This is a genomic window from Pseudomonas frederiksbergensis (assembly GCF_003732705.1).
In the GTDB taxonomy this organism is placed as follows: Bacteria; Pseudomonadota; Gammaproteobacteria; order Pseudomonadales; family Pseudomonadaceae; genus Aquipseudomonas; species Aquipseudomonas frederiksbergensis_F.
Genome location: NZ_MOBR01000040.1, coordinates 282,773 through 398,115 on the forward strand (window position 1 = coordinate 282,773; position 115,343 = coordinate 398,115).

At 59.6% G+C, this 115,343-nt stretch carries 102 protein-coding genes and 1 tRNA gene (2 of these 103 running past the window's edge); 46 read left to right on the forward strand and 57 right to left on the reverse strand.

What is annotated here, in order from left to right; all coding sequences use genetic code 11:
* From BK667_RS26590 to BK667_RS26610, 5 genes are all read right to left on the reverse strand, one after another.
* Window positions 1-715: the 5' portion of a zinc-binding metallopeptidase family protein gene (locus BK667_RS26590; RefSeq protein WP_123599378.1), read on the reverse strand. 449 nt of this gene lie to the left of the window's left edge; 715 of the gene's 1,164 nt are visible here — the first part of the coding sequence; its start codon is at window positions 713-715; its stop codon lies beyond the left edge, outside the window.
* Between the two features lie 160 nt (window positions 716-875).
* Window positions 876-3,233 carry an NAD-dependent DNA ligase LigA gene (ligA, locus tag BK667_RS26595; protein ID WP_123599379.1) on the reverse strand — a complete coding sequence of 786 codons (2,358 nt, stop codon included), beginning with the start codon at window positions 3,231-3,233 and terminating at the stop codon, window positions 876-878.
* A gap of 167 nt (window positions 3,234-3,400) precedes the next feature.
* Window positions 3,401-4,255 carry a cell division protein ZipA gene (zipA, locus tag BK667_RS26600; RefSeq protein WP_123512168.1) on the reverse strand — a complete coding sequence of 285 codons (855 nt, stop codon included), beginning with the start codon at window positions 4,253-4,255 and terminating at the stop codon, window positions 3,401-3,403.
* Between the two features lie 226 nt (window positions 4,256-4,481).
* Window positions 4,482-7,970, reverse strand: coding sequence for a chromosome segregation protein SMC (smc, locus tag BK667_RS26605; protein ID WP_123599380.1), 3,489 nt, complete (start codon window positions 7,968-7,970; stop codon window positions 4,482-4,484).
* Between the two features lie 2 nt (window positions 7,971-7,972).
* Window positions 7,973-8,632 (reverse strand): GntR family transcriptional regulator, encoded by a 660-nt coding sequence (locus BK667_RS26610; protein WP_123599381.1) that lies wholly within the window; start codon window positions 8,630-8,632, stop codon window positions 7,973-7,975.
* 265 nt (window positions 8,633-8,897) lie between these two features.
* Between BK667_RS26610 and xdhA the strand changes: the two genes are divergently transcribed.
* The 4 genes from xdhA (at window position 8,898) to guaD (ending at window position 15,024) form a co-directional block, all read left to right on the forward strand.
* Complete coding sequence (xdhA, locus tag BK667_RS26615; protein ID WP_123599382.1) at window positions 8,898-10,352, forward strand: xanthine dehydrogenase small subunit; 1,455 nt, start codon at window positions 8,898-8,900, stop codon at window positions 10,350-10,352.
* On the forward strand, window positions 10,345-12,741 hold the full coding sequence (gene xdhB, locus BK667_RS26620) for a xanthine dehydrogenase molybdopterin binding subunit (protein WP_123599383.1): 2,397 nt from the start codon (window positions 10,345-10,347) through the stop codon (window positions 12,739-12,741). Before xdhA ends, xdhB begins: the two co-directional genes overlap by 8 nt.
* Window positions 12,742-12,865: 124 nt before the next feature.
* On the forward strand, window positions 12,866-13,711 hold the full coding sequence (gene xdhC, locus BK667_RS26625; RefSeq protein WP_123599384.1) for a xanthine dehydrogenase accessory protein XdhC: 846 nt from the start codon (window positions 12,866-12,868) through the stop codon (window positions 13,709-13,711).
* 8 nt (window positions 13,712-13,719) lie between these two features.
* Window positions 13,720-15,024: a guanine deaminase gene (guaD, locus tag BK667_RS26630; protein ID WP_123599385.1), complete on the forward strand. Its 1,305-nt coding sequence runs from the start codon at window positions 13,720-13,722 to the stop codon at window positions 15,022-15,024.
* Between the two features lie 259 nt (window positions 15,025-15,283).
* Here guaD and BK667_RS26635 read toward each other — a convergent pair whose 3' ends face one another.
* Window positions 15,284-16,048, reverse strand: coding sequence for a GntR family transcriptional regulator (locus BK667_RS26635; RefSeq protein WP_054054029.1), 765 nt, complete (start codon window positions 16,046-16,048; stop codon window positions 15,284-15,286).
* A gap of 336 nt (window positions 16,049-16,384) precedes the next feature.
* On the opposite strand from BK667_RS26635, the gene BK667_RS26640 reads away from it, so the two are divergent.
* Entirely contained in the window at window positions 16,385-17,578 is a 1,194-nt protein-coding gene (locus BK667_RS26640; RefSeq protein ID WP_123599386.1) for a benzoate/H(+) symporter BenE family transporter, read from the forward strand.
* 115 nt (window positions 17,579-17,693) lie between these two features.
* Here BK667_RS26640 and BK667_RS26645 read toward each other — a convergent pair whose 3' ends face one another.
* Window positions 17,694-18,038 carry a YggL family protein gene (locus tag BK667_RS26645; protein WP_046047888.1) on the reverse strand — a complete coding sequence of 115 codons (345 nt, stop codon included), beginning with the start codon at window positions 18,036-18,038 and terminating at the stop codon, window positions 17,694-17,696.
* Between the two features lie 234 nt (window positions 18,039-18,272).
* Here BK667_RS26645 and dacB point away from each other — a divergent pair, with 234 nt between their 5' ends.
* Entirely contained in the window at window positions 18,273-19,733 is a 1,461-nt protein-coding gene (gene dacB, locus BK667_RS26650) for a D-alanyl-D-alanine carboxypeptidase/D-alanyl-D-alanine endopeptidase (RefSeq protein ID WP_123512150.1), read from the forward strand.
* A 130-nt stretch (window positions 19,734-19,863) separates the two neighbouring features.
* On the opposite strand, the gene BK667_RS26655 is transcribed toward dacB, so the two are convergent.
* Together BK667_RS26655 and rlmKL are read right to left on the reverse strand one after the other, a co-directional pair.
* Window positions 19,864-22,260 (reverse strand): sensor domain-containing diguanylate cyclase, encoded by a 2,397-nt coding sequence (locus BK667_RS26655; protein ID WP_123512943.1) that lies wholly within the window; start codon window positions 22,258-22,260, stop codon window positions 19,864-19,866.
* A gap of 145 nt (window positions 22,261-22,405) precedes the next feature.
* A complete protein-coding gene (rlmKL, locus tag BK667_RS26660; RefSeq protein WP_123599387.1) occupies window positions 22,406-24,676 on the reverse strand; it encodes a bifunctional 23S rRNA (guanine(2069)-N(7))-methyltransferase RlmK/23S rRNA (guanine(2445)-N(2))-methyltransferase RlmL in 2,271 nt (756 codons plus the stop codon).
* 531 nt (window positions 24,677-25,207) lie between these two features.
* Here rlmKL and BK667_RS26665 point away from each other — a divergent pair.
* Entirely contained in the window at window positions 25,208-25,423 is a 216-nt protein-coding gene (locus BK667_RS26665) for a BatR family protein (RefSeq protein ID WP_003223300.1), read from the forward strand.
* A 248-nt stretch (window positions 25,424-25,671) separates the two neighbouring features.
* On the opposite strand, the gene BK667_RS26670 is transcribed toward BK667_RS26665, so the two are convergent.
* Entirely contained in the window at window positions 25,672-26,691 is a 1,020-nt protein-coding gene (locus BK667_RS26670) for a quinone-dependent dihydroorotate dehydrogenase (protein WP_123599388.1), read from the reverse strand.
* 231 nt (window positions 26,692-26,922) lie between these two features.
* On the opposite strand from BK667_RS26670, the gene BK667_RS26675 reads away from it, so the two are divergent.
* The 5 genes from BK667_RS26675 (at window position 26,923) to cobA (ending at window position 32,739) form a co-directional block, all read left to right on the forward strand.
* The gene (locus BK667_RS26675; RefSeq protein ID WP_123599389.1) at window positions 26,923-28,134 is read left to right on the forward strand and encodes a CmpA/NrtA family ABC transporter substrate-binding protein; all 1,212 of its coding nucleotides are present in this window, start codon (window positions 26,923-26,925) and stop codon (window positions 28,132-28,134) included.
* 15 nt (window positions 28,135-28,149) lie between these two features.
* A complete protein-coding gene (locus BK667_RS26680; protein WP_018925269.1) occupies window positions 28,150-28,725 on the forward strand; it encodes an ANTAR domain-containing response regulator in 576 nt (191 codons plus the stop codon).
* A gap of 338 nt (window positions 28,726-29,063) precedes the next feature.
* A complete protein-coding gene (locus BK667_RS26685) occupies window positions 29,064-30,275 on the forward strand; it encodes a nitrate/nitrite transporter (RefSeq protein ID WP_123599390.1) in 1,212 nt (403 codons plus the stop codon).
* 7 nt (window positions 30,276-30,282) lie between these two features.
* Window positions 30,283-31,953, forward strand: coding sequence for a bifunctional protein-serine/threonine kinase/phosphatase (locus BK667_RS26690; RefSeq protein ID WP_123599391.1), 1,671 nt, complete (start codon window positions 30,283-30,285; stop codon window positions 31,951-31,953).
* Between the two features lie 42 nt (window positions 31,954-31,995).
* Window positions 31,996-32,739 (forward strand): uroporphyrinogen-III C-methyltransferase, encoded by a 744-nt coding sequence (cobA, locus tag BK667_RS26695; protein ID WP_123599392.1) that lies wholly within the window; start codon window positions 31,996-31,998, stop codon window positions 32,737-32,739.
* 61 nt (window positions 32,740-32,800) lie between these two features.
* Here cobA and BK667_RS26700 read toward each other — a convergent pair whose 3' ends face one another.
* The 8 genes from BK667_RS26700 to ppsA all read right to left on the reverse strand — a co-directional run bounded on the left by BK667_RS26700 (window position 32,801) and on the right by ppsA (window position 40,934).
* The gene (locus BK667_RS26700; RefSeq protein WP_123512134.1) at window positions 32,801-33,832 is read right to left on the reverse strand and encodes an OmpA family protein; all 1,032 of its coding nucleotides are present in this window, start codon (window positions 33,830-33,832) and stop codon (window positions 32,801-32,803) included.
* Window positions 33,833-33,939: 107 nt separating this feature from the next.
* Window positions 33,940-34,530 (reverse strand): RNA polymerase sigma factor SigX, encoded by a 591-nt coding sequence (gene sigX / locus BK667_RS26705; RefSeq protein ID WP_054054007.1) that lies wholly within the window; start codon window positions 34,528-34,530, stop codon window positions 33,940-33,942.
* A gap of 87 nt (window positions 34,531-34,617) precedes the next feature.
* Window positions 34,618-35,442, reverse strand: a complete 825-nt coding sequence (locus tag BK667_RS26710) for a mechanosensitive ion channel family protein (protein WP_054054005.1) — start codon at window positions 35,440-35,442, stop codon at window positions 34,618-34,620.
* A 2-nt stretch (window positions 35,443-35,444) separates the two neighbouring features.
* Window positions 35,445-35,693 carry a hypothetical protein gene (locus BK667_RS26715; RefSeq protein ID WP_008146303.1) on the reverse strand — a complete coding sequence of 83 codons (249 nt, stop codon included), beginning with the start codon at window positions 35,691-35,693 and terminating at the stop codon, window positions 35,445-35,447.
* 64 nt (window positions 35,694-35,757) lie between these two features.
* Complete coding sequence (gene cmaX / locus BK667_RS26720) at window positions 35,758-36,753, reverse strand: divalent cation transporter CmaX (protein WP_123512130.1); 996 nt, start codon at window positions 36,751-36,753, stop codon at window positions 35,758-35,760.
* A gap of 39 nt (window positions 36,754-36,792) precedes the next feature.
* Window positions 36,793-37,284 carry a ribonuclease E activity regulator RraA gene (gene rraA, locus BK667_RS26725; RefSeq protein WP_123512128.1) on the reverse strand — a complete coding sequence of 164 codons (492 nt, stop codon included), beginning with the start codon at window positions 37,282-37,284 and terminating at the stop codon, window positions 36,793-36,795.
* A 121-nt stretch (window positions 37,285-37,405) separates the two neighbouring features.
* The gene (locus BK667_RS26730; RefSeq protein WP_123512126.1) at window positions 37,406-38,395 is read right to left on the reverse strand and encodes an alpha/beta fold hydrolase; all 990 of its coding nucleotides are present in this window, start codon (window positions 38,393-38,395) and stop codon (window positions 37,406-37,408) included.
* A 163-nt stretch (window positions 38,396-38,558) separates the two neighbouring features.
* On the reverse strand, window positions 38,559-40,934 hold the full coding sequence (gene ppsA, locus BK667_RS26735; protein WP_123512124.1) for a phosphoenolpyruvate synthase: 2,376 nt from the start codon (window positions 40,932-40,934) through the stop codon (window positions 38,559-38,561).
* A gap of 174 nt (window positions 40,935-41,108) precedes the next feature.
* Between ppsA and ppsR the strand changes: the two genes are divergently transcribed.
* Complete coding sequence (gene ppsR, locus BK667_RS26740) at window positions 41,109-41,927, forward strand: posphoenolpyruvate synthetase regulatory kinase/phosphorylase PpsR (RefSeq protein ID WP_123403248.1); 819 nt, start codon at window positions 41,109-41,111, stop codon at window positions 41,925-41,927.
* A gap of 138 nt (window positions 41,928-42,065) precedes the next feature.
* Here the strand turns inward: ppsR and BK667_RS26745 are convergent, their stop codons facing one another.
* Complete coding sequence (locus BK667_RS26745; protein ID WP_123599484.1) at window positions 42,066-43,475, reverse strand: aminotransferase-like domain-containing protein; 1,410 nt, start codon at window positions 43,473-43,475, stop codon at window positions 42,066-42,068.
* 92 nt (window positions 43,476-43,567) lie between these two features.
* On the opposite strand from BK667_RS26745, the gene BK667_RS26750 reads away from it, so the two are divergent.
* Window positions 43,568-44,500, forward strand: coding sequence for a DMT family transporter (locus BK667_RS26750; RefSeq protein WP_123512122.1), 933 nt, complete (start codon window positions 43,568-43,570; stop codon window positions 44,498-44,500).
* Window positions 44,501-44,599: 99 nt separating this feature from the next.
* On the opposite strand, the gene prpD is transcribed toward BK667_RS26750, so the two are convergent.
* The 6 genes from prpD to BK667_RS26780 all read right to left on the reverse strand — a co-directional run bounded on the left by prpD (window position 44,600) and on the right by BK667_RS26780 (window position 53,181).
* Window positions 44,600-46,084 (reverse strand): 2-methylcitrate dehydratase, encoded by a 1,485-nt coding sequence (gene prpD, locus BK667_RS26755; protein ID WP_123599393.1) that lies wholly within the window; start codon window positions 46,082-46,084, stop codon window positions 44,600-44,602.
* 176 nt (window positions 46,085-46,260) lie between these two features.
* Window positions 46,261-47,451, reverse strand: a complete 1,191-nt coding sequence (gene prpF, locus BK667_RS26760; protein ID WP_123599394.1) for a 2-methylaconitate cis-trans isomerase PrpF — start codon at window positions 47,449-47,451, stop codon at window positions 46,261-46,263.
* A gap of 55 nt (window positions 47,452-47,506) precedes the next feature.
* Window positions 47,507-50,098, reverse strand: a complete 2,592-nt coding sequence (gene acnD / locus BK667_RS26765; RefSeq protein WP_123599395.1) for a Fe/S-dependent 2-methylisocitrate dehydratase AcnD — start codon at window positions 50,096-50,098, stop codon at window positions 47,507-47,509.
* A gap of 205 nt (window positions 50,099-50,303) precedes the next feature.
* Window positions 50,304-51,431, reverse strand: coding sequence for a bifunctional 2-methylcitrate synthase/citrate synthase (gene prpC, locus BK667_RS26770; protein WP_123599396.1), 1,128 nt, complete (start codon window positions 51,429-51,431; stop codon window positions 50,304-50,306).
* A 140-nt stretch (window positions 51,432-51,571) separates the two neighbouring features.
* Window positions 51,572-52,462, reverse strand: a complete 891-nt coding sequence (gene prpB / locus BK667_RS26775; RefSeq protein WP_008146328.1) for a methylisocitrate lyase — start codon at window positions 52,460-52,462, stop codon at window positions 51,572-51,574.
* Window positions 52,459-53,181 (reverse strand): GntR family transcriptional regulator, encoded by a 723-nt coding sequence (locus BK667_RS26780; RefSeq protein WP_123512111.1) that lies wholly within the window; start codon window positions 53,179-53,181, stop codon window positions 52,459-52,461. Before BK667_RS26780 ends, prpB begins: the two co-directional genes overlap by 4 nt.
* A 304-nt stretch (window positions 53,182-53,485) precedes the next feature.
* Between BK667_RS26780 and rloA the strand changes: the two genes are divergently transcribed.
* The 4 genes from rloA (at window position 53,486) to pabB (ending at window position 58,092) form a co-directional block, all read left to right on the forward strand.
* On the forward strand, window positions 53,486-54,022 hold the full coding sequence (gene rloA, locus BK667_RS26785; RefSeq protein WP_123403235.1) for a retropepsin-like aspartic peptidase RloA: 537 nt from the start codon (window positions 53,486-53,488) through the stop codon (window positions 54,020-54,022).
* Window positions 54,023-54,028: 6 nt separating this feature from the next.
* Complete coding sequence (gene rloB / locus BK667_RS26790) at window positions 54,029-55,561, forward strand: osmotic stress tolerance membrane protein RloB (protein WP_123403233.1); 1,533 nt, start codon at window positions 54,029-54,031, stop codon at window positions 55,559-55,561.
* Window positions 55,561-56,547 carry an alpha-L-glutamate ligase-like protein gene (locus BK667_RS26795; protein ID WP_123512109.1) on the forward strand — a complete coding sequence of 329 codons (987 nt, stop codon included), beginning with the start codon at window positions 55,561-55,563 and terminating at the stop codon, window positions 56,545-56,547. The genes rloB and BK667_RS26795 overlap by 1 nt, the downstream gene beginning before the upstream one ends.
* A 207-nt stretch (window positions 56,548-56,754) precedes the next feature.
* Window positions 56,755-58,092, forward strand: a complete 1,338-nt coding sequence (gene pabB, locus BK667_RS26800) for an aminodeoxychorismate synthase component I (protein WP_123599397.1) — start codon at window positions 56,755-56,757, stop codon at window positions 58,090-58,092.
* Between the two features lie 139 nt (window positions 58,093-58,231).
* Here the strand turns inward: pabB and thrH are convergent, their stop codons facing one another.
* Window positions 58,232-58,849, reverse strand: coding sequence for a bifunctional phosphoserine phosphatase/homoserine phosphotransferase ThrH (gene thrH / locus BK667_RS26805; protein ID WP_123512105.1), 618 nt, complete (start codon window positions 58,847-58,849; stop codon window positions 58,232-58,234).
* A 173-nt stretch (window positions 58,850-59,022) separates the two neighbouring features.
* On the opposite strand from thrH, the gene BK667_RS26810 reads away from it, so the two are divergent.
* The 3 genes from BK667_RS26810 to BK667_RS26820 all read left to right on the forward strand — a co-directional run bounded on the left by BK667_RS26810 (window position 59,023) and on the right by BK667_RS26820 (window position 62,655).
* A complete protein-coding gene (locus BK667_RS26810; protein ID WP_123599398.1) occupies window positions 59,023-59,763 on the forward strand; it encodes a phosphoadenylyl-sulfate reductase in 741 nt (246 codons plus the stop codon).
* A 564-nt stretch (window positions 59,764-60,327) separates the two neighbouring features.
* On the forward strand, window positions 60,328-61,869 hold the full coding sequence (locus tag BK667_RS26815; RefSeq protein WP_123512103.1) for an NCS1 family nucleobase:cation symporter-1: 1,542 nt from the start codon (window positions 60,328-60,330) through the stop codon (window positions 61,867-61,869).
* A 57-nt stretch (window positions 61,870-61,926) separates the two neighbouring features.
* A complete protein-coding gene (locus BK667_RS26820; RefSeq protein ID WP_123599399.1) occupies window positions 61,927-62,655 on the forward strand; it encodes an aspartate/glutamate racemase family protein in 729 nt (242 codons plus the stop codon).
* 101 nt (window positions 62,656-62,756) lie between these two features.
* Here the strand turns inward: BK667_RS26820 and BK667_RS26825 are convergent, their stop codons facing one another.
* Window positions 62,757-63,680 (reverse strand): LysR family transcriptional regulator, encoded by a 924-nt coding sequence (locus BK667_RS26825; RefSeq protein WP_123599400.1) that lies wholly within the window; start codon window positions 63,678-63,680, stop codon window positions 62,757-62,759.
* Window positions 63,681-63,805: 125 nt separating this feature from the next.
* Here BK667_RS26825 and BK667_RS26830 point away from each other — a divergent pair, with 125 nt between their 5' ends.
* On the forward strand, window positions 63,806-64,552 hold the full coding sequence (locus tag BK667_RS26830; protein WP_123512100.1) for a 3-oxoacyl-ACP reductase family protein: 747 nt from the start codon (window positions 63,806-63,808) through the stop codon (window positions 64,550-64,552).
* A 123-nt stretch (window positions 64,553-64,675) separates the two neighbouring features.
* Here the strand turns inward: BK667_RS26830 and BK667_RS26835 are convergent, their stop codons facing one another.
* Entirely contained in the window at window positions 64,676-65,371 is a 696-nt protein-coding gene (locus BK667_RS26835) for an HAD-IA family hydrolase (RefSeq protein ID WP_123512098.1), read from the reverse strand.
* A 261-nt stretch (window positions 65,372-65,632) separates the two neighbouring features.
* Between BK667_RS26835 and BK667_RS26840 the strand changes: the two genes are divergently transcribed.
* Window positions 65,633-70,498, forward strand: a complete 4,866-nt coding sequence (locus BK667_RS26840; protein ID WP_123599401.1) for an RHS repeat-associated core domain-containing protein — start codon at window positions 65,633-65,635, stop codon at window positions 70,496-70,498.
* 3 nt (window positions 70,499-70,501) lie between these two features.
* Window positions 70,502-70,900: a hypothetical protein gene (locus BK667_RS26845; protein ID WP_123599402.1), complete on the forward strand. Its 399-nt coding sequence runs from the start codon at window positions 70,502-70,504 to the stop codon at window positions 70,898-70,900.
* Window positions 70,901-70,979: 79 nt separating this feature from the next.
* On the opposite strand, the gene BK667_RS33725 is transcribed toward BK667_RS26845, so the two are convergent.
* From BK667_RS33725 to BK667_RS33730, 5 genes are all read right to left on the reverse strand, one after another.
* Complete coding sequence (locus BK667_RS33725; RefSeq protein WP_123512091.1) at window positions 70,980-71,198, reverse strand: hypothetical protein; 219 nt, start codon at window positions 71,196-71,198, stop codon at window positions 70,980-70,982.
* An 85-nt stretch (window positions 71,199-71,283) separates the two neighbouring features.
* Window positions 71,284-71,475 (reverse strand): hypothetical protein, encoded by a 192-nt coding sequence (locus BK667_RS26855; RefSeq protein WP_123599403.1) that lies wholly within the window; start codon window positions 71,473-71,475, stop codon window positions 71,284-71,286.
* A 129-nt stretch (window positions 71,476-71,604) separates the two neighbouring features.
* On the reverse strand, window positions 71,605-72,027 hold the full coding sequence (locus BK667_RS26860) for a hypothetical protein (protein ID WP_123512090.1): 423 nt from the start codon (window positions 72,025-72,027) through the stop codon (window positions 71,605-71,607).
* A 168-nt stretch (window positions 72,028-72,195) separates the two neighbouring features.
* The gene (locus tag BK667_RS26865) at window positions 72,196-72,567 is read right to left on the reverse strand and encodes a bacteriocin (RefSeq protein ID WP_123403204.1); all 372 of its coding nucleotides are present in this window, start codon (window positions 72,565-72,567) and stop codon (window positions 72,196-72,198) included.
* 321 nt (window positions 72,568-72,888) lie between these two features.
* On the reverse strand, window positions 72,889-73,077 hold the full coding sequence (locus BK667_RS33730; protein ID WP_123512088.1) for a hypothetical protein: 189 nt from the start codon (window positions 73,075-73,077) through the stop codon (window positions 72,889-72,891).
* A 261-nt stretch (window positions 73,078-73,338) separates the two neighbouring features.
* Between BK667_RS33730 and BK667_RS33735 the strand changes: the two genes are divergently transcribed.
* Window positions 73,339-74,052, forward strand: coding sequence for a hypothetical protein (locus BK667_RS33735; RefSeq protein WP_259698193.1), 714 nt, complete (start codon window positions 73,339-73,341; stop codon window positions 74,050-74,052).
* A 41-nt stretch (window positions 74,053-74,093) separates the two neighbouring features.
* Here BK667_RS33735 and BK667_RS26880 read toward each other — a convergent pair whose 3' ends face one another.
* The 3 genes from BK667_RS26880 to BK667_RS26890 all read right to left on the reverse strand — a co-directional run bounded on the left by BK667_RS26880 (window position 74,094) and on the right by BK667_RS26890 (window position 75,109).
* Complete coding sequence (locus BK667_RS26880) at window positions 74,094-74,414, reverse strand: YbjQ family protein (RefSeq protein ID WP_123599404.1); 321 nt, start codon at window positions 74,412-74,414, stop codon at window positions 74,094-74,096.
* A 112-nt stretch (window positions 74,415-74,526) separates the two neighbouring features.
* Entirely contained in the window at window positions 74,527-74,709 is a 183-nt protein-coding gene (locus tag BK667_RS26885; RefSeq protein WP_123512939.1) for a hypothetical protein, read from the reverse strand.
* 310 nt (window positions 74,710-75,019) lie between these two features.
* Window positions 75,020-75,109 (reverse strand) — tRNA-Ser (locus BK667_RS26890).
* A 308-nt stretch (window positions 75,110-75,417) separates the two neighbouring features.
* On the opposite strand from BK667_RS26890, the gene BK667_RS26895 reads away from it, so the two are divergent.
* The 3 genes from BK667_RS26895 to BK667_RS26905 all read left to right on the forward strand — a co-directional run bounded on the left by BK667_RS26895 (window position 75,418) and on the right by BK667_RS26905 (window position 78,140).
* Window positions 75,418-76,107 (forward strand): crotonase/enoyl-CoA hydratase family protein, encoded by a 690-nt coding sequence (locus BK667_RS26895; RefSeq protein ID WP_123599405.1) that lies wholly within the window; start codon window positions 75,418-75,420, stop codon window positions 76,105-76,107.
* Window positions 76,108-76,321: 214 nt separating this feature from the next.
* Window positions 76,322-77,044, forward strand: a complete 723-nt coding sequence (locus BK667_RS26900) for a 1-acylglycerol-3-phosphate O-acyltransferase (protein WP_123599406.1) — start codon at window positions 76,322-76,324, stop codon at window positions 77,042-77,044.
* Between the two features lie 124 nt (window positions 77,045-77,168).
* On the forward strand, window positions 77,169-78,140 hold the full coding sequence (locus BK667_RS26905; RefSeq protein WP_054048547.1) for a magnesium and cobalt transport protein CorA: 972 nt from the start codon (window positions 77,169-77,171) through the stop codon (window positions 78,138-78,140).
* 97 nt (window positions 78,141-78,237) lie between these two features.
* Here BK667_RS26905 and BK667_RS26910 read toward each other — a convergent pair whose 3' ends face one another.
* The 3 genes from BK667_RS26910 to BK667_RS26920 all read right to left on the reverse strand — a co-directional run bounded on the left by BK667_RS26910 (window position 78,238) and on the right by BK667_RS26920 (window position 82,433).
* On the reverse strand, window positions 78,238-78,960 hold the full coding sequence (locus tag BK667_RS26910; RefSeq protein WP_123512080.1) for an amidotransferase: 723 nt from the start codon (window positions 78,958-78,960) through the stop codon (window positions 78,238-78,240).
* A 95-nt stretch (window positions 78,961-79,055) separates the two neighbouring features.
* A complete protein-coding gene (locus tag BK667_RS26915; protein WP_123599407.1) occupies window positions 79,056-81,200 on the reverse strand; it encodes a 3-hydroxyacyl-CoA dehydrogenase NAD-binding domain-containing protein in 2,145 nt (714 codons plus the stop codon).
* A 27-nt stretch (window positions 81,201-81,227) separates the two neighbouring features.
* A complete protein-coding gene (locus BK667_RS26920) occupies window positions 81,228-82,433 on the reverse strand; it encodes an acetyl-CoA C-acetyltransferase (RefSeq protein ID WP_123599408.1) in 1,206 nt (401 codons plus the stop codon).
* A 594-nt stretch (window positions 82,434-83,027) separates the two neighbouring features.
* On the opposite strand from BK667_RS26920, the gene BK667_RS26925 reads away from it, so the two are divergent.
* Window positions 83,028-83,849, forward strand: a complete 822-nt coding sequence (locus tag BK667_RS26925) for a c-type cytochrome (RefSeq protein ID WP_123599409.1) — start codon at window positions 83,028-83,030, stop codon at window positions 83,847-83,849.
* Between the two features lie 131 nt (window positions 83,850-83,980).
* Here the strand turns inward: BK667_RS26925 and BK667_RS26930 are convergent, their stop codons facing one another.
* The 10 genes from BK667_RS26930 to BK667_RS26975 all read right to left on the reverse strand — a co-directional run bounded on the left by BK667_RS26930 (window position 83,981) and on the right by BK667_RS26975 (window position 93,120).
* Window positions 83,981-84,802, reverse strand: coding sequence for a transglutaminase family protein (locus BK667_RS26930; RefSeq protein ID WP_123599410.1), 822 nt, complete (start codon window positions 84,800-84,802; stop codon window positions 83,981-83,983).
* Window positions 84,799-85,749, reverse strand: coding sequence for an alpha-E domain-containing protein (locus BK667_RS26935; protein ID WP_123403181.1), 951 nt, complete (start codon window positions 85,747-85,749; stop codon window positions 84,799-84,801). Before BK667_RS26935 ends, BK667_RS26930 begins: the two co-directional genes overlap by 4 nt.
* A gap of 12 nt (window positions 85,750-85,761) precedes the next feature.
* On the reverse strand, window positions 85,762-87,171 hold the full coding sequence (locus BK667_RS26940) for a circularly permuted type 2 ATP-grasp protein (RefSeq protein ID WP_054048561.1): 1,410 nt from the start codon (window positions 87,169-87,171) through the stop codon (window positions 85,762-85,764).
* 397 nt (window positions 87,172-87,568) lie between these two features.
* Window positions 87,569-87,910, reverse strand: a complete 342-nt coding sequence (locus tag BK667_RS26945) for a ribonuclease E inhibitor RraB (RefSeq protein WP_054048564.1) — start codon at window positions 87,908-87,910, stop codon at window positions 87,569-87,571.
* Between the two features lie 214 nt (window positions 87,911-88,124).
* On the reverse strand, window positions 88,125-88,358 hold the full coding sequence (locus BK667_RS26950; RefSeq protein WP_123512937.1) for a hypothetical protein: 234 nt from the start codon (window positions 88,356-88,358) through the stop codon (window positions 88,125-88,127).
* 265 nt (window positions 88,359-88,623) lie between these two features.
* Window positions 88,624-89,499 (reverse strand): polyamine aminopropyltransferase, encoded by an 876-nt coding sequence (speE, locus tag BK667_RS26955; protein WP_123512070.1) that lies wholly within the window; start codon window positions 89,497-89,499, stop codon window positions 88,624-88,626.
* A gap of 240 nt (window positions 89,500-89,739) precedes the next feature.
* Complete coding sequence (locus BK667_RS26960) at window positions 89,740-89,931, reverse strand: PLDc N-terminal domain-containing protein (RefSeq protein ID WP_123510747.1); 192 nt, start codon at window positions 89,929-89,931, stop codon at window positions 89,740-89,742.
* A gap of 71 nt (window positions 89,932-90,002) precedes the next feature.
* Entirely contained in the window at window positions 90,003-90,533 is a 531-nt protein-coding gene (locus BK667_RS26965) for a hypothetical protein (protein WP_123510745.1), read from the reverse strand.
* 145 nt (window positions 90,534-90,678) lie between these two features.
* The gene (locus BK667_RS26970) at window positions 90,679-91,197 is read right to left on the reverse strand and encodes an ankyrin repeat domain-containing protein (protein WP_123403169.1); all 519 of its coding nucleotides are present in this window, start codon (window positions 91,195-91,197) and stop codon (window positions 90,679-90,681) included.
* Between the two features lie 96 nt (window positions 91,198-91,293).
* Entirely contained in the window at window positions 91,294-93,120 is a 1,827-nt protein-coding gene (locus BK667_RS26975) for a long-chain-acyl-CoA synthetase (protein WP_123599411.1), read from the reverse strand.
* 343 nt (window positions 93,121-93,463) lie between these two features.
* Here BK667_RS26975 and BK667_RS26980 point away from each other — a divergent pair, with 343 nt between their 5' ends.
* Window positions 93,464-93,742: a DUF3509 domain-containing protein gene (locus tag BK667_RS26980; RefSeq protein WP_054048577.1), complete on the forward strand. Its 279-nt coding sequence runs from the start codon at window positions 93,464-93,466 to the stop codon at window positions 93,740-93,742.
* A gap of 203 nt (window positions 93,743-93,945) precedes the next feature.
* Here BK667_RS26980 and mtnC read toward each other — a convergent pair whose 3' ends face one another.
* The 5 genes from mtnC to aroC all read right to left on the reverse strand — a co-directional run bounded on the left by mtnC (window position 93,946) and on the right by aroC (window position 98,167).
* Window positions 93,946-94,629 (reverse strand): acireductone synthase, encoded by a 684-nt coding sequence (gene mtnC / locus BK667_RS26985; protein ID WP_123599412.1) that lies wholly within the window; start codon window positions 94,627-94,629, stop codon window positions 93,946-93,948.
* 4 nt (window positions 94,630-94,633) lie between these two features.
* Window positions 94,634-95,179 (reverse strand): 1,2-dihydroxy-3-keto-5-methylthiopentene dioxygenase, encoded by a 546-nt coding sequence (locus tag BK667_RS26990; RefSeq protein ID WP_123510739.1) that lies wholly within the window; start codon window positions 95,177-95,179, stop codon window positions 94,634-94,636.
* A 93-nt stretch (window positions 95,180-95,272) separates the two neighbouring features.
* Window positions 95,273-95,899 (reverse strand): methylthioribulose 1-phosphate dehydratase, encoded by a 627-nt coding sequence (locus tag BK667_RS26995; RefSeq protein WP_054048583.1) that lies wholly within the window; start codon window positions 95,897-95,899, stop codon window positions 95,273-95,275.
* Complete coding sequence (locus tag BK667_RS27000) at window positions 95,896-97,041, reverse strand: MFS transporter (RefSeq protein ID WP_123510735.1); 1,146 nt, start codon at window positions 97,039-97,041, stop codon at window positions 95,896-95,898. Before BK667_RS27000 ends, BK667_RS26995 begins: the two co-directional genes overlap by 4 nt.
* 34 nt (window positions 97,042-97,075) lie before the next feature.
* Entirely contained in the window at window positions 97,076-98,167 is a 1,092-nt protein-coding gene (gene aroC, locus BK667_RS27005; protein ID WP_123599413.1) for a chorismate synthase, read from the reverse strand.
* Between the two features lie 129 nt (window positions 98,168-98,296).
* Here aroC and BK667_RS27010 point away from each other — a divergent pair, with 129 nt between their 5' ends.
* Both BK667_RS27010 and BK667_RS27015 read left to right on the forward strand, forming a co-directional pair.
* The gene (locus BK667_RS27010) at window positions 98,297-99,250 is read left to right on the forward strand and encodes an alpha/beta hydrolase (protein WP_123510731.1); all 954 of its coding nucleotides are present in this window, start codon (window positions 98,297-98,299) and stop codon (window positions 99,248-99,250) included.
* A 110-nt stretch (window positions 99,251-99,360) separates the two neighbouring features.
* Window positions 99,361-100,152, forward strand: a complete 792-nt coding sequence (locus BK667_RS27015; protein ID WP_123599414.1) for a hypothetical protein — start codon at window positions 99,361-99,363, stop codon at window positions 100,150-100,152.
* Window positions 100,153-100,276: 124 nt separating this feature from the next.
* On the opposite strand, the gene prmB is transcribed toward BK667_RS27015, so the two are convergent.
* Window positions 100,277-101,185 carry a 50S ribosomal protein L3 N(5)-glutamine methyltransferase gene (gene prmB / locus BK667_RS27020; RefSeq protein ID WP_123510727.1) on the reverse strand — a complete coding sequence of 303 codons (909 nt, stop codon included), beginning with the start codon at window positions 101,183-101,185 and terminating at the stop codon, window positions 100,277-100,279.
* A gap of 253 nt (window positions 101,186-101,438) precedes the next feature.
* On the opposite strand from prmB, the gene BK667_RS27025 reads away from it, so the two are divergent.
* From BK667_RS27025 to BK667_RS27055, 7 genes are all read left to right on the forward strand, one after another.
* Window positions 101,439-102,029: a cysteine hydrolase family protein gene (locus BK667_RS27025; protein WP_123599415.1), complete on the forward strand. Its 591-nt coding sequence runs from the start codon at window positions 101,439-101,441 to the stop codon at window positions 102,027-102,029.
* A 131-nt stretch (window positions 102,030-102,160) separates the two neighbouring features.
* Window positions 102,161-102,481, forward strand: a complete 321-nt coding sequence (locus tag BK667_RS27030; protein ID WP_123510723.1) for a hypothetical protein — start codon at window positions 102,161-102,163, stop codon at window positions 102,479-102,481.
* Window positions 102,482-102,567: 86 nt separating this feature from the next.
* The gene (locus BK667_RS27035; RefSeq protein WP_123510762.1) at window positions 102,568-103,125 is read left to right on the forward strand and encodes a Smr/MutS family protein; all 558 of its coding nucleotides are present in this window, start codon (window positions 102,568-102,570) and stop codon (window positions 103,123-103,125) included.
* Window positions 103,126-103,202: 77 nt separating this feature from the next.
* Complete coding sequence (gene folE, locus BK667_RS27040; RefSeq protein ID WP_003204506.1) at window positions 103,203-103,748, forward strand: GTP cyclohydrolase I FolE; 546 nt, start codon at window positions 103,203-103,205, stop codon at window positions 103,746-103,748.
* 104 nt (window positions 103,749-103,852) lie between these two features.
* The gene (locus BK667_RS27045) at window positions 103,853-104,224 is read left to right on the forward strand and encodes a glutathione S-transferase N-terminal domain-containing protein (protein WP_054048702.1); all 372 of its coding nucleotides are present in this window, start codon (window positions 103,853-103,855) and stop codon (window positions 104,222-104,224) included.
* A 420-nt stretch (window positions 104,225-104,644) separates the two neighbouring features.
* Window positions 104,645-105,994 (forward strand): NCS2 family permease, encoded by a 1,350-nt coding sequence (locus BK667_RS27050; RefSeq protein ID WP_123510719.1) that lies wholly within the window; start codon window positions 104,645-104,647, stop codon window positions 105,992-105,994.
* A gap of 64 nt (window positions 105,995-106,058) precedes the next feature.
* Window positions 106,059-106,685 (forward strand): LysE family translocator, encoded by a 627-nt coding sequence (locus BK667_RS27055; protein WP_054048710.1) that lies wholly within the window; start codon window positions 106,059-106,061, stop codon window positions 106,683-106,685.
* Window positions 106,686-106,873: 188 nt separating this feature from the next.
* Here BK667_RS27055 and uraH read toward each other — a convergent pair whose 3' ends face one another.
* A complete protein-coding gene (gene uraH, locus BK667_RS27060; RefSeq protein ID WP_010456673.1) occupies window positions 106,874-107,227 on the reverse strand; it encodes a hydroxyisourate hydrolase in 354 nt (117 codons plus the stop codon).
* A gap of 419 nt (window positions 107,228-107,646) precedes the next feature.
* On the opposite strand from uraH, the gene puuE reads away from it, so the two are divergent.
* From puuE to BK667_RS27095, 7 genes are all read left to right on the forward strand, one after another.
* Complete coding sequence (gene puuE / locus BK667_RS27065) at window positions 107,647-108,573, forward strand: allantoinase PuuE (RefSeq protein WP_123510717.1); 927 nt, start codon at window positions 107,647-107,649, stop codon at window positions 108,571-108,573.
* On the forward strand, window positions 108,570-109,085 hold the full coding sequence (uraD, locus tag BK667_RS27070) for a 2-oxo-4-hydroxy-4-carboxy-5-ureidoimidazoline decarboxylase (RefSeq protein WP_123510715.1): 516 nt from the start codon (window positions 108,570-108,572) through the stop codon (window positions 109,083-109,085). The genes puuE and uraD overlap by 4 nt, the downstream gene beginning before the upstream one ends.
* Before the next feature lie 87 nt (window positions 109,086-109,172).
* On the forward strand, window positions 109,173-110,168 hold the full coding sequence (gene alc, locus BK667_RS27075; protein WP_123599416.1) for an allantoicase: 996 nt from the start codon (window positions 109,173-109,175) through the stop codon (window positions 110,166-110,168).
* Between the two features lie 152 nt (window positions 110,169-110,320).
* A complete protein-coding gene (locus BK667_RS27080) occupies window positions 110,321-110,824 on the forward strand; it encodes an ureidoglycolate lyase (RefSeq protein ID WP_010456681.1) in 504 nt (167 codons plus the stop codon).
* Window positions 110,825-110,874: 50 nt separating this feature from the next.
* Window positions 110,875-112,176: a urate hydroxylase PuuD gene (locus tag BK667_RS27085; RefSeq protein ID WP_123599417.1), complete on the forward strand. Its 1,302-nt coding sequence runs from the start codon at window positions 110,875-110,877 to the stop codon at window positions 112,174-112,176.
* Between the two features lie 127 nt (window positions 112,177-112,303).
* Window positions 112,304-113,662, forward strand: a complete 1,359-nt coding sequence (locus tag BK667_RS27090) for a nucleobase:cation symporter-2 family protein (RefSeq protein ID WP_123599418.1) — start codon at window positions 112,304-112,306, stop codon at window positions 113,660-113,662.
* A gap of 581 nt (window positions 113,663-114,243) precedes the next feature.
* Window positions 114,244-115,029, forward strand: coding sequence for an outer membrane protein OmpK (locus BK667_RS27095; protein ID WP_123510707.1), 786 nt, complete (start codon window positions 114,244-114,246; stop codon window positions 115,027-115,029).
* Between the two features lie 117 nt (window positions 115,030-115,146).
* Here the strand turns inward: BK667_RS27095 and BK667_RS27100 are convergent, their stop codons facing one another.
* Window positions 115,147-115,343, reverse strand: partial view of a patatin-like phospholipase family protein gene (locus BK667_RS27100; RefSeq protein ID WP_123599419.1) — the final stretch only. The gene runs 976 nt beyond the window's last position; 197 of the gene's 1,173 nt are visible here — the last part of the coding sequence; its start codon lies off the right edge, out of view — the gene reads right to left on this strand; the stop codon is at window positions 115,147-115,149.

A 115,343-nucleotide genomic window follows, 5' to 3' on the forward strand; every position in this document is an offset into this window, starting at 1 on the left:
CGAACAGGCCACGGAACGGTTCCAGCCAGTGGCTATTGGCGATCAGGCGATCCCAGTAGTAATGCCCGACTTCGTGACGGAAATGCCCGAGCAACGTGCGATACGGTTCATGCATCTGCACCCGGAGCTGTTCGCGGTGAGCGTCGTCGGCTTCCTTGATGTCGAGGGTGATCAGGCCGTTGGCATGGCCGGTGGTCGGTGGTTTGCCTTCGAGGTCGACGCCGATGAAATCGAAGGCCAGCCCGGTTTCTTCGTCCACGGTTTTGGGGATCACCTGCAAACCGAGGCTGACCAGTTGCGCGACCAAGCGGCGCTTGGCCGTCTCGACCTTGCGCCAGCGTTCAGGATTTTCGGGAATCGAAAGATCAGGGATGGTGTGGTTCAGGCTGCACGCCATGCACAGCGCATCGTGGTCGTTCGCGGGGAGCAGCCAATTACACGCAGCCGGAGAATCGAGATTGGCGCAGCGACGGAACACACCGGCTTCGGGATCGACGTCGAGCAGCCAGGTGTCCGCTTGCGGACCGGGCTGCAGTGACGACAGGCGACTCTGTTCCGGCTGATAGCCCAGCGCCGCCGAGCAGGCCAGGCATTGGCTGTTGCTGAAGAACAGCGATTGCCCGCAGCGGCAATGCCAGACCTTGCTGTTGCGCGAACTCTCGCCGACGAAGGGCGCGGCGATGCGGGAACTGAGCTGTTCGAAGAAACGGTACATGGCGAACTCTCCCTGAGGGGTGCCAAGACTAGATCATTCCCGAGCAAAGATCGTTCCCACGCTCTGCGTGGGAATGCATCCCGTGACGCTCCGCGTCACATTCAGAAGCGGACGCAGAGCGTCCATGGCGGCATTCCCACGCGGAGCGTGGGAATGATCATCAGACAGAGATATTGTGTTCTTTCAAGAACAGCACAAACGCCTCTTCATCCAACACTTTCAACCCCAATTCATTAGCCTTGGCCAACTTGGAACCCGCTCCCGGCCCGGCAACCACACAATGGGTCTTGGCCGACACCGAACCCGCGACCTTGGCGCCAAGGCTTTCAAGTTTGTCCTTGGCCACATCACGGCTCATCAATTCCAGCGAACCGGTCAATACCCAAGTCTGCCCGGCCAGCGGCAAGCCTTCGACGACTTTCTTTTCGCTTTGCCAATGCATGCCGAAATCACGCAACTGCTTTTCGGCTGCTTCAGCGATCTGGCGATTTTCTGCAACTGCGAAAAACTCCCGAACCGAATTCGCCTGCTTCTCCGCCAATGCCTGACGCATGTCCAGCCAGTCAGCGTCGAACACGCCTTTCAGCGAACCAAACTTGTCCGCCAGCTTCTGCGCCCCGCCCGGCCCCACCGATGGAATGTGCAACTTGTCGAGGAACCCACCGAGCGTCGTACTGGCAGAAAACTCAGCGCCCAACTCGCCCTGATCCTGAATCTGCAAACCATGCTTGAGCAGCTCGGCAATCACCTGCTGGTTGTGCGCATCTTCAAAGAAGCTATGAATCTCATACGCCACTTCCAAACCGACGTCCGGCAGGTACGTCAGCACTTGCGGCAACGCCTGTTGAACCCGCTCCAGCGAGCCCAGGGAGCGCGCCAACACCTTGGCCGTCTCTTCGCCGACATCGGGGATCCCGAGGGCATAGATGAAGCGCGCCAGGCTCGGCTGCTTACTGTCTTCGATGGCGCCGAGCAGTTTCTTGCTCGACAGCTCGGCGAAGCCTTCCAGGTCGACGATGTCTTCGAACTTCAGGGCATACAGATCCGCCGGCGAACTGACCAGGCCTTCATCCACCAATTGCTCGACGCTCTTGTCGCCCAGGCCTTCGATGTCCATGGCGCGACGGGAGACGAAATGGATGATCGCCTGCTTCAACTGCGCGCCACAGGCCAGCCGCCCAACGCAGCGGTACACCGCGCCTTCGCTGACGGTTTCGCGACCCTTGCTGCGCTTGACCAGTTGCGTGCGCTCCACATGAGAACCGCACACCGGGCACTGTTCGGGAATCTGTACCGCGCGGGCATTTTCCGGACGACGCTCAAGGACCACTTGCACCACTTGCGGAATCACATCCCCCGCGCGGCGGATGATCACGGTGTCGCCAATCATCAAGCCCAGACGCGCCACTTCGTCCATGTTGTGCAACGTCGCGTTGGCCACGGTCACGCCGGCCACCTTGACCGGTTTCAAGCGTGCGACCGGCGTTACGGCGCCAGTGCGGCCAACCTGGAACTCCACGTCGAGCAACTCGGTGAGTTCTTCCATCGCCGGGAATTTGTGGGCAATCGCCCAACGCGGCTCGCGGGCGCGGAAACCCAACTCACGCTGCGAAGCAATGCTGTTGACCTTGAACACCACGCCGTCGATTTCATAACCCAACGCGTTACGGCGTTCGCCGATGTCGCGGTAGTAGTCCAGGCATTCGCCGATGCCGTGCGCCAGTTTCAGCTCATGACTGATCGGCATGCCCCAGACCTGCAATTGCTTGAGATTGCCGATGTGGGTGTCAGCAATATCAGCGGAAATCTGGCCGATGCCGTAGCAGCAGAATTCCAGCGGACGATTGGCGGTGATCTTCGAATCCAGTTGACGCAAGCTCCCAGCCGCCGCGTTGCGCGGGTTGGCGAAGGTCTTGCCGCCGACTTCCAGTTGCGTGGCATTGAGCCGTTCGAAACCGGCCTTGGACATGAACACTTCGCCGCGCACTTCCAGAGTCGCCGGCCAACCGGTGCCGTGCAGCTTGAGCGGGATGTTGCGCACGGTGCGCACATTGACGCTGATGTCTTCGCCGGTGGTGCCGTCACCGCGCGTGGCGCCGCGCACCAGTACGCCGTCCTGATAAAGCAGGCTGACCGCCAGGCCATCGAGTTTCGGTTCGCAGCTGTATTCCACCGCCGCGCCGCCGCCGAACAGATCGCCGGCCGGCAGGTCCAGGCCTTCGGTCACCCGGCGATCGAACTCGCGCATGTCGGTTTCTTCAAAGGCGTTGCCGAGGCTGAGCATCGGCACTTCGTGGCGCACCTGGGTGAACGCCGACAGGGCTGCGCTGCCGACGCGCTGGGTCGGCGAGTCGCTGGTGATCAGTTCGGGATTGGCCGCTTCGAGGGCCTTGAGTTCATGAAACAACCGATCGTACTCGGCGTCCGGAATGCTCGGCTCGTCCATCACGTGATAGCGATAGTTGTGCTGATCCAGCTCAGCGCGCAGCTCTAGAATGCGGTTTTTGGCGGCGGTCATGGGTGTTCTCTCATAAAGCAAAAGAGCAGCCGAGGCTGCTCAATCTGTACAAATCATTGTAGGAGCATGGCTTGCCCGCGATGGCGTCCTTGAGATCGCCATCGCGAGCAAGCTTTGCTCCTACAGGGCGTAGGAGGCGCGGCGCGATCCCCCACACGTTGCCAATTTCAGCGTTTCTGGGTCAATGCGCGACGCTCAAACTCAACGATGCGCTGACGGTAGTGCTCAATGGTCTGGGCAGTCAGCACGCTGCGCTGGTCGTCTTTCAGTTCGCCGTTCAGCTCCTGGGACAGCTTGCGCGCCGCGGCCACCATCACGTCGAAGGCTTGCTTCGGATGACGCGGGCCTGGCAGGCCGAGGAAGAAGCTCACCGCCGGGGTGCTGAAATGGTCGATGTCGTCCAGATCAAAAATGCCCGGCTTGACCGCATTGGCCATGGAGAACAGCACTTCACCGTTACCCGCCATGCTTTCGTGGCGGTGGAAAATATCCATCTCGCCGAAACGCAGGCCACTTTCCAGAATGTTCTGCAACAGCGCCGGGCCCTTGAAGCCGGCGGCGTCGCGGCAGATCACGCTGATCACCAGCACTTCTTCGGCTTGCGGTTGTTCTTTGTCGCTGACCGACGGCGAAGACTTGGTGTCATCCGGGAAATCGTCGTCACGGCTGCTGAAGCTCGGGCCGCCGTCCAGGTCCAGGCTGAGGTTCATGTCGCCTTGCGACGGCTCGCTGTGGCCACGCTTGCCGCGCTTGGAACCCGACTCACGGGGTTCCCGGGCCGGCATGCTCACCGACGGCAGGTCGTGCTCGTCCAGTTGCGGCTCTTTGTGGGTATCCAGCACCCGAGGCGGGCCCAACAGCTCGGCGCTGGTGTCCTCGTCCGGCAGATTGGACAGACTTCGGTCAAGACGGAATTTCAGTTTTCCCTTGCCGCCGCGCATGCGACGCCAGCCATCGAAAAGAATACCGGCAATGACAATAATGCCGATGACGATCAGCCACTCGCGCAGACCGATTTCCATGTAATCCCGTGCCTCTATAAAAAATGCTGAAAAATAAGGGGTTTACAACGTGCAAACCGCTTTAAAACGTGGCGCCAACTCTATGTTCTGACAGGCGTTTTGCCCACGTATACGAAAAATTGACATTAAACTAGCACGACCAAAGGCTTCGCAGCTACAAGCTTTAAGCTCCAAGCGGCAAGCCGTGTCAACTTGCAGCTTAAAGCTTGCAACTTGCGGCTGGCCGCTAGGCCTCCACCATCGCCATCGCCTCCTCGACATCCACTGCCACCAAACGTGAGCAGCCCGGCTCGTGCATCGTCACCCCCATCAGTTGATCGGCCATTTCCATGGCGATCTTGTTGTGGGTGATGTAGATGAACTGCACCGTCTGCGACATCTCTTTGACCAGCCGTGCGTAGCGTCCAACGTTAGCGTCATCCAGTGGTGCGTCAACTTCATCGAGCATGCAGAACGGCGCCGGATTCAACTTGAAGATCGCAAAAACCAGGGCCAATGCGGTCAGGGCTTTTTCGCCACCGGAGAGCAAATGGATGGTGCTGTTCTTCTTTCCTGGCGGCCGCGCCATGATCGTTACCCCTGTATCGAGTAGATCTTCGCCCGTCAGTTCCAAATACGCGCTGCCGCCACCGAAAACTTTTGGGAAAAGTGCCTGAATTCCGGCATTGATCTGATCAAAGGTATCTTTGAAGCGGTTTCGCGTCTCCTTGTCGATCTTGCGAATCACGTTTTCTAACGTATCCAGCGCTTCCACCAGATCGTCGTTCTGCGCATCCAGATAACGTTTACGCTCGGATTGTTGCGTGTATTCGTCGATGGCCGCGAGGTTGATCGCACCGAGACGCGCAATGCGTGCGGCAATCCGTTCCAGCTCTTCCTCAGCCTCTTTCTCGTTGGCCTCGGCCACCAGGGTCGCGATCACGCCGTGGAGGTCGTAGCCGTCTTCCAGCAACTGATCTTCCAGGGTCTTGCGGCGCACGGTCAGGGCCTGCCATTCCATGCGTTGGTGTTCGAGTTGGCCGCGGATCAATTGTGATTGCTGCTCGGCCTGATTGCGGCGCTTCTCGGCGTCACGCAATTCGCGGTCGGCATCTTCCATGGCCATTTGTGCGGTCTTGAGTTCTTCGTCGACAGTCATGCGCTTGTCGAGCAACTCTTCGAGTTTCAGGCGCAGTTCTTCCAGCGGCGCCTCGCCCTCCTCCAGATTCAGGCTGAGCTGCTCGCGCTTCTCGGTCAGGCGTTCGGATTGCATCTCCAACCGCTCCAACGCCTGGCGCGTCGAATCGTGTTGCGCCTTGAGCGAGCCCAGACGCACCGCCAATTGATGGGCGTGATCCTTATGCTGCCGGGCTTCCTGACGCACGCGATCGAGGCGTTCGCGCAAGCTGTCGCGCTGGGCCAGCAGCAACTCGCGTTGCTCGGTGTCCAGCGCCATGCTGTCGAGGGCTTCCTGCAATTGCAGGCGCGCCTCGCCGATATTTTCGTGTTCCAGCGCCCGTTGTTCGCCCAACTCGGTGAGTTCTTCATCGAGACGGGTACGGCGCAGGGTCAGTTGTTCGGCCTTGGCTTTACCGGCGGACAACTGCGCTTTCAATTCACCTTGCTGACGGGCTTCGTCTTGCAGCAGACGGCGCAGATGTTCGCGACCGTTTTCCTGCTGACGCTGTTGCGCCCGCAGGTTTTGCAGTTCGGTTTCCAGGGTTTCCACCGTGGCTTCGCGCTCTTCGCGCTCAAGGCCCAGTTGCTGGATTTCCTGGCCGCGAGCGAGCACGCCGCTTTCCGCTTCACTGGCGCGACGCACGCGTAAAAAGTGTCGACCGACCCAGTAACCGTCGCGGCTGATCAGGCTTTCGCCGGGCGCCAATTGAGCGCGCGACGCCAAGGCCTGTTCAAGGTTTTCCACCGGTTTGACCTGCCCCAGCCATGGCGACAAATCAATCTGCGCCTCGACCTTGTCCAGCAAACTACCGGCCACCCGCACGCCATCGCTGGCGGGGCTGAGCAAACGCAAATCGCCCTGGGCAAACCCGGCCAGATCGAAATCGCCAAAGTCATCCACCAGCACCGCTTGCAGGTCGGCGCCGAGCACGGTTTCCACCGCCAGCTCCCAACCGGCCTCAACCTTCAGGCCTTCGGCCAGGCGCGGACGCTCTGCCAGATTCTGTTCGCGCAGCCATTCGGCGGTGCCGGTGCCCGGATCGAGCGCGGCTTGCTGCAAGGCCTCCAGAGACGCGAGACGTCCGTTGAGGCGCTGCAAATCGCCTTGGGCCTGTTGCTGCGCGGTCAATGCGTGCTGCAATTCCTGACGCAGTTGTTCAAGCTTTTCGACTTGAGCTTGTTCACTGGTCTGCAAATCTTCAAGCGTCGCTTCGGACTCAGCGAGCTGCTCGCTGAGCTCCATGATCGCCGCGTCTTCCGGGTCGGCCGAGAGCAAAGCACGCTCCTCGCCCAAACGCTTCTGCCGATCGGCCAAGCGCTCCATGCTGGTTTCCAGCTGCTGGATCCGCGACTGCTGTACTTCCGACTGACGCCGGGGCTCGGCGGCGGTGAGGTTGAAAGTGTCCCACTGCTCCTGCCACGCGTGCATGGTGGTTTCGGATTCTTCCAGCGCGGCGGCGGCTTCTTCGGCGGCGGCGCTGGTGACTTCCTGTTCCGGCGTGAGCATGTCCAGCTCTTCGCCGAGGGTCAGCAGCAAGGTGCGGTCATGGCCCAGGTGCGACTCGGTTTCCAGACGCGCGCGCTCGGCTTCTTTCAGATCATCTTGCAACTGGCGCAAACGCTGCTGACCGTGCTGGATGCTCTGCTCGACCCGGGCGATGTCGCCGCCGACCGAATAGAAGCGCCCCTGCACCAGATTGAAGCGTTCGGACAGGTCATGGTGACCGTCACGCAGGCGTTCAATCGCCGCATCGGCGTTGCGCTGTTCGGCGACCAAGGCTTCGAAGGTGATTTCCTGGTTGCCAATGATCGCTTCGCGCTGCCCGACCTGCTCATTCAACGCCTGCCAGCGCAGGGCCGACAGTTGCGCCTTGAGCTGACGTTCTTCGCCTTTATATTCCTGATACTTCTTCGCCGACTCGGCCTGGCGATGCAAGCGTTCGAGTTGACGCTCAAGCTCGTCGCGCAAGTCGGTCAGGCGCGCCAGGTTTTCGTGGGTGCGGCGGATACGGTTTTCAGTCTCGCGCCGACGCTCCTTGTACTTGGAGATGCCGGCCGCTTCTTCAATAAAGTTACGCAGGTCTTCGGGCTTGGCTTCGATCAGCTTGGAGATCATGCCCTGCTCGATGATCGAGTAGCTGCGCGGGCCCAGGCCGGTGCCGAGGAAAATGTCGGTGATGTCGCGGCGACGGCATTTGGTGCCGTTGAGGTAGTAACTGTTCTGGCTGTCGCGGGTGACTTTGCGGCGAATCGAGATTTCCGCGTAGGCCGCGTATTCGCCGACCAGGGTGCCGTCGGAGTTGTCGAACACCAGTTCAATGCTCGCCTGACTCACCGGTTTACGGCTGGTGGAGCCGTTGAAGATGACGTCGGTCATCGACTCGCCGCGCAGGTTCTTGGCCGAGCTCTCGCCCATCACCCAACGCACGGCGTCGATGATGTTCGACTTGCCGCAACCATTGGGCCCGACCACCGCCGCCATGTTACTGGGGAAGTTCACCGTGGTCGGGTCGACGAAGGATTTGAACCCCGCCAGTTTGATGCACTTGAGCCGCACGTTTAAGCGACCGTCAGGGCGGAAACCACCAGATCGCAGCTGCGCTGGGCATACGCCGTCAGCACCACGCGGATCTGCGGAAAGTCACGGGCGATCACGGCGGCGAGCAGGCGCTCGAACAGTTCCAGAAACTCGCTCATCGATGCCTTGCGCTGTTCCAGGGCGAGGAAATAAGCGCGGCTCATGGCCGGCTGCAGATTCTCGACGGTTTCCTGCAAGTACGGATTGTTGGCGAACGGGTAAGCGGCGCGCATCACGCTGAAGCTGTCGTCGACGAAGGTGCGGATGTCCTGGCGCTCGTAACTGGCGGTCAGGCGCTGCTGGATCTGCACGAACGGCGCCAGGTCGGCCTGGACTTGCCAACCGGTAGCCACGGCGTTGCCGAGCAAGATGTACAACTCGCTCATCAGCGTGCACAGGCTCTGGACCTTGTGCGCGGTAAGTTCGGTCACGTGGGCACCACGTCGCGGCAGGATCGCGATCAGGTGGCGACGCTCGAGGATCAGCAAGGCCTCACGGACTGAACCGCGACTGACATTGAGGGCCAGCGTGACCTTCTGTTCCTGGATGCGCTCTCCCGGCTTCATTTCGCCGCGAATGATGCGTTCGGCGAGGTGGTGAGCAATTTGCTCGGCGAGGCTGTCCGGCGCCTTGAACGTCATGGTTGTCCTTCAAACTCTTCGATCTGCACAAGCGGCGCAGTGTAGCGCAATTGGTACGTCATGGCGGAGTGCCCACCCGGCGGTTTTTGGCACGAATTAAGCAAAAAGCAGGCTAGCGCGTGAGGGTCAATACTGTTGAAACGCGCTGTTGATCGCCAAAACGGGTTTTCCTGACCTTTAAGTCAGAAAATCATTGACCGAAAAGTCAGACCTGATAAATTCGGCTCAATCGGTTAACAACAATAATGAGTCTGCGAGGCCTTCCGTGATCCAGTTTTTACTAAACCAGGAACTCCGTAGCGAGCACGCCCTGGACCCGAACCTGACCGTGCTCAATTACTTGCGCGACCATGTGGGCAAACCCGGCACCAAAGAAGGCTGCGCCAGCGGTGACTGTGGCGCGTGCACCGTGGTGGTCGGCGAGTTGCAAACGGATGACGACGGCCGCGAACACATTCGCTATCGCAGCCTCAACTCGTGCCTGACGTTCGTGTCGTCGCTGCACGGCAAACAACTGATCAGCGTCGAAGACCTCAAGCACCAGGGCGAACTGCACAGCGTGCAAAAAGCCATGGTCGAGTGCCACGGTTCGCAATGCGGCTTCTGCACGCCGGGCTTCGTGATGTCGTTGTTCGCCCTGCAAAAGAACAGCGACGCACCCGATTCCCATAAAGCCCACGAAGCGCTGGCCGGCAATCTTTGCCGTTGCACCGGCTATCGGCCGATCCTGCAAGCCGCTGAACAATCGTGCTGCGGCAAGCAACCGGACCAGTTCGACGCCCGTGAAGCCGACACCATCGCCCGCCTGAAAGCCATCGCCCCCACCGACATCGGCGAACTCAACAGTGGTGACAAGCGCTGCCTGGTGCCGCTGACCGTCGCCGATCTGGCCGATCTCTATGACGCTTATCCACAGGCCCGGTTGCTGGCCGGCGGCACCGACCTGGCGCTGGAAGTCACGCAGTTCCACCGCACCTTGCCGGTGATGATCTACGTCGGCAACGTCGCCGAGATGAAGCGCATCGAACGCTTCGACGATCGCCTGGAAATCGGCGCGGCCACCGCCCTCTCCGATTGCTACGACGCGCTGAAAAGCGAATACCCGGACTTCGGCGAATTGCTGCAACGCTTCGCCTCTCTGCAGATCCGCAACCAGGGCACCCTGGGCGGCAACATCGGCAACGCCTCGCCGATTGGTGACTCGCCGCCGCTGTTGATCGCACTCGGCGCGCAGGTGGTGTTGTGCAAGGGTGAAACCCGCCGCACGCTGAACCTCGACGATTACTTCATCGATTACAAAGTGACGGCGCGCCAGGAAAGTGAATTCATCGAAAAAATCATCGTGCCGCGTGCCAGCGCCGAACAACTGTTCCGTGCGTACAAGGTGTCCAAACGTCTGGACGATGACATTTCCGCTGTCTGCGCCGCGTTCAATTTGCGCGTGGAAAACGGCGTTATCACCGACGCCCGCATCGCTTTCGGCGGCATGGCCGCGATTCCGAAACGCGCCGCCCATTGCGAAACCGTGCTGATCGGCGCGCCGTTCAACAGCGCGTTGGTCGAACGCGCCTGCGCCGCCCTGGCCGAAGATTTCACGCCACTCTCGGACTTCCGCGCCAGCAAGGAATATCGCCTGCTCAGCGCTCAAAACCTGCTGCGCAAATACTTCATCGAACTGCAAACGCCGCACATCGAGACTCGGGTGACCGCTTATGTCTAATCATCACGCTGTAGAGAAGACCCAAGCCGAACTGGCTGAACTGTTCGCCAAGGACCTGACCACCGGTGTCGGCCGCAGCGTCAAGCACGACAGCGCCGCCAAACATGTGTCCGGTGAGGCGCAATACATCGACGACCGGCTGGAATTCCCCAATCAGTTGCACGTTTATGCACGCCTGTCGGACCGCGCCCACGCGAAGATCATTAGCATCGACACCCAGCCGTGCTACGCCTTTGAAGGCGTGCGCATCGCCATCACCCACGAAGACGTGCCGGGCCTGAAAGACATCGGGCCGTTGCTACCGGGCGATCCATTGCTGGCCATCGACACGGTGGAATTCGTTGGCCAACCGGTGGTTGCCGTCGCGGCCAAGGATCTGGAAACCGCACGCAAAGCCGCGATGGCCGCGATCATCGAATACGAAGATCTCGAACCGGTGCTGGACGTGGTCGAAGCCTTGCGCAAACGCCACTTCGTGCTCGACAGCCACACCCACCAGCGCGGCGATTCGGCGGGTGCATTGGCAACAGCCGAACATCGCATCCAAGGCACGCTGCACATCGGCGGCCAGGAACACTTCTACCTCGAAACCCAGATCTCTTCGGTGATGCCGACTGAAGACGGCGGGATGATTGTCTACTGCTCCACGCAAAACCCGACCGAAGTGCAGAAGCTCGTAGCCGAAGTGCTCGACGTGTCGATGAACAAAATAGTCGTCGACATGCGCCGCATGGGCGGTGGTTTCGGTGGCAAGGAAACCCAGGCCGCGAGCCCGGCGTGCCTGTGCGCGGTAATCGCGCACCTCACCGGCCAGCCGACCAAAATGCGCCTGCCGCGGGTCGAAGACATGCTGATGACCGGCAAGCGTCACCCGTTCTACGTCGAGTACGACGTGGGCTTCGACAGCACCGGTCGCCTGCATGGCATCGCCCTGGAACTGGCCGGTAACTGCGGTTGCTCGCCAGACCTGTCGGCGTCGATTGTCGACCGCGCGATGTTTCACGCCGACAATTCTTATTACCTCGGCGATGCGACCATCAACGGCCATCGCTGCAAGACCAACACCGCGTCGAACACTGCTTACCGTGGTTTCGGCGGCCCGCAAGGGATGGTCGCCATCGAAGAAGTGATGGACGCGATTGCCCGGCATCTGGCCGTAGATCCGCTGTCGGTGCGCAAAGCCAACTACTACGGCAAGACCGAGCGCAACGTCACCCATTACTACCAGACCGTCGAGCACAACATGCTCGAAGAGATGACCGCCGAACTGGAAGAAAGCAGCCAGTACGCCGAGCGCCGCGAAGCGATCCGGCGCTACAACGCCAACAGCCCGATCCTGAAAAAAGGCCTGGCGCTGACTCCGGTGAAATTCGGCATTTCGTTCACCGCGAGTTTCCTCAACCAGGCCGGCGCGCTGGTGCACGTCTACACCGACGGCAGCATCCATTTGAACCACGGCGGCACGGAAATGGGCCAGGGTTTGAACACCAAAGTCGCGCAGGTCGTGGCCGAAGTGTTCCAGGTGGAAATGGACCGCGTGCAGATCACCGCGACCAACACCGATAAAGTGCCGAACACTTCGCCGACGGCGGCTTCCAGCGGTGCCGACCTGAACGGCAAAGCCGCGCAGAACGCTGCAGAAATCATCAAGCAACGCCTGGTGGAATTTGCCGCGCGGCACTACAAGGTCAGCGAAGAAGACGTGGAATTCCACAACGGCCATGTGCGGGTTCGCGACCACATCCTGACCTTCGAAGCGCTGATCCAGCAGGCGTATTTCGCCCAGGTTTCGCTGTCGAGCACCGGCTTCTACAAGACCCCGAAAATCTTCTACGACCGCAGCCAGGCCCGGGGGCGTCCGTTCTACTACTTCGCCTTCGGCGCGGCGTGCTGCGAGGTGATCGTCGACACCCTGACCGGCGAATACAAAATGCTGCGCACCGACATTCTTCACGACGTTGGCGCTTCGCTGAACCCGGCCATCGACATCGGCCAGGTCGAGGGCGGTTTCATCCAGGGCATGGGGTGGCTGACCATGGAAGAACTGGTGTGGAACAACAAAGGCAAACTGATGACCAACGGCCCGGCGAGCTACAAGATTCCGGCCGTGGCCGACATGCCGCTGGACCTGCGGGTGAAGCTGGTGGAAAACCGCAAAAACCCGGAAGACACGGTGTTCCATTCCAAGGCTGTGGGCGAGCCACCGTTCATGCTCGGCATCGCGTCGTGGTGTGCGATCAAGGACGCCGTGGCCAGCCTCGGTGACTACAAGCATCAACCGAACATCGATGCGCCGGCGACCCCGGAGCGGGTGTTGTGGGGTTGTGAGCAGATGCGGCAGTTGAAGGCAGTGAAGACCGTGGAAGCTGAATCCGAAGTGGTGGTTTGATCGTTCCCACGCTCTGCGTGGGAATGCAGCCCGCGACGCTCTGCGTCGCATTTTGAACAGCGGACGCGGAGCGTCCAGAGATGCATTCCCACGCGGAGCGTGGGAACGATCTTGAGAGGTGAATATGTACAACTGGATCGACGCCCTCGCCGACCTGCAATCCCAAGGCGAACCCTGCGTATTGGTGACCATCATCGAAGAGCTCGGCTCGACGCCGCGCAATGCCGGTTCGAAAATGGTCATCAGCGCCAACCAGACGTTCGACACCATCGGTGGCGGGCATCTGGAATACAAGGCCATGCAGATCGGCCGCGAGATGCTCGCCAGCGGCAAACAGGACACGCACCTGGAGCGCTTCAGCCTCGGCGCCAGCCTAGGTCAGTGCTGCGGCGGCGTGACCGTGTTGCTGTTCGAACCGATGGGCCAGGTCCAGGCACAAATCGCCGTGTTCGGTGCCGGCCATGTCGGCCGGGCGCTGGTGCCGCTGCTCGCCAGCCTGCCCTGCCGGGTGCGCTGGATTGACTCGCGGGAAGCCGAGTTCCCGGAACAGATCCCCCACGGCGTGCGTAAAATCGTCGCCGAAGAGCCTGTGGATGAAATCGACAATTTGCCGGTCGGCAGTTATTGCATTGTCATGACCCACAACCACCAGCTCGACCTCGAACTCACCGCCGCGATCCTCAAGCGCAACGACTTCACCTACTTCGGCCTGATCGGTTCGAAGACCAAACGGGTGAAGTTCGAGCACCGCTTGCGTGATCGCGGTTTCGACAGCGACGTGCTGCAACGCATGCGCTGCCCGATGGGCATCGGCGAAGTCAAAGGCAAGTTGCCTGTGGAAATCGCCATCTCCATCGCCGGCGAAATCATCGCCACCTATAACGCGAATTTCGGCCAGCAGACCGCCAGCGCCGGATCATCGATTGCCAAACTGCTGCCTGCTTCACGCCGCAGCCAAGCCTCCAACTGAGAACTGACATGCCTCTGACTCGCAAAGCCTACCGTGCCGCCATCCTGCACAGCATCGCCGACCCCGCCGAGGTGGGAATCGAAGCCTCCTATGAGTATTTCGAAGACGGTTTGCTGGTGGTCGAGAACGGCCAGATCAGTGCCATTGGCCACGCCACCGAATTGTTGTCGACCCTGCCGGCGGACATCGAGATCACCCATTATCAGAATGCGCTGATCACCCCGGGCCTGATCGATACGCACATTCACTTGCCGCAAACCGGGATGGTCGGTGCTTATGGCGAGCAGTTGCTGGACTGGCTCAACACCTACACCTTCCCGTGCGAAAGCCAGTTCGCCGACAAAGCCCACGCCGATGAAGTGGCGGACATTTTCATCAAGGAACTGCTGCGCAACGGCACCACCACCGCGCTGGTGTTCGGCAGTGTGCATCCGCAATCGGTGAACTCGTTCTTCGAAGCCGCCCAACAACTGGATCTGCGGATGATCGCCGGCAAGGTGATGATGGACCGCAACGCGCCGGACTACCTGACCGACACCGCCGAATCCAGCTACGTCGAAAGCAAGGCGCTGATCGAACGCTGGCATGGCAAGGGTCGCTTGCACTACGCGGTCACCCCGCGCTTCGCCCCGACCAGCACCCCGGAACAACTGACCCTCGCCGGCCAGCTGCTCGGCGAATACCCTGATTTGTACATGCAGACCCACATCAGCGAAAACCTGAAGGAAGTCGAGTGGGTCAAGGAACTGTTCCCGGAGCGCAAGGGCTACCTGGACGTTTACGATCACTACCAATTGCTGGGCGAGCGCTCGGTGTTCGCCCACGGCGTGCACCTGTGCGACGACGAGTGCGCGCGTCTGGCGGAAACCGGCTCGGCGATTGCCTTCTGCCCGACGTCGAACTTCTTCCTCGGCAGTGGCTTGTTCAACCTGCCAATGGCCGAGAAGCATAAGTTGAATGTCGGTTTGGGTACGGACGTTGGCGGCGGCACCAGTTTCTCGCTGCTGCAAACCCTGAACGAAGCGTACAAGGTCATGCAGCTACAAGGTGCGCGGCTGAGCCCGTTCAAATCGCTGTACCTGGCGACCCTCGGCGGCGCGCGGGCACTGCGGCTGGAAGACAAGATCGGTACGTTGCACGCGGGCACCGATGCGGACTTCCTGGTGCTGGATTACAACGCCACGCCGCTGCTCAGCTATCGCTTGAAGCAGGCCAATAACATTGCCGAGACGTTGTTTGTGTTGATGACGCTGGGGGATGACCGGACTGTTCTGCAGACCTATGCGGCGGGGAAATTGGTGCATCAGCGCTAAGGTATTACCGGGCCTGATCGACTGATCATTCCCACGCTCTGCGTGGGAATGCAGCCCGTGACGCTCCGCGTCACTGGACGCGGAGCGTCCCTAGAAGCATTCCCACGCGGAGCATGGGAACGATCAATCCCCCGCAATCGATGGTTGCGGGGGATTTTTTGTGTCCTTGAGGCCGCCTTCGCGGGCAAGCCCGCTCCCACAAGTACCGCGTGATCCCTGTAGGAGCGAGGCTTGCCCGCGAAGGCCGCGCCTCGGTCTATCAGAGCTTGGCGGTCGACCTGCCAGGCTTCTTGGTCTGCAACAAATGCGAGAACACCGCATGCAAATCATCCGACGCACTTTCTTCGTCGAGGTTGAGTTTGCTGTCGATGTGATCCATGTGATGCATCATCAGGTCCACCGCCAACTCGCCGTTGCGCGCTTCGATCGCATCGATCAACTGAGTGTGTTCGTCGTAGGAACAGTGCGAGCGGTTGCCGCTTTCGTACTGGGCGATGATCAACGAAGTCTGGGACACCAGGCTGCGCTGGAAGCTGATCAGCGGGGCATTCTTCGCCGCTTCGGCCAGTTTCAGGTGGAATTCCCCCGACAGACGGATGCCGGCACCGCGATCGCCACGGGAGAAGCTGTCGCGTTCGTCGTTGACCATTTGCCGCAACTCGGCGATCTGTTCGGCGGTGGCGTGCTGCACCGCCAGCTCAGTGATCGCCCGCTCCACCAGACGCCGGGCGAGGAATACCTGGCGCGCCTCTTCGACGCTCGGGCTGGCGACGACTGCGCCGCGGTTCGGCCGCAGTAAAACCACGCCTTCATGGGCCAGGCGCGACAGCGCGCGGCGAATGATGGTGCGGCTGACCCCGAAAATTTCCCCCAGCGCTTCTTCGCTCAACTTGGTGCCGGGCGCCAGGCGCTGTTCGAGGATGGCCTCGAAGATATGCGCGTAGACAATATCGTCCTGGGTCCCGCTGCGGCCGGCTTTGCCTGCGCGCGGTTGTTTCTTTAGGGGCTGCAACTGTTCGTTCATGGGCACTCGAGTCGGGAGAACTGCGGCGAATAGACCGTGACTGTAATACGGCACAGTGGGTCGCTGGCAAGTATCGCGTAAAAAACACCGCGATTGTACACAATGGATGGTGGCAACACGACTGTATGGCTGATTGCGGCCTCGGCTGTATTGCAACGGTCCGTTACATTTGAGTTTAGGCTTGAACCCGGAATCCGCTGCTTTCACAGGATCACCGTGTAGGAGCAAGGCTTGCCCGCGATAGCGATCTCACGGACGCCATCGCGGGCAAGCCTTGCTCCTACACGGTCCGGTGGCGTTTCGGACATCTTCATACGTATAAGGAACACCGCTGTCATGAACGACGCCACGCAAACGCAACTGCGCCCCTTGGCCGACACGTCGCCTTCGGCCATCGTCGCCGGGTTTATCGCGATGATGACCGGCTACACCAGTTCCCTGGTCCTGATGTTCCAGGCCGGGCAAGCGGCGGGCCTGAGCAGCGGGCAGATTTCCTCGTGGATCTGGGCGATTTCGATAGGCATGGCGATCTGCTCGATCGGCTTGTCCCTGCGCTATCGCACGCCCATCACCATCGCCTGGTCCACGCCCGGCGCAGCGTTGCTGATCACCAGCCTGGGCGGTGTGACCTACGGCGAAGCCATCGGCGCCTACATCACTTGCGCGGTGCTGGTGACGATTTGCGGCTTGACCGGCAGCTTCGAACGGCTGGTGAAAAAGATCCCGGCATCGCTGGCGGCAGCGCTGCTGGCGGGGATTCTGTTCAAGATCGGCAGCGAGATTTTCGTCGCGGCCCAGCATCGCACGGCGCTGGTGTTGGCGATGTTCTTCACGTACCTGGTGGTCAAACGCCTGTCGCCGCGCTATGCGGTACTCGCCGCGCTGTTGATCGGCACCGCGCTGTCGGGGGTCATGGGGCTGCTGGATTTCAGTGGTTTCCATCTGGAACTGGCGACACCGGTCTGGACCACGCCGCACTTCTCCCTGGCCGCGACCATCAGCATCGGCATTCCGCTGTTCGTGGTGGCGATGACCTCGCAGAACATGCCGGGCATCGCCGTATTGCGCGCTGACGGCTACACCGTGCCGGCCTCGCCGCTGATCACCACCACTGGCATCGCTTCGTTGCTGCTGGCGCCGTTCGGCTCCCACGGCATCAACCTGGCGGCGATCAGCGCCGCCATCTGCACCGGGCCCCACGCCCATGAAGATCGCAACAAACGCTACACCGCCGCGGTCTGGTGCGGGATTTTCTACGGGATTGCCGGGGTGTTCGGCGCAACGCTGGCGGCGTTGTTTGCCGCGTTGCCGAAAGAGCTGGTGCTGTCGATTGCGGCGCTGGCGCTGTTCGGCTCGATCATCAATGGCTTGAGCATTGCCATGAGCGAAGTGAAGGAGCGGGAAGCGGCGCTGGTGACGTTTATGGTCACGGCGTCGGGGCTGACGCTGTTTTCCATCGGGTCGGCGTTTTGGGGGATTGTGGCGGGGGTGTTGACGTTGGTGATTTTGAATTGGCGTAAAGCCCCGTAGGAGCAAGGCTTGCCCGCGAAGGCGTTTTCGATATCGCAATCGCAGACCCGGCCATGCGCCCACAAAAAACAGGCATAAAAAAACGGCGACCCGTGGGTCGCCGTTTTTCAGAACATCAAGCTACCGGATTGATCGGCTTTTCCGGGTACCAGACGTCGATCAGCGGGCTGACGGTTGCTTCGGTCAGTTCGCTGCGGCCCTTGAGCCAGGCTTCTACAGCAACACGCTGCTCTTCGGATACCGAGCCACGTTTCTGCAGGCAAACCAGACCGAAGTCGTCGCCGCCAACATAACCCAGACCGTTGGCTTCCATAGCTTCTTTCAGGAACGCATCGAGGAAAGCATCAATGGCTTCATCAGCCAAATCTTCTTTGAAATCCAGGTTCAGTTCGAAACCCAGCTCTTGAAATTCATCGACGCACAGTTTTTTGCGCAGACGCTGGGAACGGTTAGTCGCCATTGGAACAATCCTCATAAGTAATAACGGGCGGCACTTTAGCAGTTTAAGGCGCCAATTGCCCGTTCCGCAGTGGCGGCCAGACTACCGCCGGTAAAAAAATAGCGAATTAGAAGGCCGGGGCACGGCACATGCTGCTTCGCCTTGGGGCATAATGCCGACACTTTCATGACCACTGAGGGATTTTATCTTCATGCCCTCGTCTTTTTTCCCCTCGCCCGTAGGGTTTTACTTCACATGATCAAATCTTTACGCCCACTCCTACTCGCCAGTCTTCTTTTGCCCCTGGCCCTCCCGGTTTCTGCCGCTGCGATCAACACCGCCCTGTCGCCCAACGTTGAAAAGGCCCTCAAGGCCAGCAAGTTGCAGGACAACGCCCTGTCCCTGGTGATGATCCCGCTCAACGGCCCTGGCACCCCGACCATTTTCAACGCTGACGTTTCGGTCAACCCGGCTTCGACGATGAAACTGGTCACCACGTATGCCGCCCTGGAAATGCTCGGCCCGAACCACCAGTGGAAAACCGAGTTCTACACCGACGGCACCCTGAGCGGCGGCATCCTCAACGGCAACCTTTACCTCAAGGGTGGCGGCGATCCGAAGCTGAACATGGAAAAACTCTGGCTGCTGATGCGCGATCTGCGGGCCAATGGCGTGACGCAAGTCACCGGCGACCTGGTGCTGGACCGCAGCTTCTTCGTGCAACCGCAACTGCCCGAATTCAATGACGACGGTAATGACGAGAACAAACCGTTCCTGGTCAAACCCGATTCGCTGATGGTCAACCTCAAGGCCCTGCGCTTTGTCGCGCGCAACGACAATGGCAAGGTGCTGGTGTCGGTCGAGCCGCCGATTGCCACGATCCGCATCGACAACCAAGTCAAAGCGGTCAATTCCAAGCAATGCGCCGGTGGCGTGCGCTACAACCCGGTGACTCAGCCCGATGGCAGCGTGACAGTGACGGTCGGCGGTCAGTTGGGTGATGGTTGCAGCTCGCAGACCTATTTGTCGCTGCTCGATCACGCGACCTACACCGCCGGCGCCGTGCGGGCGATCTGGAAAGAACTGGGTGGCAGCATCCAGGGCAAGGATGTGCTGGCGGCGACGCCAAAAGATGCCAAGGTACTGGCTCGGGCCTTCTCGCCGGATCTGGCGGAGATCATTCGCGACATCAACAAATACAGTAACAACACCATGGCCCAGCAACTTTTCCTGAGCCTGGGCCAGAAGTTCCGCAATGACGCCGATGGCGATGACGCCAAGGCTGCCCAGCGTGTCGTGCGCCAGTGGCTGGCCCAGAAAGGCATCACCGCGCCGCACCTTGTAATGGAGAACGGCTCCGGCCTGTCCCGTGCAGAACGCGTGAGTGCCCGTGAAATGGCCGCGATGCTGCAAGCGGCGTGGCGCAGTCCGTATGCCGCCGAGTTCATCAGCTCAATGCCCATCGCCGGCACCGACGGCACCATGCGCAAACGCCTGAAGACCACCGCAATGCGCGGTGAAGCCCACGTCAAGACCGGCACACTGAACACCGTACGCGCGATCTCCGGCTTCAGCCGCGACATCAATGGCAACACCTGGGCGGTGGTGGCGATCCTCAACGACAAGGCACCGTTTGGCGCGTCTTCGGTGCTGGATCAGGTGCTGCTGGACCTGTATCGCCAACCGAAAGCGCCGGCTACCGCTTCGGTGTTGTAACCCTCCACCTGATCGTTCCCACGCTCTGCGTGGGAATGCCTCAATGGACGCTCTGCGTCCGCTTTGGGACGCGGAGCGTCCCGGGCTGCATTCCCACGCGGAGCGTGGGAACGATCATCAACCCTCAGCGTTAGTGTGGCTGCACCTCAACCCGATCCCGACCCGCCTGCTTCGCCGCATACACACCCGAGTCTGCCCGCAACAACAGCGCATCCGCGCCTTCGCCGACTTGCCAACTGGCGATCCCGAAACTGGCGGTTACCGTGCCGACGCCTTCAATTGGCGAGCTGCGCAACGCTTGCCACAACTGCAAGGCCAGGACATGGGCGTGTTCGCCGCTGATGTCCGGGCACAGCACCATGAACTCCTCACCGCCCAAGCGGCAGAACACGTCGGTGCGGCGCAGGCGATGGCCGATGCGTTCGCACACCGCTTGCAACACCCGGTCGCCCACGGCGTGGCCGTGCTGGTCGTTGATCCGTTTGAAGTGGTCGATGTCGAGCATGATCACCGACAATTCGCCGCCACCGCGTTCGACCCGGGCCATTTCCATGGTCAAGCGCTCCTGGAAATAACGGCGGTTGTGAATGCCGGTCAGGGAGTCGGTCACCGACAGCGCGCGCAATTCCTCTTCAACGCGCTTGAGGTCGGAAATGTCCGAGATGTAGCCATGCCAGAGCACGCCGCCACCGGGCAATTCCTCCGGGGTCGCCTCGCCACGCACCCAGCGCAGACCGCCCACAGGCAATTGCACGCGGTATTCCTCGCGCCAAGGACTGAGGGTGTCCGCCGAGGCACGGATCGAGGCGCGGACCCGGGTCGAGTCCTGAGGATGAATCCGGGTGAAGATCGCTTCGGCGTTGAGCAGCAACACTTCCGGTTCAAGTTCATAGATGTCACGGATGCCGTCACTGGCGTAAATCACACTGAAACGCCCGTCGAATTCCATCTTGAACTGATAGATGCCGCCCGGCACGTGGGCGCTGAGTTTCTTCAACAGCAAGTCCCGCGCCGCCAGCGCCTCGTGGACGCGCTTGCGCTCGGTGATGTCGATGCAGATCGCCAGGTGCCCGACCCACAGCCCTTGTTCATCCAGCACCGGAGTGGCCAGCATGTTCACCGTCAGATGGCTGCCATCCTGGCGCACCAGGGTCCACTCCCGGGCTTCGTGACCACCCTCCTCGCCACCCTCGACCAGCATCGCTTGGCAGGTCGGGATCAGCTTGCCGTAACGGGCGCTCAACTCCGCCGATCGGGCCACCAATTCCCGGGGGAAATGCAGGTTTTCCAGGGTCATGCGCCCGACCACGTCAGCGGCGCTATAACCGAGCATATGCTCGGCACCGGCATTGAAGGTGCTAATGACCCCACGCAGGTCGGTGGCGATGATCGCCACTTGGGTCGCTGCGTTGAGCACCCCGCGCAACTGGCCATGGGTGCCGCGCAACTCTTGCTCCCGGGCGCGCAATTCCTCGGTGCGCTGCTCGACCATTTTCAGCGCCCGTTGACGCTGGCTGACCAACACGTAGAGCAAGGCACTGAGCAACAGGCTGAGCAAGCCACCGAGCACCACCAGGCTGCTGACTGAAGAATGGTTGGCCTGCAGAAAGGCCTCGCTGGGCTGAATGTCTACTTGGTAGTCGTGGTCGGCCAGGCGCAGCAAGCGGCTCGCGGACAGTTCACTGGCAGCCGGCGGATTCGTCGACTCAAACAGCACTTCGTGTTGATCGCTGGTGGACAGGTCAAGAATGCGTACCGTCAGATAATCGCGCCCGGCCTCCGGCAGCCCGTCGGCCAGCAACTGACGCATGCTGATCACCGCCATGACGTAACCGAATGGCTTGTCCGTCGCCAGCTCAGAACTTTGCCGACGAATGACCGGCGCCACCAGCAGCACGCCTCGGGCATAGGTCGGCTCGACATTTACCAGATGCATCGGTTGTGAAACCGCCATGCGGCCCTGATCAGCTCTTTCCAGCGTCGCACGTCGCAACGGTTGGGCCAGCAGGTCGTAGCCCAGCGGCGAGCCGAGACGACTTTGTGTCTGGCTGTAAAGCACCACCACATACTCATCGCGCTCAGCCGCCAGTTGCAGCGCGCCAGCCGGGTTGAGTTCACGAATCGAAAAGTCGCTCAGCCCTTGCGCGCGCACCTCGCGTTCAAACGCCGGGCGCTCTTCGCGAGTCACGCGCTGGGCGAACGAGTACGCCTGGGTGCGGTGCAATAAAGGTTGGGTGTAACCGTCAAATTCGGCGCGGGACACCGATTCGGAATTGGCAAAGAACCGGCGCAGGCCGTCGAGGCGCTGCTCCTGATCTTCGAAACGTTCTTCGATACGGCTGTAGCGCTCACTGGCCAGCAGTTGGAAGCGTTGCCGCAATTGATGATGAAACAGATTCAGCGTGGCCCAGGCCAGCAACCCCGTGAGAATCCCGCCAGCGAGCAATACCAACAGCGCGACCAACCAGGCCGAGACGTCTTCGCTGATAAAACCCAGGATCTTGGGGCGCACGGCGTGCAACGACATAAAACGCAACTCAAAACGCCAGGTGCCGGAAAAGCCCATTGGCCATGGGTTGAGTTATAGCTATTAGCCACTAATTTGACCAGCCCTGAAAAGAATCCAAGAGCCTTTAAAAATCAAGGCTCTGTGGATCCAATCAGGTCAGGTGTCAGCGGGCCGTGATTTTCCAGGCACGGTGGATCTTGCCGTTGCGGGCAAAGTCCGGATCGACGGTCTGGGCGGTGATTTCCTCGACCGCGTAACGGGTGGTGAGGTTCTCCTCCAGCACAAATTTGCGGAAGTTGTTGGAGAAGTACAACACCCCGCCCGGTGCCAGGCGTGCCATGGCCAAATCGATCAATTGCACCTGGTCGCGCTGAACGTCGAAGATCCCTTCCATGCGCTTGGAGTTGGAGAAGGTCGGCGGATCGATGAAGATCAGGTCGTATTCGTCACGGCAAGCATCGAGCCACGCCATCACGTCGCCCTGCTCCAGACGGTTCTTGTCGGAGAACCCGTTCAGCGACAGGTTGCGACGCGCCCAGTCCAGATAGGTTTTCGACAAGTCAACGCTGGTGGTGCTGCGGGCGCCACCTTTGGCGGCGTGGACGCTGGCGGTCGCGGTGTAGCAATACAGATTGAGGAAGCGCTTGCCGGCCGCCTCTTTCTGGATACGCAGGCGCATTGGCCGGTGATCGAGGAACAGCCCGGTGTCGAGGTAGTCGGTGAGGTTGACCAGCAGCTTCACGCCGCCTTCGTTGACCTCGACAAACTTGCCCTGGGCCGCCTGACGTTCGTACTGCTTGGTGCCGCTCTGACGTTCGCGACGCTTGACCACTACGCGGCTCTTGTCGATGTTCAGCGCCTGCGGAATCGCCGCCAGTGCATCAAACATCCGCGCCGAGGCTTTTTCCGGGTCGATGGACTTCGGCGCGGCGTATTCCTGGACGTGGACCCAATCCTGGTACAGGTCGATGGCCATCGAGTATTCCGGCATGTCGGCGTCATACACGCGATAGCAGTCGATGCCTTCACGCTTGACCCACTTGCCCAGGGCCTTGAGGTTCTTTTGCAGGCGGTTGGCAAACATCTGCCCGCCTTCGCTCAAGCGCGGTTGCTCGATCACCACCGGAGCCGGTTTGATCGGGTTGCCGTTCTTGTTGTACTTCTCGTATTTGCCTGGCGCGACATCGTTGTCAGCCACTTCCACTTCGGCCTGCTCGCGCTCGACCTGACGCTGTTCCGGGGTGCGGCGCTCGCCGGTGACGAACTGATCCGGGGTGACCTTGATCAGCAGCAGCTTGCACGGCAACGCTCCGTTCCAGAACGAATACTGCTTGTGGCTGCGGATGCCCATGCGCTTGCCCAGGTCCGGGGCGCCAGTGAACACGGCGGCCTCCCAGTTCAGGCAGGCCTGGCGCAGACGCTCGCCGAGGTTCTGGTAGAGATAGAGCAGGCTCGCCTCGTCACCCAGGCGCTCGCCGTACGGCGGGTTACAGATGACCAGACCTTTCTGGTTCTGGTCCGGACGCGGCTCGAAGGTGCCGACTTCACCCTGGTAGATCTTGATCCACTCGCTCAGGCCGGCACGCTCGACGTTGTTGCGGCCCGGTTGAATCAGGCGTGGGTCGGCTTCATAGCCGCGAATCCACAGCGGCGGCTTGGCCAGGCCGGCGGCGCAGCGCTCGGTGGCTTCTTCGTGAAGTTTTTTCCACAGCGCCGGGACGTGGCCCAGCCATGCGGTGAAGCCCCACTGCTCGCGACGCAGGTTGGGTGCCATATCGGCGGCGATCATGGCGGCTTCGACCAGGAACGTGCCGACACCGCACATCGGGTCAGCCAGCGCGCCGCCTTCGGCCGCAATGCGTGGCCAGCCGGAACGGATCAGGATCGCGGCCGCGAGGTTTTCTTTCAACGGTGCCGCGCCCTGCTGCAAGCGATAGCCGCGCTGGTGCAAGCTGTGGCCGGACAGGTCGAGGGAGAGGATGGCTTCGCCACGGTCCAGGCGCAGGTGAATGCGCAGGTCCGGGTTGAGCTTGTCGATGGACGGACGGTCGCCCTGCGGGGTGCGCAGTTTATCGACGATGGCGTCCTTGACCTTCAAGGCGCCGAAGTGGGTGTTGTCGATGCCCGAGCCGTGACCGCTGAACTCAACGGCCAGGGTCCCGTCATTGAGCATGTGGTCTTGCCACTCGATATCGAGCACGCCGTGGTACAGGTCTTCGGCGTCCTTCATCGGGAAACGCTTGAGCACCAGCAGCACCCGGTTCGCCAGACGCGACCACAGGCACAGGCGATAAGCGGTTTCCATGGTGGCCATGCCGCGCACGGCCGAGGTGTGTTCACGCGCTTCTTCAAGGCCAAGCCCGACGGCTTCCTCGATGAGCAGGCCTTCAAGGCCTTTAGGGCAAGTGAGGAAGATTTCGAATTGATCGGACATTGGAATTTCAGAGCCTTTGGCGAAGTGAACCGACAACGCATTGCCGGTCCGGTTTTCAATCAGGCGCTTTTCTAAAAGAGCGCCCGCGTGGCACGAAGGTGTGCCTTCCCACCCTGACTGCTCGGGTTAAAAGAGCTTAGATGCCAGGGCAGATAAAATAGTTGATGCAACAAAATGTCATAAAGCGACCCTTCGTCGAATAGTACCCCAGCGTAAACGTGGGTCATTCTCACTAAAGGATTAAGCCCGTCATACAGCGCGGAGCTGATCATACCGGGGTTTGGCCAATAAACACGGGACAAACATCGTGTTACTTATGGCCATAGCATCTTTCTGGTTACGTCCTTATGACAAAACGATCATTCCCTCGATGTGACGCATTGGTTAGAACTCAACACAGGTTGACGTCGCAACGGCGTCAACACCTTGGCTCGCGACGCCGGCAGCGAGCCGCCAACGGCAGAGATTTTCTGCCAGACCTCGATTGAGGTCGACGCGATAAATACAGTCAACAAGTGAGGGCAACACCCTATGAGAAGACTTAAGCGTGATCCGTTGGAAAGAGCATTTTTGCGCGGATATCAATATGGCGTTGGTGGCAAATCCCGTGAGCTTTGCCCATTTACTCTACCGTCGGTACGCCAAGCCTGGATTAACGGCTGGCGCGAAGGACGCGGCGACAACTGGGACGGTATGACCGGCACTGCGGGAATCCATAGACTCAACGAACTTCACGCCGTTGGCTAACAAAGGGCCTGACACTGCAACACAATCATCTGAATACGTAACACCTTAACCACGCACGTCCCATCCGGACGGCGGGCTCCGGCCCAGGGGCACCTTCGAGGTGCCCTTTTTTATGCCTTCAAAAACTGATTCGTAAGCTGCACACAAACTACCTGTGGGAGCGAGCTTGCTCGCGATGGCGGTTTAACATTCAACAAAGATGTTGCCTGTCAGTCCGTCATCGCGAGCAAGCTCGCTCCCACAGGGGATCAGCGCAGGGCGGCTATGGCGTCGACAGATTCACGAATGAGCGACGGGCCTTTATAGATGAAGCCCGAATACAGCTGCACCAGGCTCGCACCCGCAGCGATTTTCTCAGCCGCGTGCTTGCCTTCGGTGATACCGCCCACGGCGATGATCGGCAACCGGCCGGCCAACTCTGCCGCCAGGACCTTAACGGTGTTCGTGCTCTTGTCACGAACCGGTGCGCCGGACAGACCGCCCGCCTCGTCGCCATGTTCCATGCCTTCGACGCCGACACGGCTCAGGGTGGTGTTGGTGGCGATCACCGCGTCCATCCCGGTTTCGATCAGCGCTTGTGCCACCTGTGCGGTTTCTTCGTCGGTCATGTCCGGGGCGATCTTGATCGCCAGCGGTACATGCTTGCCGTGGCGCAACGCCAGTTCAGCCCGGCGCTGGGCCAGGTCGGCGAGCAATTGCTTGAGCGAATCACCGAACTGCAGGCTGCGCAGGCCCGGGGTGTTCGGCGAGCTGACGTTGACCGTCACGTAACTGGCGTGGGCGTAGACCTTGTCCAGGCAAATCAGGTAGTCGTCCACCGCCCGTTCAACCGGCGTATCGAAGTTCTTGCCGATGTTGATGCCGAGCACACCCTTGTACTTGGCGGCCGCGACACGGGCCAGCAGGTGATCGACGCCGAGGTTGTTGAAACCCATGCGGTTGATGATCGCCTCGGCTTCCGGCAAGCGGAAAATCCGTGGTTTCGGGTTGCCTGGCTGCGGACGCGGAGTAATCGTGCCGATTTCGACGAAACCAAAACCCAACTGGGCAAAACCGTCGATGGCCGCGCCGTTCTTGTCCAGACCGGCCGCCAGCCCCACCGGGTTCGGGAATTCCAGGCCCATGACCTTCACCGGCATTTTCGCCGGCGCCTTGCACAGCAAGCCGTTGAGGCCCAAACGCCCGCCCGCGCCGATCAGGTCCAGGGACAGATCGTGGGAGGTTTCCGGGGAAAGTTTGAACAACAGCTGACGGGCCAGGGTGTACATGGGCGGGTTTGACTCGGATGGCGGCGAAATGAGGCGGCGATTATAGCCGGGCATCGGGGTCGCAAGCGAGGCACACAAACAAATCAACATTCGATGGCATATGCCTTGCACCGGCAAACCTATCAGCACTCATGCCAACGACGGGATGAGTCGACGGACAATGGCGTCGTCACCCGGTTCTGCTCGCGCAGGGACCTGGGACGACGCTTTTTTTTGCAAGGGTGTTTATCGATGAATGAAACCACAGTCGACCCGCTGGCCTGGGTCAACGGCAGCGATGCCCCGGAAAAGTCCGTGATCAATGTAGGCTTCATGGCCTTGAGCGACTGCGCCCCGGTGGTGGTCGCCGCCACCCAGGGTTTCGCCCAACCCTATGGCCTGACCCTGAACCTCAAGCGCCAGTCATCCTGGGCCAACCTGCGGGACAAACTGGTCAGCGGCGAACTCGACGCCGCCCACAGCCTCTACGGCCTGATTTACGCCGTGCACCTGGGCATCGGCGGCGTCGCGCCCACGGACATGGCGGTGCTGATGGGCCTGAACCAGAATGGCCAGAGCATCAACCTGTCCCACGGCTTGCAAGCCTTGGGGGTGACCAGTCCTGAAGCATTGCACCTGCGCGTGCACCAAACTCGCCCAAAACTGACCTTCGCCCAGACCTTTCCGACCGGCACCCACGCCATGTGGTTGTATTACTGGCTGGCGAGCCAGGGTATTCATCCGTTGCACGATGTCGACAGCGTGGTCGTGCCACCGCCGCAAATGGTGGCTCACCTTCAGGCCGGGCGGATCGACGGTTTCTGCGTCGGTGAGCCGTGGTGCGCCAGTGCGGTCAATCAAAACCTCGGCTTTACCCTGGCGACGACCCAGAGCATCTGGCCCGATCACCCGGAAAAAGTCCTCGGTTGCACCCGCGCTTTTGTCGAGCAATACCCCAACACCGCCCGGGCGCTGGTGATGGCGATCCTCGAAGCCAGCCGCTTTATCGAAGACAGCCCGGAAAACCGCAGCAGCACCGCGCGACTGCTGAGCGCCCCCGAGTATCTCGACGCGCCCCTGGACTGCATCGAACCGCGACTGCTGGGGGATTACGCCGACGGCCTGGGCAATCGTTGGCAAGACCCGCACGCCTTGCGCTTCCATGGCGGCGGCGAGGTCAATCTGCCGTATCTGTCCGATGGCATGTGGTTCATGACCCAGTTCCGCCGCTGGGGCTTGTTGCGCGAGGACCCGGATTACCTCGGCGTGGCCCGCAAAGTCCAGCAACTGGACTTGTATCGTGAGGCCGCGACCGCTGTGGGCGTGGCTGCCTGGGGCCAGGAAATGCGCAGCAGTCAATTGATCGACGGCAAAGTCTGGGACGGCTCGGACCCGGCCGGCTACGCCCGTGGTTTCAAGCTCCACGCCATGAGCGACAGCCCCCATCGATTGGCCAGCCGCTGACAGGAGCCCACCCACATGTTGCGTATCCTGCTGATCAACGACACCGCGAAGAAAGTCGGCCGCCTCAAAGCCGCCCTGACCGAGGCCGGGTTTGAGGTCATCGACGAATCCGGCCTGACCATCGACCTGCCCGCGCGCGTCGAAACGGTGCGTCCGGACGTGATTCTGATCGATACCGAGTCACCCAGCCGCGATGTGATGGAGCAAGTGGTCTTGGTCACTCGCGACCAGCCCCGGCCGATCGTGATGTTCACCGACGAACACGACCCCGGCGTAATGCGTCAGGCGATCAAGTCCGGGGTCAGTGCCTACATTGTCGAGGGCATTCACGCACAACGTTTGCAGCCGATTCTCGACGTGGCCATGGCGCGGTTTGAAAGCGACCAGGCCTTGCGGGCTCAGCTCCACGCCCGGGATCAGCAACTGGCCGAGCGCAAGCGCATCGAGCTGGCCAAGGGGCTGTTGATGAAAATGAAAGACTGCAATGAAGAAGAGGCCTACACCTTGATGCGCCGCCAGGCCATGAGCCGCCAGCAGAAGCTGATACAGGTGGCGGAGCAGATTATTGCCATGAGTGAGTTGCTCGGCTAACCGATCGTTCCCACGCTCCGCGTGGGAATGCCGCCATGGACGCTCCGCGTCCGCCTTGTGATGTGACGCAGAGCGTCACGGGATGCATTCCCACGCAGAGCGTGGGAACGATCATGCTGGATGTGGCACAAATCTCGCTAAGTAATCGGTACAGGTAACCAACGGCGGTTGCCCCACCTACGACAAAGACGTCGCTCACCTCGTTCGCCCATGGCGGATCAGGTAGCGGCGTTTTTTTGTTTTGGCCCCAGGGATCGGGGCCGGTGGTGCGGCCGTAGCGGCGCCCCACCTGCAAGCTCATGACTCCTTCTCGAGACTCCCAACAGCTGAGGTGCGCGATGAATTCAAGCTTCTGGAAATCCGGCCATGCCCCGACCTTGTTCGCGGCTTTCCTCTATTTCGACCTGAGCTTTATGGTCTGGTACCTGCTCGGCCCGTTGGCGGTGCAAATCGCCGCTGACCTGCACCTGACCACGCAACAGCGCGGGATGGTGGTGGCCACGCCGATTCTGGCCGGCGCGGTGCTGCGCTTTGCGATGGGGTTGCTGGCTGATCGCCTGTCGCCAAAAACCGCCGGGATCATCGGCCAGGTGATCGTCATTGGCGCGTTGTTCGGCGCCTGGAAACTGGGCATCCACAGCTACGAACAGGCGTTGGTGCTGGGGCTGTTCCTCGGCATGGCCGGCGCGTCCTTCGCCGTTGCGTTGCCACTGGCGTCGCAATGGTATCCGCCACAACACCAGGGCAAAGCCATGGGCATCGCCGGTGCCGGTAATTCGGGCACCGTCCTCGCGGCACTGATCGCCCCGGTATTGGCGGCGGCGTTCGGCTGGAGCAATGTCTTCGGCTTCGCCCTGATCCCGCTGATCCTGACCCTCATCGTCTTCGCCTGGCTGGCCAAAAACGCCCCGGAACGGCCAAAAGCCAAGTCCATGGCCGACTACCTCAAGGCCCTGGGTGACCGCGACAGCTGGTGGTTCATGTTTTTCTACAGCGTGACCTTCGGTGGTTTCATCGGCCTGGCCAGCGCCCTGCCCGGCTACTTCAACGACCAATATGGCCTTAGCCCGGTGACCGCCGGTTACTACACCGCCGCCTGCGTGTTCGGCGGCAGCCTGATGCGTCCGTTGGGTGGCGCCCTGGCGGATCGTTTTGGCGGGATCCGCACCTTGCTGGGCATGTACACGGTGGCGGCGATCTGCATCGCTGCGGTGGGTTTCAACTTGCCAAGTTCCTACGCAGCATTGGCACTTTTCGTCTGCACCATGCTCGGTTTGGGGGCGGGTAACGGCGCGGTTTTCCAACTGGTGCCGCAGCGTTTTCGTCGGGAGATCGGCGTGATGACCGGATTGATCGGCATGGCCGGTGGCATCGGTGGCTTCGCGCTCGCGGCGGGCATGGGCGCGATCAAGCAAAGCACCGGCAGCTATCAAATGGCCTTGTGGTTGTTCGCCAGCCTGGGCGTGCTCGCCTGGTTCGGCCTGCACGGCGTGAAACGTCGCTGGAGAACCACTTGGGGCTCGGCAGCGATGACGGCGGCCCGGGTCTGAGGCGTCCATGAGCCTGCAACTGAGTTTCGCCGAAGCCAGCGCCATCGGCCCTCGTGAGGAAAACCAGGACGCCCTGCGCCTGGTTAGCCCCGCCCCGGCGCTGGCGGCGAGCAAGGGTTACCTGTTCGCCATCGCCGACGGCGTCAGCCAGTGCGCCGACGGCGGTCTCGCCGCCCGTTCGACCTTGCAGGCACTGGCGCTGGACTACTACGTAACCCCGGAAACCTGGGGCGTCGCTCAGGCGCTGGATCGCCTGCTATCGGCGCAGAATCGCTGGTTGCAGGCCAATGGCGGTGGGCAACCGCTCCTGACCACTGTCAGTGCTTTGGTCATGCGCGGCAGGCGTTTTACCCTGGCCCATGTCGGCGATTGCCGAGTGTATCGCTGGCATGCCGACCAGTTGCAGCGGGTCAGCGAGGATCACGTCTGGGATCAGCCGGGCATGCAACATGTACTCAAGCGCGCCCTCGGACTCGATCAACATCTGGTGTTGGACTTCCTGGATGGCGAATTGCGCCTCGATGAGCGTTTTGTATTGCTCAGCGACGGAGTCTGGGCGGTGCTGGGCGACACCGCGATTGCCGGTATTTTGCGTGATCAGCCTGACTTGCAGAGCGCCGCGCAAACCCTGGTCAACGCCGCCCACTTGGCCGGCAGCCAGGACAACGCCAGTGCCCTGTTGGTGCAGGTCGATGCCTTGGGTGAAACCGCCATCGGGGATGCGTTGATCCATTTGCAGCAATGGCCATTGCCGCCCGTGCTGAAATCGGGGCAGTTCTTCGAAGACTGGCAGGTCGAGGGTGTCCTCGCTCAGAGCCAGCAATCGCTGCTCTACCGGGTGCGGGATGCGCAACAACAACCCTGGCTGCTGAAAACCTTGCCCGGGCCTCTGCACGACGATCATCTGGCCGGGCAGGCATTGTTGTCCGAGGAATGGTTTCTCAAGCGCGTGGCCGGGCGGCATTTTCCTGAAGTCCACGTCGCCAGTCAGCGTCAGCATTTGTACTACGTGATGCGCGAATATTCGGGATCGACCCTGGCGCAGTTGCAGGATCGATCCGGGCCGTTGCCGCTGGCGCAGTGGCGGGAATTGGCCGAACGCCTGCTTCGGGCGGTGGGCATGCTGCATCGACGGCAGATCCTGCATCGCGACATCAAACCGGAGAACTTGCTGCTGGGGGACGACGGCGAGTTGCGGTTGCTGGACTTCGGCCTCGCCTATTGCCCTGGCTTGTCCGAAGACCCACCGAGCGCCCTGCCCGGCACGCCCAGCTATATCGCGCCAGAAGCCTTTCGCGGGGAAGTGCCGACGCCGCAACAGGATTTGTATGCGGTCGGTGTGACCTTGTACTTCCTGCTGACCGGGCAGTATCCCTACGGCGAAATCGAAGCCTTTCAGCGCCCCAGGTTTGGCGTGCCGGTCAGTGCCAGTCGCTACCGCCCCGATCTGCCGGAATGGTTGGCGCTGAGCCTGGAGCGCGCGGTCGCGGTTGATCCGCTGCAGCGCTTTGAAACGGCAGAAGAATGGTTATTGCTGTTGGAACACGGCGAGCGCCGGAGTTTGAGCGTCAGACCCAAGCCGTTGCTGGAACGCGAGCCGCTGAAGGTGTGGCGAACATTGGCGTTGGGGTCGTTGGTGGTGAATCTGCTGCTGTTGTTTCTACTGTTTCATGGCTGAGTGTTGGCGCAGCCGACCGCCGTTATCCTGTGAGGAAAATACATGAGCGCAAAAGTCTGGCTGGTGGGTGCAGGCCCCGGCGATCCTGAATTACTGACCCTGAAGGCTGTTCGGGCCCTGCGGGAAGCGGACGTGGTGCTGATCGATGACCTGGTCAACAAAGCGGTGCTGGAACATTGCCCGGGTGCGCGGATCATTGCCGTCGGCAAGCGCGGTGGCTGTCGCTCCACGCCTCAAGCGTTCATTCATCGGCTGATGCTGCGTTATGCCCGCCATGGCAAATGTGTGGTGCGGCTCAAGGGCGGCGATCCGTGCATTTTCGGGCGTGGCGGCGAAGAGGCGCAGTGGTTGCGCGAGCGTGGCGTTGTCGTGGAGCTGGTCAATGGCATCACCGCCGGACTGGCTGGCGCAACGCAGTGTGATATTCCGTTGACCCTGCGCGGCGTGGCACGCGGTGTGACGCTGGTCACGGCTCACACACAGGACGACAGCAGCCTGAATTGGCAAGCCTTGGCCCAGGGTGGCACGACGCTGGTGATTTACATGGGCGTAGCGAAACTGAGTGAGATCCGCGAGCAACTGCTAGCGGGCGGCATGCCTGCGGACACACCGGTGGCGATGATCGAAAACGCTTCACTGCCGCACCAGCGGGAATGTCGCAGTGTTCTGACAGCCATGGAAGAAGATGCCTACAGCTTCGAGCTCAAGAGCCCGGCCATCCTGGTGATTGGTGCCGTTGCGGCTTGTGCTGCGATCTTTACGGGACGCCGCCAAACCCGCGCCTAGCCCCAAATCGCAGACAAAGAAAAGCCCGGCCTAAGCCGGGCTTTTCAGAGCAGCAAGATAATTACTTACCTTTGGCTTCAACCTGCGCTTCTACGCGACGGTTTACAGCGCGACCAGCTTCAGTTTTGTTGTCAGCAACTGGGCGGGATTCGCCGTAGCCAACAGACTGAACGCGGGACGATTCAACACCGTACTGGTTGGTCAGAACTTGCTTAACGGCGTTTGCACGACGCTCGGACAGTTTCTGGTTGTAAGCGTCAGGACCGACGGAGTCAGTGTGACCTTCAACAGTAGTAGTGGTGGATGGGTACTGCTTCATGAAGTCAGCGAGGTTTTTGATGTCGCCGTAGCTGTTAGGCTTGACTACCGACTTGTCGAAGTCGAACTTCACGTCCAGCTCAACACGAACAACTTCAGCAACTGCTGGGCAGCCATCAGCGTCAACAGTTACGTTGGCTGGGGTGTCCGGGCACTTGTCAACGTTGTCGCAAACGCCATCGTTGTCGCTGTCGGAGCAAACTTCAGCTGGTGCTGGAACTGGAGCAGCGGCAGGCTTGGAGCCGCCACCGAAGTTCACACCGATACCGACGCTTGGAGCCCACTCGGTGTCGCCCTGGTCGATGTTGTACTGAGCTTCAACGCCGGCACGAGCGTAGAAGTTGTCGGTGAAGTACAGCTTGGCACCGCCGCCAACGTTGGCGAAGGTGGAGCGGTTACGGCCCGAACCGTTCTGGCCAATGCTCTGGTCCGAGAAACCGGCAGAAACGTATGGACGGATCATGTCGCCTGGGTTGTTGAAGTGGTACAGAGCGTCCAGAGCGGTATCAGCGCCCTTTACGTTGCGACCATCATCTGCACGTACGTTGTGCACTTCGTCGTAGGCCAGACGCAGTTCAACGTCGTCGGTCAGGAAGTAGCCGACGGAAGCGCCGAACAGGTTGCCGTTGTTTTTGAAGTCACGATCGCTGTCGTACTGTTCTTTCTTGGCGAAGCCTTCGATTTCAACTGCGCCTTGGCCTTGTGCCAGCGCGCCGAACGAAGTAGCGGCAATAAGAGAACCAATGGCAAAGCCCAAGGTGTTTTTCAGTTTCATCCGTTAAATCCCCATCTGGTGATTGTGAAGCAGTCCCGCAAACCGGGGGACAACTCGGCGGCAAGTCTATCAGAACTTGCCTACACGTAAGAGATATTTGCTCTGAACTAAGTTTCAGCAACGCCTGCAAATTTCTCACGCAATTTGTCTAGAGCACGTTTGTAACGCATTTTTGTCGCACTCAAACCCATGTGCATGATGTCTGCGATCTCCTGAAACTCCAGCTCTGCGACAAATCGTAGCACCAGAATTTCGCGGTCAATCGGGTTCACATACACCAGCCAGCGATCAAGTCCACCCTTATCCTCGGGTTTCGGCGCCTTTTCTTCAGACGCTTCCTCGAGGGGGTCCAGACTCAAAGCATCCATCAAGCGACGCTTTCGCCGTTCTTTCCGATACTGCGTGATGCATTCGTTGTACGTGATGCTGTAGAGCCATGTCTTGAACTTCGATTTCCCCTCGAAGTTCTTCAGGCCGTACAACACCTTCAACATCACTTCCTGACAGACATCGTCTGCGTCGCGATCGTTCCCAAGATATCGTGCACAAACGTTAAATAATGTTCGTTGGTAACGCCGCATCAGTTCTTCATAGGCGCGGGTTACGTGAAACAGCTCGGTATGCGAGCGCGCGACCAACTCCTCATCAGAGAGCTCGCGGGGGTCGTAGCGCGTGGAGAGCGATTGAGCTTTATTCAAAACAAGTCGGGCCGACAGTCAGGTCAATGTCCGCCGCAGCCCTTTCAGGGCATTTTGCGGCGGCATACATTAGCAGGGTTTGCCGGGTTAGCGGCTACTCACATGCTGCTCCAGGAGGATCCGATTGGAGAGAGAGACTAGCTCACCCTCGTCGGTCAGCAATGTGGTTTTAACCGTGCCGATCTCTTCGATCTGACCTTCGACCTCGCCAACACGCACTTGTTGCCCAACCTGATACAACTCACGCACATAGATTCCCGCAAGAATCTGACCGGCAATTTCCCGGCTTCCCAACCCCATGGCCAGCGCAACGGCCAGACCAACGGTAATCAATACGATCACAATCACATGGTTGAGCAGGTCAGTCTTGACCTCCAACTGGCTGATCGCAACCGACAAGCTGATGATTATCACCAGGCCTTGGGCGATTCGCCCCAAGCCAGAGGCGTAATCCAGCCCTACCCCCTCTGCCGCACCGCGCACCAGCCCATTGGCCAATTGCGCCAGCAACACACCTACCAGCAACACCAGCGCGGCGCCAAATACTTTCGGCAAATACAGCGCAAGCATATCCAGCGTAGCTGAAACTCGCTCAAGTCCAAGGGATTCTGCTGCCGACACAAGAAAAATCAGCAAAACAAACCAATAGACGATTTTGCCGATCAGGGTAGAAATAGGCACCTGAAGGCCGGCACGGGACAACAATTTGGTCAGGCCGGTACCGCCCATCAGGCGATCGAGACCCAATTTGGCGAGCAGTTTGGACAACAAGGTGTCCAGCAGCTTGGCCACAACAAAACCCAGCAGTAGGACAACCAGTGCCCCGAAGAGGTTCGGAATAAAATTCGCAACCTTTGTCCACAACGCAGTCATTGCAGTGACGAGGCTCTGAGTCCAGAGATCAAGTTCCATATTCAATCAGCCTTATCAGCAGTGCGAACGGTAGGTTTACGGTGACGGGAAACCGGCGCTACGTGGGCCGATCCATTATTCAAGGCGATCATCAGCGCGGGCAGCCAGCGGCCCAGCAGGCTGAACAGATCGCCTGCGCCGACCTGGCGGTTGGCGGTTTTCAGGACACGGCCAAGGCACGCATCGTCGTCCCGAGTGGACGGAGATGCCTTGAGCATGTCACGCAAAGACTGTTCAAACGGATCGTGCATACGCACCTCTCGTGATGTCTGTGAAAGACGCGATCAAATTTGCCCGGGTCACATGGCTCATCAATCACACCCAGCGCAAACGTCGGAATAACCACCACTGACCGAGTGCCACCGACACCATCATCAGGCACGCAATCAGGAAGCCATAAGGGCTGGCGGAGAACGGAATACCCCCGACGTTGATCCCCAAAAGACCGGTCAGAAAACTCATCGGCAAAAAGATCCCGGTGATGATCCCGAAGCGGTACATCGTGCGGTTCATGCGCACGCTCAAACGTCGGTCTTCAGCCTCCAGGACCAGCCCCACCCGCTCCCGGGTCAATTCCAGCTCCTCCAGATATCGGGTCAGGCTGTTGTTCAATTCGTTCCAGTAATCGCCGTCATCTTCGACAAACCACGGCAGTTTTATCCGCGTCAGCTGACCGAAAATATCCCGCTGCGGGGCCAGGAAACGTTTCAGCCCGGCCGCCCTGCGACGGATCTGCAAAATGGCGCCGTGTTCGGGTGTATACCGTTCGTCGGCATCCAGTTTTTCTTCTTCCTCATCGACCACTTCCGAGAGGCAAGTGACCAGATCCTGCACCTTGTTGGTGAGGTACTGAGCCATATAAAGGATGAGTTCGGAGGCGGTTTTCGGTCCCTTGCCTTCCTCGAGCTGCACCAGCAATTCGTCGGTGGCACGCAACGGACGCAAACGCAGGGAAATAACCCGCTGTGCCGCAGCGAAGATGCGTACCGAAACCATATCCTCTGGCTCGGCGCCAGGGTTCAGGTTCACCCCACGCAAAAATAGCAGCAGTTCGCTGTCGGAAAGCTGTAAAAGCCGCGGGCGGGTGTTTTCTTCGAGCAGCAGGTCGCAGCTGAATTCACTCAGGCCGCTGGATTGACGCAACCAGGTCTGGGTTTGCGGGTGACTGCGATCCCAATGCAGCCACAGGCTTTCATGGGCCTGTAGCTGCAATTCGTCGAGTTCAGTCCGGGCTATCGAACGCGCACCGCCTTTTCCATCCAGCACCAGGGCATGCACCAGCCCCCACTGCGCGTTGTCTTCCTCGAACATCCTCACCCCATGCTTGCCACAAAAATTCGCATCGACGCTTTATTCAGGCATCTTCAGCGGGCTTGGCGAGATGATCACGCCGTTGTTGTCCGCATAGATGTAATGGCCTGGATGGAAGGTCACGCCGGCGAAGGTCACCGGAACGTTAATGTCGCCAAGCCCGCGCCTGTCGGACTTTCTCGGGTGGCTCGCGAGGGCCTGCACGCCCAGATCGGTCTGCGCGAGGATATCGACGTCGCGGATGCACCCGTAGATCACCAGCCCTGCCCAACCGTTTTTCGAGGCTTTCTCGGCCAGCATGTCACCCAACAACGCATGACGCAGGGAACCGCCACCATCGACCACCAGCACCTTGCCGTCACCCTGGAGTTCGACTTGCTCTTTAACCCGCGAGTTGTCTTCGAAGCACTTGATGGTCACGATTTCGCCGCCGAAGGAATCACGGCCGCCGAAATTGCTGAACATCGGTTCCAGCACTTGCACCAGTTCTGGGTAGGCGTCGCACAGGTCAGGCGTAACGTAATGGTTCATCGAGAAACTCCTGTAAAGAGGAAGACAATCGAGGATGTCGCAAAGTGACCAAAAAAGCTCAATGCGTCATATCTTAGCCGCAAGCCGATCAGAGCGAAATGCCCTTGTTAGAGCCATGCACTCAAACGGCCGTGGCCAAATCCGGCTTTTCTCCCAGCAACGGCGTCTTCTGATCAGCCAACCAGCGAGCCACCAACGGCCAGACTTCGACCTGCGCGGCTTTGCTCACCAGCATTTCAACATGACCGAAATTATCGGCAAAACCCTGCTCGCGCCCCAGGTTGACGAACTGCTTGTGCTCGGAACCGAGCTGATCGAACAGCTTGCGACACGCCCAGGCCGGGTCTTGGTGGTCGCCAGCCGCGCTCACGGCCAACACCGGCATCTCAACCTCAGCCAAACCGGCCCACCAGTCCTTGTCGGCATCGCCAAAGCGCCCGAACAGGCCGTACCAGCGCATGCTTTCCAGGGCCAGGCCAATCGGCTCGTCCTCCGGGCCGCGCCTGAGCCGTGAACCGGACAACTGGGCAAAACGCTTGAGAATAAAGCGCCCGCTCCACTCCACCGGTGGAATCTTCAACGGCCAATAGGTGCGGCTGACCTGCGTACCGAAAAACGCCGCTGAGGCCACCACTGGCTCGCCGATGTATTGACCACCCAACGCAGCCGCCAGGGTAATGCCGCCCAGGGAGTGACCGATCCAGTGCGGGACCTGGCCACTTTGCTCGCGCACGAATGCACCAATGGCCGGCAGATCGTAACGGGCGTAGTCGGAAACGCGGTTCTTGCGGTAGTTGTGGTTGCGCTGGGACAGACCGTGACCGCGCATTTCCGGAATCCACACATCGAATCCCAGGCGCGTCAGATAGGCGCCCAACCCTAGGCCTTTTGGGGAAAACCAGAACCGGCGATTGGAAAAGCTGCCGTGCAGCAAAATCACCGGAACGCCCCGCGTGTCGGAGCCGTCCGCCATGCCCAGGCGAGTCACTGCCAGCTCGACAGTGCCGTCAGGGCTGTTGCCGGGTTTCAATCGATACACGTCTTCGCTCAGATCGCCGCGCCGCTCGGCGCTGATCAGGGCGACAGGAAATAGGTTGCTGCTGCTTTGCATAATGCTCTTGCACAAAAAAGGGCGGCATCCAGAGGAGCCCGCCCTACTTGAATCTCAAAAACGGCTACCCCTGTAGGAGCACAGCTTGCTGGCGATGGCGATTTTGAAGATGCCATCGCGGGCAAGCCTTGCTCCTACAGGGAGCAGGTCCGTTCACACACCATCAAACGGCGGCTTGGCCTTCAGCCAGGAAGAACCAGGTTTCCAGTACGGAATCGGGGTTCAGCGACACGCTTTCGATGCCCTGCTCCATCAGCCATTTGGCCAGGTCCGGGTGATCCGAAGGACCCTGACCGCAAATGCCGATGTACTTGCCAGCCTTGTTACAGGCCTGGATGGCATTGGCCAGCAGCTTCTTGACCGCCGGATTACGCTCGTCAAACAGGTGAGCGATGATCCCGGAGTCACGGTCCAGGCCCAGGGTCAACTGGGTCAGGTCGTTGGAACCGATCGAGAAACCGTCGAAGAATTCGAGGAATTCTTCAGCGAGGATCGCGTTGGACGGCAGTTCGCACATCATGATGATGCGCAGACCGTTCTCGCCGCGGGCCAGGCCATTTTCGGCCAGCAGATCGATCACTTGGCTCGCTTCGCCCAGGGTACGGACGAACGGCACCATGATTTCAACGTTGGTCAGGCCCATCTCGTTACGCACGCGCTTGAGGGCGCGGCATTCGAGTTCAAAGCAATCGCGGAACGCTTCGCTGATGTAACGCGAAGCACCACGGAAGCCCAGCATCGGGTTTTCTTCTTCCGGCTCGTAGAGCTTGCCGCCAATCAGGTTCGCGTATTCGTTGGACTTGAAGTCCGACAGACGCACGATGACCTTTTTCGGGGTGAACGCTGCAGCCAGGGTGCTGATGCCTTCGACCAGTTTGTCGACGTAGAAGCCAACCGGATCGTCGTAACCGGCGATACGCTTGTCGACGCTGTCCTTGATGTCCTGCGGCAGGCCGTCGTAGTTCAACAGCGCTTTGGGGTGAACACCGATCATGCGGTTGATGATGAATTCCAGACGGGCCAGGCCCACACCGGCGTTCGGCAGTTGCGCGAAGTCGAAGGCGCGGTCCGGGTTGCCGACGTTCATCATGATCTTGAACGGCAGATCAGGCATGGCGTCCACGGAGTTTTTCTTGATGTCGAAGCCCAGTTCGCCTTCGAAGATGTAACCGGTATCGCCTTCCGCGCAGGAAACGGTCACGCCCTGGCCGTCTTTCAACAGCTGGGTGGCGTTGCCGCAACCGACCACGGCCGGAATGCCCAGCTCACGGGCGATGATCGCCGCGTGGCAGGTACGACCGCCACGGTTGGTAACGATGGCGCTGGCGCGCTTCATGACCGGTTCCCAATCCGGGTCGGTCATGTCGGACACCAGTACGTCGCCGGGCTGGACTTTGTCCATCTCGGACACGTCCTTGATGATGCGGACCTTGCCGGCGCCGATGCGCTGGCCGATGGCGCGACCTTCAACCAGCACGGTGCCGGTTTCTTTCAACAGGTAACGTTCCATGACGTTAGCCTGGGTACGGCTCTTCACGGTTTCAGGACGGGCCTGAACGATGTAGAGCTTGCCGTCGTCGCCGTCCTTCGCCCATTCGATGTCCATCGGGCACTTGTAGTGCTTCTCGATGATCATCGCTTGCTTGGCCAGCTCGCTGACTTCGGCATCGGTGAGGCAGAAACGCGCACGATCCGCCTTGTCCACGTCGATGGTCTTGACCGACTTGCCGGCCGTAGCCACTTCGCCGTAGATCATCTTGATCGCTTTGCTGCCCAGGTTACGGCGCAGGATCGCCGGGCGACCCGCTTCCAGCGTTTGTTTGTGGACGTAGAATTCGTCCGGGTTTACCGCGCCTTGTACGACGGTTTCGCCCAGGCCATAGGCGCCGGTGATAAACACTACGTCGCGGAAGCCCGATTCGGTATCGAGGGTGAACATCACGCCGGCGGTGCCGGTTTCGGAGCGGACCATGCGTTGCACGCCGGCCGACAGGGCTACCAGCTTGTGGTCGAAGCCCTGGTGCACGCGGTAGGAAATGGCGCGGTCGTTGAAGAGGGAGGCAAACACCTCTTTGGCGGCGCGAATGACGTTTTCGACACCACGGATGTTCAGGAAAGTTTCCTGCTGACCGGCGAAGGAAGCGTCCGGCAGATCTTCGGCGGTAGCGGAAGAGCGCACGGCCACGGCCATGTCAGGGTTGCCGGCCGACAGCGTGGCGAACGCGGTGCGGATCTCGGCGTTGAGCTTCTCGGGGAATTCGGCTTCCATGATCCATTTGCGGATCTGGGCGCCGGTCTTGGCCAGGGCGTTGACATCGTCGACGTCCAGGGCGTCGAGCGCGGCATGGATCTGATCGTTAAGGCCGCTCAGTTCCAGAAAATCACGATAAGCCTGAGCTGTCGTGGCGAAGCCACCGGGCACCGATACACCGGCACCTGCAAGGTTACTGATCATCTCGCCCAGGGATGCGTTCTTGCCCCCTACGTGCTCTACATCATGGACGCCGAGCTTATCGAGGGAAACTACGTACTCTACCAAGGTGATCTCTCCACTAACTGTGTTGGAAAAGCTCAGAAGCCGGCGGCTCGGGGGAGCCTTTGCCGACTGTATGGCCTGGACCTGGAAAATAAGTGAGAATGCGGGCCACTGGTGGCCAGCAAATCGCGCCTATCATATCCAGAAATCTTCACTAGCTTAAGGCCCAAGGTGCAAATGAAACGATCTGCTTTCTTCATCTCCGATGGCACCGGCATTACAGCCGAAACCCTGGGTCAGAGCCTCTTGGCGCAGTTCGAAAACATTACCTTCAGCAAATTCACGCGGCCGTACATCGACAACGTCGATAAAGCGCGGGCCATGGTACAACAAATCAACAAGGCCGCCGAAACCGACGGCTTTCGGCCGATCATCTTCGACACCATCGTCAATCAGGACATTCGTGAGATCCTCGCAACGTCCAATGGTTTCATGATCGACATTTTCTCGACCTTCCTGGCGCCGCTTGAACAGGAACTGACCGAGCATTCTTCCTACACCGTCGGCAAGTCCCATTCCATTGGCAGCAACACCAATTACATGGAGCGGATCGAGGCGGTGAACTTCGCCCTGGACAACGACGACGGCGCCCGCACGCATTATTACGACAAGGCCGACCTGATCCTAGTGGGCGTGTCGCGTTGTGGTAAGACACCGACGTGCCTGTACATGGCGATGCAATTCGGCATCCGCGCGGCCAACTACCCGCTGACCGAAGATGACATGGAGCGCCTGACCCTGCCGGCCGCCCTGCGCGCCCACCAGCACAAGCTGTTCGGCCTGACCATCGACCCGGACCGCCTCACCGCCATCCGCAACGAGCGCAAACCCAACAGCCGCTATTCGAGCTATGCCCAGTGCGAGTTTGAAGTGCGCGAGGTGGAGAATCTGTTTCGTCGCGAGAACATCCCGCACATCAACTCCACGCATTTTTCGGTGGAAGAGATTTCGGCGAAGATCCTTGTGGAGAAAGGGGTTGAGCGGCGGTTCAAGTAGTTTTGTGGTGCCTGTGAAGGCGCCTTCGCGGGCAAGCCTCGCTCCTACAGGGTTTTGTGTCGATCTCGCGGGCCGCGAACGACACAAAACCCTGTAGGAGCGAGCGGTGCGACGATTCGACTTGCCCGTGAAGAACGATTACACGGTCTCCGTTAATGCCCCCACCAACGCGCTGAACCCCTGCAACAACAACCCATCATCCCCCACCGAATTACACACACTCGCCCGAATAAACTGCGGCACCGCTGCATGCCCCACCGCAAACGCCTCGGCGGTGGCCACCAGGTAGTTATTCTCCTTCAGCTCCGCCGCAATCTGCGACGCGCGCCACGGCTCGGGCACTTCGAGCCAGAAGTGTGGGCTATTCGGGTGGGTTTTGTAGCTGACGTCTTCTAACACGCCACTGACCAACGCCTTGCGGCGACTGATTTCGGCAATTTGCTGCCGCAGCAAGCGTTCGGCGATACCGTTTTCGATCCACGTAGCCGCCAGTTCCATCGACAACGGGCTGGCCATCCAGCACGTCCCGCGCACCGCTGCGCTCAAGCGTCCGATCAACGGCTGTGGTGCGTGCAAATAACCGGTGCGCAAACCAGCCGAAACGGCTTTGCTCAGGCTGCCGATCAGCACCGAGCGCTCCAGGGCAAAGTGGCTCAGGGGCAAGGGCCGTTGTTGCGCTAGTACGGCGTGGGCTTCGTCTTCGATGATCAGCAGGTTGTGCAGGCGACAGACTTCAGCAATCGCCTCACGCCGTGGGACCGACATCACCGCTGCCGTAGGATTCTGGATTGTCGGCGTGCAGTACAACGCGGATACCCGATGATGCTGGCAAACGTCCGACAGCGCATCGGGCAGCAGTCCTTCGTCATCCATGCCGACACCGATCAGTTTTATCCCGAGCATGCGTGCGACGCTGATCAGCCCCGGGTAGGTCAAATGCTCGGTCACCAAGGTGTCGCCGGGTTTGAGCAGCGCCATCAGCACGCAGAGCAAGCCGTGCTGGCCGCCGTTGACGCCAATAACCTGCTCGGCACTTGGCACAAATTCCAGATGCCGCAGCCAGTGAGCGCCTGCTTCACGGTGACGTAACAATCCACAATCGGCCGTATAGCCGCTGAGCCGCTGCAAGGTCTGTGGATCGCTAGCCAAGGTTTGCAGGCTTTGACTGAGGAAGGTGGCTTCCTGCCCTGGAATCGGCTGATTCCGACTCATATCGAAGAACGGCTGAGGCTCGTCGCTGACATTGCGAAAGCCACTGTCCCGCGGCCGTTCCATCCCGCGCTGACGCACATAAGTGCCATCTCCTACACGCGCCACCACCAACCCGACCCGCTCCAACTCGCCATACGCGCGGCTGATGGTGCCGATGGTCACGCCGAGGCTGTCGGCCAACAAGCGATGGGGCGGCAGTTTGCTGCCGGGTTCGATCAAACCTTCGCCAATGCTTTTTTCCAAGGCTTCGGCCAGACGCTTGTACTTCACGCCGCGTCCTTCAGCCAAGCCGCCCCGAAGGATTGACACCGTGGCAATACTTACTTTGACAGTCATTTCCATCCCGAATAGCGTGCTGAAAACAGGTTCAATCAGGGATAGACCTTTTCCGTTATCAGGTCAATTCCGAAGACCCAAGGAGCACGACCATGTCGATTGCCATCAGCACGCCGTCCATCACGGGAAAACCCTGGCTAGCGGGCGTAATCACCAGCACTTTGTTCCTGATCGTGTGCCTGAGTTGGGGCACCACGTGGCTGGGTATCAAGATCGCTGTTGAAAGCGTGCCGCCCCTGACCGCTGCCGGTCTGCGGTTTCTGATCGCCTTTCCACTGTTTTTGAGCTTCGCCCTGCTGCGTCGCGAGCCGCTGCTGTTTCCACGGCAGCGTCGCTGGTTTTTCGTGTTCGTTACGCTGTCGTATTTCAGCCTGCCGTATTACTTGCTCAACTACGGCGAAATGCACGTTTCCTCTGGCCTGACCGCGCTGCTGTTCAGTTGCATGCCGGTGTTCATTCTGATTTTTTCCGCGGTGCTGCTACGGGAGAAAATCTACCCCTCGCAGGTGGTGGGGATCGCCATCGGTTTCGGTAGTCTGTTCATGATTATCCGCAGCCAGGGACTGCACCTGGACCACGCAGAATTCTTCGGGGTACTGGCGATTCTGGCGGCGGCGCTGATGCATGCGCTGTGTTACGTGGTCACCAAAAAACAAGGCGCGGCGATCAGCGTGATCACCTACAACACACTGCCCATCGGCCTGGCCGGGTTGATGCTGTTTGTGGCGGGGTTGGGTTTTGAGGCGCCGGTGTTCGGCAACATTACGGCGCGCTCGTGGGGCGCCCTGCTGTATCTGGGTCTGGTGGCGTCGGTGGGTGGGTTTATCGTTTACTTTTTGCTGCTCAAGCGCCTGAGCCCGATCATTTTGTCGTTCGTGTTTATTATTTTTCCGGTGTTCGCGGTGGTGATTGGTGCGTGGTACGAGGGGCAGAGTATTTCGCGGGAACTGATGCTGTATTCGGCGGTGTTGCTGGCCGGGTTTGCCATTACCAAATTGCCCGTGGAGAAATGGCTCAAACGCTGAGCACATCGCCCCCTCTTCTGTAGGAGCATGGCTTGCCCGCGATGGCGATCTCGAGGACGCCATCGCGGGCAAGCCTTGCTCCTACAGAACGGGGGGGTGTCAGATCACGAACAGGTCGACGAAGCGGTTTACCGGGGTTGCTTCCAGCGCCGCCTGGTCCTTACACAACGCAAAAATCTCGGCACTGCGCTGCCCCGTGAAACGCGTCGCCAGGTTGGCCTTGAACTTGTCTTCCAGCAACGGAATGCCATCGCTGCGACGCCGGCGATGGCCGATTGGGTACTCGACCACCACGTTCTCGGTGCTGGAGCCGTCCTTGAAAAACACCTGGATCGCATTGGCGATGGAGCGTTTGTCGGCCTCCAGGTATTCGCGGGTGAAACGCGGCTCTTCCACGATGACCATTTTCTCGCGCAGCACGTCGATGATCGGGTGCGCGGCGTGGAAGTCGTCTTCGTACTGCTCGGCCACCAGATTGCCAAACGCCAGCGGCACGGCGGTCATGTACTGAATGCAATGGTCACGGTCGGCGGCATTGGCCAATGGGCCGACCTTGGAAATGATGCGGATCGCCGACTCATGGGTGGTGACGACGATCTTGTCGATTTCATGCAGACGATTCCTGACCTGCGGATGCAGGGTGACGGCGGCTTCGCACGCAGTCTGCGCGTGGAATTCGGCAGGGAAGCTGATTTTGAACAGCACGTTTTCCATCACGTAGCTGCCGTATTGCCGGGAGAAACTGAAGGCGCGTTTGTCTTCGGGCTTGAGCGCCAAATCGTTGTTGGTGTGACTGAACAGCACGTCGTAGAAGCCCCACTGCTTGGCCGTCAGTACGCCGGGAATGCCCATTTCGCCACGCATCGCAATGTCCGCCAGACGCACGCCACGGCTGGACGCATCGCCGGCGGCCCAGGATTTACGCGAGCCGGCGTTCGGCGCATGCCGATAAGTACGCAGCGCCTGACCATCGGCGAACGCATGGGACAGCGCCGACAATAGTTGCTCGCGGTTGGCGCCCATGAGTTTGGCGGTGACGGCGGTCGAGGCGACTTTCACCAGCAACACGTGATCGAGGCCTACACGATTGAAGGAGTTTTCCAGTGCGATGACGCCCTGAATCTCATGGGCCATGATCATCGCTTCCAGCACGGCACGAATCGTCAGCGGCGCGTCGCCATTGGCCAGGCGTTTTTGCGACAGGTGATCCGCCACGGCGAGAATCCCGCCGAGGTTATCGGACGGATGACCCCACTCGGCGGCGAGCCAAGTGTCGTTGTAATCGAGCCAGCGCACGATGCAGCCGATGTCCCACGCGGCTTTCACCGGGTCGAGGCGAAAAGAGGTGCCAGGCACACGGGCACCGAACGGGACGACGGTGCCCTCGACAATCGGGCCCAGGTGTTTGGTGCATTCGGGAAAACGCAGGGCCAGCAAACCACAGCCGAGGGTGTCCATCAGGCAGTTGCGGGCGGTGTCGAGTGCTTCTGTGGACTCGATTTTGAAGGTGAGGACGTAGTAGGCAATGTCCTGCAGGACCGTGTCGTAGTCGGGGCGGTTGTTCTGGTCGACGTTGGTGCTCATGTTCGATTCACTCTTGAAGTGTTCGTTGATGGGACCTCGGTTCAGGTAAATCTCAGTCGGTTACTGCTTTCTTATTTTGGAATACGGTCAACGGGTAGGAGCATGGCTTGCCCGCGATAGCGATCTCGAGGACGCCATCGCGGGCAAGCCTTGCTCCTACAGAAACGGGGTGTGGGTTAGAAGGAATCACCCGGCACGCGGACAAACCCTTCCATCAACACCCGCGCACTGCGGCTCATGATGGCTTTGTTCACGGTCCATTCACCGTTCATCTGACTGGCCTCGGCCCCGACGCGCAACGTGCCGGACGGATGCCCGAAGCGCACCGCGTTGCGTTCGATACCGCCCGCCGCCAGGTTCACCAACGTCCCGGAAATCGCCGCCGCGGTGCCGATGGCTACGGCCGCCGTGCCCATCATCGCGTGGTGCAATTTGCCCATGGACAACGCACGCACCAGCAGATCGACATCACCCGCCGCAATCGCCTTGCCGCTCGAAGCAATGTAGTCCGCCGGTTTCGCAACAAAGGCAACCTTGGGCGTGTGCTGCCGCTTGGCCGCTTCGTCCAGGTCCTTGATCAGGCCCATGCGCAACGCGCCGTAAGCGCGGATGGTTTCGAACATCGCCAGGGCTTTCGGGTCGCCGTTGATTGCGCCCTGCAGCTCAGTGCCGGTGTAGCCGAGGTCTTCGGCGTTGATGAAAATCGTCGGGATCCCGGCGTTGATCATGGTCGCCTTGAACGTGCCGATACCCGGCACTTCGAGGTCGTCCACCAGGTTGCCGGTAGGGAACATCGAACCACCGCCGCCCTCTTCTTCCGCCGCTGGGTCCATGAATTCGACCTGCACTTCGGCGGCCGGGAAGGTCACGCCATCGAGTTCGAAATCACCGGTTTCCTGCACTTCACCGTTGGTGATGGGCACGTGGGCGATGATGGTCTTGCCGATGTTGGCTTGCCAGACGCGAACCACCGCCACGCCGTTGTGCGGGATGCGGCTGGCGTCCACCAAACCGTTGCTGATCGCGAACGAACCGACCGCTGCCGACAGGTTGCCGCAGTTACCGCTCCAGTCCACGAATGGCTTGTCGATGGACACCTGACCAAACAGGTAATCCACGTCGTGATCAGCCTTGATGCTTTTCGACAGGATCACGGTTTTGCTGGTGCTGGAGGTCGCGCCGCCCATGCCGTCGATTTGCTTGTCGTACGGGTCGGGGCTGCCGATCACCCGCAGCAATAATGCATCGCGCGCCGGGCCGGGAATCTGTGCCGCTTCGGGCAGGTCTTTCAGGCTGAAGAACACGCCTTTACTGGTGCCGCCGCGCATGTAGGTGGCGGGGATTTTGATTTGGGGTGCGTGAGCCATGGTGCTCCTCAATGGCAAGCAAGGGACTTGAAATCCCCTGCTCGCACGTCGTGATTTAAACGGCGACCGCCGATTCAAGGAAGTCCTGAGCAAAGCGCTGCAACACGCCACCCGCCTCGTAGATCGACACTTCTTCAGCGGTATCGAGACGGCAAGTCACCGGCACTTCGACACGTTCGCCGTTAAGGCGATTGATCACCAGTGTCAGCTGCGCACGCGGGGTGCGGTCGCCGATCACGTCGAAGGTTTCGCTGCCGTCGATGCCCAAGGTGTGACGGTCGGTGCCCGGCAAAAACTCCAGCGGCAACACGCCCATGCCCACCAGGTTGGTGCGGTGAATGCGCTCGAAACCTTCGGCGGCAATCGCTTCCACACCCGCCAGACGCACGCCCTTCGCCGCCCAGTCCCGGGACGAACCCTGACCGTAGTCGGCGCCGGCGATGATGATCAGCGGCTGCTTGCGTTCCATGTAGGTTTCGATGGCTTCCCACATGCGCATCACCTGGCCTTCCGGCTCGACGCGAGCGAGGGAACCCTGCTTGACCTTGCCGTTTTCCTGGACCATTTCGTTGAACAGTTTCGGGTTGGCGAAGGTGGCTCGCTGCGCGGTCAGGTGGTCGCCACGGTGGGTCGCGTAAGAGTTGAAGTCTTCTTCCGGCAAGCCCATTTTCGCCAGGTATTCGCCGGCGGCACTGTAGAGCATGATCGCGTTCGACGGCGACAGGTGATCGGTGGTGATGTTGTCCGGCAGCACGGCCAGCGGGCGCATGCCCTTGAGCGGACGAGCGCCGGCCAACGCGCCTTCCCAGTACGGCGGACGGCGGATGTAGGTGCTCATCTCGCGCCAATCGTACAGCGGCGTGACTTTCGGGCCGGTGTCTTCGTGGATGGCGAACATCGGAATATAGACCTGACGGAATTGCTCCGGCTTCACCGAGGCTTTCACCACCGCGTCGATTTCTTCGTCGCTCGGCCAGATGTCTTTGAGGCGGATTTCCTTGCCGTCGACCACGCCCAGTACATCTTTTTCGATGTCGAAGCGGATGGTCCCGGCGATGGCGTACGCGACCACCAAGGGCGGTGAAGCGAGGAACGCATTCTTGGCGTAGGGGTGAATCCGCCCGTCGAAGTTGCGGTTGCCGGACAACACGGCGGTGGCGTACAGGTCGCGGTCGATAATCTCTTGCTGGATCACCGGGTCCAGCGCACCGGACATGCCGTTGCAGGTGGTGCAGGCAAACGCGACGATGCCGAAACCGAGTTGCTCCAATTCGCTGGTCAGGCCGGCCTCATCGAGGTACAGCGCGACAGTTTTCGAGCCCGGTGCCAGGGACGATTTGACCCACGGCTTGCGGGTCAGCCCGAGCTTGTTGGCATTGCGCGCCAGCAGGCCGGCGGCGATCACGTTGCGCGGGTTGCTGGTATTGGTGCAACTGGTGATGGCGGCGATGATTACCGCGCCGTCCGGCATCTGGCCGGGCACTTCGGTCCATTGGCCGGAGATGCCTTGGGCGGCGAGGTCCGAGGTCGCGACGCGAGCGTGCGGGTTGCTCGGGCCGGCCATGTTGCGCACTACCGTGGACAGGTCGAAGCTCAAGCCGCGCTCGTATTGCGCATTTTTCAGGCTGTCAGCCCACAGGCCGGTGGTCTTGGCGTAGTTCTCGACCAACTGCACCTGCTCATCTTCACGGCCGGTGAGTTTCAGGTAGTCGATGGTTTGCTGATCGATGTAGAACATCGCGGCGGTGGCGCCGTATTCCGGGGCCATGTTGGAAATGGTCGCGCGGTCGCCGAGGGTCAACGCCGAGGCGCCTTCGCCGAAGAACTCCAGCCATGCGCCGACGACTTTCTGTTTACGCAGGAACTCGGTCAGCGCCAGCACCATGTCGGTGGCGGTGATGCCCGGTTGCAGCTTGCCGGTCAGTTCAACGCCGACGCTTTCCGGCAGACGCATCCACGAGGCGCGACCGAGCATCACGCTTTCCGCTTCCAGACCGCCGACACCGATAGCGATCACGCCCAGCGCATCAACGTGCGGGGTGTGGCTGTCGGTACCGACGCAGGTATCCGGGAACGCTACGCCGTCACGCACCTGGATCACCGGAGACATTTTCTCCAGGTTGATCTGGTGCATGATCCCGTTGCCCGGCGGTATCACATCAACGTTTTTGAAGGCTTTTTTGGTCCAGTTGATGAAGTGAAAACGGTCTTCGTTGCGACGGTCTTCGATGGCGCGGTTCTTCTCGAACGCCTCCGGATCGAATCCACCGCGCTCGACTGCCAAGGAGTGGTCGACGATCAATTGCGTCGGCACTACCGGGTTGACTTGTGCCGGGTCGCCACCTTGCAGGGCGATGGCATCGCGCAGGCCGGCGAGGTCCACCAGGGCGGTCTGGCCGAGGATGTCGTGGCATACGACACGGGCCGGGAACCATGGGAAGTCGAGGTCGCGCTTGCGTTCGATGAATTGCTTCAAAGAATCGATGAGCGTGGCCGGGTCACAGCGGCGCACCAGGTTTTCCGCGAGCACGCGGGAGGTGTACGGCAGGGTGTCGTAGGCGCCAGGCTGGATGGCCTCGACCGCCGCGCGGACGTCGAAATAATCCAGATGGCTGCCGGGCAGCGGTTTGCGGAATTCTGTGTTCATCAGGTCAGGACTCGGTCACGGTAAGTGCAAAAGGGAGCACCTGACGCCGGACTTGAATTGAAACCCGCCCCTGTAGGAGCAAAGCTTGCTCGCGATAGCGGTGTACCTGTCGACATCAATGTTGAATGTCAGACCGTCATCGCGAGCAAGCTTTGCTCCTACAAGGTTCTCGGCTCATCCAGTCACCTGCGTCAAGGTTCTCCGGTCAGCGTTGTTCGATTGGCACGAACTTGCGCTGTTCGACGCCGACGTATTCGGCGCTCGGGCGGATGATGCGGTTGTTGGCACGTTGTTCGAACACATGCGCGGCCCAGCCAGTCAGGCGCGAGCAGACGAAAATCGGGGTGAACAACTTGGTCGGGATGCCCATGAAGTGGTACGTCGACGCATGGTAGAAGTCGGCGTTCGGGAACAGTTTTTTCTGTTCCCACATGGTTTTGTCGATGGCTTCGGACACCGGGAACAACACCGTGTCGCCCACTTCGTCCGCGAGTTTTTTCGACCAGCCCTTGATCACCTCGTTGCGCGGATCGTTGTCCTTATAGATCGCGTGACCGAAGCCCATGATCTTGTCTTTGCGCTCGAGCATGCCGAGGGTGCCTTTGATCGCCTCTTCCGGCGACTTGAAGCGCTCGATCATTTCCATCGCCGCTTCGTTGGCGCCGCCGTGCAGCGGACCGCGCAGGGAACCGATGGCGGCGGTGATGCAGGAGAACATGTCCGACAAGGTCGAAGCACAGACACGGGCGGTGAAGGTCGAGGCGTTGAACTCGTGTTCCGCGTAGAGGATCAGCGACACGTTCATCACTTTGACGTGCAGTTCGCTCGGCTTCTTGTCGTGCAGCAAGTGCAGGAAGTGGCCGCCAATCGTCTGTTCGTCGCTCACGCAATGGATGCGTTTGCCGTCGTGGCTGAAGCGATACCAGTAGCACATGATCGCCGGGAACGCGGCCAGCAAGCGGTCGGTGACGTCGTGTTGGGCGCTGAAGTCTTTCTCCGGCTCGATGTTGCCCAGAAACGAACAACCGGTGCGCATCACGTCCATCGGGTGGGCGTCGGCGGGGATACGTTCCAGCACTTCTTTCAGCGCTTGGGGCAGGTCGCGCAGCTTGCTCAGTTTGTCGATGTAAGCAGCAAGTTGCGTTTTGGTCGGCAGTTCGCCGTACAGCAGCAGGTAGGCGACTTCTTCGAACTGCGCGTCAGCCGCCAGTTCGCGAACGTCGTAGCCACGATAGGTCAGGCCGGCGCCCGACTGGCCCACGGTGGACAGTGCGGTTTGCCCGGCAACCTGGCCACGGAGCCCGGCGCCACTGAGTACTTTTGCTTCGGCCATTGCTGTCTCCAGTTTTTCTTGAATTTGTCAGGGAAACTTGTAGGAGCGAAGCTTGCTCGCGAAAGCGGTGTGTCAGACGACATCAATGTTGAATGTCAGTCAGTTTTCGCGAGCAAGCTTTGCTCCTACGGGGGTAATCGTTACTTTTTGGCGGCAAACAACGCATCGAGCTTCTGCTCGAAGGTGTGGTAGTCGATGCGATCGTAAAGCTCCATGCGGGTTTGCATGGTGTCGATCACGTTCTGTTGCGTACCGTCGCGGCGGATCGCGGTGTAGACGTTTTCCGCAGCCTTGTTCATCGCGCGGAACGCCGACAATGGGTATAGCACCAGCGACACGTCGGCAGCGGCGAGTTGCTCGGTGGTGTACAGCGGCGTCGCGCCGAATTCGGTGATGTTGGCCAGGATCGGCGCTTTCACGCGGCTGGCGAACAGTTTGTACATGTCCAGTTCGGTGATGGCTTCCGGGAAGATCATGTCGGCGCCGGCCTCGATGCACGCGGCAGCGCGATCCAGGGCAGATTCCAGACCTTCAACGGCCAACGCATCGGTACGGGCCATGATCACAAAGCTGTCATCGGTGCGGGCATCGACGGCGGCTTTAATGCGATCGACCATTTCCTGCAGCGAAACGATCTCTTTATTAGGGCGGTGACCACAGCGCTTGGCGCCGACCTGGTCTTCGATGTGAATCGCCGCCGCGCCGAACTTGATCATCGACTTGACGGTACGGGCCACGTTGAACGCCGAGGAACCGAAACCGGTGTCCACGTCCACCAGCAGCGGCAGGTCGCAGACATCAGTGATGCGGCGCACGTCGGTCAGCACATCGTCCAGGCCGGTAATCCCCAGGTCCGGCACGCCGAGGGAGCCAGCAGCCACCCCGCCACCCGACAGGTAAATCGCCTTGAAACCGGCGCGCTTGGCCAGCAGCGCGTGGTTGGCGTTGATCGCGCCGACCACCTGCAAAGGATGCTCGCTGGCGACCGCATCGCGGAAACGCTGGCCTGGAGTGCTCTTGTTGGAACTCATGACTCACCTCGTTCAGTGGCTGTCTTATTGGCGCCGTCCTGGTAGTGACGGGCGATATTGCGTTTGGAGGCGCCGATGTGGCGGCGCATCAACAACTCGGCCAGCTCACCGTCACGGTCGGCGATGGCGTCGAGAATCCGGTGGTGCTCGGCAAAGGCCTGGCGCGGGCGATTGGGCGTGGTGGAAAACTGGATGCGGTACATGCGCACCAGTTGATAGAGCTCGCCGCAGAGCATCTGGGTCAGGGTGCGATTGCCGCTGCCCTGGATGATCCGGTAATGAAAGTCGAAATCGCCTTCTTGCTGGTAGTAGCCGACGCCGGCCTGAAACGCCGCATCGCGCTCATGGGTTTCGAGCACCCGGCGCAGTTCGTCGATTTCTTCGAGGGTCATGCGTTCGGCGGCCAGGCGACAGGCCATGCCTTCCAGGGACTCGCGGATTTCGTAGAGTTCCAGCAACTCGGCATGGCTCAGGGAAACGACCCGCGCACCGACGTGCGGTATGCGCACCAACAGGCGCTGGCCTTCGAGGCGGTGGATCGCTTCGCGCAACGGCCCGCGGCTGATGCCATAGGTGCGCGCCAACTCCGGCTCGGAGATCTTGCTGCCCGGAGCGATCTCGCCCTTGACGATGGCCGCCTGGATGCGCCGGAAGACGTTCTCGGAAAGTGTTTCCGAATCATCCTGCGTAACGACGGGGGGATCGAGTTGATCCAGCATATTGTCGACACCTTGTAAGCCAATGCGGCAAAAACTAGCGAATACAGGCCGTATAGTCAAAGGATAAATAGGTATTGTCGACAATCGTCTAATAACCGTCTGCACCATAACGACGCAGCCCCCTTGTTTATAGCCTCCTGCCAGCGGTGGCGCCATAAAACCACCGTGCTAGAATGCCGCCCGCATTTGTTTGTCATTTGCATCTGCACGGCTTGTCATAAATAGCTGATAGGCATACGAGGGAGCTTGCGCAGCGATGCCAGGGCCTTGAATCGAAGTACGGACCGCTGCGCACCCAGGATTTATGAGACTCAAGCCCTTTCCCACCTTCCTTTATTTTCTGTTCCTGCCCGGTGTCGCCGCCGCGGGGGAAAAGACTGTGTACGGCCTCAACGAATACGCGTCGCTGAACGGTATTGACCTGGAAGTCGCCGCCAAACTCGACACCGGGGCGAAAACCGCGTCCTTGAGTGCCCGTGACATCAAACGTTTCAAACGCAATGGCGAATCCTGGGTGCGCTTCTATCTGGCCATCGATGCCGCGCATTCGCACCCGATCGAACGGCCGTTGGCCCGTGTCAGCAAAATCAAGCGCCGGGCCGGCGACTACGACCCGGAAGAAGGCAAGAAATACACGGCCCGTCCGGTGATCGAGCTGGATATCTGCATGGGTACGGCGTTGCGCAGCATCGAAGTGAACCTGACCGACCGCAGCGCCTTCCAATACCCGCTCCTGATCGGCTCCGAAGCGCTCAAACGCTTCGATGCGCTGGTCGACCCCAGTCTTAAATACGCTGCTGGCAAACCCGCCTGCGCCACCGACGCTCATACCGCAGAGTAATTCCGAATGCGCTCTCTTAACCTCCACCTGAAAATCCTGATCGCCATTCTGGTGGTGCTGGGCATTTCAGTTACGGCCTACCAGATCTTCGTGCTCGGCATCCCCGTCACCGAAGACGCCACGGACGACTTGTGGAACATCGACGCCAAGGTCGAGTTCGTCGCCAGTGCCAAGGACCCGGTCAAGATCCAGATGTTCGTGCCGCCCCTGAGCCGCGACTTTGTGAGCCTGAACGAAAGCTTCATCTCCAATAACTACGGCGTGGCGGTGAACCGGATCGATGGCAACCGCAAGGTCACCTGGTCGGCCCGTCGCGCCAAGGGCAACCAGACCCTTTATTACCGTCTGGTACTGACCAAACGCTACTCCGGCGAAAAATCCAAGATCAAAGGCCCGACCTTCCGCGACAGCATCGCCGTCGAAGGCGCGGAAAAAGTCGCCGCCGAAGCCCTGCTCGCGCCGATCCGCCAACATTCGGCCGACGTCGAAACTTTCGTCGGCGAAGCGATCAAGCGCGTTAACAATCTCAACGACGACAACGTGAAGCTGTTGCTCGGCGGCGATCCGTCTACCTCGAACAAAGCCCGGATCGTCGAGTTGGTACTGTCCATTGCCCACGTGCCGGTCGAGAAGGTCCACACCATCCGTCTGGTGGCCGACCAACCGCAAATCCCTGAACTGTGGCTGCGTAGTTTCAACGGCACCGACTGGCTGTATTTCAACCCGGAAACCGGCGAACAAGGCATGCCGACCGATCGCCTGTTGTGGTGGACCGGTGATGAAAACCTGATCACCGTCGATGGCGGCAAAAAAGCCAACGTCACCTTCAGCCTGAACAACAGCGAAATGAACGCCATTCGCCTGGCCAAGCTGACCGACGAAAACACCGACGCCAACTTCCTCGAATACTCGCTGTACGGCCTGCCGCTGCAAACCCAGCAAACCTTCATGATCATGGTGATGATCCCGATTGGCGTGCTGGTGATCCTGATCCTGCGCAACCTGATCGGCCTGCAGACCCTCGGCACCTTTACGCCGGTGCTGATCGCCCTGGCCTTCCGTGAGACGCAGTTGGGCTTCGGGATCGTGCTGTTTACGATTATTACGGCGCTGGGGCTGTCGCTGCGCTCCTACCTTGAGCACTTGAAGCTGCAAATGCTGCCGAGGCTGTCGGTGGTGCTGACCTTTGTCGTGGTGCTGATCGCGGCGATCAGCCTGTTCAGCCATAAACTCGGCCTGGAGCGCGGGTTGTCGGTGGCGCTGTTCCCGATGGTGATTCTGACCATGACCATCGAACGGCTATCGATCACCTGGGAAGAACGCGGTGCCGGGCATGCCCTGAAAGTGGCGATTGGTACGCTGTTCGCCGCGTCCCTGGCGCACCTGATCATGAGCGTGCCGGAACTGGTCTATTTCGTGTTCACCTTCCCGGCGATCCTGTTGATCCTGGTGGGTTTCATGCTGGCCATGGGTCGCTATCGCGGCTACCGCCTGACCGAGCTGATCCGTTTCAAAGCGTTCCTCAAGGCTGACTCGTAATGTTCGGTTTCTGGAAGACCTGGAAGGCCCTGGAAGCCCGGGGCATCATGGGGATCAATCGGCGCAACGCGGACTACGTGCTCAAGTACAACAAGCGCAGCCTGTACCCGATTGTCGATGACAAGATCATCACCAAGGAACGCGCGATCGCCGCCGGCATTAATGTGCCGGAGTTGTACGGGATCATTTCTACCGAGAAAGAAATCGACAACCTCGACAAGATCATCGGCGGGCGCAACGACTTCGTGATCAAACCGGCCCAGGGCGCGGGCGGCGACGGCATTATTGTGGTGGCCGACCGTTTCGAGGGTCGCTATCGCACGGTGTCCGGCAAGATCATCAGCCATGAGGAAATCGAGCACCATGTCTCCAGCATCCTCACCGGCCTGTATTCCCTCGGCGGCCATCGTGACCGGGCGCTGATCGAATACCGTGTGACCCCGGACCAGATCTTCAAGAGCATCAGTTACGAAGGCGTGCCGGACATCCGCATCATCGTGCTGATGGGTTATCCGGTCATGGCCATGCTGCGCTTGCCGACCCGCCAGTCCGGCGGCAAGGCCAACCTGCACCAGGGCGCCATCGGTGTTGGCGTGGACTTAGCCACTGGCCTGACCCTGCGCGGCACCTGGTTGAACAACATCATCACCAAACACCCGGACACCACCAACGCGGTGGATGGCGTGCAACTGCCTTATTGGGACGGCTTCATGAAACTGGCCGCCGGTTGTTATGAGCTGTGCGGGCTGGGTTACATCGGCGTGGACATGGTGCTCGATCAGGAAAAAGGCCCGCTGATTCTTGAGCTGAACGCCCGACCGGGCTTGAATATCCAGATTGCCAATGATTGCGGGCTAACGTTGCGTACCCATGCGGTCGAGGCGCGGCTGGAAGAGTTGAAGGCCCGCGGGATTATCGAAACCGTGCAGGAACGGGTGGAGTTTGTGCAGGAGATGTTTGGGCATATTCCGCCGGTTGAGGGGTAGCCGATGATCGTTCCCACGCTCTGCGTGGTAACGCCGCCACGGACGCTCTGCGTCCGCCTGTGACGCGGAGCGTCACGGGATGCATTCCCACGCAGAGCGTGGGAACGATCGGCCACCCACCTACCAATCCCCGACATCCCCTCTAGGAGCAAATCCTACAGAGGACTACAATCGCCACCCCGCCTCGATGGCTGATCCGCCCCGCCCATGTTGACCTGTTCCGTACACCCGCTCCCCTATCGCACCAACCCCGCCGACTACTTCGCGGCGATTCGTCATGCCCCCGGCGCCGTACTGCTCGACAGTGGCCGGCCCTCGGCCGATCGCGGTCGTTTTGACCTGCTCAGTGCCTGGCCGCTGGAACAACTGGCGGTATCGCCCGACGAAACCGGCGGCGATTTCCTGCAACGCCTTCGGGACAATCTGACACAGCTTGGCGAAGCGTCCGTCCCTGATGAGCTACCTTTCGCCGGCGGCCTGATCGGATACCTGAGCTACGACTTCGGCCGTCATCTGGAAAACCTGCCGAGCCAGGCGCTGGACGACCTGCACTTGCCGGATGCGCGATTTGGTTTATACGGCTGGGCGCTGGTCACTGACCACCTGCGGATTACAAGTCAGTTGGTGTTCCACCCGTCAATGCCTGACAGCGAACGCCAACGCCTGATCGCGTTGTTCACTCAGCCTGAGGCGGACCCGGTCGAGCCGTTCAAATTGAGCAGCCCGATGCATGCCGACCTGAGCGCCGAGCAATATCGCCAGGCCCTTGAGCGAATCCAGCAGTACATCCAGGCTGGCGACTGCTATCAGGTCAACTTCGCCCAGCGCTTTCGTGCGCAATGCCAGGGTGACCCATGGGCCGCCTATTGCGCGTTGCGGGCAGCCTGCCCGACGCCGTTTTCCGGGTTCCAGAGCCTGCCTGACGGCGGCGCAGTCCTGAGCCTGTCGCCGGAGCGCTTCGTCAAAGTCAGCCAGCGCCAGGTGGAAACCCGCCCGATCAAAGGCACCCGCCCTCGCGGAGTGACCGAAGTCGAAGACGCCGCCAACGCCGCCGAACTCCTGGCCAGCCCCAAGGACCGCGCAGAAAACCTGATGATCGTCGACCTGCTGCGCAACGACCTCGGCCGCACCTGCCGTATCGGCTCGGTGCGGGTACCGGAGTTGTTCAGCCTGGAAAGCTATCCGAACGTGCATCACCTGGTGAGCAGCGTCACCGGCGAACTGGCGGACGACAAGGACGCCTTGGACTTGATCGCCGGCAGTTTCCCCGGCGGCTCGATCACCGGCGCGCCGAAAATTCGCGCGATGCAGATCATTGATGAACTGGAACCGACCCGTCGTGGGTTGTACTGCGGATCGTTGGTGTACCTGGATGTACGCGGCGAAATGGACAGCTCCATCGCCATACGCAGTTTGCTGGTCAAGGATGGGCAGGTGTGTTGCTGGGGTGGCGGCGGGATTGTCGCGGACTCGGAGTGGCAGGCCGAGTATCAGGAGTCGATTACCAAAGTGAAGGTGTTGCTCGATACCCTGCAGAACCTTTGATCGTTCCCACGCTCCGCGCGGGAATGCCTCAATGGACGCTCCGCGTCCGCTTTGGGACGCAGAGCGTCCCGGGCTGCATTCCCACGCAGAGCGTGGGAACGATCACTAGCGTGGGAACGATCAGCGACAGCAACAGGGTTTACAAGGTCAGGGCGCGGTTGGACGCTTTGATAAATTCCTGCTTCAAATCCGCAAAACTGTGCACCGCCGGGAACTGCGGAAACTCGCGAATCACATTGTCCGGCGCATGGAACAGAATCCCGGCATCCGCTTCGCCCAGCATCGTCGTGTCGTTGTAGGAATCCCCTGCCGCGATCACCCGGTAGTAAAGGCTCTTGAAAGCCAGGACCGACTGACGTTTCGGATCTTTCTGACGCAACTGATAGCTCGTTACTCGGCCGGCATCGTCGGTAATCAGGCGATGGCAGAGCAAAGTCGGGAAGCCCAATTGACGCATCAGCGGCTGGGAAAACTCGTAGAACGTGTCCGACAGAATCACCACCTGGAAGCGCTCGCGCAGCCAGTTGACGAACTCGATGGCGCCGTCCAGCGGTTGCAGCGTGGCAATCACTTCCTGAATATCCGAGAGCTTCAAGCCATGCTCGTCGAGGATCCGCAGGCGTTGCTTCATCAGCACGTCATAGTCGGGAATGTCCCGGGTGGTGGCCCGGAGGGATTCGATCCCGGTTTTTTCGGCGAAGGCGATCCAGATTTCCGGGACCAACACACCTTCAAGATCCAGACAGGCAATTTCCACAAGACACTCCCATTTGTATTGATTATTGAGTCGAGCGAGCAAAAGGACTGCCGAACTCTAGCGACTCGGGCGGGCCTGCGCAACGCAGAGGGCGCGCCAGCGGCTGTGGGATTTTGTTACCATCGGCACCATATAGAGCGCCCAGCGCCACCGACCTGTAGGAAGCCGCCCTGATGAGCCCATCGTTCGATGTCGTGGAACTCGCCACGACCTATGCCAACAAATCCGCCCAGGACATCCTGAAACTCGCGTTCGCCGAGTTTGGCGATGACCTGTGGATATCTTTCAGCGGTGCCGAGGATGTGGTGCTGGTGGACATGGCCTGGAAGCTGAACAAGAACGTGAAAGTGTTCAGCCTCGACACCGGCCGCTTGCACCCCGAGACCTACCGCTTCATCGATCAGGTGCGCGAGCACTACAAGATCGACATTGAACTGGTGTCGCCGGACTACACGAAACTTGAACCGTTCGTGAAGGAAAAAGGTCTGTTCAGCTTCTACAAGGACGGCCATGGCGAATGCTGCGGCATCCGCAAGATCGAGCCGCTGCGCCGCAAACTGTCCAGCGTCACCGCTTGGGCCACCGGCCAGCGCCGGGACCAGAGCCCAGGCACCCGCAGCGCCGTCGCGGTGCTGGAAATCGACACCGCGTTCTCCACACCCGAGCGCACCCTGTACAAGTTCAACCCGCTGGCGCAGATGACCAGTGAAGTGATCTGGGGCTATATCCGCATGCTGGAGTTGCCGTACAACAGCCTGCATGAGCGCGGCTTTATCAGCATCGGTTGCGAACCCTGCACCCGTCCGGTGCTGCCGAACCAGCACGAGCGCGAAGGCCGCTGGTGGTGGGAAGAAGCGACGCAGAAGGAATGCGGGTTGCATGCGGGGAACATCATCAGCAAATCCAAGGAATAAACCACACCTCTGTAGGAGCAAAGCTTGCTCGCGATGACGGACTGACATTCCACATCAATGTCGGCCATTACACCGCCATCGCGAGCAAGCTTTGCTCCTACAGGGTACGTGGATGTCTTCGTAAATGTGTACACACGAATGTCACCATAGGTGCCGTTTATGTGTGCACTTTTCATTTCAGCGCCCCAAAAAGTTACACCCTCATCCCCTGACTTCCTCAGTCGCCGTTTCCCACTATTACCGCTGAAAAATAAATACCCGTTCAATCGGTCAATTTATATTTCCTCCTTTTCAATTACTTAACTTAAACCAATAACAAAACGAAATTAGCGCGCCGATTCATAGATTCGGAACTGGCATAGATCTGGCTTAAGTGCATACATGTTTTGTATACAATTAAAACCAAAACATACACACACTTTCGATCCGCAAGCCTGAAGCGCCCTATCCCGTACAGGCTGCAGATGCCCCGTAACCAATGATGCTTACTGCCCGCGACGAAGATTTGTCGAGCCCACGCTCATGCACAGTCATCGCGAAGCCAAGCCTCAGGAGCCTGCCGGAATGCGTACTAGCCTATCCAATAACAACATCGCGCTGGATCTGCCCTCCTCTCAACCTGCCTTCAACGATCACGACCAATCGCATCAAGCCCCGGTGGTCCTCAGTCCGCGCCTGCACAACAAAGACCTGGCGCCGACCAAAGCTGAAGGCCGGCGCTGGGGGCGCTACAGCATCTTCGCCCTGTGGACCAACGACGTTCACAACATCGCCAACTACTCCTTCGCCATCGGCTTGTATGCCCTGGGGCTGGGCGGCTGGCAGATTCTGCTGTCCCTGGGGATCGGCGCGGCGCTGGTGTATTGCTTTATGAACCTGTCCGGCTACATGGGCCAGAAAACCGGAGTGCCATTTCCGGTGATCAGCCGGATCAGTTTCGGCATCCACGGGGCGCAAATTCCTGCATTGATCCGCGCCGTTATCGCCATCGCCTGGTTCGGGATTCAGACGTACCTGGCCTCGGTGGTGTTTCGTGTCCTGCTGACGGCGGTGCATCCCGGTTTCGCCGATTACGACCACAACTCGATCCTTGGCCTGTCGACCTTGGGCTGGATCTGTTTCGTGGCGATCTGGTTCGTGCAACTGGCGATTCTGGCCTACGGCATGGAGATGGTGCGGCGCTACGAGGCATTTGCCGGGCCGGTGATCCTGCTGACCGTCGCCTCACTCGCCGGGTGGATGTACTTCCAGGCCGATGCGACCATCGCCTGGTCGATCCGCGAGCCGCTGACCGGTGGCGAGATGTGGCGCAACATCTTTGCCGGTGGCGCGTTGTGGCTGTCGATCTACGGCACGCTGATCCTCAACTTCTGCGACTTCGCCCGCTCCTCGCCGTGCCGCAAGACCATTAAGGTCGGAAATTTCTGGGGCCTGCCGGTAAATATTCTGGTGTTCGCCAGCATCACCGTCCTGCTCTGCGGTGCGCAATTTCAGATCAACGGCCGGATCATCGAAAGCCCGACGGAAATCATCGCCTCGATCCCCAACACCTTCTTCCTGGTCCTCGGTTGCCTGGCGTTCCTGATCGTCACCGTGGCGGTGAACATCATGGCCAACTTCGTCGCCCCGGCCTTCGTACTCAGCAACCTGGCGCCCAAATACCTGACCTTCCGCCGCGCCGGGTTGATCAGCGCAACCATCGCCGTGCTGATCCTGCCGTGGAACCTCTACAACAGCCCATTGGTGATCGTGTATTTCCTGTCCGGCCTCGGCGCCCTGCTCGGCCCGTTGTACGGGGTGATCATGGTCGACTACTGGCTTGTACGAAAAGGTCAGGTCAACGTGCCGCAGTTGTACAGCGAAGACCCCAACGGCGCTTATTACTACAGCCGTGGCGTCAATCTCCGCGCCGTGGCGGCGTTTATTCCTGCAGCGTTGATCGCCATCGTCCTGGCGCTGATGCCGGGTTTCCACAGCGTATCGCCGTTCTCCTGGCTGATTGGCGCCGGGATTGCAGGGATGCTCTACCTGATCATCGCCAAGCGCCAGCCGCACTACGCCGATGTCAGCGGCGAAAGCATCGCCGTCGATAACGTCAGCCATTAATCCCCTGGCGGCCCGGCAACGTCGGGCCGCAGAACCACCCCGTTATAAGGACTTCCCATGCGAATTCTCGTGGTCAACGTCAACACCACCGAATCCATCACCCAGGCCATCGCCCGCCAGGCCCAGTCCGTGGCCGCGCCCGGCACTGAAATCGTCGGTCTGACGCCGCATTTCGGTGCCGATTCCATCGAAGGCAATTTCGAAAGCTACCTGGCGGCCATCGCCGTGATGGACCGGGTCATGTCCTACGACCAGCCGTTCGACGCAGTGATCCAGGCCGGCTACGGGGAACACGGCCGCGAAGGCTTGCAGGAATTGCTCAGCGTGCCGGTGGTGGACATCACCGATGCCGGCGCCAGCACGGCGATGTTTCTCGGTCATGCCTATTCGGTGGTCACGACGCTGGACCGCACCGTGCCGCTGATCGAGGATCGCCTCAAGCTGTCGGGTTTGTGGGACCGTTGCGCATCCGTGCGGGCCAGTGGCTTGGCGGTGCTGGAGTTGGAATCCGACCCGCAACGGGCGCTAGAGGCGATTGTTCGCCAGGCGGAATTGGCGGTGCTGGAGGACAAGGCCGAGGTGATTTGCCTGGGCTGCGGCGGCATGGCCGGGCTGGATGAGCAGATTCGTCAGCGCACCGGCGTGCCGGTGGTGGATGGCGTGACGGCGGCGGTGACCATTGCCGAATCGTTGGTGCGGTTGGGGTTGTCGACGTCCAAGGTGCGGACCTATGCGACGCCGCGGCCGAAAACGATTATTGGCTGGCCGGGGCGGTTTGGCAGGTAGACCGCGTTATCGTTCGATCGCGAGCAAGCTTTGCTCCTACAGGACCTGCGCCAAACCCTGTAGGAGCAAGGCTTGCCCGCGATGGCCTCAACTCGGTCCTCTTATAAAGCACTAAACCGCTGTGCCAACCCCCGCTCCGCAAACTGCTCAATAATGAAGTCCACAAACGCCCGAGTCTTGCCCGGCAACAATTTGTGTTCCGCGTAATAGATCGAAATATTGCCATCATCGACATACCAGTCCGGCAACACCCGCTGCAACGTCCCGGCCTCCAGATAACCCACGGCAAACGGCATGCTCACCAGTGCGATGCCCAAACCCTGGGTGGCACTGGCGCAGGCTGCCTCCGAATCACTCATGGTCATCCGCGCCTTGAGCACCAACGGGCTGTGTTGCTGGGTGCGGCTGGTCAGTTGCCAGGAGCGCACGCGACCGGTTTGCGGAGACCGGATCAGAATCCCGTCACACAGCTTGAGGTCATCCGGTTCGACGATCGCCTCCCGCCCGGCCAGATACTCGGTCGATGCCACCAGCACCCGATGGGCCGGGGTCAATTTGCGCGCCACCACGCCTTGGGGCAGTTCGAATCCGCCGCCAATCGCCGCATCAAAACCCTGGGCGATCAAATCGACCTGCCGATTATCGAAATGCCAGTCCGGGTTGATCGCCGGAAAGCGCCGCAGAAATTCCCCCAGCAACGGCACCACATACAAACGTCCGAACACCGTGCCCATGCTGACTTTCAGTGTGCCCGCCGGACGTCCTTCGGCACTCGCAAGGTTCGCCACGGCGTTCTGAATGGTGTGCAGGCTGGCGCTGACTTCGCTCAGGAACAGTTGACCGGCCTCCGTCAGCGTCAGGCTCCGAGTACTGCGCTGGAACAGCCGCACACCCAGTCTCGCTTCAAGTTTCGCGACGCTTTTGCCCACTGCCGCCGGGGTCAAACTCAGGCGCCGGGCGGCTTCGGCGAAGCTGCCGACCTCGGCGCTACGCACGAAGCATTCGATACTGCTGAAGGTTTCCATGATCGCCACTATAAACTTTTGGTTTACACAGACTATCGCAATTACCCTCTACACAGCTGGTAATCAGGAATCGATACTAGGCTCCATCAACCGAGACATCTCGCCTCGGGACTTTGGAGATCGTTATGACTACTCAGAACCTCAGCGGCAAAGTGGCTTTGATTCAAGGCGGATCCCGCGGTATCGGCGCAGCCATCGTCAAACGCCTGGCCGCTGAAGGCGCCGCGGTTGCCTTCACCTACGTCAGCTCCACCGCCAAGGCTGAAGAACTGCAAAACAGCATCACCGGCAATGGCGGCAAAGCCCTCGCCATCAAGGCCGACAGCGCCGACGCCGACGCCATTCGCAACGCCGTAACCGCTACCGTCAAAGCCTTCGGTCGCCTGGACATCCTGGTCAACAACGCCGGTGTGCTGGCCGTCGCACCGCTGGAAGATTTCAAACTCGAAGACTTCGATCAGACCCTGGCCATCAACGTGCGCAGCGTATTCATCGCCACTCAGGCCGCAGCCAAACACATGACCGAAGGCGGTCGCATCATCAACATCGGCAGCACCAACGCCGACCGCATGCCCTTCGCCGGTGGCGGCCCGTACGCCATGAGCAAAGCGGCGCTGGTCGGCCTGACCAAAGGCCTGTCCCGCGACCTCGGGCCGCGCGGCATCACCATCAACAACGTGCAACCAGGCCCGGTGGATACCGACATGAACCCGGCCAGCGGTGACTTTGCCGAGAGCCTGATCCCGTTGATGGCGGTAGGTCGTTACGGCAAAGCGGAAGAGATCGCCAGTTTCGTCGCTTACCTGGTTGGCCCGGAAGCGGGTTACATCACCGGTGCGAGCCTGACCATCGATGGTGGTTTCGGCGCCTGATACAGGCCATCGACGCCAATCAAATGTGGGAGCGAGCCTGCTCGCGAAGACGGTTTAACACTCAACGATAATGTTGACTGCTAGTCCGCTTTCGCGAGCAAGCTCGCTCCCACATTTATTGCATCAGGCCCATTCAAGTGCTGGCAGACCGCAGGCACTCGGCGTGAATGCCTTTAACGTACGAAGAATCCCGTCAGCGTGTGCGTATTTTTCGTCCGCCATGGCCGCATCCGGGATCGCAATCGCGGTCATCCCCGCCGCTTTCGCCGCCGTGACGCCAAACGGCGAATCCTCGAACACCAGGCAATCCTCCGGGGCGACACCCAAGCGCCGCGCGGCGGTCAGGAAGATATCCGGCGCCGGTTTGGCCGCGCCGACTTCCGGATCATCAGCGGTGACAATGAAGTCAAACAGCGCAAACCAGTCGCGGTGCAACGTGGTTTTCTGGCCGAACGACTGGCGGGAAGAACTGGTGCCCACCGCTATCGGAATATTGTTGGCCTTCAAATGCCGAACCAGCTCCTCGGCGCCCGGCATTGCCAGTGCCTTGGGGAAACGCTCACGCATCAATGGCTCACGGATCACCAGGAATTCTTCAGCGGTGATCGGCAATTCCAGCGCCTCGACCACATAACGCGCCAGATCGCCCGCGCCACGGCCGATGATGTTCTGTTTGATGCTCCAGTCGAAGGTGCGGCCATAACGCTCGACAATCATCGACGTGACCTCGGTGTAAATGCCCTCGGTGTCCAGCAGCAAGCCATCCATGTCGAAAATCACGGCCTTGATCGGGCCGAATGCTTTCAGTGGTGCATTCATCGTATCTGATCCGTTTTTCATGACATCCCAGGCGGCTCAGGTACGGCCAGTACTCGGATCGATTAAAGGGTTCAGCAGCATAACGAGCGGCGCCGGCATAGGGCAACGGGCAATGCCCGATGGGTGAAAAAACCTGTATCCCTGTGCTGCCCATGATTTAGCGATTATCCCTACAGCAAACACCTCCTTTCCCGACTTCTTTCCTCGCCGATCCCCCGCAAAGTCTCGCGTTCCTAATTTGAAGCGCGCGAGTGACTGCGAATGTTCGACCCCGATCGACTCCTGGCCCTGAACAACACCATCGGCCTGCTGGTGGTCGCCGCCATGAACCCTGAGCAACCGGACGTCGAAACGTTGCTCGGTGAGTTCCGTCTCTGCCTCAACGACTACGAGCGCTGGGCGGAAAACTTCTGGACCGGCGGGACGCTGGATGTCGAGCAGGTGTTCAAGGTCGGCAACGATGTTCGTCTTAGCGTGCCATTGAAATCCGCCAAACCCGTCAGCGCTGTCGTCGCCCAATGCCCCGCCCAAGGTCCGCTGACCTTGGTGCATATGTTCGAGGCCGCGCGTTTCGTGCCGATCGGCAACACGCCGGTGATGCTCGAACCGGTGATCGCGGATCACAACGGTGAGCTGACATTTGGCGAGCCCATCCACGAGACCATTGGCCCGAGCGGCATTCTTGAGGTTTCCGACTGCCAACGGGGCCAGCGTTATCGCATCACCTTCTTTCCCGATGTTTCCGCCGGGCACGTCAAGGTGCTGTACGCCTCTTATCAAGGCTTGATCGGCGAGTTGGAAGGCTGGCTGCGCGCTGAGTGGACCCGCGAGTTCGAACCGTTATGGGCGGAGTTCGCCAGCGCCGGGTTTCGCGAACGCTATGGCCTGTTGCAAGAGGCGGACTGGCGGGGTGTCGGCGATTCGTTACAGGGGGTTTGGGATGACGTGAAACAGGTCTACGCCCTGCTCGCGGATCTGCAAGCCAATAGTGAAAAGTTGCTGGAGTACCTGACCCAGGCCGAACTGGACACGCTGCTGAATGCCTCGGCTGACGCCATTGCCAATGGCTTGCTGCTGCTAAGTGATGAGCCGCTGCTATTTATTCACCTCGCCGCGTTTACCAGTTGGTTGAGGATGCTGCCGCCGCAATTCGTCGCCGAAGTGGTGGCGGAAATTCGTACAGAGTTGCTGATCTCGCTTGTGCTGATGTGGGTGACCGGCGGATTAGGCGTGACGCTGGGTTTGAGCGCCAAAGTATTGGGCAACATCAAATCCCCACGGGCACGGCAATGGCTGGCGGCAGCCACCTCGCGCCTGAGCGAGTTGACCACAGCATCCAGACTGACCGCCCACGCAGACGCGTTCAAACCGCTGGCAGTGAATGCGCGCCGCGCGCCGGTGAATCCAACGCCGACAGTGCCGTTGGAGATTCGCAATGGCGAGTCACCGGTTCTGATGGTAAAAAATCCCGCCGCCATCGCTCGCGACAAGTCCGACGCGCAAACGCGAATGGTCCGGCACGAACCTCACGACGATGCGCCGGATCAGGCGAAAAACCCTAACGGCGACAGCGCCGATTGCGCACCATTGACCTGCACCAATGGTTGTCCGGTGTCGATGGTCACGGGCGAAGAGTTACTGACCCTGACCGACGGTTCGCTGGACGGAATCCTGCCGTTCGAGTTCACCCGGTTGTATCGCACCAGCGCGGTGGAACTCGACTGTGGATTGGGCTGGGGTTGGACTCACTCCTTGGCTCACCGCCTGGAGCCGGACGGTCGGCAGGTCATCTGGATCGACCATGAAAACCGTCGTACGACGTTTCCGCTACCGAGTGTCGAGCGCCCGGCGATTCATAACAGCCTGTCGCGGGCAGCCATTTATTTAGGGGATGAGCCACAGGAGCTGATTGTTGCGCTGGCGGGTGAAATACCCAGGTTTTACCACTTCCGCAACGAGCGACTGACGGCGGTCAGCGATGCCTACGGCAACCGGCTACACATCACCCGCGATCACCAGGACCGCCTCCAACGCCTCGATAACGGTGCCGGGCGTTCACTGCTGTTGTGTTACGAGCGCCGACACCTCGTCGCTGTCGAGTATCAGACGTTTCATCCTGCCGAAAATCTGAGTGACGCCTGGCGCACAGAGCAGACGCTGGTTTCCTACCGCTACGACGCCCGTCATCACCTGATCGAAGCGACCAATGCCGCGGGCGAAAGCGAACGGTACGACTACGACGACCAACACGTGATCCTCCAGCGGCAACTGGCCGGTGGGGCGAGTTTCTTCTGGGAGTGGGAAAAGTCCGGCAAGGCTGCGCGATGCATCCGCCATCGGGCGAGCTTTTCGCAGATGGACACGGCTTACACCTGGGATGACCAGGGCGGCGTTGTGGTTAAAAACGTCGACGGCAGCGAAGAGGTTTACGTCCATGACGACCGGGCGCGGCTGGTACGCAAGGTTGAGTTGGACGGCGGCGAACACCTCAAGTCTTACGACGAACAAGGGCGGTTGATTGCCGAGCAAGATCCACTCGGTGCGATAACCGAATACCGCTACGACGAAGTCGGACGTCTGGTGGCGCTGATTCCACCGGAAGATGAGCCGACGTCCTACGAGTACCGCAACGGTTTCCTGCATGCGCGGCGACGCGGGAAAGCGCTGTGGAAATATCAGCGCAATGCCCAGGGCGATGTCACTGAAACGACTGATCCCGACGGGCAAATCACCCATTACCACTACGACGCACAAGGGCAGTTGCTGTCGATCCGCTATCCGGACACGAGTCGGCATGGGTTTGTCTGGAATGGCTTGGGGCAACTGGTCGAAGAGGCTTTGCCGGACGGCGGGCAGCGAAAGTTTTCCTACGATGCGCTGGGTCGACGGACTACCACGCAGGACGAACATGGCGCCGTCTCCCATTACCGCTGGGATGCCGTTGGCCGACTGATCCAGACGATACTTCCTACAGGCGCCACGCGCACCTTCAGCTACAACGCCTACGGCAAGATCACCGCCGAGCAGGATGAGCTGGGCCGTGTCACCCGCTATGAATACGCCGACGACCTGCATCGGGTCAGCCGTCGTATCAATGCCGACGGCACGCAGCTGAAGTATCGCTACGACAACGCGCAGCTGCTTCTGACCGAAATTGAAAACGAGTCCGGCGAAAAATATCAGCTGGACTACACGCCGAATGGATTAATCCGACAGGAAACCGGATTCGACGGACGCCGCACGGCGTACGCCTACGACCTCAACGGGCACCTGCTGGAGAAAACCGAATTCGGTGATGACGGCTCGCGCTTGGTCACCGGTTACGAGCGGGATTCGGCTGGCCGGCTGTTGGTCAAAACCCTGCCCGATGGCATCAAGGTCGAGTATCGCTACGACAGCCTCGGGCGACTGGTCAGCGTTGATGACAGCCATGATCATCCGTTGGAGTTCGAGTACGACCGGCAAGACCGGCTGATCACCGAACACCAGGGCTGGGGCACCTTACGTTATGGCTATGATGCCTGCGGCCAGCTCAACTACCTGCGCCTGCCCGACAACAGCAAACTCGATTACCACCACGCCAAGGGCGGCGCGCTCACCGCCATCGACCTCAACGGCGCGCGACTGACATCGCACACTTCCTCCGCCGGTCGCGAGCAGCAGCGCCAACAAGGCCTGTTGCTCAGCGATTACCAATATGACGACCAGGGTCGCCTGAAAGCCCATTCCGTCAGCCAACAGCGGCAACCGCTGTATCGCCGCGATTATGCCTACAGCGCCAACGGCAACCTCGACCACATCGCCGACACCCGTCACGGCCAACGAAACTATCAGTATGACCCGCTCAACCGGCTGATCCGCGCCCGCCACTCCCGGGACCATCTGCCGGAAAGCTTTGCCCATGATCCGGCAGGCAATTTGCTGATGCAGGACCGCCCCGGCGTAGCGAAGGTGTTGGGTAATCGACTGCTGATGCAGGGTGATCGGCATTATGACTACGACGCCTTCGGCAACCTGATCCGCGAACGTCGTGGCACCGCGCAAAAACTCGTCACCGAATATCGCTATGACTGCCAGCATCGGTTAGTGGCTGTCACTTTGCCGGATGGACGTTGTGCGAATTATCGCTACGACGCCTTCGGTCGCCGTATCGCCAAAACAGTCGATGGCAAAACCACCGAATTCTTCTGGCAGGGCGATCAGGTTGTCGCGGAAAGCAGCCCCGAACATCACCGCAGCTACGTCTACGAACCCGGCACCTTCCGCCCGTTGGCGATGCTCGACGGCAAAGGCCCGCGCCAGGCCTGCCCGTTCTACTACCAACTCGACCACCTCGGCACGCCACAGGAACTGACCGACTACAGCGGCGAAATCGTCTGGGCGGCGCAATACAACGCCTATGGTCGCCTGACTCGCTTGAATCGCGACACCCATCAAGTGCTGGATCAGCCGTTGCGGTTCCAGGGGCAGTACTTCGATGCGGAGACGGGGCTGCATTACAACCGGCATCGGTATTACAACCCGGATGTTGGAAGGTATCTGACGCAGGATCCGGTGAAGTTGGCTGGGGGGTTGAACGGGTATCAGTACACGCCGAATCCGACGGGGTGGGTGGATCCGTTGGGATTGAATACTTGTCCTGGTGCGGATGGGTGCAAGAGGCCGGTGGTTGGGGAGGAGGATCCGGCGGGGAAGATTGGGGTTGATGAGGGGGAGGCAAAGCTTCCTGTACCCAGCGAAGAACGGTATTTGTATCGTGGCGATGGCCGTCATCCAGATGAGATTTTTGAGCAAGGCTTTCAAACCAAAGGAGATAGCAATGATTTACTCCTTCATTCGCTTGACAGCAACAAACCTCCAAGCAACTTTGTTAGTACTTCTCCAGTAAGGGAAGTAGGAATAGACTTTGCGACGAAATTCAATATGAGAAGCGGATTTCTGTACACCATTCGGATGATCCCTGGCCGAGATCTCAATGCGGAGCTTGGGAAAAAATACAAATTTGGCGGCGAGCGAGAAATAGCAATTCAAGGCGGTATTAAAAGAGAAGACATTCTCGGAGTAACGCCTATAGGAGCTAATGGCCGGCCGTCTAGCCACACTATTTTGAATCCAAACAGGAAGTAAAACATGGACAGCGTAGAGATCTTCATTATCAAAGAAGGCAAGCGCCAAACTGCCAGGCTTCTCTGCGATACTGAAATGCTGACGATTAAATTTGTATTGGAGAATGGGTACAATAAAGTTTACTTTGGTGATGACTTCTACGAGTGTTTAGGCCAAATCAGAATGGACCACTCGGATGTAACTTTTCTATGTAAAGGGGCAAAAATCAACGTCCACCCTTCCACCATGTCCTCACAGATGTCGCAGGGAGTTAAAGCATATGAACTCACACTTGGTAAGTACGCATTAAGAAGCGATATTGTGAACATTTTTGACTATGAGGAAAATAATCTGACCAATGACCCGCAAGTACAGAAAGAATTTTTTCTTCGTTGGGTCGAATCAGACATCCCTGAAAAATAGCTAGCAATAAGCTCGAACTAAAAGCCCAACTGACTGTTGGGCTTCAAACTTCGCATTTCACCAATCAAGCACCTACACCTCAACTCGGCTCCCCCGACCCATCCTCCCCCGCTATATCCGGATCATCCGGACTCGCCTCCACATCCCCCCGCTTCACATCACTATCTGGCACCTGCTCCACACCCGCGTCATCCTCATCATCAGGCGGACGCTGATCTCGACTCAGGGAATCAGTGGGCGAGGGCAGCGGGTATTCAGGCGTTTCATCACCGTCAGTGACTTTCGGATCAGCGTTCATCAAGCACCTCTCGAAGGGCCTGAAAGGCAGGCCCTGATATTTCGAAAGTGGGGCTATGCGAGCGTTCGATCCAAGGGACGATCGGTCAATCTTCGTCCGCGTCTTCCTCTTCATACTCCGTGTTGCCCACATTCCCGGCATTATCGGAATCGTTGAGCGGTACTGTCGCATTGTCCATCAATGACCCCGGGTCTTCATTGCCAGGATCGTTCAAATACGGCACGCCGCTGGAGTCCTCTTCCTTATCTTTGTCCTTGTCTTCGGTTTCAAGCGTCATGGCGCGCCTCACATATTTCAGGGAGTGTATGAAGTTCGAGGCGTCCTACAACCAATCGTTCCAGAGCCCTACCCACAGAAACGAAAAACCCGGCTCTAGGCCGGGTTTCTGCTGTCGCTCGATGTCGAATCAGCGATGTTTGTTTCTGTGTTTATTCTTGTGTTTGTGGCCACCACCGGAATGAGAGCCGCCGCTGTCACTGCCCAGATTGTTGCCAACTGCGCCACCCGCTGCGCCACCCAAACCCGCGCCAATGGTCGAACCGGTGGAGCCGCCCAAACTGTGGCCGACCACTGAGCCGCCCGCCGCCCCGACGCCACCACCAACCGCCGCTGCTGTGCGACTGCCCTTGGGCGCGCCGACCGCGCTGCCTGCCGCGCCGCCCACACCTGCGCCGATCGCCGCGCCGGTGCTGCCGCCCATTTGCTGGCCGACCACATTACCCAGCGCACCGCCAAGACCACCGCCAACCGCTGCGGTGCCATCGCCGGCCGCCATGGCGCCCTGAGCTACCAAAAGACCAAGAACCAACGTGGACAATGTCAAACGCATGATATGAACCTCAAAATTCCGTATTGGGGGAACACAAGTGTCTCAACCTGCTCTCACAGTACTCTGCTAGTCGAGAGGGATGTAAGAGATTGGAGACTCACTGAAAAAAAACGTTCAGAAACCAAAAAGCCCGGCATGACACCGGGCTTCTTGAGCTGACCCTCAGGATCAGTGGCGCTTGTGGCCTTTCGACAGGTTGGTACCTACCGCGCCGCCCGCTGCACCGCCCAGGCCGGCGCCGATGGTTGCACCGGTCTTGCCGCCCAGGCTGTTGCCGATCACCGAACCGCCAGCCGCGCCGACACCGCCACCGATAGCGGCTTTGGTACGGCTGCCTTTCGGAGCGGCAATCGCACTGCCTGCTGCGCCCGCTACGCCAGCACCCACCGCTGCGCCGGTGCTGCCGCCCATTTTCTGGCCGAGCACATTACCCAGCGCGCCACCCAGACCACCACCGAGCGCGGCAGTGCCTTGACCGGCAGCCATCGCACCTTGAGTAACCAAAAGCCCCAGGACCAGAGCAGGCAGTGTTAAACGCATGACGAAAACCTCAAAAAAGGGGGAAACGAAAAGGCGGAGATTGAATGCTTTAGTGAGGGCAAAGTCCAGACGAAAACCAGCTCAACCTCGCTATGGGCGACGGTTGGACAGCATTTATGGAAAAGGTTTTATGACAGGCAAAAAAAAGCCCGCTGGGGAGACGGGCTGGAGTACTGCTTTCTAACGGATGAGCTGAGACTACGTAGGACCGTGTGAAAAGTATGTGAAAGAAAATCAACTATGTCCTACAGAAAATTTCCTGGCCCCCGAAAGCCAGAAATGAAAAACCCCGCTCAATGGCGGGGCCTTCGCTGATGACAACTACTTCCTGGAAGGTGCTGCAACCTTGGGCAGAAATTTTGACTTCGGCCCTCGAGGTGCCGTCGATTTGATCTTGCCAGTCTTGACCTGATCCTCGCCAAAGCCAGCCACATACTCAGTCTGGCCACACTGCACGCAATTGTTGATTGGAAACTCAGCCCCGTCGTCTTCGATATACGGATCAGCCATTTTTTCGCCCCTTTCAAAACAGGGTCGATACCGGCAAGCCCTATTTGCCTGAAAAATATCGACCACCAAGGCTTTTGAGACTAGTCGGTCATTACTGGACTTGAGGTTCAGATTACCCCGTGCCCGACGAATGGCCGACACCAGAGTCCTACAAAACAGTCGGCGAAATAAACAGAAACACACCACTTGTCTCACCGCCCTCAAGTATTCCTGCTACAGGCCGCTGCCCTTTTTCCTACGTAAAAAACTCAGGGAGAGAACATGGAAATCAAGGGAATGCCGTCACTGATCAACACCACGCCTATCACGCTCACCCCCGAGCAGATCGCGGCCGGTAAAGCAGGTGGCGAAAAAATAAAGGAGATGATCGACTCCGGCGCTATCGACATGAAAAATCCGGCAGGCATGCCGCCGAACTCTAGCGTCATCTATCACCCGAGCAATCCGTCGCCGTCACAACCCACCGAACCAGGAACTCCCCTGGTCGCTGTCATTACCTATATCGGCCGCACCGAGCCCACCAAAGACTTTCCGGCCGCCCATGACCGTCTGATGGCAGCTCATGACAACCTCAAGACTACCTACATGCAGTTTCTGGACGATCTGAAAAACATCGACCCGGCACTTGAGGAAAAAGACTTCGGTTTTACCGTTGATCCGCAAGGCCAACTCAAGGCTACGTTTCTCTCCGGCTCGATCAGCACCGAGGACCTTTCCCGACTTTCCGACTTCATGAATCAGTCCGGCGCGTTGAAAGATGCCGCCAACGAATACGCTAAAAGTTCGTTCGATTTTGTGAAGGAGGACAGGGAATACCTGGGCACGGGTGGCTTTGTTCTGAACAAAGACAACTTCGAAAAAACCATCGACCTCGGCCAGTTGTTTACCTATCAAAAGTCGGGAAACATGAACATGAGCAACTATTTTTTCAACCAGGTCTACACCAAGGGCGAACGCGCCCCGCATACCGTCTGATCAGACTGACGACGCCCGTGCGCCGACCGCCACGGGCCGTCTCATCGCAACTTGACCGCCGTCCCGGTCACAAACACCACCACCATCCCACCCTTGCCCGCTGGCATGCTGATCTCGAAATCGAGCCCTACCACCGCATCCGCCTGCAACACCCGGGCTCGCTCCTTGATCTCGTCCGTCGCCTGAATGCGCGCCTCCTTCAATGCCCGCTCCAACGTCTGCGAACGCCCACCAAAAAAATCCCTCATCCCGGCGAACACATCGCGGATCACGTTCACGCCCTGCACCGACTCGGCGCTGACGATGTCCAGGTAGGCGGTGATTTGGCGGCCTTCGATGGTGTGGGTTGTGGTGGTGATCATGGGGTTATCTTCTTCATCGAGACACACTTAGGCGTCAGGTAAATGGATGGTTAAAAAAACCCAGCAAGTGGCTGGGCTTCTAGGTTGAAGAGACGCAACGCAGGACTTAGGATCAGAGGAGTTTGATCAAAACCGCCGTAACGGTCGACACCGTGCCTATAAGCCCAGTCGCAACAGCCACCGGATACCAAAAAGTCTCACGGGTCATTTTGCCTGCTTCAGCATTCAACTTACGCTGCTCCGCCATCAGCTTGACGATTTCCACGTGAATCTTTTCCAGTTCGGCCTGTTCCATGGTGAGTTCCTGCATAACGTGCGTCTGTCCATCCGTCCGGGTAGAAGGGCATTCCTATGCATTGCCCTTTGATTCATTTTGTACCCAGTAGACGCGAAACGAAAAGCCCCGGCGCAAGGGAGCTCATTTGAGAGGCTAAACGTACGAAAGCCCCTTACCACCTGGCTTTCCAGCCCCCTGTCCTACACCACCTTCGTTTTTCCTACACCAATTTCAGAAACATCTTTAGCGCCCCATCCGAAATCCAGACGCCAGAAACCACAAAACCCCTGACTTCTCTCGAAATCAGGGGTTCTGGTTACATCGAATTTGGCGGTGAAGGAGAGATTCGAACTCTCGATACAATTTCTTGTATACACACTTTCCAGGCGTGCTCCTTAAGCCACTCGGACACTTCACCGTATCTCTTCAAACAAGTTCTGTCTGTCGAGGCGCGCTAATGTAGTCGAAAGCTTTGCCGATGGCAAATATTTTTTTCAGAATTTTCATGCGCTTAGCGATTTAGTCGTTCCGGCGGGTTCTGGCCTATGGCAAACCTGCCAATCTCCGGCGTAGCGCCCTCTTCTATATAGAGGGGAATGCACGGCCAGTGCGGCCGGCTACGCTTGCCGGACCGGGAAAGCATGACCGATGGGTCAGTCACGGCGCTTTACCTGGCCTGCGGCGGTGGGTAACGTCTGCCCCAACTTTCATACAAGGAATAGCGTCATGAGTGAGTTGATTTCCTACCACCTCGAAGACGGTATCGCGACCCTGACGTTGAGCAATGGCAAGGTAAATGCCATTTCCCCGGACGTGATTGCGGCGTTTAATGCTGCGCTGGATCAGGCCGTGACTGATCGTGCGGTGGTGATCATTACCGGTCAACCGGGGATTCTGTCCGGCGGTTATGACTTGAAGGTGATGACCGCGGGTCCTAAAGAAGCAGTGGCGCTGGTGACGGCGGGTTCGACCCTGGCTCGTCGCCTGTTGTCGCACCCGTTCCCGGTGATCGTGGCGTGCCCTGGGCATGCGGTGGCCAAGGGTGCATTCCTGTTGTTGTCGGCGGATTACCGCATTGGTGTCGATGGCCCGTTCAGCATTGGCCTGAACGAAGTGCAGATCGGCATGACCATGCACCACGCCGGAATCGAACTGGCCCGTGATCGCCTGAGCAACTCGGCGCTGCATCGTTCGGTGATCAATGGCGAAATGTTCAACCCGCAGAGCGCGATCGCCGCCGGTTTCCTCGATGTCGTGGTGTCGGCCGAGGAGCTGCAAGGTGCGGCGCTGGCGGCGGCGCGTCAGTTGAAAAAGATCAACATGAACGCTCACAAGGCCACCAAGCTGAAAGTGCGCAAGGCGCTGCTAGAGACGCTGGACAACGCGATCATCCAGGATCAGGAACACTTGGGCTAATTTCACGCCCGCCACAACGAAAAGCCCGACCGTCGTGTCGGGCTTTTTCGTACGTGCACCGTTGAAAAGCATGCAACCGCTCTAGGACGCGTCTGACCTACAAGTCGGAAACATGCGCTTAAACATCGCCTATCTCCCAGCTCTATAGCGGCAATTGCCGAAAACAGTGCACATCCGTACACTGCGCCACCTTTTGTCCCGGTGGGCCCTGTAGATGCTGTTTGTGTTTCGTATGTTATTGATGGGCCTGCACTTTATTCTGGCCGGGGTGCTGGGGGTGATTCTGGGCCTGTGCCGACCGTTCAACCCGGACAACAGCCGCTTGTGCGCACGCCTGTATGCCTGGCCAGCGATGTGTATTTTGCGTCTGCGGGTGAAGACCGAGGTCGGGCCATTGATGGACAAACCGAACAGCTGCGTGATCATCGCCAACCATCAGTCTAACTACGATCTGTTTGTGTTCGGCAACGTGGTGCCCCGCCGCACCGTGTGCATTGGCAAGAAGAGCCTGAAGTGGGTGCCGCTGTTCGGTCAGTTGTTCTGGCTGGCGGGCAATGTGTTGATCGACCGGGGCAACGCGCACAAGGCGCGCCAGTCGATGCTGACCACCACCCACACCTTGCAACACGAAGACACCTCGATCTGGGTGTTCCCGGAAGGCACGCGCAACCTCGGTGAAGACTTGCTGCCGTTCAAGAAAGGCGCGTTCCAGATGGCCATCGCCGCCGGGGTGCCGATCGTGCCGGTGTGTGTCAGCAGTTACGTCAAACACATGCGATTGAACCGCTGGCGCAGTGGGAAAATTCTGATCCGTTCGCTGCCGCCGATTCCTACCGCCGGGTTGAGCATGGACGACATGCCCTTGCTGATTGCCCAGTGCCGCGAGCAAATGCGCGACTGCATCGCTTCGATGGATCGGCAACTGCAAGCCGCCTGAAAACAAACCCGCCCTGTGCGGGTTTTCTTTTGCCCTGAACTCTGCAGATTTCACTGAATCTCTACAAGCAGAAGGCTAAGCTGGACCTTGCCTTGCCACTGCCAATAAGAAGTGAACCAACATCATGGGTAGAGTTGTTGCTGCTGCGGTTTACAGCGCCGGTAAAAAAATCACCAATATCACCCTCGATGAAGGCGCAGCCTGGGCGGCCAAGACCGGCCACTTTGTCTGGATCGGCCTCGAAGAGCCCAACGCCCAGGAGCTGACCAATCTGCAACGCCAGTTCAACCTGCACGAACTGGCGATCGAAGACGCCCTGGAAAAACACAGCCGCCCGAAGCTGGAAACCTTTGGCGACGCGCTGTTTATCGTCACGTACTCGCCAATCCGCCATGAAGGCAAACTGGAGTTCATCGAGACTCACATCTTTGCCGGCAAGGGTTACATCATCACCGCGCGCAACGGTCACTCGGCGTCCTACGCCCATGTCCGACAACGCTGTGAGGCGCGTCCGTTGTTGTTGGAGCACGGGGAAGATTTCGTACTCTATGCCATCCTCGATTTCGTGATCGAAAACTACCAGCCGGTGGGCGAAGCGATCCACGCCGAAATCGATGAACTGGAGCGCAACGTGTTGTGCAGCGCGCTGAATGAGCGAGACATCCAGAACCTCCACAGCCTGCGTCGAGACGTGTTGCGCTTGCGCCGCTATGCCGCGCCGATGGTGGAGATCGGTGAGGAACTGCAGAAGCTGAGCTTCCCGTTCATCGACAAGAATATGCGGCCGTATTTCCGTGATGTGCAGATTCACGTGACGCGGCAGATGGAAGACCTGACAACCCTGGCGGACATTGCCAGCCAGACCATCGAAGTCGGGGTGTTGCTGGAGGCGTCACGCCAAAGCGTGGTGCAGCGCAAGTTTGCCGCGTGGGCGGCGATTCTGGCGTTCCCGACGGCGGTGGCCGGGATTTACGGGATGAACTTCCAGAACATGCCGGAGTTGAGTTGGCATTACGGGTATTTCGCGGTGCTCGGGTTTATTGCTGTGGGGTGTGTGGGGTTGTGGGCGAGCTTCAAAAGGTCGGGGTGGTTGTAGTCAGGACCGCGTCGTCTGTGAAATTCGCGGGCAAGCCTCGCGCCTACAGGTCAGCGTGATCTGTAGGAGCGAGGCTTGCCCGCGAAGCTTTTAGGCTTTAAACCGTCTGAGGCTTATGCGCCACAAACCGCATCATCCACTCCGCAACGGTCGTGCCGTGATGCTCATGCTCCAGGCTCGCCACACCTTTGGAATAAACCTGCTCGCCCAACGCTTCCTGGCGAATCTCCAGCAGCGCCCGTGAGTAGTCATGGATAAATTCCGGGTGACCCTGGAAGCACAGCACCTGATCGTTGATGTGGTAGGCGGCGAACGGGCAGAAATCGCTCGAGGCAATGACCGTGGCGTTTTCCGGCAGTGCGGTCACCTGATCCTGGTGACTGATCAGCAGCGTCAGTTCTTCCCGTACCGGGTTCATCCACGGGGCCTTGGCGGCGAGTTTGTAGTTGTGGATGCCCACGCCCCAGCCCTGGGTCGCACGCTCGCTCTTGCCGCCCAGCAACAACGCCAGTAGTTGATGGCCGAAGCACACGCCCAGCAGTTTGTCGCCGCGTTCGTAGCGGTTCAGCAGGTAGGTTCTGAGGGTTTCGATCCATGGGTCAGTGCCGAATGAATCGGCTTTGCTGCCAGTGATCAGGTACGCGTCGAACGTCAGTTCATCGCTGGGATATTCGCCCTGCATCACATTGTAGACGGTGAACTCGGCAGCGATGGGTTGCTGCGAAAACAGACGCTGGAACATCTGCCCGTAACCCTGATATTGATCGACCAGTTCTGGACGCAGGATGTCGGTTTCCAGAATGCAGATGCGTAACGACATAAAAAATACCTGACACGTGATGGGAATAATGCACACCTCAGAGCCTGCCTTGAAACACGGTAGCAAGGCAAGCCCCGGAATGCGTCATCGGTCCCTTAGAACGCCTCCCCTTTAGCGGCTTTTTCCAACAGCAGCGCGGGCGGGGCGAAGCGTTCGCCATACTGTTCGGCCAGGTATTGGGCGCGGGCAACAAAGTCTTTCACGCCATATTGGTTGATAAATTGCAACGCGCCGCCGGTCCAGGCTGCGAAGCCGATCCCGAAGATCGAGCCCACGTTGGCGTCCGCCGTCGAGGTCAGCACGCCCTCCTCCACACAGCGCACGGTTTCGATGGCTTGCACGAACAGCAGGCGATCGCGCACATCCTTCGGCGAGATCTGCCCGTCAGCCTTCTCGAAACGGGTTTTCAGCTCCGGCCACAGATGTTTCTGGCCACCGGCCGGGTAATCGTAGAAACCGCCCCCTGCAGCCTTGCCCGGACGCTTGTATTCGTTGAGCAGCAAGTCAATCACGGCGAACGCCGGGTGTTCTATCAGCGGCTTCCCTTCTGCCTGTAGGTCTTTGGCCGTTTGCTGACGGATGTGGCTCATGAGGCTGAGGGAAACTTCGTCGGAGATCGCCAGAGGCCCGATGGGCATGCCGGCCTTACGCGCTTCGGTCTCGATCATCGGCGCACTCACGCCTTCGCCGAGCATGGCGATGCCTTCATTGGTGAAGGTGCCGAACACCCGAGAGGTGAAAAAGCCGCGGCTGTCGTTGACCACGATCGGGGTTTTCTTGATTTGCAGGACGAAATCGAAACCGCGGGCCAGGGTTTCGTCGCTGGTGTTCGTGCCTTTGATGATTTCCACCAACGCCATTTTCTCCACCGGGCTGAAGAAATGCAGACCGATGAACTTGGTCTGATCCGGCACGGCAGTGGCCAGGCCACTGATCGGCAAGGTCGAGGTGTTGGAAGCGATTACCGTGTCCGGGCCGACGATTTTCTGCGCGGCGCCAGAGACTTTGGCTTTCAGTTCACGATCTTCAAACACCGCTTCGATGATCAGGTCGCAACCGGCCAGGTCGGCATCGTTCTCCGTGGTTTTGATCCGCGCCAGCACCGCGTCTCGCTGCTCGGCGCTCAACTGGCCACGGGAAACTTTTTTGTCCAGCAGCGCTGCCGAATGCGCCTTGCCCTTCTCTGCCGCCGCGAGGTTGATGTCCTTCAACACCACATCAATACCCGCCGAGGCGCTGACGAAGGCTATCCCCGCGCCCATCATCCCCGCACCGAGCACGCCCACGCGCTGAGTGACATAAGGCGCAAACCCCTTCGGCCGTGAACCACCGGCATTGATCTCATTGAGCTGAAACCAGAACGTACCGATCAGGTTTTTCGACACTTGGCCGGTGGTCAATTCAGTGAAGTAACGGGTTTCGATCAGGTGCGCCGTGTCGAAATCCACTTGCGCGCCTTCCACCGCCGCACAGAGGATTTTCTCCGGCGCCGGCAGCGTGCCCTGGGTTTTAGTGCGCAGGATCGACGGTGCGATGGCCAGCATTTGCGCAACTTTCGGGTTTGACGGTGTGCCGCCCGGAATCTGATAACCCTTCACGTCCCAACGTTGCACAGCGGTCGGATTGGCAAGGATCCACGCCCGGGCCTTGGCCAATAATTCATCGTGATCCGCCGCCAGCTCATCGATCAAACCAGCCTGCAACGCCTGTTGCGGTCGGACCTTTTTGCCTTCGAGCAGATACGGCAAGGCTTTTTCGATACCCAACATCCGCACCATGCGCACCACCCCGCCACCGCCCGGCAACAGGCCGAGGGTGACTTCCGGCAGGCCGAGTTGCACCGACGGGTTGTCCAGCGCCACGCGGTGATGACAGGCCAGGCAGATTTCCCAGCCGCCACCCAGCGCCGCGCCGTTGATCGCGGCGACCACCGGTTTACCGAGGGTTTCCAGGGTGCGCAGTTGCCCTTTCAACGTCAGCACCATGTCGTAGAAGGCTTTGGCTTCGGGTTTGCCGACCTTGATCAGCTCATTGAGATCGCCGCCGGCAAAGAAGGTCTTCTTGGCCGAGGTGATGACGACGCCGGCGATGCTGTCCTTTTCGGCCACTAATTGGGCGACGCGGGCGGCCATGGCCTCGCGGTAAACCCCGTTCATGGTGTTGGCGCTCTGGCCCGGCATGTCGATGGTCAGGACAACGATGCCGTCCTGGCCTTTTTCGTAACGAATGGCTTCAGTCATGAAGGCGTTTCCTTGAATTCGGGGGGCTCAGAGGCGTTCGATGATGGTGGCAATGCCCATGCCGCCGCCGACACACAGGGTCGCGAGGCCGTAGCGCAGGCGCCGGGTTTCCAATTCATCGAGCAGGGTGCCGAGGATCGCGCAACCGGTGGCGCCCAGCGGGTGCCCCATGGCGATCGAGCCGCCGTTGACGTTGACCTTGTCCGGGTCGATGGCCATGTCCTTGATGAATTTCAGCACCACCGAGGCGAAGGCTTCGTTGACCTCGAACAGATCGATGTCTTCAACCCGCAGCCCGGCCTTGGCCAAGGCTTTGCGGGTGGCCGGCGCCGGGCCGGTGAGCATGATGGTCGGGTCGGTACTGGTGACCGCTGTGGCGACGATTCGCGCTCGCGGCTGCAAGCCCAGCGCCCGGCCCTTGGCCTCGGAGCCGATCAGCATCAGCGCCGCACCGTCGACAATCCCGGAACTGTTTCCCGGTGTGTGCACGTGGTTAATCCGCTCTACGTGGCTGTAGACCCGCAGTGCCGTGGCATCGAAGCCCATTTGCCCCATCATTTCGAAGCTCGGCTTGAGCTTGCCCAAGCCTTCCAGCGTCGATTCGGCGCGGATGAATTCATCGTGATTGAGCAGGAAGATCCCGTTCTGGTCCTGCACCGGCACCAGGGACTTGTTGAACGAGCCGTCCGCCCGGGCCCGCGCGGCTTTTTGCTGGGAATGCAGCGCGTAGGCATCGACATCCTGACGGCTGAAGCCCTCGATCGTGGCGATCAGGTCGGCGCCGACGCCTTGGGGCGTGAAGTGGCTGTGCAGGTTGGTTTCCGGATCCAGCGCCCAGGCGCCGCCGTCGCTGCCCATCGGCACGCGGGACATCGACTCGACGCCACCGACCACCACCAGGTCTTCGAAACCGGAACGGACCTTCATCGCGCCGAGGTTCACCGCCTCCAGCCCCGAGGCGCAGAAGCGGTTGATCTGCAGGCCGGAAACGCTGACGTCCCAATCGGCGACCTGCGTCGCGGTCTTGGCGATGTCGGAGCCTTGGTCGCCGATGGGCGTGACGCAGCCGAGCACCACGTCATCGACCTGGCTGGTGTCCAGAGACGTGCGCTGCTGCAACGCCGTCAGCAACCCGGCCATCAGGTTCACCGGTTTGACGCTGTGCAACGCGCCATCGGCCTTGCCTTTGCCGCGGGGCGTGCGTAACGCGTCGAAAATCAGAGCTTCGGTCATGTGGTCCTCGAACCTGTGCGGGGAGTCAGTGCTGAGTTCTCACCTTAAGCCGAGCTGCGAGGGATTCAATGACCGCAATGCTCACGGACGTTGACGGTCACGCTCAGACGGACGGTAGTCAGCTATCGGATTAACCGATTCAGGTGACGAAGCTGTCTAGCAAACGGGCGTCGAAGAAGCTGGCAATAGGCCTCATGCCTTTTTAAGCGCTTTTAACGCTTTAACCATACTAAATGGATCTAAACCAAGTGTGACGCGGGCTCTAAGGTGAAGATGTACGAAGTTGTCGTCGGGTTTTGCCGAGGCACTCGTCTTACAGGAAGTTCAGCGCTTTGCCGTCATGGAGATATGCAGGCAGGCATCAGGAAATAACAAAAAAGGCGGTCAGCCATGTTCAAACATTCGAAAGTACGTCAAGCCGGACTCATCCTATTCGCCACTACGCTGTTGCTGATTTTGCCGAACCTGACCAAGGTGATCGGCTAGTCGCTGGTAAAAAAACAGCGTCAGGATTTGCTATCGCCTCATAAAAATGTGACTGGCTCGCTACCCGGGCCAGCGTGGGTGTGCCAACCTTCACGGCACTTCCACGACATGGACGGCGATCACTTGAAAGCACTTTTTCTATTGGCAGCCATGCTGGTCGGCTCGCCCCTGTATGCCGCACAGCTGAACCTGGAGCTGGGCGCGAGCAGTCGCACCTGGCAGACCGAGGAATTGCTTCAGCACCCTCAGGTCCAGACCATCAGCATCAGCAACGACGTTTCCTACAAACGCGACATGAGTTATCGCGCCGTGCCGTTGGCCGCGTTGCTGACCGGTATCAAGCCTGACGACCACCTGCAAGCGGTAGCGCTGGACGGTTTTGCCGCCGAACTGGCGGCGGCACCGTTACTCAATACCAAAGGCGCGCAGGCCTGGCTGGCGATTGAAGACCCGGCTAAACCGTGGCCGCCACTCTCCGAGGGCAAGCCCAGTGCCGGGCCGTTTTATCTGGTGTGGACCAACCCCCAGGCCGGCAATATCAGCCCCGAGCAATGGCCGTTCGAAGTGGCGAGCATCAAGCGCATGGCACCCGTGGCCGCGCGCTTCCCTGCCCTGCTGCCCGATCCTGCGTTGAAGACGGACGATCCGGTGAACCAGGGCTTTGCTTTGTTCCAGAAGAATTGCCTGGCGTGCCATCGACTCAATGGCGCGGGGGATGCGCAGTTCGGGCCGGACCTGAATATCCCCTTCAACCCCACCGAGTACTTCGGCGCGGACTTCCTCAAGCGCTACATTCGGGATCCGCAGAGTTTGCGCCAGTGGCCGCAGGCGAAGATGCCGGCGTTTTCCGAGCAGGTGTTGCCGGCGGGGGATCTGGATTTGCTGGTGGGGTATTTGAAGCATATGGCGGGGCGTAAGGTTAAGCCCTGACCACAATCCCCCTGTAGCCGATCGTTCCCACGCTCTGCGTGGGAATGCCTCAATGGACGCTCTGCGTCCGCTTTAGGGACGCGGAGCGTCCCGGGCTCCCACGCAGAGCGTGGGAACGATCAGCGTGAGGGTTACTGCTGCTGTACGGAGATCACTGGCGCAGGCGCAAACACCGGCGTCGGCGACACAAACACCTTCGCATGCATCTGCTCGCACCCACCGCCCCGGCGCATTCCACGCACCGGGCAGGCATCCAGATAATCCAGACCGACCGCCAGTTTCAGATGGCGCTCCGGCCGCGCCAATTGGTTAGTCACGTCAAAGCTGTACCACGCGTCATCCAGCCAGGCTTCGGCCCAGGCGTGACTGGCCAGATGTTCGCTGTTCTCGCTGTACAAATACCCCGACACATAACGCGCCGGAATGCCCAGGCTGCGGGCGCAGGCGAGGAACGCATGGGTGTGGTCCTGGCACACGCCAGAACGCCCGGCGAAGGCCTTGGCCGCCGTGGTGTCGACTTCGGTGGAGCCCGGCGTGTAGGTCATGTACTGATTCAGGCTTTGCATCAAGTCGATCAGCGCCGTGCGATCCCGGCGTTTTTTGCATTCCTTTTCCGCGAACGCACGCAAGGCTTCGTCGGCTTCGGTCAGCCGGGTGAAGCGCAGGAACGGCAGCGCCGACTGGCTCTCGTGCTCGGCTTCGCGCAGTTCATCGATATCGACCTGGCCACGGGCGCCAATGATGATCGCCTCGTGGGGTTCGTCCATGGTCAGCACGTGCAGGATGTTGCCGAACGGATCGAGTTGCGCGCGCACCAGGCGCGGCAGGTCGAGTTGCCAGCTGAGTACGTGCTGGCGCTCGCTGTCGTGAGGGGTCAGCCGCAAATACTGGATGCTCGCCCGCACCTGATCTTCGTAGTGATAGGTGGTCTCGTGGCTAATGGAAAGTCTCATGCAGCCTCCAGGTAGGAACTGTGAATGGCGTTGCCCAACTGGCGCACCAGCGGGATGAACTCGGTCAGCCAGGCGTGCAGGCCTTCGTCGAGAATTTCGGTGATGCCGGTGTAGCGCAGGCGCGCGTCCATTTCTGCCGCCAGGCGTTGCGCGGGACGGCCGTTGGCCCCCGGCAACTGGGCGAGAATCTGGTCGATTTCTTCAGTGCAGGCGCGCAAGGAACGCGGAACGTCGGCGCGCAGCAGCAGCAATTCGGCGACATGCCGGGCGCCGGGTGCGTCGCGGTAGATCTCGGTGTAGGCCTCGAACGACGACAACGCTCGCAGCAACGCACTCCACTGGTAATAGGCGTGCGCCGTGCCATCGCTGACCGCTTCGGCCTGATCGCCGGCCATTTCGTAACGGGCGTCGAGCAGGCGCAGGGTGTTGTCGGCCCTTTCGATAAACGTGCCCAGACGAATGAAACGGAACGCATCGTTACGCATGATCGTGCCGTAGGACGCGCCGCGAAACAGGTGGGAACGTTCCTTGATCCACTCGCAAAAACGGCTCATGCCATAGCGACTCAAGCCCTGCTCGGCGATCCCGCGAATTTCCAGCCAGGTGGCGTTGATGTTTTCCCACATGTCGGCGGTGATTCGCCCACGTACCGCATGGGCACTGGCCCGCGCCGAACCGAGGCAACTGTAGATGCTCGCCGGGTTCTCGGCGTCCAGGGCGAAGAAATGCAGCAGCCGTTCGGCGTGCAACTCGCCATGGCGCTCCAGATAATCGTCGAGGGTGCCGGTGATCAACAGCGGCATGGCGAGTTCGTGCAGACCGTCACCGCGACCGTCCTGCGGCATCAGCGACAGCGAATAACTGATGTCGAGCATCCGTGCGAGGTTTTCCGCCCGCTCCAGGTAACGCGACATCCAATACAAATCCGAGGCAGTTCTACTTAACATGGCAGGCTTCCTTCAATCCTCGACCACCCAGGTGTCCTTGGTGCCGCCGCCCTGGGAGGAATTCACCACCAGGGAGCCTTCACGCAGGGCAACACGGGTCAAACCGCCGGGCACAACCCGGGTTTCGCGGCCAGACAATACAAACGGACGCAGGTCGATGTGGCGTGGCGCGATGCCGTTTTCGACAAAGGTCGGACAGGTCGACAGGGACAACGTCGGTTGCGCGATGTACGCGTGGGGCTTGGCTTTGATCCGCGCGCGGAACGACTCGATTTCCGCCGCCGTCGCCGCCGGCCCCACCAGCATTCCGTAACCGCCGGAGCCCTGGGTTTCCTTGACCACCAGGTCGGGGAGATTGGCCAGCACGTGGGACAGTTCAGAAGGGTTGCGACACTGGAAGGTCGGCACGTTCTTCAGGATCGGCTCTTCATCCAGATAGAAACGAATCATGTCGGTCACGAACGGATACACCGACTTGTCGTCCGCCACCCCGGTGCCGATGGCATTCGCCAGCACCACGTTGCCGGAGCGATAGGACGACAGCAGCCCTGGCACGCCGAGCATCGAATCCGGGTTGAACGCCAGCGGATCGAGGAACGCGTCGTCGAGGCGACGGTAGATCACGTCGACGGCTTTCGGCCCGTCCGTGGTGCGCATGAACACCTTGTCATCGCGCACGAACAGGTCCGCGCCTTCCACCAGTTCCACGCCCATTTCCCGCGCCAGAAAGGCGTGCTCGAAAAACGCGCTGTTGAAACGCCCCGGGGTCAGCACCACCACGCTCGGGTTATCGATCGGGCTGGAGCTTTTCAGGGTGTCGAGCAACAGGTTCGGATAATGGTCGATGGGGGCAATGCGTTGCGCCGCGAACAATTCGGGGAACAAACGCATCATCATCTTGCGGTCTTCGAGCATGTAGCTCACGCCGCTCGGGGTGCGCAGGTTGTCTTCGAGCACGTAGTACGTGCCGTCACCATCGCGCACCAGATCGACCCCGGAGATGTGGGAATAGATATCCCGGTGCAGATCCAGCCCTTGCATCGCCAACTGGTACTGCTCGTTGGCCAGCACTTGCTCGGCCGGGATGATGCCGGCCTTGATAATGCGCTGCTCGTGATAGAGGTCGGCGAGGAACATGTTCAACGCCTTGACCCGCTGGATGCAGCCACGTTCGACGATCCGCCATTCGCTGGCGGGGATGCTGCGGGGAATGGTGTCGAAGGGAATCAGGCGCTCTGTCCCCTGCTCATCACCGTAGAGCGTGAAAGTAATCCCGGCGCGATGAAACAACAGATCGGCCTCGCGTCGCCGTTGTGCCAAAAGCTCGTCAGGCGTTTCGGCCAGCCAACGGGCAAACTCCCGATAATGCGGGCGGACCAGGCCGCCGGCATCGTACATCTCATCAAAATAGGTGCGGATCATGCCGTACTCCTTGTCACCCGGACGTCTAGGCTTCGCAAGGCCCGTGCCATCGGCATAAACGCTTTGATTTCAATCAGTTGGATAATCGCCCCAAAAGCACCGCACCATTCCTGTGCGGCAAACGCCCCAACCCGATCGCCCCCGCTTCATTGCGAAGCAATGTTGTCGCCTATCACCAGCATAGTCAGAGTTGATTTCGCTGCCCGGGCGTCGATGCGGATAATTCGCGCATTCGTTGCAAAACCTCTCGAACTTCCCTTTGGCCGCCTGATTAGGCGGCTTTTTTTTGCCCAGGATTCTTGTTTCAGCGTTTTGCCAACAGGGTTTCAGGCATCCACAAACGAAAACGGCCAACCCGAAGGTCAGCCGTTACTGTGTGTTGTCGCTGTTCATAATGTTATGCGAGTAGCCCTCGTACCTCCTGTTTGACGCCCCATCCTTCGATGATCCCGCCCAGAGGTTCGACCACGGCCTCGAAGTCCTGCTCAAAGTCGCCGATGCCATCGTAGGTGGCGTACATCACTTTGCTCAGTTCCAGATGCCACGCGCCGTCGTCGCGCACGCTGATCTGGGCATTCAAGGATTCACCACAGAAATGACCTGCCGCCCTGCGTGCCCGCTCCTCGTCCGGGAAAATTGCGTAGAACTCGATGGGATGAAATCGTGAAAAGTCGAAACCGCCTTCCTTCATGCGGCGCAGTACGCTGGTACTGATGTCTTCTTGATAGGCTGTGCTCATGAATCGTCCTCCTAAAACCATATGGATAGACTTTCCGTACTCCCGAGGCCCGCAGCCGATTGGTGGAGGCGATACGGCAACCAGGTTGCCGCCGGGATTTAAGCATGTAGCTGACAAGACCAGACCTTAGCGATCCGTTCGCTGATCTCGCTTGCAGAGTAGCCCCATCTCGGAGCCGCTGCCAAGGTCTGGTTGTGAAAGAGACAGGTGAGGTTCAGACAGGAGTAATGCCGAGGATTGTAATGCTGTTCTGGGTCTTGAGACTTTTAACGCTGGCGTCGCTGGTTCGCCCTTCCAGATCGTTCAGATCCAGTTCGGCAGCGACAGGCAGAAGCCGGGCCTTGATGAGTTTGGCAGCATGCTCGTTATCCGGGCACTCGTCGCACTCAAAGACTTCATCGAGCGTTTCGCCGTGATCATCCACGAAAGTGATTTTCCACTTTTGCATCAGTGCCTCCTCGATCAAACCCGCAAATGGGCTTACAACCATCTGGACTTTTGGCCTGAGTGATCGTTCAAACGAATTGGGCGCTGTCTCAAGAAAAAACACAAAACCCCTGTAGGAGCAAAGCTTGCTCGCGATAGCGGTGCATCAGTCAAAACATATGTCGACTGGTACACCGCTATCGCGAGCAAGCTTCGCTCCTACAGGGGTTACGCGTTATTCAGGGATTACGCGTCGGGGTTATGCGTTGTTCAGGGGTGCGTCGGTTTCAGTCGTTACTTGGCTTGTTGATCGCGTTCAGCACGTATTGCGGCATGGCGAACGCGCCGATGTGGATTTCCGGGTTGTAGTAGCGGGTGATGATGCCGCTGCCGGCGAAGCGCTGTTGCAGGGTTTCGCGGGACAACTTGCGATAGGCGGTATTGGTCGCGCCCCAGGCAAACGTCATAGCGCCGCCGATGTAGGTCGGCACGGCCGCCTGGTAGAAGTGCCAGTCCGGAAACAGGCTGCGCAGGCGGCCGGCGGTGGTCTGCACTTCGCCCAGTTGCATGAACGGCGTGCCGTTCTGGGTCACCAGGATGCCGCCGTCGTTCAGGCAACGGTGGCAGGCCTGGTAGAAGTTTTCCGAGAACAGCACTTCGCCCGGCCCGATCGGGTCGGTGGAGTCGGAAATGATCACGTCGAATTTCTCGGTCGTGGTCGCAACGAAACGCATGCCGTCGTCGATCACCAGGTTCAGCCGTGGATCGTCGTAGGCGCCCTTGGAGTGGTTCGGCAGGAACTCTTTGCACATGTCGACCACGGTGCCGTCGATCTCGACCATGGTGATGTGCTCGACGCTACCGTGCTTGGCCACTTCACGCAGCATGCCGCCGTCGCCACCACCGATGATCAGCACGCGCTTGGCGGAGCCATGGGCGAGGATCGGCACGTGGGTGAGCATTTCGTGGTAGATGAATTCGTCGGCTTCGGTGGTCTGGATCACACCGTCCAGCGCCATGACCCGGCCCATGCGCGGGTTTTCGAAGATCACCAGGTGTTGGTGTTCGGTGCGCACTTCGTGCAGCAGTTTTTCCATGCGAAAACGCTGGCCGTAGCCTTCGTAGAGGGTTTCCAGGTATTCGCTGGTTTTGGTGGTGGTCATGGGAAGTGCTCCGATGAATGCGGCGGCAACGGACGGTTACCCGCCCATGATGGCCAATCGAAAGGCTCGATTGCCCGGGAAAGGCGCGCATTCTACGTTGCGGAACATGACAGGTCGAACCTTCTGGCGCAGGTGCCCTTGTAGGAGCGAGGCTTGCCCGCGAAGGCGTAGTGTCAGTCGATATCAATGTTGATTGACACGACGCCTTCGCGGGCAAGCCTCGCTCCTACAGGTCTAAGGTCAGATTCTGACGTTGCCCCGTGGACCGGCGATGGCCCAGATGATCAGACCCAGCACCGGCAGTAGCAGGATCAGCAGCACCCAGACGATTTTCATCCCGGTTTCGGCGCCACTTTTCAGCACGTTGATGATGGCCCAGATGTCCAGGGCAAGAATGATCAGGCCAACCAGACCGTTAAAACTGGAACCCATGGTGTCGCTCCCAAGATAGTGGCATGCAGTCTTAGGATAGTCGGCCCTCGGGAGGGTTCCGTTTTATTGCATTAAACGTGGATTGCCACTTTCAGGGCTTCCAGGGATGGCGCAGCGGTGATGCCGACCTGGGCGCACAGTTCGAGTACGCGGGGTACGTCGTTGCCGTAGACCAGCACCACTTGCAGTTCGTCGTCGAGCAACTGGCTGAAGTTCATCAGCGTGTAGCCGCCGTTTTCCTTGTTCATGCTGCCCATCTGCACCTGGATGCGGTTGAGCGCGGTCAAGGCTTCGGTCTTGGCCAGTTGCTTGGGTTTGATGTTGAAGTCGACGCCCGGACCGAACGAGGCAACGATCTGGGCGAACAGGTCCACGTAGGTGTCGGCCTGGAACAGCACGGTTTCCGGCAGACTGCCCACCACCACCCATTCGCCCAGCGGCATCGGGAAGGTGTCGTCGTAGTTGATGTCCGGATTGGCCGTCAGAAACGCCTCGGGATCGGCGTAAGCCTGAGTCGCTTCATCGGCGATCTTCAGGATTTCGTCATCGCCCATGCACCCGGAGCTGATTTTGCTGATGAGTTCGACGAGTGCGGTTTTCATGGGGATGGATCCTGTAGCGAGGGAGATTTTGAGGGCGCGAAGGATAACCCATAAGGCCCCGCAATGGCTCTGTAGGAGCAAGGCTTGCCCGCGATGGCGTCCTCGAGATCGCTATCGCGGGTAAGCCTTGCTCCCACAGTGCGGGTTACGCCAGCAATTTCTGCAATTGAGCAGTGGTGTCTACGGCACCCATGGTTTTGGCCGCATCCAGCGCCGAGACACCATTGGCATCCTTGGCTTTCGGGTCCGCGCCCTTGCTGATCAGGTAATCAACAATTTCCACGCGGTTGAACATCGCCGCCATCATCAGCGCCGTGCGGCCGTCGAACGACGAACCTTCCACTTGCGCCCCGCCGTCGACCAACGCTTTGACCACCGCCAGGTCGCCCTTGAACGCGGCGCCGGCAATCGGGCTCTGGCCGTTGTCGTTGCGGATTTCCGGGTCGGCCTTGTGTTCCAGCAGCACTTTGACGGTCTCGACGTGGCCATGGTAGGCGGCGAGCATCAGCAAGGTGTCGCCCTTGTGGTTACGCAGGTTCGGCGGCAGGCCTTTGGTCAGCAGCGCAGCCATCATGGCCGCATCGCCCTCCCGCGCTTTGTTGAATACCTGTTCGGCAAATTCAGCGGCTTCTTCGGGCGTCATCTGGCGGCTTTGGTCTGACATGGGGGACTCTCTATTCGGTCAATCGGAAAGCCGACAGTTTCCCGAGCGCTCCGGCGCCTGTCACTCCTTTTTTCTCATGGGCGACCATAGCCAGATTCAATAGCGGTACTTGCCCGCGTGAATATCCGCCAGTACCTCGCCGGTGACTTGCACGTAGGTCTGGGTGCCCGGCAGCCAGGCGTAGATCGGATCATCGCCGGTTTTGCCGGGGTCGAAGGCTTCGTCCTTGAGTCGGGTCTTTTGGTATTTGAAGGTCCCGGTGGTCTCCATTTTCACTTTCACCCGCAGGAACAACGGCACTGCGTAGGCAGGCATTTGCTGGCGGGCAAAACTCAGCAGCTCGCTGAAATCCAGGGTCGCCAAGGACTCGGTTGGGGTAATCGCCGCCATCCCGGCGCGACCGTTGGTGTTGCGGATCTCCACACCGTAGGCCACCGCCTCGCAGATGTTCGGGTGTTTCAACAGGATATTCTCGACCTCGGTGGTCGAAACGTTCTCGCCCTTCCAGCGGTAGGTGTCGCCCAAGCGATCGACAAACTGCGCGTGACCGAAACCGATGTTGCGCAGCAGGTCGCCGGTATTGAAATAGCGGTCGCCCTTGGCGAACACATCGTGGAGCACGACTTTCTCGGTTTTCTGCGGATCGGTGTAGCCGTCGAGGGGTGCCTTGTCGTCGATTTTCGCCAGCAGCAACCCCTGCCCGCCCTTGGCGACTTTACTCATCAGGCCCTTGGCGTTGCGAATCGGCGCGCCGCTGTCGTGGTCGTACGCCACCAGTTCCCAGGACATCAGGGAAAAACCGATGGTGTTGTCGAAGTTGAGGATGTTGGTGAAACCGATGTTGCCGTCGCTGGCCGCGTACAGCTCGCAGATGTGGCTCACCCCGAAGCGCGTCTTGAATTCGCGCCAGGCGCCGGGGCGCAGGCCGTTGCCGATCATCTTGGTCACGCCGTGCTGGTTGTCGTTGGCACTGACCGGTTGATCCACCAGATAACGGCAGAGTTCGCCGACGTATCCCAACGTGGTCGCCTGGTACTTGCGTACGTCGCTCCAGAACTGACTGGCGCTGAACTTGCGGCGGATGGCAAACCCCGAAGCGCCGCTGATAGCCGAGCCCCAGCACACGCAAAGCCCGGTGGCATGGTAGAGCGGCAAAGTGCAATACACGACATCTTGCGGCTGCATATCCAGGGCAATCATTCCGAAACTGGCGGAGCTGCGCATCCAGCGCCCGTGCTTGAACACGCCCGCCTTGGGCAACCCGGTGGTACCGGAGGTGTAGATATAGAAGCAAGTGTCGTCGAAAAACACCTGCTGGCTGCTGGCCGGGTTGTCGTCGGGGGCGTCGGCGCAAGCCATCATCAGGTTGACGAAGCGATCGGGCGAAATGCCCGGATAGCTGAAAGTGTCGCGGTCAGCCACGAACCAGGTGCGTGCCGCCGGGATAGACACCCGCTCGCGAACCGCCGAAAACGCCGGCACCAACTCTTCGCCGACGATGATCGCCACCGGCGCCACCAGGTTCAGGCTGTGGGCCAGGGTGTCGCGGGTCTGCGAGGTATTGAGCAACGCACTGATCGCACCGACCTTGGCCACCGCCAGGATCGTCACCAGCAGTTCCGGGCGGTTCTCGATGAAGACCGCCACCACATCGCCCTTGCCGATTCCTTGACTGACCAGGTGATGGGCGATGCGATTGGCCCATTGATTGACCTGCGTATACGTCAGCAACACCTCGTCTTGCAGCAAGGCGAGGCCATCGGGATTGCGCAAGGTCGCCTGCTCGAAGCACCAGCCGAGGCCACACGGTTGGGTCGGGTCCTTGACGTTGGCGGCCTTCATGCCTTTCACCACGCGAGGAATGGCTTTGGCAATGGTCGGCAGTTTGCGGAGCATCATGCCCCAGGTAATCGTGTCGCTCATGGTAGCTCCCGGTCGGTCTTCTTATTGTCGGGCGGCGTTGATTGAGCCCGAAAATACGTCAGCGGTTCTGGAGCTGTACACGCGGTTTTTGCAATGTTTTGTATCCGCCCTGGATACCTGGGAAAACGTGATCCCTGGCCGTGCCATTCGTTCCATTCAATCGTGCGTAACCACGCAAAATGCAGGATGCACGATGGCCATTCATGCAGATTGCACGAAACCAAAAAACCGACATATAAATAACTTATTGATTTATAACGGCTTTTAAAATTTACGGTGCTGGCACAATCACTGCAACTACCTCTCCATGCTTGCTAATTAAGCGCTAACGGAGCTGATAGACATGAGCCTGATCCAAGAAAAATTTACCTCGCTGTTCTCCAACTTCGACGTGACCACCCAGGCACGACCTGACGGTGGCATCCTGCTGACGCTGCGCAGCACCGAAGGCAAAGTGTTTAAACGTTCGATTTCTTACCAGCAATTGCATGCTGGTGATCAGCTGTCGTGGGTGATCAGCGCCATTCGCCGTGACCTGGCTGAACAGGCCAGCGAACTGCCGCAGATCTCCATGCTGCAAAGTCAGCAACGGTTTGCACTGCCGACTTATCATTCGGCGTAAATCGTTTGCCGCTTTAAACAAACAGGCCGTGACAGCTTTCGCTTCACGGCCTGAGTTGTTTCTGGAGTAACACGATTCCCTGCAATCCCCCTGCATACCCTGTAGGAGCGAGGCTTGCCCGCGAAGGCGGTGTGTCAGGCGACATAAATGTTGGCTGATCCGACGCCTTCGCGGGCAAGCCTCGCTCCTACAGGTTATGTGGGTTACATCGCAGCAGGGTTGATCCGAGCAAAGCTGTCGACCGTCACATGCCCCGCCAACTCACCGCCTTCTCGGGCCAACCCGCACGTCGCCATGCCAGCCGTACGCGCCGCGTCGAGTTCTTCGACGATGTCGGACAGGAACAGAATCTGCGAAGCCTCGAGTGAAATCGCCTGAGTAATGCGCGCATAGGACTGTGCCTCGCGCTTGGGCCCTGAGGTGGTGTCGAAGTAGCCGCTGAACAACGGCGACAAATCCCCCGCCTCCGAGCAACCGAAGATCAGTTTTTGCGCCTGGATCGAGCCCGAGGAATAAACAAACAAACTGTAGCCATCCTGATGCCAGCGCTTGAGCGCTTCAACGGCATCCGGGTAAACATGGCCCTTCAACTGCCCGGCCTGATAGCCCTGCGCCCAGACCATGCCTTGCAACGCCTTGAGCGGCGTGGCCTTGCGGTCTTCGGCGATCCAGCCCAGCAGGATTTCAATGACCCGCTCAACGTTTGCCTCAGGTTCGTTACTGTCCCGGCGCACGGCGTCCAGTTGCTCAGCGACATCCGCCCGTGCGGCGTGTTGGCGAACAAAGTTCGGCAGGTGTTTGGCGGCGTAAGGAAACAACACGTCGAACACAAAACTCACCGCGCTGGTGGTGCCTTCGATGTCGGTGAGAATCGCTTTGATCGGCATTAAATCAGTCCTCAAGACGCGGGAAGCGGTTGGCGATGTCTTCGCCGGTGAACTTGGCGACCCAGCCTTCGGGGTTGTTGAACAAACGGATCGCTACGAAATGCGGATGCTCGCCCATGTCGAACCAGTGCGGCGTGCCGGCCGGGACCGAGATCAGGTCGTTTTTCTCGCAGAGCACGGCGTAGACGTAATCGTCGATGTGCAGGGTAAACAACCCACGGCCGGCGACGAAAAATCGTACTTCGTCTTCCCCATGGCGGTGCTCGTCGAGGAACTTGGCGCGCAGCTCGGCTTTTTGCGGGTGATCACTGTTGAGGCTGATGACATCGACGGTGATGTAGCCGCGTTCGGTCATCAGTTTGTCGATCTGTTCCTGGTACGCGGCGATCACTTCTTCCTGGCTGGCGCCGGGCTGGATTTTCGCGGTGGCTTGCCAGCGGTCGAAACGCACACCCTGCTCGGCGAGGGTCGAAGCGATGTCTTCGAAGTGGGTCAGGACCTTGTTCGGTATTTCCGGGCTTGAGACGTGATAAACGGACAGGCTGCTCATGGGGCAATTCCTCGGTTTCGGCCGCACCGTCCGGTTCTTTCAGACCGGTCGGGCGCGGCGCTTCATCAGGCAAATGGGCTACTTCCGGTGAAGTCAGCCTTGGCGGTTCATGACGCTGCGGGTCTTCAACTCGCACTCGAACAAAAATTCAAAGGCCTCGATCTGGCGCAGGGCGTCGCTCATGCGTGCGCCCCAGGTGTAGAGGCCGTGGCCGCGAATCAGGTAGCCGACGCAATCGGGATGGGCGTCGAGCCAAGGCTGCACCTTGGCGGCGAGGCGCGCAATATCCTGATCATTGTCAAAAATCGGCACCCGCACCCGGGACTCGTGGGTCGACACGCCGCTGAAGGCTTTTTGCAGCTCGTAGTCTTCGAACTCGATGAAATCTTGCGGCGTCAGGCGCGACAGCACCGTGGCATTCACTGAATGGGTGTGCAGCACCGCACCGATTTCCGGGCGCCAGCTATACAGCTGGGTGTGCAGCAGGGTTTCGGCGGACGGCTTTTTGCCCGGTTCCAGGCTGTTGCCCGACAGATCGGTGGCCAGCACATCGTCGAGGCCCAACTGGCCTTTGTGCTTGCCCGACACCGTCAGCAACGCTTCGGTCGGCGACAGGCGTGTCGAATAGTTGCTGCTGGTGGCCGGCGACCAGCCGCGACCATACAAAAAACGCCCGGCGTCGATGATTTCCTGGGCGAGGTGTTCACGGGTAAGGCTCATGGCCGGTCCTCTTGCATACGTGTGGCAATGATAACGGCAGCCGCGAAGGCTGCGAGGCTGGCGATACTAAAGGTCAATGTGGCGCCGAGGGCATTCCAGCTGTAGCCGGAATACAACGCGCCGAGGGCGCCGCCGGTGCCGGCCAGTGCCGCGTATAACGCCTGGCCCTGGCCTTGCTGACGGGCGCCGAAGCTACGTTGCACGAACTGGATGGCAGCCGCGTGAAAGCTGCCGAAAGTGGCCGCGTGCAATACCTGCGCGAACAGCAGCACCCAGAGAAACTCAGCGAACGAACCTAGCAACAACCAGCGCAGGGCCGCCAGCAGAAAACTCGCCATCAGCACCCGGCGCACCGAGAAGCGCGCGAGGATTTTGCTCATGGCCAGGAACATCAAGACTTCGGCGACAACACCGACGGCCCAGAGCATGCCGATCACGCCACGGCTGTAACCGAGACGTTCCAGATGCAGGGTCAGAAAGGTGTAATACGGCCCATGACTCATCTGCATCAGCGCCACACAACCGTAAAACGCCAACACCCCAGGGCTGCGCAATTGCTTGAGGAAGCCCTCCCCGGTCACGCGTTCGCTCTGCACCGGTTGCGCGTTCGGCACCCACAAACTGCTGACGACGATCCCGGCCATGATCAGCACCAGCGCCACGGGGTAGATGTCCAGGCTCAGCCATTCAAAGACCCGCCCGAGTGCGACCACGGTGATGATGAAACCGATGGAGCCCCACAAACGAATCTGACTGTAACGGGAGGTCTGGCCCTTCAGGTGCGCCAGGGTGATGACTTCGAACTGTGGCAGCACCGCATGCCAGAAGAACGCGTGCAGGGCCATGACCATCGCCAGCCAGGCGTAGGTTTTGCTGACGAAGATCAGCGAGAACGTCAGCAGCGTGCAGACTGCGCCGAAGCGCACGATGGCCAGGCGTCGACCGGTGTAGTCACCGAGCCAACCCCAGATGTTCGGCGCCACGCAGCGCATCAGCATCGGGATCGCCACCAGCTCGCCGATACGCGCGCTGGAAAAGCCCAGGTGATCGAAGTACAGCGCCAGGAATGGCGCTGTCGAACCGAGCAAGGCGAAATAGAACAGGTAGAAACTGGAAAGCCGCCAGTACGGGAGCGACGCCAAGGTCTTCAGACCCCGGCGACTGTCAGGTGAGCCATTAAAGCTGACCCAACACCGGCGTACTCACTTGCACATCGGCGTTCTGCCCACGGTGACGCAGCAGGTGGTCCATCAGCACGATGGCCATCATCGCTTCGGCAATCGGCGTGGCACGGATGCCGACGCACGGGTCGTGGCGGCCCTTGGTGATCACGTCCACCGGGTTGCCATGGATGTCGATGGAACGGCCGGGCGTAGTGATGCTCGACGTTGGCTTCAATGCCAGATGCGCGACGATTGGCTGGCCCGACGAGATCCCGCCGAGAATGCCGCCAGCGTTGTTGCTGAGGAAACCTTCCGGGGTCATTTCATCGCGGTGTTCGGTGCCGCGCTGGGCGACGCTGGCGAAACCGGCGCCGATTTCCACGCCTTTGACCGCGTTGATGCTCATCAGCGCGTGGGCCAGTTCGGCGTCGAGGCGGTCGAAGATCGGCTCGCCCAGGCCCGGCATCACGCCTTCAGCGACCACGGTGATCTTGGCGCCGACCGAATCCTGGTCGCGGCGCAACTGGTCCATGTAGGCTTCCAGTTCCGGCACCTTGTCTGGATCGGGGCTGAAGAACGCGTTGTCTTCCACCGAATCCCAAGTCTTGAACGGGATTTCAATCGGGCCGAGCTGGCTCATGTAGCCACGAATGACGATGCCCTGGCTGGCCAGGTATTTCTTGGCAATCGCCCCCGCCGCCACCCGCATCGCGGTTTCCCGGGCCGAGCTGCGACCGCCGCCGCGGTAATCGCGCTCGCCGTATTTATGGTGGTAGGTGTAGTCGGCGTGGGCCGGACGGAACAGATCCTTGATCGCCGAGTAGTCCTTGGACTTCTGGTCGGTGTTGCGGATCAACAGGCCAATGGCGCAACCGGTGGTGCGGCCTTCGAACACGCCGCTGAGGATTTCGACTTCGTCGGCTTCCTGGCGCTGGGTGGTGTGGCGGCTGGTGCCGGGCTTGCGGCGGTCAAGGTCACGCTGCAGATCCTCCAGGGAAATCTCCAGACCCGGCGGGCAGCCGTCGACAATGGCGACCAACGCCGGACCATGGCTTTCGCCAGCGGTGGTGACAGTGAACAGCTTGCCGTAGGTATTGCCGGACATGCGGGACGCTCCGTGAAATCGAACCTGAATACGTAATGCGCGCCAGTATACGCAGGCAACCCAAGTAGTTCATCCTCGAACCTTCCGGGTGCCCGCGAGTCCAACCGGCACCTTGTCCATGATGGCGTGATGATGCTGCGAGTTCTAGCCTTGAGCCTTACCCTGTTTACCGGCTTCGTGCAGGCGACCGTCCTACAACGACCGATTACTTTGGATACCGGCACCGGAGAGCTTTTCGGCTCTTTATTGCTGCCTAAATCCGACGCGCCAGTGCCGGTTGTCCTGATCATTTCCGGCTCCGGTCCTACGGATCGCGACGGAAACAACCCCGACGGCGGGCGCAACGACAGCCTCAAGCGCCTGGCCTGGGTGCTGGCCAAACACAACATCGCCAGCGTGCGCTACGACAAGCGCGGCGTGGCGGCCAGCCTGGCCGCGACCCCGGACGAACGCAATCTGTCGGTGGAAGCCTATGTCGCCGACGCCGAAGCCTGGAGCCGCAAGCTCAAGACCGATCCGCGTTTTGGAAAATTGATCCTGCTGGGCCACAGCGAAGGCGCCTTGATCGCCACCCTCGCGGCACCGAGCGTCGATGCGGCGGCGGTGATTTCCATGTCCGGCAGCGCCCGGCCGGTGGATCAGGTGCTGCGCCAACAATTAGCCAATCGCCTGCCGCCACCACTGATGCTGCGCAGCAATGAACTGCTCGACAGCCTCAAGGCTGGCCACACCGATGACAACGTACCGCCGCAATTGCAGGTGATTTTCCGCCCAAGCGTGCAGCCGTATTTGATTTCGCTGTTCCGCCAGGATCCGGCGGCGGCTTTCGCCAAGTTGAAGATGCCGGCGCTGATCATCCAGGGCACCAGCGATATCCAGGTCGGGGTGGGTGACGCCAAGTTGCTCAAGGCAGCCAAACCCGACGCTGAATTGGCGGTGATCGAAGGCATGAACCACGTGATGCGCATCGTGCCCAACGACGTGAAACGGCAATTGGCTTCCTATAAGGATCCGAATTTGCCACTGGCGGCCGAACTTGGCTCGCGAATCCTCGGGTTTATTGACGGACTTCGCTCCAGTTAAGCGCTGTTTAAGCTCTGTTTGCCCTCTAGACTTCAAAAAAACGGCCGATAAGCCTTTGTCGCCAGCGCTATGACTGGCGGCAAGCAGAGCTTGGACAGGATCTCGCCGTTATGACTGATACCCAGACTTCACCCGACACCACCGCTGAAAAAGACGCACCCCCAGTGGTCGAGCTGCCGTGGGCGGACGTCCACGCCGAGCACCACAGGATGCTCCGCCTTGCGCCGTTGAAGACCGACCGCAACACCGGTAGCCGGCCGTTGCGCTTTGTCGAGTTCGGTTACGCCGAGCGCAACAGCAAGGAACGCAGCCTGATGCGCCTGACCATCAAGCTGCCGGGCCAACGAGTGCGCAAAGAGCAGAATCACTTGGACGTGTGGGTCGATCATGAGACCCGGCGCGTGCATTTCGGGCCTGAAAGCGGCTTGCAAATCGAGCCGATGAACCGCGGCATCGGGCGCTATCTGGCCGCTCAGGGCATTAGCTGGGCGAAAAGGCACTGGCCCGCCTACACCGTCGACGGCAGCGACCTGAACAATAAAGATGCGCTGAACGAAGACACGCGCCTGCGTCGTGACCACTTTTTGCGGGTGCACGGTTTTGATGTGGCGTACGCCGATGCCCAGCATTTGAAGGGTAGCGTCAAAGAGGTGAAGGTCGGCGACTTGCTGGCGGACTGGAACAGCGAAAAGCTGCAACAGGTGGAAATTCTCGAAGCCGCGCAGATGCTGCAGCAGGCCGAGCAGAATTTGGCCGAGCAGGAAGTGAAGCTCAAGAAACACGAAGAGAAGGTCAGCAAGTACAAGCGCGAAGACGCCGGATTGCGTTTTACGATTACGTGCCTGGTGGCGTTTTCGGTGTTTCAGGCGGGGTTGTTGATCTGGATTGCGACGCACCGTTGAAGGCTGATCGTTCCCACGCTCTGCGTGGGAATGCAGCCCGGGACGCTCCGCGTCCCTTTTCAAGCCGAACGCAGAGCGTCCGTGGAGGCATTCCCACGCAGAGCGTGGGAACGATCTTTACCGGTTAAACGCGGGAAGCAAACACGGCCTGATGATCGCGGCACTGCTCCGCCGTCAACATGAACACCCCATGCCCACCGCGCTCGAAATCGAGCCAGGCGAAGTCGACTTCCGGGTACAGCGCTTCGACGTGCACCTGGCTGTTGCCCACTTCGACAATCAACAAACCCTTCTCGGTCAGGTGATTCGCCGCTTCGGCGAGCATCCGCCGCACCAGGTTCAAACCGTCGTCACCGCAGGCCAGGCCCAGTTCCGGTTCGTGCTGGTATTCGTCCGGCATGTCAGCGAAATCTTCCGCATCGACGTAGGGCGGGTTCGACACGATCAGGTCGAAACGTTGCCCTGGCAAGCCATCAAAACCATCGCCCTGAACCGTGTACACCCGCTCATCAACGCCATGGCGCTCGATGTTCTGGTTGGCCACTTCCAGCGCTTCGAACGACAGATCGGCCAGCACCACTTCGGCGTTCTGGAACTCATAGGCACAGGCGATGCCGATGCAACCGGAACCGGTGCACAGGTCAAGAATCCGCGCCGGATCGTTACCCAGCCACGGCGCAAAGCGCTTTTCAATCAGCTCGCCGATCGGTGAACGCGGGATCAGCACGCGTTCATCGACAATGAACGACATGCCGCAGAACCACGCCTCACCCAACAGGTAAGCGGTGGGAATGCGCTCCTGAATGCGACGCTTGAGCAAGCGTTGCAGATTGACCAGCTCATCGTCTTCCAGATTGCAGTCCAGATAGCTGTCGGCAATTTCCCACGGCAAGTGCAGCGCACCCAACACCAGTTGACGGGCTTCGTCCCAGGCGTTGTCGGTCCCATGGCCGAAAAACAGATCCTCCCCATGGAAGCGGCTGACGGCCCAACGGATATGGTCGCGCAGGGTACGAAGTCGGGAAGTGATCACAGCGGCAGCTCCAAATAAAACGACTGGCAGAAAAACGACTGGCGATTCTAACAGCCAAAACGCGCCACGACGACGCAGGAAAAACACCGGATCAGATGTAGGACTTATCCATTTTTTCGGTTGGCTATTGAACATAATGAGCATCTTGACAAGGCTGCAAGCCAACAACGACGGTGCCTACGATGGTAGCGATTCACAGAACCGCTCAGCCAGAGGACAATGTCGCAAAAGCCCCACTCCAAGGAGCCCCAGAATGTCCGTTCCACAAACGATGTTTCAACTCAGCGGCCGCGGTTACCCGGCGGCCAAACTGAGCCAAGCGACCGTCATTATCATCGATGCTCAGAAAGAATACCTCAGCGGCCCGTTGGCCCTGAGCGGCATGGATGCTGCCGTCGCGAACATCAAGCAACTGGTGGCCGCTGCCCGTGCAGCCGGTCGACCGATCGTGCACGTGCGTCACCTCGGCACCGTCGGCGGGCTGTTCGATCCACAGGGCGAACGCGGTGAGTTCATTCCAGGCCTCGAGCCAACGAGCGACGAAACCATTATCGGCAAATTGCTGCCGAGCGCATTCCACGGCACCACGCTGTACGATCGCCTGCAAGACCTCGGCTCCCTGGACCTGATCGTCTGCGGCTTCATGAGCCATTCCAGCGTCAGCACCACGGTGCGCGCCGCGAAGAACCTGGGCTTTCGTTGCACGCTGGTCGAAGATGCCTGTGCAACCCGCGACTTGCCGTACAAGGGTGGCGTTCTGAGCGCCGAGCACGTTCAGCAGACCGAAATGGCGATCATGGCGGACAACTTTGCCACCCTCGCCCTGACCCACGAGCTGATCTGATCGACTTCAGGTGAGCGGCTGTTGCCGCCGCTCATCCGCAAAAGCCTCTCATTTGCTGCAATTGCCCTAGCCTCAGGAACATCCCGGTCAACTCCCGGTCGAAGGGCCGATACCCATTGAGGAAGGTCGGAATGAAGTTATCCGATGGTTTTGATGCACGCCGCTTGCGGCCCAAAGGCCAAAGCAACTGGCGTTTTCGATTCGGCGCAGCCATTGCCGCCCTGCTGGCGATGCTCGGCGTGTTGATGACGCTGGCCGGTGTCGGCAGCCTGCTCGGCCACGCGCCCGCCATGGGCGAGTTGAATACCAACAAGGTCGGTTCGGCGGTGATTCTGGTTATTGGCCTGTTCGTGCTGTACATCGGCGTGTGGCTGTGGCGCCGCTGCCGTCGCCGCTCGCGTCAATCGCAAGCGCTGAACATGGCCCCGCATTTGATGAAAAAACACGACTGAATTCTTGGGCTCGGCAGTTTGCCGGGCCCAATTGTTATCGATCGCGTCCCGACTTGGGTAAACTGGCGGCCTTCGCGGAGGCTGACATGCAAGACGACGATTTTTCCCTGTTCAAAAGTGCGACCCAAGGCATCAAGCCGATCAAGCATGATCGCGCCGAAACCGGCAAACCCAAAAGCGACCGCGCCCAGATCGCCAAGCTGCGCCAGGCCGCCACCGTGCGCACCGATGCCACCACCGTTGACGGCCTGTCCGATCAGTTCGTGATCGACGTCGGACCGGAAGACGAGTTGATGTGGGCTCGCGACGGTGTCCAGGAAAGCCAGATCCGCAAACTCAAGATTGGCCAGATCCCGTTCGAAGGCAGCCTCGACCTGCACGGCATGAATGTGGAAAAGGCCCGGGAAACCCTCTGGGCATTCCTCGCCGAAGCCACCAAATTCGAAATCCGCTGCGTGCGCGTCACCCACGGCAAAGCCGTACGCCTGGACGGCAAGCGCCCAATGATCAAAAGCCACGTCAACACCTGGCTACGCCAGCATCCACAGGTGCTCGGATTCACCTCGTGCCAACCGAAACACGGCGGCGCCGGCGCGGTGTATGTGATGCTCAAACGCACCATGATGGAAGGTCGTGACGAGTAAAGCTGTCGCGCCACGCTTGCAGCGCCGTGTCCGCCACCGTACCCTTGCCCTTTGCGAAAAATCCCACAGGTAGTTTCATGTCCCTGGAACAGAATTACACCGCGATTCTCGGCCAATTGGGCGAGGACGTCTCCCGCGAGGGCCTGCTCGACACGCCAAAGCGTGCCGCCAAAGCCATGCAGTACCTCTGCCGCGGTTACGAACAGACACTGGAAGAAGTCACCAACGGTGCCTTGTTCAGCTCCGACAACAGCGAAATGGTGCTGGTCAAGGACATCGAGCTCTACTCGTTGTGCGAACACCACTTGCTGCCGTTCATCGGCAAGGCCCACGTCGCCTACATCCCGAGCGGCAAGGTCTTGGGGCTGTCGAAAGTCGCGCGGATCGTCGATATGTACGCCCGCCGCCTGCAGATTCAGGAAAACCTCAGCCGCCAGATTGCCGATGCGGTCCAGCAAGTCACCGGCGCCCTGGGCGTTGCGGTGGTGATCGAGGCCAAGCACATGTGCATGATGATGCGCGGTGTCGAGAAACAGAATTCGTCGATGATCACCTCGGTGATGCTCGGTGAGTTCCGCGAAAACGCAGCGACTCGCAGCGAGTTTCTCAGCCTGATCAAGTAACGCGCTACACGAAGAAAACCGGCATTCATCGCCGGTTTTTTTTCGCCTGTGAAAAATCAGGTAAGCTGCGCGCCTTTCTCGATTCCCACCGTGAGGCTTTCAACGTGTTCGTAAAAGCGCTTCGTGTCGGCCTTGGCCAACTGATCATCTTCATCGACTTCATCACCCGTCCGGGAAAGAAACAGCGCCCGGCCGAGGCTCAAGCCCAGGTCAACAGCGCTGCAAAGGACCTGACCCTGTATCAGTTCCACGCCTGCCCGTTCTGCGTGAAAACCCGCCGCACCTTGCGCCGTTTGAACGTGCCGGTGGCGCTGCGCGATGCGAAGAACAACGAACAGGATCGCCAGACCCTGCTGGACCAGGGCGGCAAAATCAAAGTGCCGTGCCTGCGGATTGAAGAGAATGGCCAGACCACCTGGATGTATGAGTCCAAGGTAATTATTGATTATCTGGATAAGCGGTTTGCGGCTGTCTGATTTTTCAGTGGCGTTTTTGCGGGCGCCATCGCGGGCAAGCCTTGCTCCTACGGATTGGTGGCGCTGCTCACATTTTGCGATCAATCCCAACCTGTAGGAGCAAGGCTTGCCCGCGATGAGGCCAGCCCAGACACTGCAAAGCTCCAGACAAAAAGAAACCGGCCCTCGCGCCGGTTTTTCTGTTTCTACCCTCCTGCCGCGCCGCAAAGGCGTCACCGCAGGCGATATATCCCTAGCGCCAAACTTTTCGTCGACAAAATCAAAAACATTATTTGCTTTATTTGTATACAAAAGCATAATCCACTTCGTGCGAGTTCCTGACCAAGCGGTCAACAAATTCGCAAGTGCCTCAAAGGGCCGCTGCCACCCTCATGGGTCCGGCCCTGGAAATAAAAATAAAACTCTTGAGGAGTACTCGCTGTGGAAAGCCGCAAATCCGAAGCCCCGTCGCTGGAACTCTCGCCGCCGTTACGCAATGGCTGGCTGGAGCGCATCTTCAAACTCACCTTGCACGGCACCACGGTGAAGACCGAGCTGATTGCCGGTCTGACAACCTTCATCACCATGGCTTACATCATCTTCGTCAACCCGAACATCATGGCCGACGCCGGCATTGATCACGGCGCCGCGTTCGTCGCCACCTGCATCGCCGCCGCGCTGGGTTGCCTGTTGATGGGCCTGTACGCCAACTGGCCGGTCGGCCTCGCGCCGGGCATGGGCCTCAACGCGTTCTTCACTTACACCGTGGTCGGCACCATGGGCTACAACTGGGAAACCGCACTCGGCGCGGTGTTTGTCTCGGGTGTGCTGTTCATGATCCTGACCTTTTCCAGGATTCGCGAATGGCTGCTCAACAGCATTCCAGTCAGCCTGCGCTACGCCATGGGCGCCGGTGTCGGGCTGTTCCTGGGGATCATCGGCCTGAAAACCGCCGGTATCGTCGTCGATAGCCCTGCAACCCTGATCAAGCTCGGCTCCTTGCGCGAACCCGGCCCGCTGCTCGCCGCCATCTGCTTCCTGATGATCGCCGTACTCAGCTACCACAAAGTCTTCGGCGCGATCCTCATCAGCATCATCACCGTGACACTCGCCGGTTGGGGCCTGGGCCTCGTCCACTACGAAGGCATCATGTCCGCCCCGCCGAGCCTGGCGCCGACCTGGATGGCCATGAACGTTGCCGGCGTATTCAACGTCAGCATGATCAGCGTGGTGCTGGCGTTCCTCTTCGTGCACATGTTCGACACCGCCGGCACTTTGATGGGTGTCGCCCAGCGCGCCAACCTGGTGAACGCCGATGGCCGGATCGAAAACCTCTCCCGCGCGATGAAAGCCGACAGTGCGTCCAGCGTATTCGGGGCGATGGTCGGTGTTCCACCGGTCACCAGTTACGTGGAAAGTGCCGCGGGTGTCGCCGCGGGTGGTCGGACTGGTCTTACCGCCGTGACAGTAGGTGTGCTATTTATTGCCGCGATGTTCTTCGCACCGCTGGCTGGCATGATTCCGGCTTATGCAACCGCCGGTGCATTGATTTACGTAGCGATGCTGATGATGAGCGGCATGGCTCACATCGAATGGGATGAAGCGACCGACAGCATCCCGGCGATCGTCACCGCAATCATGATGCCGCTGACCTTTTCGGTCGCCGACGGTATCGCGCTGGGCTTCATCACTTACGTCGTGCTGAAGGCCGGCACCGGTAAGTACAAGGAAATTTCCGTCAGTCTGTGGGTGCTCTGCGCGATCTTCATCGCCAAGTTCGTTTTCTTGTAAGCGGTCATAGCTTCAACCAGCCTCACCCCGTCGGGTGGGGCTTTTGCACATTAGGAGGAAAGTGATGAGTCTGGAAACCTGGCTGCTGTTCAGCGGCGCGGCGCTGGTGGTGATCCTGATCCCGGGGCCATTGTCTTTGCTGATGATCAGCAACAGTTTGAACTACGGTTTGCGCCGTTCTTACCCGGCCTTTCTCGGTGGGGTGATTGCTTCGATTTGTCTGCTCAGTGCCTCGGCGCTGGGTCTGGGCGCCCTGCTGCTGGCCTCGGAACAGCTGTTCAGCGCGCTGAAGATTGTCGGCGCGCTGTACCTGTTCTACCTCGCCTGGCAGAGCTGGCAGCAATCGCGTCAGCCGTCGGTGGGTGCCGAAGTGCCCCAGGCTGCGCCGGTGCCGCGCTTTCGTGCGCTGTTTGGGCGCGCATTTGTGCTGGGCGCGAGCAATCCGAAAGATATCCTGTTCTTTGCTGCTTTCCTGCCGCAGTTCTTGAGCGCCGAGCAACCGTTCCTGCCGCAGTTGCTGGTGATGATTGCGACTTGGACTGTGCTGGATCTGTTGTGCAAGTTGGCTTATGGGTTGGGTGCCCATGGGGCGGCGCGGTATTTGCGCACAGGTAAGGGACAGAGTTGGTTTAACCGGATCAGTGCGGGGTTGTTCAGTGGGGCGGGTGCGGCGTCGTTGTTGAGCCGCTAAAAGCTTCGCGGGCAAGCCTCGCTCCTACAGGTTTTGTGTCGATTAGATCACCGCGACCTGTAGGAGCGAGGCTTGTCCGCGAAGGCGTCGCCCGCCACACCACATTTCCCAAGGCAAAAAAAAGCCCGCAGTGTGAGCGGGCAAAAGACCAAAGAAGCTGTATGCGCAGGATTCTTGGGGGGAAAGTCCTAGCTTCCTCTGTAGGTCGAATAGCTGTAGGGCGAAATCAGCAACGGCACATGGTAGTGATCCTGTTCGGCAGAGATGCCAAACCGCAGCACCACCACATCCAGGAACGCCGGCTCTGGCAGCTGAACGCCACGGGCGCGGTAGTAATCGCCCGCATGGAACTGGACTTGATAGACCCCGGAACGGTAGTCATCACCTTGCAGCAACGGTGCATCGACACGGCCGTCGCTGTTGGTGATCGCGCTGGCGACCAATTCCAGTTGCGAACCTTCAACGCGGTACAACTCGACCTTGATCGAGCTGCCCGGGCAACCGTGTGCAGCGTCCAAAACGTGTGTAGTCAAACGTCCCATTGATTCTGCGCGCCTGGCCGCAATGAGCAGACAGGCCTCGCGCCTCCCGAAGTCAGTTGAAAGGAGACCGCACCGTTTCGGAGCACGAAAAGCTGCGGCGAGCGACTGATTAAGACACTTTTCAAAAAAATTGTACACAATAAAAACGACATTTTTATCCCGATCACCGCCATCCGGGGATTCCCGGTGAATCTGACCACGAACCATGCGTGCAGCGGACCTTCTATCCATTAGCTGACCAGTCAGGCAGGTTTCTTGCAATAGCATCCATTCATGACAGTTAATGAAAAATGCAAAAAATCAGGCTTACAAAGTGAATATAAAGTTGTATACAATCAGCCCATCGCTGTGACGCCACACCAGGCTGCCACACAACTCTGACCTTGAATAAGTCGACACGAACAAGAAGGAAGACTGCAGTGAGCGCTGACTACCCACGCGACCTGGTCGGTTACGGCAGTAACCCTCCGCACCCACACTGGCCGGGCAATGCCCGCATCGCCCTGTCCTTCGTGCTCAATTACGAGGAAGGTGGCGAGCGCAATATCCTGCACGGCGACAAAGAGTCCGAAGCCTTCCTCTCGGAAATGGTCTCGGCGCAGCCGCTGCAAGGCGCGCGCAACATGAGCATGGAATCCCTTTACGAGTATGGCAGCCGCGCCGGTGTGTGGCGGGTGCTGAAGCTGTTCAAGGAATTCGACATCCCGCTGACCATCTTCGCCGTGGCCATGGCCGCCCAGCGTCACCCGGACGTGATCCGCGCCATGGTCGATGCCGGCCACGAGATCTGCAGCCACGGCTATCGCTGGATCGACTACCAGTACATGGACGAAGCCCAGGAACGCGAGCACATGCTCGAAGCGATCCGCATCCTCACCGAACTCACCGGCAGTCGCCCACTGGGCTGGTACACCGGCCGCACCGGCCCGAACACCCGTCGGCTGGTGATGGAAGAAGGCGGTTTCCTCTACGACTGCGACACCTACGACGATGACCTGCCCTACTGGGAACCGAACAACCCGACCGGCAAGCCGCACCTGGTGATCCCGTACACCCTGGACACCAACGACATGCGCTTCACCCAGGTCCAGGGTTTCAACAAGGGCGACGATTTCTTCGAATACCTCAAAGACGCGTTCGACGTGCTGTACGCCGAAGGTGCCGAGGCGCCAAAAATGTTGTCGATCGGTTTGCACTGCCGCCTGATCGGCCGTCCGGCGCGTCTAGCCTCGCTCAAACGCTTTATCGAATACGCTAAAAGTCATGAACAGGTGTGGTTCAGCCGTCGCGTCGATATCGCTCGCCACTGGCACGAAACCCACCCGTACCAAGGGGCTGCCCAATGAGCACCTTTCAAACTGTCAAACCATCGACCCTGAGCCGCGACGGGTTTGTCGCCGCTTTCGCCGACATCTACGAACATTCGCCATGGGTGGCCGAGAAGGCCTTCGACCTGGGCCAGGACGCCTCGATCGACGAGATCGAAACCCTGCACCAGCGCATGAGCGACATCCTGTTGAGCGCCGACCATCAAAGCCAGCTGGCTCTGATCAACGCTCACCCGGACCTGGCCGGCAAAGCCGCCGTCCAGGGCCAACTGACCGCGGCCAGCACTGAAGAACAGTCTGGCGCGGGGATTCACCAATGCACGGCCGAAGAGTTTCAACGCTTCACCGAGCTGAACGACGCCTACAAAGCCAAGTTCAAGTTTCCCTTCATCATGGCGGTAAAAGGCAGCAACCGGCATCAGATCCTCGCGGCGTTCGAAACGCGCATTCACAACTCGGCAGACACCGAATTCAAATGCGCGCTGGCGGAGATCAACAAGATAGCGTTGTTCCGATTACTGACTCTCTAGCGAACTTGGCCCGAGTGTAAAAAACGCGAATACACCCAGGGCCCTGCAAGCATCCCAAGCCAACTTTATTAAAGGCAGACAAGAAGAATGAAAGCTTACGCCGTACCTTTCGAGAAGTTCGTCAACCTGGCCGACGCCCGCCTGGGCACCAAAATCATCTCGGTCACCGATGACTGGTTCGCTGATGCCAACCGCCTGTTCCAGCCGACCCCGGCGGTGTGGAAAGAAGGCGTGTTCGATGACAACGGCAAGTGGATGGACGGCTGGGAATCGCGCCGCAAGCGCTTCGAAGGCTATGACAGCGCCGTGATCCGCCTGGGCGTGCCGGGTTCGATCAAAGGCGTGGACATCGACACTTCATTCTTCACCGGCAACTACCCGCCGTCGGCTTCCCTGGAAGCCTGTTTCCTGGCTGAAGGCGAGCCAACCGAAAACACCCAGTGGGTTGAAGTGCTGTCCGCCGTCGAGTTGCAAGGCAACAGCCACCACTACCACGAAATCAATAACGACCAGGCCTTCAGCCACCTGCGTTTCAACATCTACCCGGATGGTGGCGTAGCGCGTCTGCGTGTGTACGGTGTGCCGCACCGCGACTGGTCGGCGGTTGGCGACAACGAACAGATCGACCTGGCCGCAGCCCTCAACGGTGGCCGCGCCCTCGCCTGCTCCGACGAACACTTCGGTCGCATGAGCAACATCCTCAACCCGGGCCGTGGCATCAACATGGGCGATGGCTGGGAGACCGCACGTCGTCGCACACCAGGTAATGACTGGGTGATCGTCGCGCTGGGTCATGCCGGCGAAGTCGAGAAAGTCATCGTCGACACCCTGCACTTCAAGGGCAACTACCCGGACACTTGCTCGATTCAGGGCGCATTCGTGAAGGGCGGCACCGACAGCCAGATCGAAACCCAATCGCTGTTCTGGCGCGAACTGCTGCCAGCGCAGAAACTGGAAATGCACGCCGAACACACCTTCGCCGAGCAGATCAAGGCCCTGGGCCCGATCACCCACATCCGCCTGAACGTGTTCCCGGATGGTGGTGTGAGTCGCCTGCGGGTTCTCGGCAAGGTCGCGAAGTAACACCCGATCGTTCCCACGCTCTGCGTGGGAGTGCATCACCGGACGCTCTGCGTCCGCTTTGGATGTGACGCGGAGCGTCACGGGCTGCATTCCCACGCAGAGCGTGGGAACGATCAAAACGATCAACACAAATTCAAGGTAAGAAGACCAGCATGCGCACACTGACGATTGAACCGCTGACCAAAGAAGCCTTCGCCCCTTTCGGTGACGTGATTGAAACCGACGGCAGCGATCACTTCATGATCAACAACGGTTCGACCATGCGCTTTCATAAACTGGCGACGGTGCAGACCGCCACGCCAGAAGACAACGCGATCATCAGCATTTTCCGCGCCGACGCGCAGGACATGCCGCTGACCGTCAGCATGCTGGAGCGTCACCCGCTGGGCAGCCAGGCTTTCATCCCGCTGCTGGGCAACCCCTTTCTGATCGTGGTCGCGCCACTTGGCGATGAACCTGTATCAGGCTTGGTCCGCGCCTTCGTTACCAACGGCAGGCAGGGCATTAATTACCATCGCGGCGTTTGGCACCATCCGGTGCTGACGATCGAAAAGCGGGATGACTTCCTGGTGGTTGATCGCAGTGGCACAGGCAATAACTGCGATGAGCATTTTTTCAAAGAGGATGAGCGTTTGATCCTCGCCCCCCACCAATAAGAGAAGGTCTGATCACTCGACAACAGAGTGACAGGCGAGAGGTAAAGACTGTGGAAGCACATCTGTTGGAATGGCTGAACCTGAGCGTACGCTGGGTTCACATGATTACTGGCGTGGCCTGGATCGGTGCGTCGTTCTATTTCGTCTGGCTGGAAAACAACCTCAATCGGGTCAACCCGAAAAGTGGTCTGGCGGGCGATCTGTGGGCGATCCACGGCGGCGGTATCTATCACCTGGAAAAATACAAACTGGCTCCACCGACCATGCCGGACAACCTGCACTGGTTCAAATGGGAAGCCTACTTCACCTGGATGTCGGGGATCGCGCTGCTGTGCGTGGTGTTCTACTCCAACCCGACGTTGTACCTGCTGGCACCGGGCAGCACCCTGAGCGGTCCTGAAGGCGTGGCTATCGGTATCGGCTCGCTGTTCATCGGCTGGTTCATCTACTCCTTCCTCTGCGACTCGGCACTGGGCAAACGCCCTGCCCTGCTCGGCGGCATCCTGTTCGTGCTGATCATTGCGGCCGCCTACGGCTTCAGCAAAGTGTTCAGCGGTCGTGGTGCGTACCTGCACGTCGGCGCGATCATCGGCACCATCATGGTCGGCAACGTGTTCCGCATCATCATGCCGGCGCAACGTGCACTGGTGGCGGCGATTGCCGAGAACCGCACGCCGGATCCGGCGCTGCCGGCCAAAGGTTTGCTGCGTTCGCGTCACAACAACTACTTCACCTTGCCGGTGCTGTTCATCATGATCAGCAACCACTTCCCGAGCACCTACGGCAGCCAATACAACTGGCTGATTCTGGCCGGGATCGCGGTGCTGGCTGTGTTGGTGCGTCACTACTTCAACACCCGCCATGACAGCCACAAGTTTGCCTGGACCCTGCCGGTCGCCGCCGTCGGCATGATCAGTCTGGCCTACGTGACTGGCCCGGCGCAGATGCCGAGCGCACCTGAAGTGGCCAAGGCCCCTGGCACCATCGAGTACCAGCCGTTGCCGGAAACCGCCCTCGGCGGTGGCGCCAAACCTGCTGAAGCCAAGCCTGCCGCGCCTGCCGCTGCACCGGCCCAGGCTTCGAATCAGGGCCCGGCGTTCGACAAGGTGCACAGCGTGATTCAGGAGCGCTGCGCCGTGTGCCATTCGGCCAAACCCACCAGCCCGCTGTTCAGTGCAGCACCGGCCGGCGTGATGTTCGATACCCCGCAACAAATCCAGCAATTGGCCCCGCGGATCCAGGCGCAAGCCGTCGCCAGCCAGATCATGCCACTGGGCAACATCACCCAGATGACCCAGCAAGAGCGTGACCTGATTGGTGCCTGGATTGTTCAGGGAGCACAGACCAATTAATCGCTGAAAAGCTTCGCGGGCAAGCCTCGCTCCTACGGATTGTAGGAGCAAGGCTTGCCCGCGAACGGCCGCGCCGCGGTCAACCTGCTGCAAAAATCACAAGAATAAAAAAGATCCGAGGTGTTGCATGTCCGAGCTATCCGAAGCGCGCATCCCCGACGCACCCGCCATTCAGCGTTTGCCCCTTTTGCAACTGATCCTGGTCGGTCTGCAACACGTTCTGCTGATGTACGGCGGCGCCATCGCGGTGCCGCTGATCATCGGACAAGCCGCTGGCCTGAATCGTGAAGAAATCGCCTTCCTGATCAACGCCGACCTGCTGGTGGCCGGCATCGCCACCATCGTGCAATCCCTCGGCATCGGCCCGATGGGCATTCGTATGCCGGTGATGATGGGCGCCAGTTTCGCCGCGGTCGGCAGCATGGTGGCCATGGCAGGAATGCCCGGTATCGGCCTGCAAGGGATCTTCGGCGCGACCATCGCCGCCGGGTTCTTCGGCATGCTCATCGCGCCATTCATGTCCAAAGTCGTGCGCTTCTTCCCGCCCCTGGTGACCGGCACGGTCATCACCTCGATCGGTTTATCGCTGTTCCCCGTCGCCGTGAATTGGGCCGGCGGCGGTGCTGGCGCCACGCAATTCGGTTCACCGATTTACCTGGCCATCGCCGCGCTGGTGCTGGCGACCATTCTGCTGATCCACCGCTTTATGCGCGGGTTCTGGGTCAACATTTCCGTGCTGATCGGCATGTGCCTGGGCTACACGCTCTGCGGTGTGATCGGCATGGTTGACCTGAGCGGCATGGCTCAGGCGCCGTGGGTGCAGATCGTCACGCCGCTGCACTTCGGCATGCCGAAATTCGAACTCGCACCGATCCTGTCGATGTGCCTGGTGGTGGTGATTATCTTCGTCGAGTCCACCGGGATGTTCCTCGCCCTGGGCAAGATTACCGACCGCGAAGTCTGCCCACGAATGCTGCGTCGCGGTCTGCTGTGTGACGCCGCTGCCTCGTTCTTCGCCGGTTTCTTCAACACCTTCACCCACTCCTCGTTCGCGCAGAACATCGGTCTGGTGCAGATGACCGGCGTGCGTTGCCGCTCGGTGACCATCGTCGCCGGTGGCTTGCTGGTGGTATTGAGCCTGCTGCCGAAAGCCGCGTTCCTGGTGGCATCGATCCCGCCAGCGGTCCTCGGCGGCGCGGCGATTGCGATGTTCGGCATGGTCGCGGCCACTGGCATCAAGATCCTGCAAGAAGCCGACATCGGTGACCGGCGCAATCAACTGCTGGTGGCAGTGAGCATCGGCATGGGCCTGATCCCCGTGGTGCGTCCGGAATTCTTCGCGCACTTGCCCATGTGGATGAGCCCGATCACCCACAGCGGCATCGCCATGGCCACCCTCAGCGCTCTGTCGCTGAACCTGCTGTTCAACATTCTTGGCGGCCGCGAACGCGCAGCCATCAACGATTGCGCAGCCCACCCGCACTAATAACCCGGAAAACACACCCCCCTTGTGGGAGCGAGCTTGCTCGCGATAGCGGTGTATCAGCACCACACACGCCGACTGATACGACGCAATCGCGAGCAAGCTCGCTCCCACAGGGTCAGCAGTGCTTGCGCCTCAACAATAAAAACAAGAGGAAGCACCCGATGGTTTTTACCCCCTCAAGCCTGTCGTTTGACGACGGCAGGCCCACTTCCGCCAACCGTGCCCCAAACCTGTCGTCGGTGCGCTGTTGCGGGGCACTTGAGACCTGGCCAAGGAGTCAGTATTCTCCGCCGCCGCCCGAATCTGGTCTAAAAAAAAGCCCGGATTTAATTCCTGACCAGAAAGCCAACTTATCCCGGCACTGGACGGTATCAAGGCATCCCAAAATCTCTCGTAATCGACTGTTTCCGAACAGCCGAGCGGGCGTTTTTTGGCTTTTTGAATGCCTTGGCTCAGCTCTTGCTAACAGCAACAAAGCTGACCGAATGGATGAATTTTTACAGCTGCACGAAAAGGCGCCACACCAGAGCGCCGACCTAAGAAAAAAAACGTCGAACCACCTACTTTTTGGGAGCAACCGAATGAAACGTACGTGCACCAGCCTGATGCTCGCGGGATCCTTGCTGGCCGGGGGCCAGGCGATGGCCGGCGACCTGCTGCAATGGCAGAACAACAGCCTGACCTACCTGTATGGCAAAGACTTCAAGGTCAACCCGCACATTCAGCAGACCGTCACCTTCGAGCACGCCGATGGCTGGAAGTACGGGGATAACTTCTTCTTCGTCGACAAGATCTTCTACAACGGTGACAAGGACTTCAACGTCGGGCCGAACACCTACTACGGTGAGTTCAGCCCGCGAATTTCCCTGGGTAAGGTCCTCGACCAGAAGATCGAGTTCGGCCCGATCAAAGACGTCCTGCTGGCGATGACTTACGAGTTCGGTGAAGGCGACGTCGAGTCGTACCTGATCGGCCCGGGTTTCGACCTGGCGATCCCCGGTTTCGACTACTTCCAGCTGAACTTCTACCAGCGTCACACCGAAGGCCCGCGCGCCGGTGACAACGTCTGGCAGATCACCCCGGTCTGGTCCTACACCATCCCGGTGGGCGACTCGAACATCCTGATCGATGGTTTCATGGACTGGGTGGTGGACAACGACTCCAACGCCCATGGCGACTACCACGCCAACCTGCACTTCAATCCACAAGTTAAATACGACTTGGGCAAGGCGCTGAATTTCGGCGAGAAGCAGTTGTATGTCGGTGTGGAATACGACTACTGGAAAGACAAGTACGGGATCGACGACACCCGTGCGTTCACCACCAATCAGAACACCACGAGCTTCCTGGTGAAGTTCCACTTCTGATCTTAAAAGCTTCGCGGGCAAGCCTCGCTCCTACGGGTTTTGTGTCGTTCGCCGATGATGCGAACAACACAAAACCTGTAGGAGCGAGGCTTGCCCGCGAAAGCCGCACTGCCAATCTCAAGCCGGAATCACAGGCTCCGCCAACCCCAAAAACCGACACAACTCATCGCGCTTGGCCAACGCATCCCGCCGGCCGAGATCGATCAACTCACTGCAATACCCCGCCTCGAACAGCAGATAACTCAGCACCCCCGCCCCACTCGTTTTGGTCGCCCCCGGTCCGCGCAGGAACAGGCGCAACGCCGCCGGTAATT

Bases quoted from the DNA above. Each gene is read 5' to 3' on its own strand.
- ligA (WP_123599379.1), bottom strand. From the start codon at position 3,233: ATGACCGCCGCCAAAAACCGCATTCTAGAGCTGCGCGCTGAGCTGGAT.
- zipA (WP_123512168.1), bottom strand. From the start codon at position 4,255: ATGGAAATCGGTCTGCGCGAGTGGCTGATCGTCATCGGCATTATTGTC.
- BK667_RS26610 (WP_123599381.1), bottom strand. From the start codon at position 8,632: ATGACGTTCAAGGCGCCGGACAGCCTCGCCGAGCAAATTGCTCACCAC.
- xdhB (WP_123599383.1), top strand. From the start codon at position 10,345: ATGTCTAATCATCACGCTGTAGAGAAGACCCAAGCCGAACTGGCTGAA.
- xdhC (WP_123599384.1), top strand. From the start codon at position 12,866: ATGTACAACTGGATCGACGCCCTCGCCGACCTGCAATCCCAAGGCGAA.
- guaD (WP_123599385.1), top strand. From the start codon at position 13,720: ATGCCTCTGACTCGCAAAGCCTACCGTGCCGCCATCCTGCACAGCATC.
- BK667_RS26635 (WP_054054029.1), bottom strand. From the start codon at position 16,048: ATGAACGAACAGTTGCAGCCCCTAAAGAAACAACCGCGCGCAGGCAAA.
- BK667_RS26640 (WP_123599386.1), top strand. From the start codon at position 16,385: ATGAACGACGCCACGCAAACGCAACTGCGCCCCTTGGCCGACACGTCG.
- BK667_RS26645 (WP_046047888.1), bottom strand. From the start codon at position 18,038: ATGGCGACTAACCGTTCCCAGCGTCTGCGCAAAAAACTGTGCGTCGAT.
- dacB (WP_123512150.1), top strand. From the start codon at position 18,273: ATGATCAAATCTTTACGCCCACTCCTACTCGCCAGTCTTCTTTTGCCC.
- BK667_RS26655 (WP_123512943.1), bottom strand. From the start codon at position 22,260: ATGTCGTTGCACGCCGTGCGCCCCAAGATCCTGGGTTTTATCAGCGAA.
- rlmKL (WP_123599387.1), bottom strand. From the start codon at position 24,676: ATGTCCGATCAATTCGAAATCTTCCTCACTTGCCCTAAAGGCCTTGAA.
- BK667_RS26665 (WP_003223300.1), top strand. From the start codon at position 25,208: ATGAGAAGACTTAAGCGTGATCCGTTGGAAAGAGCATTTTTGCGCGGA.
- BK667_RS26670 (WP_123599388.1), bottom strand. From the start codon at position 26,691: ATGTACACCCTGGCCCGTCAGCTGTTGTTCAAACTTTCCCCGGAAACC.
- BK667_RS26675 (WP_123599389.1), top strand. From the start codon at position 26,923: ATGAATGAAACCACAGTCGACCCGCTGGCCTGGGTCAACGGCAGCGAT.
- BK667_RS26680 (WP_018925269.1), top strand. From the start codon at position 28,150: ATGTTGCGTATCCTGCTGATCAACGACACCGCGAAGAAAGTCGGCCGC.
- BK667_RS26685 (WP_123599390.1), top strand. From the start codon at position 29,064: ATGAATTCAAGCTTCTGGAAATCCGGCCATGCCCCGACCTTGTTCGCG.
- BK667_RS26690 (WP_123599391.1), top strand. From the start codon at position 30,283: ATGAGCCTGCAACTGAGTTTCGCCGAAGCCAGCGCCATCGGCCCTCGT.
- cobA (WP_123599392.1), top strand. From the start codon at position 31,996: ATGAGCGCAAAAGTCTGGCTGGTGGGTGCAGGCCCCGGCGATCCTGAA.
- BK667_RS26700 (WP_123512134.1), bottom strand. From the start codon at position 33,832: ATGAAACTGAAAAACACCTTGGGCTTTGCCATTGGTTCTCTTATTGCC.
- BK667_RS26710 (WP_054054005.1), bottom strand. From the start codon at position 35,442: ATGGAACTTGATCTCTGGACTCAGAGCCTCGTCACTGCAATGACTGCG.
- BK667_RS26715 (WP_008146303.1), bottom strand. From the start codon at position 35,693: ATGCACGATCCGTTTGAACAGTCTTTGCGTGACATGCTCAAGGCATCT.
- cmaX (WP_123512130.1), bottom strand. From the start codon at position 36,753: ATGTTCGAGGAAGACAACGCGCAGTGGGGGCTGGTGCATGCCCTGGTG.
- rraA (WP_123512128.1), bottom strand. From the start codon at position 37,284: ATGAACCATTACGTTACGCCTGACCTGTGCGACGCCTACCCAGAACTG.
- BK667_RS26730 (WP_123512126.1), bottom strand. From the start codon at position 38,395: ATGCAAAGCAGCAGCAACCTATTTCCTGTCGCCCTGATCAGCGCCGAG.
- ppsR (WP_123403248.1), top strand. From the start codon at position 41,109: ATGAAACGATCTGCTTTCTTCATCTCCGATGGCACCGGCATTACAGCC.
- BK667_RS26745 (WP_123599484.1), bottom strand. From the start codon at position 43,475: ATGACTGTCAAAGTAAGTATTGCCACGGTGTCAATCCTTCGGGGCGGC.
- BK667_RS26750 (WP_123512122.1), top strand. From the start codon at position 43,568: ATGTCGATTGCCATCAGCACGCCGTCCATCACGGGAAAACCCTGGCTA.
- prpD (WP_123599393.1), bottom strand. From the start codon at position 46,084: ATGAGCACCAACGTCGACCAGAACAACCGCCCCGACTACGACACGGTC.
- prpF (WP_123599394.1), bottom strand. From the start codon at position 47,451: ATGGCTCACGCACCCCAAATCAAAATCCCCGCCACCTACATGCGCGGC.
- acnD (WP_123599395.1), bottom strand. From the start codon at position 50,098: ATGAACACAGAATTCCGCAAACCGCTGCCCGGCAGCCATCTGGATTAT.
- prpC (WP_123599396.1), bottom strand. From the start codon at position 51,431: ATGGCCGAAGCAAAAGTACTCAGTGGCGCCGGGCTCCGTGGCCAGGTT.
- prpB (WP_008146328.1), bottom strand. From the start codon at position 52,462: ATGAGTTCCAACAAGAGCACTCCAGGCCAGCGTTTCCGCGATGCGGTC.
- BK667_RS26780 (WP_123512111.1), bottom strand. From the start codon at position 53,181: ATGCTGGATCAACTCGATCCCCCCGTCGTTACGCAGGATGATTCGGAA.
- rloA (WP_123403235.1), top strand. From the start codon at position 53,486: ATGAGACTCAAGCCCTTTCCCACCTTCCTTTATTTTCTGTTCCTGCCC.
- rloB (WP_123403233.1), top strand. From the start codon at position 54,029: ATGCGCTCTCTTAACCTCCACCTGAAAATCCTGATCGCCATTCTGGTG.
- BK667_RS26795 (WP_123512109.1), top strand. From the start codon at position 55,561: ATGTTCGGTTTCTGGAAGACCTGGAAGGCCCTGGAAGCCCGGGGCATC.
- pabB (WP_123599397.1), top strand. From the start codon at position 56,755: ATGTTGACCTGTTCCGTACACCCGCTCCCCTATCGCACCAACCCCGCC.
- BK667_RS26810 (WP_123599398.1), top strand. From the start codon at position 59,023: ATGAGCCCATCGTTCGATGTCGTGGAACTCGCCACGACCTATGCCAAC.
- BK667_RS26815 (WP_123512103.1), top strand. From the start codon at position 60,328: ATGCGTACTAGCCTATCCAATAACAACATCGCGCTGGATCTGCCCTCC.
- BK667_RS26820 (WP_123599399.1), top strand. From the start codon at position 61,927: ATGCGAATTCTCGTGGTCAACGTCAACACCACCGAATCCATCACCCAG.
- BK667_RS26825 (WP_123599400.1), bottom strand. From the start codon at position 63,680: ATGGAAACCTTCAGCAGTATCGAATGCTTCGTGCGTAGCGCCGAGGTC.
- BK667_RS26830 (WP_123512100.1), top strand. From the start codon at position 63,806: ATGACTACTCAGAACCTCAGCGGCAAAGTGGCTTTGATTCAAGGCGGA.
- BK667_RS26835 (WP_123512098.1), bottom strand. From the start codon at position 65,371: ATGAATGCACCACTGAAAGCATTCGGCCCGATCAAGGCCGTGATTTTC.
- BK667_RS26840 (WP_123599401.1), top strand. From the start codon at position 65,633: ATGTTCGACCCCGATCGACTCCTGGCCCTGAACAACACCATCGGCCTG.
- BK667_RS26845 (WP_123599402.1), top strand. From the start codon at position 70,502: ATGGACAGCGTAGAGATCTTCATTATCAAAGAAGGCAAGCGCCAAACT.
- BK667_RS33725 (WP_123512091.1), bottom strand. From the start codon at position 71,198: ATGAACGCTGATCCGAAAGTCACTGACGGTGATGAAACGCCTGAATAC.
- BK667_RS26855 (WP_123599403.1), bottom strand. From the start codon at position 71,475: ATGACGCTTGAAACCGAAGACAAGGACAAAGATAAGGAAGAGGACTCC.
- BK667_RS26860 (WP_123512090.1), bottom strand. From the start codon at position 72,027: ATGCGTTTGACATTGTCCACGTTGGTTCTTGGTCTTTTGGTAGCTCAG.
- BK667_RS26865 (WP_123403204.1), bottom strand. From the start codon at position 72,567: ATGCGTTTAACACTGCCTGCTCTGGTCCTGGGGCTTTTGGTTACTCAA.
- BK667_RS33730 (WP_123512088.1), bottom strand. From the start codon at position 73,077: ATGGCTGATCCGTATATCGAAGACGACGGGGCTGAGTTTCCAATCAAC.
- BK667_RS33735 (WP_259698193.1), top strand. From the start codon at position 73,339: ATGGAAATCAAGGGAATGCCGTCACTGATCAACACCACGCCTATCACG.
- BK667_RS26880 (WP_123599404.1), bottom strand. From the start codon at position 74,414: ATGATCACCACCACAACCCACACCATCGAAGGCCGCCAAATCACCGCC.
- BK667_RS26885 (WP_123512939.1), bottom strand. From the start codon at position 74,709: ATGGAACAGGCCGAACTGGAAAAGATTCACGTGGAAATCGTCAAGCTG.
- BK667_RS26895 (WP_123599405.1), top strand. From the start codon at position 75,418: ATGAGTGAGTTGATTTCCTACCACCTCGAAGACGGTATCGCGACCCTG.
- BK667_RS26900 (WP_123599406.1), top strand. From the start codon at position 76,322: ATGCTGTTTGTGTTTCGTATGTTATTGATGGGCCTGCACTTTATTCTG.
- BK667_RS26905 (WP_054048547.1), top strand. From the start codon at position 77,169: ATGGGTAGAGTTGTTGCTGCTGCGGTTTACAGCGCCGGTAAAAAAATC.
- BK667_RS26910 (WP_123512080.1), bottom strand. From the start codon at position 78,960: ATGTCGTTACGCATCTGCATTCTGGAAACCGACATCCTGCGTCCAGAA.
- BK667_RS26915 (WP_123599407.1), bottom strand. From the start codon at position 81,200: ATGACTGAAGCCATTCGTTACGAAAAAGGCCAGGACGGCATCGTTGTC.
- BK667_RS26920 (WP_123599408.1), bottom strand. From the start codon at position 82,433: ATGACCGAAGCTCTGATTTTCGACGCGTTACGCACGCCCCGCGGCAAA.
- BK667_RS26925 (WP_123599409.1), top strand. From the start codon at position 83,028: ATGGACGGCGATCACTTGAAAGCACTTTTTCTATTGGCAGCCATGCTG.
- BK667_RS26930 (WP_123599410.1), bottom strand. From the start codon at position 84,802: ATGAGACTTTCCATTAGCCACGAGACCACCTATCACTACGAAGATCAG.
- BK667_RS26935 (WP_123403181.1), bottom strand. From the start codon at position 85,749: ATGTTAAGTAGAACTGCCTCGGATTTGTATTGGATGTCGCGTTACCTG.
- BK667_RS26940 (WP_054048561.1), bottom strand. From the start codon at position 87,171: ATGATCCGCACCTATTTTGATGAGATGTACGATGCCGGCGGCCTGGTC.
- BK667_RS26945 (WP_054048564.1), bottom strand. From the start codon at position 87,910: ATGAGCACAGCCTATCAAGAAGACATCAGTACCAGCGTACTGCGCCGC.
- BK667_RS26950 (WP_123512937.1), bottom strand. From the start codon at position 88,358: ATGCAAAAGTGGAAAATCACTTTCGTGGATGATCACGGCGAAACGCTC.
- speE (WP_123512070.1), bottom strand. From the start codon at position 89,499: ATGACCACCACCAAAACCAGCGAATACCTGGAAACCCTCTACGAAGGC.
- BK667_RS26960 (WP_123510747.1), bottom strand. From the start codon at position 89,931: ATGGGTTCCAGTTTTAACGGTCTGGTTGGCCTGATCATTCTTGCCCTG.
- BK667_RS26965 (WP_123510745.1), bottom strand. From the start codon at position 90,533: ATGAAAACCGCACTCGTCGAACTCATCAGCAAAATCAGCTCCGGGTGC.
- BK667_RS26970 (WP_123403169.1), bottom strand. From the start codon at position 91,197: ATGTCAGACCAAAGCCGCCAGATGACGCCCGAAGAAGCCGCTGAATTT.
- BK667_RS26975 (WP_123599411.1), bottom strand. From the start codon at position 93,120: ATGAGCGACACGATTACCTGGGGCATGATGCTCCGCAAACTGCCGACC.
- BK667_RS26980 (WP_054048577.1), top strand. From the start codon at position 93,464: ATGAGCCTGATCCAAGAAAAATTTACCTCGCTGTTCTCCAACTTCGAC.
- mtnC (WP_123599412.1), bottom strand. From the start codon at position 94,629: ATGCCGATCAAAGCGATTCTCACCGACATCGAAGGCACCACCAGCGCG.
- BK667_RS26990 (WP_123510739.1), bottom strand. From the start codon at position 95,179: ATGAGCAGCCTGTCCGTTTATCACGTCTCAAGCCCGGAAATACCGAAC.
- BK667_RS26995 (WP_054048583.1), bottom strand. From the start codon at position 95,899: ATGAGCCTTACCCGTGAACACCTCGCCCAGGAAATCATCGACGCCGGG.
- aroC (WP_123599413.1), bottom strand. From the start codon at position 98,167: ATGTCCGGCAATACCTACGGCAAGCTGTTCACTGTCACCACCGCTGGC.
- BK667_RS27010 (WP_123510731.1), top strand. From the start codon at position 98,297: ATGATGCTGCGAGTTCTAGCCTTGAGCCTTACCCTGTTTACCGGCTTC.
- BK667_RS27015 (WP_123599414.1), top strand. From the start codon at position 99,361: ATGACTGATACCCAGACTTCACCCGACACCACCGCTGAAAAAGACGCA.
- BK667_RS27025 (WP_123599415.1), top strand. From the start codon at position 101,439: ATGTCCGTTCCACAAACGATGTTTCAACTCAGCGGCCGCGGTTACCCG.
- BK667_RS27030 (WP_123510723.1), top strand. From the start codon at position 102,161: ATGAAGTTATCCGATGGTTTTGATGCACGCCGCTTGCGGCCCAAAGGC.
- BK667_RS27035 (WP_123510762.1), top strand. From the start codon at position 102,568: ATGCAAGACGACGATTTTTCCCTGTTCAAAAGTGCGACCCAAGGCATC.
- folE (WP_003204506.1), top strand. From the start codon at position 103,203: ATGTCCCTGGAACAGAATTACACCGCGATTCTCGGCCAATTGGGCGAG.
- BK667_RS27055 (WP_054048710.1), top strand. From the start codon at position 106,059: ATGAGTCTGGAAACCTGGCTGCTGTTCAGCGGCGCGGCGCTGGTGGTG.
- uraH (WP_010456673.1), bottom strand. From the start codon at position 107,227: ATGGGACGTTTGACTACACACGTTTTGGACGCTGCACACGGTTGCCCG.
- uraD (WP_123510715.1), top strand. From the start codon at position 108,570: ATGAGCACCTTTCAAACTGTCAAACCATCGACCCTGAGCCGCGACGGG.
- alc (WP_123599416.1), top strand. From the start codon at position 109,173: ATGAAAGCTTACGCCGTACCTTTCGAGAAGTTCGTCAACCTGGCCGAC.
- BK667_RS27080 (WP_010456681.1), top strand. From the start codon at position 110,321: ATGCGCACACTGACGATTGAACCGCTGACCAAAGAAGCCTTCGCCCCT.
- BK667_RS27090 (WP_123599418.1), top strand. From the start codon at position 112,304: ATGTCCGAGCTATCCGAAGCGCGCATCCCCGACGCACCCGCCATTCAG.
- BK667_RS27095 (WP_123510707.1), top strand. From the start codon at position 114,244: ATGAAACGTACGTGCACCAGCCTGATGCTCGCGGGATCCTTGCTGGCC.